Below are 115,343 nucleotides of genomic sequence, written 5' to 3'. Positions count from 1 at the left end.
AATTCTTTTATTTTTTGTAAAACTAAAATTATCGAACTGATTTATACTATGGATTCCCGTAGTTATGAATTAAAAAAAATAGTATATTAGATCAGTTATCAATCATGGTTAGATTTGACAATTTATGGCGGAATCATCTGAACAAAGGTTATTTCCCCACCATCTCCCCTTATCATATAAAAGAAAGTGCAGACGAAATCGTGTATCAGGATTTTGCTTATCAATTTTATAAAAATAGATATTAACGAATCTCTCAAAATTTACTATCTTCGTGATTAGTCACAGCCCTGCTGCTTTCCAGGGGACAACCTTTGCTGTTGTGAATTGCTTTCAAATTATTATCTTAGTGATTAGTCACAACCCTGTGAAAGAACAGGCACCTGCTTAAGCCGTTGTGAATTGCTTTCAAAATTATTATCTTAGTGATTAGTCACAGCATCCCGTTCATACCTCCTGTAGCCTCTATAGTTGTGAATTGCTTTCAAAATTATTATCTTAGTGATTAGTCACAGCTAATAGATGAACTACAAAGAAATGCAATAGGTTGTGAATTGCTTTCAAAATTATTATCTTAGTGATTAGTCACAGCATTTTGGGGTAGTTACTTTGATTGCGACCCGTTGTGAATTGCTTTCAAAATTATTATCTTAGTGATTAGTCACAGCAAGCAACTAATAGACAACAGAAAGCAATTGGTTGTGAATTGCTTTCAAAATTATTATCTTAGTGATTAGTCACAGCATTCCTATGCTTGTAATGCATCCAGCCTCCGTTGTGAATTGCTTTCAAAATTATTATCTTAGTGATTAGTCACAGCTACCCTCATGCAGGGAGGTGCCCAGGCAGCGTTGTGAATTGCTTTCAAAATTATTATCTTAGTGATTAGTCACAGCTAATAGCTCAGAAAGAACAGCTATTACACTGTTGTGAATTGCTTTCAAAATTATTATCTTAGTGATTAGTCACAGCAAAGAGCAAATCTTGAAAGAGCAGATCTTAGTTGTGAATTGCTTTCAAAATTATTATCTTAGTGATTAGTCACAGCTTCTGATGTATTCTTATCGTTTAATACCTTGTTGTGAATTGCTTTCAAAATTATTATCTTAGTGATTAGTCACAGCGGTCCCATGGATAGGGCATTTTCTTTTAAAGTTGTGAATTGCTTTCAAAATTATTATCTTAGTGATTAGTCACAGCCTCAAAATTTAACCCGTTGAAATTCAACGGGTTTATTAATTAATTAGAATTTAAAATTTAGAATAATTCAAGCTGTTGAAAGGTTGGTGGTGGCTCTTCTTTATTTCTGGCAAAGAATATTTCAATATCTCCGAACTGTTTATCCGTAATACACATAATGGCCACTTTTCCGGCTTTTGGAAGCATAAACTTCACTCTTTTAATATGAACTTCAGCATTTTCACGGCTTGGACAGTGTCTCACATACATTGAAAACTGAAATAAGGTAAAGCCATCATCAAGCAAAGATTTACGAAAGCGGTTGGCGTCTTTCATATTGGCTTTAGTCTCTGTCGGTAAATCGTATAATACTAAAACCCACATAATTCGGTATGCATTAAACCTTTCGGCATTCATATCAGTTCAGGATAAGAGATCAGACGTTTTTCTCCCGTATAGCATTTATACAGTGACATGGCTGTTGTTTTTACGGCAACCAGTAATGGCCTGGTTTTATCGTCTATTTTTACATCTTTGGTCGCAATCTGTAAAATGAAAGCTTTAAATTCTTTAGTTAATTCTTCAGTTTCCGAATTGATTTCAAGCCATTGCATTACTAATAAATCAACGAAAGGACGATAAGGTTCCATCAGGTCATCCGCAAGACAGTAAGGGTTATATTTATTCTTATGGAAAATTCCAAGAACGGGAAGTAATCCGGTCTCAACAATTGATCTTGCGACAATGCTTCTTAGGACTGAGTACCCAAAATTAAAAAACTGATTGGGTGAATCTCCAAAACGCTGTCTTAGAAAATCCAAACTGATGAGGTATTTCCAGTAATGTTGTGCCGCAATACCTTCCATATTGGTCATATCGCCACTTTTAACACTATTCTGATAATCAATCATCGGCTCGTAATAATTTTCTAAGCGTTTTAAAACCTCTTTTTGATTTTCAATTTTACATTCGACAGTCTGTTTCCAAAGTTGCTTTTTGAGCGGTTCGCTGGCTTCCAACTGATCCTTGATCCGGTCAGAATGTTCAGTGTGTCCGTAAAGCGGCAGCATAATTCCGTGTGGTAAATGATGACTGTCGCAACTGACCACAACCACATTATTTCCCATCATTTTCTGAATCAATTGATGCGAAATCGTAATCTGGAAATGATCCAACATCAGCAAGCCCAAATCTTCCACCGGAACTTTACCTTTCATTTCTTTTGTGGAAGGTTCCAAAATATACATCTGCTCATCTTTAAGTTTAAGATAAGCAGGATTGCCGATGTAGATGGAGCGAGTGATCATAATTTTATTCTCCTACTTTAATGATGGAACCCAAATGATTGATCTTGATTTTCTGTAGTCTATTTAGATTTGTATTTGAAGTTATTATTTCCCAGGTTATATTTCTTAAAATAGGATTATTGCGATCAATTGTAGTTTCTAAATGATGCCTAAAATCAATCTGAAATTGTCCATTAGATTTTTTACTCATCTTTTGGAGCCTGAATAACTTCTTACTGATTATCGATCTATTTTTGGCATCAAAAAAATCTAATTCATTTTCTTCTGTAGGGTTTGAAGAATGTTTTAAATCCAAAACAAATAAGTCATTAATCTGCATTGAAAATTTAAAATCACCTAAATCAGCATCGTCATTACGATTAATAATCGGATATGGCTTTCCTACCTGAGAAACATTAAACTTTCCGATTTCAACTGCATCCCAGAAAGAAACTACTTTTTCATTATATTTCCCTTTACTATCTAGATATATTAAGGCATGATGGTTTCCCCCTGTTTTTACATAACCATTTCTTACGTTTTCAACTTTGCTCTCTTCATAAACTTTTACAGATTTAATTTGAATCCCTTTTTCCTTATTTAACCATACCGGATCTTCATCTAAATTTGAAAAAGCTTTTTTAATACTTCCCCTTTCTTCAATTCTCGGCTTAATGATTTTTTCTTTAATTTTCTGATCAACAATCTTTTCTACTTGAGCTGCTGTAAAGTTTTCGTTTAACGAAACTCTTTTAACGCATACATTTTCATAAACTAAAACCTCTTTAAGTTCATTATTCTGAAAAAATATCGGATCTTTTTTAATATTTTTAGAGGAAAAGGCCTCATCAATGCTTCGATATTTATCAATTCTTTTGATAATTAATTCTTTAATCAATGGATCAACTATATTCTCAAGATTATTAAATTTCTGATTTAATTTTTCTTTTTTTTCAGAAACCCTTTTTATTCTTCCCATTACAGTTTCTTCATGAAGCCTTCCTCTTGGTGTCCACGTTATTTGCTCTTTTGAAGAATTCTTTGGTTTATTTATATTTTTACTTAGAACTTTAGATGACTTTTTAATAGATACAAGAATTTGTTCCAAGTGTTTACGGGTTTGTTCTCTTAAATTCTCTATAGGAGTTATTGACCAATCATCAATCTGATCAGCAAAAGCCTTTAAATCAAAATTTTCTACATTTAAGAATTTCGCATTTGACTCAAGTTCTTCTTTTGACATTCCACTTTTTTCGTACTGATAAAGTTTATTAAGATTATTGAGTCTGAAGATTATCTTCTGATCTGTCAAAGCACAAATTAGTGCATCTACAGCATGATGTCGATGATCATCTCTTTTTGACCAATCCCTGATTATTTTTATTTCTTTTGTTTTATTAATTCCATCTTTTATAATCCTAGTATCTACCAGATCTAAAAGTTTATATTTATCATAATTTACTTCCTGCATTACTTCCTTCAGCTTCCATTTATCTCTAAGAAAATCTGTAACCTGTCCGGTTGTAGTAAATACATTTTCACAAATATTTTTAAGAAGTTTTACCGTTTCTCTGGAAATGTATTGAGAATCTTTTTTCATCCTTTCTACAAAATCAGATGGAATATCATCTCCTTTACAAATTAGATTATCAAATTTTGCTTTATTTATCTTTCCTTTTCCGTCATTATAAAGTTCATTTACTTTTTCTAAATATTGTTCAAATACTTCTTCGTTTTTCCCACTCATAAAGTCGTAGGCAGTCAATTGGTTTTTTGTTGAATTACATTTTTTATGAGCAAGAATAAAATTATTCATATTGTTCGTAAATGATCTCGATTTTGGAAGTATATGTTCAATATCTGCCTGACCAGAAATAAAATCAGACATTGTAATTTCCCGGCTACAGTAAAGACACTGTCGATCAGCTTCCTGCCAAAGTCTGTACCGCTGAATATCCCTGCCATTAACAATCTTGTACTGATATTCATCACTTAGTACCTCTCTGATTTTATCATTTTCTTTTTTATTCTTGAAATTGGAAATACTTATTCTTTTTCTCTGTTTAGCACTATTTCTGAGTTCCCTAGCTAGCTCAACCCTTATTTCATCAATTTTACCATACTTATCAATGATCTGATTCACAATATTTACAACCTGATTCAGTACCTGTTCGACAACTGGATTTCTCAAGCTGTTTTTAAGAATCGGCTGAAGTTTGTTTGTAATTTCAATTTTGGTTTTATATCCGCTGTGATCATAACCAACTTTATCACAAGCCTCACTATAACCAAAACCTTGTTCCAACAAAGGAAGGATTTTCTTAATAGCTCTTGTTGACAAACTTCCATAGTCGGCATTATAGGAAACTTCATCTGTAATAACTTTTGACTGTTCTTGAGTCAAATTAAATCGTTTTTGAAGCGTATTTATAATTTCATCATCCGTGGGTAATGAATAAGTAATATGCCATAGCTCAAACAAACCTCCTTTTTCATCATTTTTATATGGATTAAAATGCAGATATTTTTCACATTCATGATCATTTAAACCAGCACTATTCAAACCCTTTTTAATAACTGAATATGTTCTGCTCCCATCAAGTTCTGGAAAATTGAGATAAACATTCTGACCATGAAATGAAAGTATTTTTTTTATTTCATTAGCAGATAATTTAAACTTTGTATTTAATTTGATCCCTTTAAATAAATTATTTACAAGAGTTTTTTTCTGTTCTAATGTCGGTTTATATTTATCTCCGTTTTCAAAAGTAACTTCAAGGTCATTTACTTTTTGCCAAATACGGAATAATTCAAAGAAAGGAGACGATTTACTTATAGCTTTATGAAATTTTTCAAAAGCACAATCAGAAACAAGACCTTTTTGACTCTTCAATGGCCTTTGATAAAAAAGAATTTCATTTTTTATTTTTTGATATAAAATATTTTTATTTTTTGATCCGGAATTTCCTATTAAGATCTCGGGATAAAAATGATTTTGAAAATTCCATATTCTGTCAAATTCCTCAATATATGACGATCTTAAATAGGTTCTTTTACGCAAAGTTGTATTTTGCATACTATCGGCTCTCGATAGCTCATTATATAACTGTTGTCCAATAGTTTTATTTTCTAGATTACTTTCCAACTGCGCAATTGCCAACTTGTATTCTGAAGAACTTTCTTCAGCGGTCTTAGATTTCCTGTTGCTTAAAAAACCTCTCCTTTGGTTTAAGTGCATTAACACCCTTCCTATTTCTTTTAATGACAATTTTCTTTCTAAGGAATCATTTCGTAATTTATAAAGACTTAATTCATCTAATTTTATTAAATCTTCATCAGGAAACATATTTAATTCCTTTAAAAAAGTATACAGTTTACTTTTTCTCAATTTTGTCCTCTGATAGCCTCTTCTAATTCCTCTGGAGGTAGTTCTGGGTAAATTCTTGCTTGCTGTATTACCAGAGTAAAACTTACCCTGAAAATTTGGATCTTCAGGGACAACTCTTACTGCAAGTTCTTTTATTTCTTTTTTATTATTTTCTTCTTGGATGACTGCAACTCCTACTGATGAAACCCCAATGTCGAGCCCCAATATTACTCTTTTCATATTAGAAATATTTTATAAAATTACAAAAATATAACTTCTACTTGTTATCTTAATATATTTTTCTATATTTGTAATAGAAAATACTGATAAATTTTGACGAAAATTTATTGTTTGGCTCCAAACCAAACTTATTTAACTCCCGAGGTTAATTACTTATTTTCATAAAACATTTGTTAAAAAGATAACAAGTGTTGTGAATTGCTTTTTGGCTACTCTGAATGTGAGTAGCCATTTTCTGTATTATTATATTTTTATAAAAATAGAAATAAAAAAAACATTTGAATTACGGGTTCCCATAATTATGATAAAGATTTTTTCTGCTATATTTGTATTAATAATTTTGAAAAGCAATTCACAATAAGGATTATTCCGTTGTGAAAACATTCAAGGCGGGGCAACTCGCCTTTTTTTCTTTTTAAAAACCCTATTTTAGCTACCCGAAAACAGAACAATGACGACCGTAGAATTTATACAGAAGCAGCTTAACATCTCTGAAAAGAGCATCAACAATACCCTTCAGTTATTAGCAGAAGACTGCACTATTCCTTTTATTTCCCGTTACCGAAAGGATAAAACCGGGAATTTGGATGAGGTTCAGATTGAGCAGATCTCAAAGATCAGCAAGCAGTTTGAAGAGATTGTCAAAAGAAAGGAATCTATTTTAAAATCTATAGAAGAACAGCATGCTTTAAGCCCTGAGCTTCAGCAAAGAATAGAAGAAAGTTTTGATATTCAGGAGCTGGAAGATTTATATCTGCCTTTCAAAAAGCGTAAAAAAACAAAGGCTGATGCAGCTAAGGAAAAAGGATTGGAACCTTTAGCCAGAATCATTATGAGCCAGAAAAATAACGATATCCGGTTTTTGGCTTCAAAATACCTGAATAATGAAGTTTCATCAGAAGAAGAGGCTCTTCAGGGGGCAAGAGATATCATGGCAGAATGGATCAATGAAAACATGTATGTCCGCAAAAACCTCCGTCGTCTGTTTCAGCGTAAAGCTGTGGTAACGTCTAAAGTGGTAAAAGCTAAAAAAGAAGAGGAAGCGGCACAAAAATTCTCTCAGTATTTTGATTGGGAAGAAAGCCTCAGCAGAACTCCTTCTCACAGACTTCTTGCGATGTTGAGAGCTGAAACAGAAGGTTTTGTAAAAACAAATGTAGGTATTGATAAGGAAGAAGCTATTGATTTCATAGAGAAAGCTGTTATCAAGACCAATAATGAATCTTCTGAACAAATTGCCCTGGCCATAAAAGACGGTTATAAAAGACTTCTGGAACCGGCTATTTCCAATGAAAGCCTGCAGGAAGCCAAAGAAAAAGCAGATAAAAAAGCCATAGAAATATTTTCCGGGAACTTGAGTCAGTTACTTCTGGCACCGCCTTTAGGTGAAAAAAGGATTTTAGCGATTGACCCTGGCTACCGAAGCGGATGTAAAATTGTCTGCTTAGATGAAAAGGGAGATTTACTTCATAATGAAACCATCTACCCTCACGCACCACAAAATGAAACCGGAATGGCAATGAAGAAAATCCGTTCCATGGTCAATGCCTATGCTATTGAAGCTATTTCTATCGGAAATGGTACCGCAAGCCGTGAAACAGAATTTTTCATTAAAAAAATTGCGTTTGATAAGCCTTTACAGGTTTTTGTAGTTTCTGAAGCCGGAGCCTCGGTATATTCTGCAAGTAAAATTGCAAGGGATGAATTTCCTACATACGATGTCACTGTACGTGGGGCTGTTTCCATTGGAAGAAGACTTTCTGATCCATTGGCAGAGCTTGTAAAAATTGATGCAAAATCTATTGGTGTAGGCCAATATCAGCATGATGTAGACCAAACTCAGCTGAAAAATGAACTGGATTCTACCGTTATGAAGTGTGTGAATTCTGTAGGCATTAACTTAAATACAGCCAGTAAATCATTATTAAGCTATGTTTCCGGAATTGGAGAGAAAATGGCAGAAAATATTGTTAACTACCGTACAGAAAACGGAGCTTTTGAAAATAGAAAACAACTGAAAAAAGTACCGAGACTTGGAGAGAAAGCCTTCCAGCAGGCCGCTGCTTTTGTCAGAATTACCAATGCTGAAAACCCACTGGATAACTCCGCTGTACATCCTGAAGCCTATGGAGTTGTAGAAAAGATGGCCAAAGATCTGGGTATTAAAACCCATGAACTGATTGCCAACAAAGAAAAAATTGCTTTGGTAAAACCAGAAAGCTATATCACAGAAGAAATCGGAATTTTAGGAATCAAAGATATTCTGAAGGAGCTTGAAAAACCGGGATTAGACCCCAGAAAAGCAGTTAAAATATTTGAGTTTGACCCTCATGTAAAAAGCATTAAAGACTTAAAAACAGGAATGATCCTCCCGGGAATCGTCAATAATATTACGGCTTTCGGATGTTTTGTAGACCTGGGAATCAAAGAAAGCGGATTGGTACATATTTCCCAGTTGAAAGACGGATTTGTTTCTGATGTAAATGAAGTGGTAAAACTTCATCAGCATGTCCGTGTGAAAGTAACAGAGGTAGATGAGGCCAGAAAGAGAATTCAGCTGAGTATGATTCTGTAAGCACATATTTTTAATCAACAAACAAAAGACATTTTGAATTATAAGAATTTAATTTTCGATTTAGATGGAACTTTATGGGATTCCAGGGCTTCTATTATCAAAATATGGAATCATGTTCTGAACAAGCATCAGCTCATAAAAAAAGACCTGAAACCTGAAGATATGAATCAGTATATGGGATTACTGGCTCACGATATCGTTAAAGATATTGTTCCCGGAATTTCAGACCTGCAGATTCAGGAAATCCTTTCTGAAATTGTTTCCCAGGAAAATGAAGTACTGCGTATACAGGGCGGAATTTTATATAATGGTGTTGAAGAGACCCTGAAAAGCCTTAGCAATACACACCGTCTTTTTATTGTAAGCAATTGCCAGGATGGATATATTGAAGCATTTTTGGAATACTGTCAGTTCAATGACCTATTTACAGATTTTGAATCTCACGGACGGACTCAAAAGCCCAAGGCTGAAAATATAAAACTGATTATGGAAAGGAATCAGCTAAAGCCTGAAAACACCATTTATATTGGTGACACCCAAACAGATTACGACTCTTCAAGATCCAATGATCTGGAGTTTATTTTTTGTGAATATGGTTTTGGAAAATTAACTGATCCGGCATATGAGCCTTCTGTTTCAAAGTTTTCAGATTTAGAATTTTATATCTGATAGTAAAGCACTGTATTAATAAATCTGCATAAAAAGGCTGCCTATTAAGACAGCCTTTGCTATTTTGAATACTAATATCCTATTATTTATATTCTTTAGAATCTCTTCTTGGCTCTTTAACTTCCGGCCATTTCACCGTTCCTCCTTTTTCATCCTGAGGCATTAGTCTTTTTTCTCTGTTGGTAAATTCAGGATCTTCAGAAGCCATATAAGCTAATGCAGCGGTTAGCACTACATTATTTTTCACTTCATCAAAAACAATCTTGTCATACGTATCTTTTGTAGTATGCCAGGTATATCCAAAATATCCCCAGTTCAGAGAACCTAAGGAGAACCCCGGCACTCCTGCCGCTACAAAGGAAGCATGATCAGAACCACCCCCTCCGGGCATTCCCGGGAAGTCGGTTTTAATGTGTCCTTTTACCGTTTTTGGAACTCCCTCAAGCCATCTTCCGATATAGTCATATGCTTTTACGAATCCCTGACCGCTGATATTTACCACCCGTCCTGTTCCGTTATCCTGATTGAAAGCAGCCTGCACGCCTTTGATGATCTGAGGGTTATCTGCTACAAAACCTCTTGAACCATTCAATCCCTGCTCTTCACTCCCCCAAAGTCCTATAACAATTGTTCTTTTATTGTTTGGATAATATTTTTTCAGGATTCTCATGGTTTCGAGCATCGTAAGAGTACCTGTCCCATTATCGGTAGCTCCCTGAGCTCCATCCCAGGAATCAAGATGAGCAGAAAGGATCACGTATTCTTCAGGTTTTTCCTTTCCTTTGATCATTCCTATGGTATTGAAACTTTTGGCATCAGGAAGGATTTTTGACTGGGCATCAATTTTAATTTTTGGCTTACTTCCTTTTTCGGCCATTCTGTAAAGCATTCCATAATCTTCCACATCAATGTCAATCATTGGAATTTTGGATGTTTTTGCTCCAAAGATTCTGTTGGCTCCCATAATCCCCGTCCAGTTGGAAATAGCAATTCCTGCTGCCCCGGCTTTTTCCAAAGCTTCCGGAAGTGTGCTATTGTCATAGCCTATATTCTTTACATAAGCAGTAAAATCCTTGGCAGCCTGTTCTTTTTCCGCTTTAAGTTTTTCATAAAGCTCAGGAGTTGCAAATTCTTTGATCTGCTCGTCAGAACGCCCTATTTTCTGATATTGAGCCATCAAAACAATTTTCCCTTTTGCAGAAGGCAGCCATTGATCAAATTCTGCTTTAGAAGATACTTTAGGAAGAACAATTACTTCTGCTTCCACAGCTTTTTTGGTTGCCGGGCTCCATGCCAATTGTGTTGCAGACAGTGATTTTACACGTGGATACACCATGTCAACATGCGTAATTCCCCTTTGCCAGCCTTTCCATGTTCCAAATTGCTGGAGGTTTGCCTCTACTCCCCATGAGCGAAGTTTCCCCGCACTCCATTCATTGGCAGCAAGCATTTCAGGAGTTCCCACAAGACGCGGCCCTATGCCGTCTAATAATTCGCCAGCCATATTTTCAAGCTGAGAATTGTTATTTACCTCATCTACAAAACTTTTTACGATAGGATCAAGTTTTTCTTTCGGATCTACTTTTACCTGGGCCCATGAAAATTGGGCAGCCAACACCACTGCCGGTACTGCAAAAAATCTATTTATCTTCATAACATATATTGATTGGTTTAAAGATAAAAGAAATTGCGGAAATGATAAAGGATTAGAAGCAAAAAAGTCTTTACAGAAGAATGTTTTCAAGCTTTTTGTATGAAAACTTTATGTTCATTACAAAGCATACCACAGAATGAGCGGCAATGACTGAAATTTGTAGAGCAATTGAGGATATAAAAAAACCGGCTTTAAAAGCCGGTTTGAGGTAAATTATTTTTTAGCTTCTTCTACAGAAACTTTTCTGAAGTCTTTGAACAGTTTGCTTAGTTCTAAAGCTGCTTTACGAGCTCTTGTACCAGCTGCTTTGTTTCCTTTTTCTGCTTGTTGGTTTGCCTCAGTTGTGAACGCTTCAAATTCTGCGTTGATTTTTTCAATTAGTTCTTTCATTTATTTAAAAATTTAGGCTGCAAATATAGGTTTTATGGTGATTCCAGCCAATACAGCACCCGGAAAATTTATAAAAATCCTGAATTTCAGTAAAATTCTTTTCTATTTAACCTGAGAAATAATCAAATATGAGGTGTTTTTGCATGTTATGGCCAACTGCAAAACGGTTTGTTTCTGTAATTTATCAAGCCCTGTAAAATAAACCATATAGAATGATTGTGGAGATATTCTCCCTGAAGCAATATGTAAACATTTTGTTCGTCTTCCAGACCTCATAGATCAGGTTTTATATGATAAAATCAACTGAGACTTCTGAGTTTTTCTCCTACATTTTTCAGTAAAGCGAGACTCTCTGAGGTTATTCTCTCTGTAAATACTATCCTAAAATGGTGACTGTAGTGCTCTGTAAGAGAAAATGTAGTACCAGGAGTAAATACAATTTTGTTATTTTCACAGTAAAGGTAAAATATATCCATATCAACACTCTCCGGTAGCTGTCCCCAAATGCTGTAGCCACCCTGCGGCCTGTGAAAATATGAGTCTTGTGGAAAGTGTCTTCTTAATGCATCCAATACAATAATTGCCTGCTCGTTCAGCCTTTTTCGAAATGGACGCAGATGCCTTTCATAGCTGTTTCCCTGAAGGAGCTTCAATACCAGCTCCTGATAAATGGGCGATACCGATTTTCCCAATACAAACCTGCTTTTCTCAGCCTTTGAATAAAAACGTCCTGCTGACAGCCAGCCCAGACGAATGCCGGGTGCCAATGTCTTTGAAAAGGAGGAATATGTCATTACCAATCCTGTTTCATCAAAACTTTTGATACAATGCGGTCTTTTTTCTGTAAAATAAAGATCGCCATACATATCGTTTTCAATAACCGGCACCTGATGTATAACAGCTATTTTCAGCAGCTCTTTCTTTATGTTATCACTCATCAAAATACCAGTAGGATTATGAAAGTTGGGAGTTACCACCAATGCACGGATATTATTTTCTACACATACTTTTCTGAAATACTCTGTATCAAAACCACTTCGGTAATGTACAGGAATCTCAATAACCTTAAGACCCAGATTAGCAATCACCTCTAATACTGAAAACACACAGGGACTGTCAACCGCTACCACATCTCCGGTTTCTGTTACAGACCTTAATGCAATAACCAGTGCCTGCAAAGCACCATCAGTAATGATTAATTCATCAGGATTAAATGTACCTCCATATTTTCCCATTTGAACTGCAATATGTTTTCTCAATGATGCTAGCCCATTTGAAGGATAATACCGAAGAAGTGAAGCTCCTTTTTCACGGATCACTTCCTGCATGGTCCGGAGTATTAATTTTTGCGGAATCAGCAAATCTCCCGGCATAGCTGCATTAAAAGAACTGAATTCCGAGGTTCTTTTAGATGTCAGCATCATGTTTTTCATAAAGACCTCATCCCTGGCTACAGGAACAAGCTTTCTTCTTCTTCTTGAAGTATTCTCTTCCATAATGTCTGAAACAAAATACCCTGAACGCGGGCTGCTTTTAACCAGGCCTTTCATCATAAGGTGTTCGAAACCACTCTGAACAGAACTGGTACTCAGCTGATATGCTTTTTTAATTTCCCGGATAGATGGCAGGCGGTCTTTGTACTGTAAAACTCCGTTATAGATATGTTCTTCAATAACCGCTGTAAAAATTTCGTACTTATAGGATTTCATAGAATAGGTAAAACTGTACCGAACAAATTTACAAAATAAACACCTGTACTGATTATATTTTCTCAAACTGTATCCCTTCTGAATGGATTAATCTTATAATTTTGAATAAAAAAACTCATGGATATCATTTCAAAATTTACAGTAGGTTCTGAAGAGGGAATTTCTGATCTTATAACCATCATCGATTCTTCGGTTTACAGTCTGCATAAAGATTTTATTTCTGAAGAAGACATCAAAAGATATATCAGCAGTGAAATAGATCCGAGAAAGATGATCAATGAACTGAATGATCTTTCCAACCAGCTCATCATGACGTATGCAGACCGGCAACCGGTGGGCTACAGTATCATCAAAAGCGGCTCTGTATATCCCGGAATAGCTGAAGGAAAAAGATCTACAGAAATAAGTTTTGTTATTCTTCCTCAATTCAATTCCCCAGAAATAAGACAGTCTCTCTGGAAAAAATGCAGGTCTGCAGTAAGTTTTACAGATATCATATGGATCAATATACTCGCCCATGATCCTCTTCTGAAGTTTTTGAAGGAGTGTGGCTTTACATCAGCTTCCCTGGCACAGGCTGGTCCTTTTCAGCTTCCGTCACATATTTTAAAAATGGAGATTCATAAAATTAGAAATGATCAAAAATAGGGAAGCTTTATATCTCTTTCAATTTCGTATCTTTGATTTTTATAATTTCAACACAATGAGTGATCAGCTGGAAACCATAGAAGATTATTACAGACGTATTCGAAAAAATCAGATCAAACTGTTTGATTCGGAAGATTTTGAAATGGGAAAATCTCATTTCAATATTTCTATGCGAAAGTATTGTAGTTTCAAAAGCCCTTACAACCGGCGTGATTATTATAAAATCAGCTTTATCATAGGAAAAGGTACAATACATTATGGTGCCCATCAACTCTATATTGACCGCCCTGCCCTATTTTTCCCTTCCCCCAGCATTCCTTATACCTGGGAATGTGACGGTGATTTCCAGGAAGGTTATTTTTGTCTCTTCAACCAGGAGTTTTTTAATGGAAATTCTGAGTTTAATTTATTCAAAAAGACCTCTCTTTTCAAGGAATGGAGCAAACCTGTTGTTTTTTTAACGGATGAACAGACCCAGCTGGCAACTCTTTATTTTGAGCAGATGTACCGGATTAATAATTCAGTTTATCCTTACCGCTGCAGCAGTATTAAAAGCAATCTTGCATCTGTTCTGCATCTGGCCCTGGAAAACCGTGTTGAAGATATCAGCCTTAATGAACTCCCCGCTAATGTCCGCCTTTATAAACTGTTTGATGAATTGCTTACCAAACAGTTCCCACTGGATTCACCTGCTTATCCTCTGGCATTAAGAACACCTTCCGATTTCGCTGATCATCTTAATGTACATGTGAATCATTTAAATTCTTCTGTAAAGTCAGTGACCCATCTTACAACCACACAGATCATTAAGGACAAAATGTTTGAAGAATCTAAAAACCTGTTGAAATATACCAACTGGGATATTGCGCAAATAGGCTATACTTTAGGCTTTGAGCAGCCTTCCCATTTTAACAATTTTTTCAAGAAGCATGCACAGACTTCCCCTCTAAAATTTAAAAATGCATTTTAAATATTTGAATTTTGTAATTTTTACTTTGTCTTTTAAAACTGGATTTTAGTTTTCTTGAATTATTTTTGCATGGTAAAAATGAATGAATATGTTGAGAGAAGCATCTGAAAAACGCATAAAGTTAATAACCATTATGGCCTTTGTGTCCATCCCTCTTTCAGGGTTTGTCACAGATATTTACCTGCCGTCATTTCCATCAATGGCCAGAGAACTATCAGTTTCCGAAAAAGATATCCAGATTACGCTAACCTCTTACCTGCTGAGCTATGGAATCTCCCAGCTGTTTGTGGGGGGAATTCTTGACAGTATTGGGCGCTACCGTCCAAAACTGCTTGCTTTATTCCTTCTGGTCGTCAGCAGTATCCTGATTACAATGACTGACAGTATCCTGTTAATATGTCTGCTGCGTATTCTTCAGGGTGTTGCCGTTTCGGTACTTGTTGTGGCTACCCGCGCTATTTTTGTGGATATCTATGATTCAGAAAAAGTAAAACATTACCTGAGTTATTTTACCATTGTCTGGTCCTGCGGACCTATTCTGGCTCCTTTTCTTGGAGGCTATCTTGAAAAACTTTTTAACTGGCACGCCAACTTTCATTTCCTGGCCTTATATGCCGGAATTATCTTTCTGTTTGAATGGTTTTTCAGTGGAGAAAGCCTTCCCCAGAAAAAGAAGCTCGATATTGCCGAAAATATAAGTCTCTATAAAATGATGCTTAAAAACAGGATTTTTATGCTGGGAATTTTCATCTTGGGATTAAGCTATTCTATTGTTATGCTTTTTAATATTACAGGACCTTTTATTATTGAAAACACTTTTCATTTTAGCCCTGTAGTTATTGGATATTGTACTTTGATCTTAGGATTTTCATGGATGATAGGCGGCTTTATAGGAAAACGCAGACTTACGCTGGATTTTAAGCCCCGTATCCTGCAGCCTGTTCTGTTGCAGCTCATCCTGATTATTGCACTGATTATCACCAGCAATTATGCAGAAAGCCTTTTCATCATGGTTCCTTTTGCCTTTTTTATTCATATCTGTTCAGGGATACTGTTTACTTCATTTTTCACAACAAGTATGTTATATTTCCCTAAAAATGCAGGAACAGCAGGTGGATTAATGGGAGGATTGGTCTATGTGATCACCTCTATTTCAAGTTTCATTATTTCTGTAAGCGGAACAGTTACAGAGCAAAAAGGACTGGCATTGCGCTATCTTATTATAGCTTTTTTCCTACTGGGGATTATCCTTATTATGAACCAGGCTATCAAAAAAGAAAAAGCAGAGAATTAATCTCTGCTTTTTTTATTCATATCAGAAGGTGTCTTTCTTCCCCTATCACCCACTTATAATGAACTCTTCTCCGGGTTTGAACCATCCTTTCCGAACAATGATACTTTCGGACTACATTTAACTACTTTCAAATAAGCTGATATACTGAGATCAATGATAATTTAGCAGCAATGATTGATTGTTAAATAAATAGCAGTAAAAATAACAGATTTTATATACAATTTATTTTCAGATAACAAGGAAATAAATTGAGCCAAATCTATACATGGGAATTATACATCATTCTTGCTATAGATAAGATTTTCAGCATAATAAAGGTAGAAACCCTATATTTTTATTATCCCAATATTGGGAAATATTACTGATAAAAGCTGGTATTTTAGTCTTTATTAAAATACAGTTTCTCTATTTTTTACAATGATTCATAATCACTTTTAAATTGATAAATTATAAAATAACTGCAATGAAATTATTGATTAAGCTTATCATCCTATTCTCAGGTGTAAATTATTTACATGCCCAATCTGCACTCAGTTTTTCTGAAGCCAGAGATATAATGATGAATAAAAATATTGAAGTAAAAATAAATAATAAAAAGATAGATGCAGCCCATTATAAGATAAAAACTGCCCAAAGTATGCTGTATCCTCAGATTAAAGCATTTGGAACGTTAACTTATACAGATAAAGAATCAAGAATCAATCTTAATGAGAAAAGAGATCAGCTGGCATCCTTATTCCAACTTCCTTCACCTTCCGTGCTGGGCAGCTGGGATTTTGCCCTTCAGAAAAAAGATATGGCATTTGGAGGAATATCACTGAGCTGGCCAATATATACCGGTGGAAAGATAAGATCAGGAGTCAATATCGCTAAAATAAGTGCTGAGGTAGCAAAAGTGGAAAAAAACAATTCTGAACAAAGCCTGGTTTCCGAGCTGGCCAACAGTTATTTCAAAGCAAAACTGGCCGAAGAGGCTGTTACTGTAAAAGAAAATGTGGTAGAGGTAATGAACGTACACCTGTCAAATTCATTAAAAATGGAGCGTAACGGTATCATTGCAGGCGTAGACGTTCTACAGGCGAAGGTAGCCGTTTCTGAAGCGGAAAGACAATTACTTGCTTCTAAAAAAGATTTACAATTGGCAAGAACGGCTCTTTCCGCAACATTAGAGCAGGAAGAAGAATTCACACTTACTACACCGTTTTTCTTGGAAGGACATATGAATTCTTTGGAAAAATACAAAGAGAAGGCAGCGGCCAATTATCCTCAAATACAAAAAATAAAACTTCTAGAAGAGATTGCCCAGCAAGGGATTAATATAGAAAAAGCAAGCTACCTGCCTACTGTTTTATTAACCGGTCAGCAGATCCTTGCCTCACACAACTATCCTTTGGTAAAAAATCCTTTAACTGTAGGTGTTATGGTTACCTATGATATTTTTGACGGATTTGGACGGAAAAATAGAATTCTTGCTGCCAAAAGTGAAAAAGAAACGATTGAAATGTCCAGAGAAAAGCTTCAGCTCGATATTAAAACTTATGTTGAAAAGCTATACAATGAGCTCAAAAAATCGGATGAACAAATTGTTTCTTTAAATGAATCTATACAATTAGCAGAAGAACTTGTAAGAATACGGAAAGCCTCTTTTGCAGAGGGAATATCGACATCTACGGACGTTATTGATGCTGAGCTGGATCTATCCGGGAAAAAAATTGAACAGCTGAAAGCATATACGGACTATGATACCAACCTGGCTAAACTTTTTGAAGTATGCGGAATGAGCAACGATTATATCCAAAATGCCCAATAAAATCTCAAATTATATAACTTAAAATTATTACAATGGCGACAAACCAGAAAAAATCAGTTACATTCATTAATATCCTCATCATTATATTAATATTTGGAGCGATAGCTGCTGTATCCGTTTATTTTCTCACAAGTCCGACAAAAGATTACCTGCAAGGACAAGTTGAAGCTACTGAAATTCATGTTGCCCCTAAAGTAACCGGAAGACTGGAGAAGAAACTGGCTGATGAAGGACAGTCTGTAAAAAAAGGGCAGCTACTGGCTATTTTATCCAGCCCGGAACTCGACGCTAAACTGATTCAGGCACAATCTGCAAAAGACGCTGCAACCGCACAATATGATAAAGCTATAAACGGAACCCGTTATGAACAGGTTCAGGGGGCTTATAATTCCTGGCAACAGGCCAAAGCTTCTGCTGATCTTGCAGAAACTACTTACAAAAGAATGGAAAACCTTTACCAGGAGAAAGTAATTCCTGCGCAGAAAAGAGATGAAGCCAAGGGTCAGAAAAATGCTTCGAGAGAACAGGAAAAAGCAGCATACAATAATTATCTGATGGCAAAAAACGGAGCCAGAACCGAGGATAAAAATGCATCTGCAGCCTCTATGAGACAGGCTGAAGGCGCCGTAAAGGAAGTCAATGTATATAGAAGTGAAATTAATGTCATTGCTCCTGCAGACGGAGAGGTCAATCAATATTTTCCTAACCTTGGGGAACTTGTCAATGCTGGATATCCCATTGTAAATCTTGTGGATCTGAATGATATCTGGGTTGTTATCAATATCAAAGAAGACCAAATGGGAAAATTCAAAATGAACAGCAAATTCGAAGGAGTGGTTCCTGCGTTAGATAATAAAAAAATTGAACTTCAGGTAAAATTTATTGCCCCACTGGGAGATTTTGCTACCTGGACAGCCACCAAAACAAAAGGAGGCTTTGATATGAGAACATTCAAAATTAAAGCCTATCCTACAAAGAAAATTGATGGATTCCGTCCGGGAATGAGTGTACTGATACCCTCTGTAACATTATAACTAACCAAAATGGATACAATGAAAAACGGCTTCTGGAAAGTGTTTTTCTATGAATGGAAAACAATCATAAAGAAACCCAGTATAATACTTTGGACATTAGGAGTTCCTTTAGCCATATTTATCCTTTACGCTGCCATTTTTGGTGACGGTGTACTGCGGGAGCTTCCCATAGCCATTTTGGATGAGGATAAAACATCTGTATCACGGGAGCTTATCAGGCAGATAGATGCCAATTCTACACTGGATTTCACGAAAGAAGTAAATACCGAAAACGAAGGACTTAAACAAATACAGACCAGTCATGTATTTGGCCTGGTTATTATTCCCAGCAACTTTGAAAAAGACATCAGCCGTGGAAGGAATGTCAATGTAGTATTGTATATCAATAATGATTATATGACTCCTGCGGGGCTTATAAATAAAGGATTTAATACAGCTGTAGGAAGTTTCTCCACTTCTGCAAAAGTAAATACAATTATGAAAAAGGGATCATCTTCCCTACAGGCAAAGAACGCCGTTCAGCCTGTTATTATGAGAAGCCATACATTATTTAATCCTTTTGTTAACTATGCCTATTACCTTTGTCTTTCTCTTTTTCCTATGGCATTGCAGCTTACGGTAATGATCACTACATTATACATACTGGGCAGTATTTTGAAATATAATAAAGGGAAGGAGTTATACCAATTGAGTGGTAATAATGTTTTTTTCGCATTTTTCGGAAAAATATTGCCTTACACTATTATTTTTTCCCTATTAACTATTTTGATGGTAGCCTACCTCTTTGGCTATCTGGGTATCCCAATCAATACCTCTGTTGTCAATGTATATATATTGACTCTTATTTTAATAGTCGTATATCAGCTCATGGCCGTTTTCTTTGTAACGATCAGCAAGGATTTCAGATCCTTATGTGCCATGGGAGGCGGATATTCTTCTTTAGCATATTCATTCAGCGGGTATACATTTCCGCAGGAAGGGATGCCTACAGCAATTAAAATCCTGGATTCTATCTTTCCTTTTTCTTCATATGCCAGGGCACTTACCAATATTGCCGTCAAAGGAATGCCCGTTATTGAATCTCTTCCCTATTTGATAGGCTTCGGAGTTTTTGCTTTGATAGGCTTACTCTCACTAAAAAAATTCAGTTATCAACTACAAAAAGGAGGATATTATGAAAAATAATTTATTTTACAGAATTATAAAGACCATATTCAATGCCTGCCAGGTAGAATTACTTCATTTTTTTGGTGATAATGCTTTACGGACTACATTTCTTGTATTTACAATTGTTGTTGCTTTCTTAAATGGTTCAGTCTACAATAATGAAATTATTGAAAAAACACCTATAGCAGTAGTAGATTTGGATAAGAGCAGTATGAGCAGAAACTATATAAGAATGCTTGCGGCTACTCAACAGGTAAGTGTTCCTGTGGTTTCTAATGATATGAATGAGGCAAAAAAAGAATTTACTCAGGGAAAAGTCTTTGGAATACTGGTTATCCCTGAAGATTTCGAACAAAAAGTATCTCTAGGACACCAATCTTCGTTATCATTATACAGTGATGCCTCAAATATGTTGCATAACAAAGCTATTTCCGGCGCAACATCTTCCGTTATGGGTACTTTCAATGCCCAAATAGAAATAAATAAATCTTTACACAGTGGGCTAAACTACGAAAACAGTACTATTTCCCGCCGTTCAGTTGCCGCTATAACCAAACCTGTTTTCAACCCTTATGCAGGATATGGCACTTTCATCTTACCTGTTGTATTTCTAGTCGTTATGCAGACATTATTACTTACAGCTATTGGGGTTTTGGGAGGAACTTTCCGGGAACAAAACAAATATCTTGAAACGTATAATATTTCAGATTCTCTACATCTTAAAATCATTCCTATACTGTTGGGGCGGGCATTGGCTTACCTATTACTGTGTATTCTGGTATTTTCAGTGATAATCGGGAGTGCTTTCACTATTTTTAAATTACCTTTCAGGGCTGCATTCGGAGATGTCATTATATTTTTAATACCCTTCTTCTTAGCAGTCATATTCTTAGGATTTTCCCTGATGGGAATTTTCAAAAGAAGGGAAGATGCAGCAATGTCCATTACATTTCTGTCTACTCCGGCAGTTTTTCTTACCGGAATTTCATGGCCGGTAGTTGCTTTTCCCCAATGGGTAAAAATATTATCTTACGCTTTTCCTTCAACAGTTGGTGTCAGGGGATTTTTAGCGCTTAGCCAATTTCAGGCAAGTCTGGGAGATATAAAAGATCTATGGGGGCAAATGTGGCTGACAGCAGCCTTTTATTTCGTTATTGCCGTGTTGGTCAATTATCGGTTAAAATTTCATAGTCGTTATAAGTTGAGCAAATAATCCTGAATACTGCTGTTATAACATTCTTAATTTCCGTATTAACAGATCACATCCGTACCAAAATGAGTATAAGCAATTTACCAACATAAATAATTCATCAAAAAGAGAATTTTAAACTATTAAAAGAGAATTACAGATAATAAATTCTAAGCCATTCATTAATAACTTTGTCCCATTGAAAGTAATGATTCATAATAAAACCTAATTTAAAATAAGTCAAACTTTTCAACTTTTATAGCACGTAAATGCCCGTGAATATTATCTATTTATTTGATATTAGATCCAATATACCACGGGTATTTTTTATTTAAAAGCAGGTAAGAATATACTGTTAAACCAAACAATAATTCATTACAGAGAGAATTCCGGACCACTAAAAGAGAATTTAAGACAATATACTATAAAACCCTCATCAATAACTTTGTTTTACTAAGAAATAATAATTCAGGTTCAATAAAATACTCAAATACACAAATCGGATTATTATTAAACTCTAATTATAAATTAACACATGAAATATGAAGAAAATAGTCATCATTGGAGGCGGATTCGCTGGTACCAACCTTGCCAATAAATTAGGGAAAAATCAAGATTTTGATATTACCCTTGTAGATCACAATAATTATAATTTCTTTCCTCCACTGATTTATCAGGTAGCTACAGCATTCATTGAGCCCTCAAATATATGTTATCCTTTCCGAAAAATGTTTCAGGGAAAACCAAATGTGGAATTTCATTTAGGATCTCTGGTCATGATACACCAGCAAGCTAATATCGTGGAAACAGATAAAGGAAGCCTACCCTATGATTACCTGGTTTTAGCCATGGGAACAGAAACTAATTTTTTTGGAAACAAAAATATTGAAGAGAAGGCCTACCCTATGAAAAATATAAATGATGCTGCAGCATTGCGTAATCATATATTAACCAGTCTCGAAAAAGCCACCATCACTAAGAATCCCGAAGAAGAAAAGAAACTGAGAAATATCGTCATTGCCGGTGGTGGCGCTACAGGCGTAGAAGTAGCCGGAATGCTTTCAGATATGTCTCATAATATTATTTCAAAAGATTATCCCAACCTTAAAAAAGGAGGTGGTAAAATATATCTTATAGACGGCTCAAATGCTTTGCTTGGACCTATGAGCCAGAAAGCACAGCAGGAAGCATTAAAGGTTCTGTCAGGAAGAGGGGTCGAAGTTATATTAAACACGTTGGTAAAAGATTATAATGATGATATTGTCACATTAGGCAATGACCAGACAATTCCTACCGCTACTCTGGTATGGGCATCAGGGGTCATAGCAAGACAAGCTCCCGGCCTTCCGGAATCTTCAATTACCAGAGGACGCAGAATTATGGTTGATGAATATAATAAGGTCGCGGGTACTGAAAATATTTTCGCACTTGGTGATCAATGTTTTCAAACAGCAGATGCAGCCTATCCGAACGGACATCCTCAGCTGGCACAAATTGCCATTCAGCAAGGAATTCTATTAGCAGATAATATTCCAAGACTGGTAGAACAGAAAACCCTCAAACCTTTCAAATACAATAATAAAGGAAGCATGGCGGCAATTGCAAAGTTTAAATCTGTCGTAGATTTTCCAAAAGGTGGATTTATGAAAGGGTTTATGGCATGGCTTACCTGGTTATTGATACACCTTGTTCCTATATCGGGATCCCGTAATAAATTTAAACTCGCTACCAACTGGATTGTAAGTTTTATGACCAATGATCCAACTCTAAGACTTATTCTGGAGCCTGAAAAAAAAGATTCTGATCCATCATAAGCGTAACGATAATTCTTTAAATCAAAAATAAAAAATACACAATGGAAAACACCAGTTATTCAATCCTTGCATTGGCTGCATTTGGCCAGAAAATTTTAAAAATCAATCCAGAAACCGGAGCTGCAGAATTATTAATCAATACTCCGGGAAAATCTCCTGACGGTATTGTTGTCGATAATGTTCGCGGACATATTTATGCAACCAATATGGGCGTTCCTACAGGAGGAGAAACACTTTATAATAATGATGGTTCTATTGAACGTATCGATCTGGATGGATCCAATCATAAAATAATCATTCCTGTGGGGGTAACAGTTACCCCAAAGCAGCTTACGTTAGACCGTAAAAATGAACGTATTTACTGGGGCGATCGTGAAGGAATGCGTGTAATGAGCGCAAACTTAGACGGCAGTGATGTCCTTACTCTTGTAGAAAGGGGAAAAGGTAAAGAAGACATGATGGATGAAAACAGACATTGCGTAGGTGTTGCTGTTGATCCGGATGCAGGATATTTTTACTGGACACAAAAAGGACCTGCTAAAGGAGGAAACGGACGTATCTTCAGAGCAAAAATTGAAATGCCTACGGGAGAAACAGCCACGAACCGAACCGATATTGAACTACTTTATGAAAAACTTCCTGAATGTATTGACCTGGAATTAGATTTTGTAAATGGATATTTATATTGGACTGACAGAGGAGTGGATGCTGTCGGAGGAAATACTTTAAACCGTGCAAAATTAGAAAATATCGGTAAAAGTAAAGTTGAAATTATTGGATCAGGTCATAAAGAAGCAATTGGGTTAGCCCTTGCTCCAGATCACAATTCTGTATTCACAGCAGATTTAGGTGGCCACATAAGACAGTTTAATGTCAATACCGGAGAACAAAAAATGATTTATGAAGGAGGAAAAGAACTGTTGCTTACAGGTATTACCATCATGAATAATAAATAAGATAGAAGTAATATAATATACGGCTCTTTTTACAATCACTAAAAACACATTTCACATAAATATTCCAACACACTTACCACACATAAAATAGAGCCGTATATTAATAGAAATTGATCATTTTTTAACACAATTAAAAAACACTCAGATGAAATATTACCGTTTCATAAAGAAGTTAATACTACCATTAATTACTTTATGGGCCTTAGATGTCCATGCACAGAAAGCAAAAGAATTTTATGTCACAGCCGGATGGATGTATCTTGCTCCACAATCTAAAAGTTCAACATTACGTATTATAGAAGCGGGATCTACTCCCACCGATGTTGAATTACCCCATACAGCTGTTAGACTTGGTAAATCCAATACAGTTGGATTTTCCGGGGGTTATTTTTTCACAGACCACTGGGGGGTGGAACTTACTGCAGGAATTCCTCCAAAATTTGACATTAAAGGATGGGATGCACTGGAACCTCTTGGAAAAATTGCTGAAACCACTGCATGGACCCCCATATTACAGGTAAAATACCGCCAACCCATTACGCCTAAATTAAGCGCCTCGCTATCAGCAGGTTTTACCTACTGTTGGTTTACAGACAGTGAAATAACAAATGATCAGTTGGGTGAATTACTAGGCGGTCCTACAGATCTAAAGATAAATGGAGCTTTCAGACCAGCATTTTCTGGTGGTTTGACGTATGCTATAACAGATCAGTGGTTTGTAGGTGGTAATTTTTCTGTAATCCCATTAAGTGTTGATGCAATCCTTACCACCCGACACCAGGAGACAAACCAGATCATCAAATCCAAGATAGATGTGGATCTAAACCCAATAATGACCTATGCAACAATAGGATACGTCTTTAAAAAGCGTAAAAAGAATTAGGTTCTATTAATAACTCAATAAAATTATTTCTTATGGATGATCTAATGGCCGCTCGTTCCCAGATGGCATTTACACTGGGATTTCATATAATTTTTTCCTGCATAGCAATGGTAATGCCCTTTTTTATGGCTATTGCCCATTTCAGATACTTAAAAACCGGAAATATAATCTATAAAAATATTACCCGTGCATGGGCAAGAGGCGTTGCCATTCTGTTCATTACGGGAGCTGTATCCGGAACTGTATTATCTTTTGAATTAGGATTGCTGTGGCCAAAGTTTATGAAACATGCCGGTCCTATTTTTGGGATGCCTTTTTCAATGGAAGGTACCTTTTTCTTCATAGAAGCAATTGCTTTAGGTTTTTATCTCTATGGAGCAAAGGTTTTTAACAAATGGTTCCATTGGTTTACAGGTGTCGTTGTTGGAATAAGCGGGATGGCTTCAGGAATTTTGGTAGTAGCTGCCAATGCCTGGATGAACAGCCCTGCAGGATTCGACTATATAAACGGACAATATCTAAATATTGATCCTGTGGCTGCCATGTTTAATAAAGCATGGCCATTGCAGGCTCTGCATATGGTACTTGCTGCTATTTGTTCTACAGGTTTTGCCGTAGCAGGAGTACATGCTCTCATGGTTTTAAAAAGAAAAAATGTGGAGTTCCATACAAAAGCATTCCGCATTGCAGCCATATTTGCCTCTATTGCAGCATTACTCCAGCCTTTAAGTGGTGATATGTCTGCAAAAGATGTAGCTAAACGCCAGCCTGCAAAGCTTGCAGCAATGGAAGCTCATTTTAAAACAGAGAAAAATGTTCCGCTAATTGTTGGAGGAATTCCTGATGAGAAAACGGAAACTGTAAATTATGCAATAAAAATCCCGGGTGGGCTCAGCTTTCTTGCTTTTTCAGATTTTAATGCTGAAGTAACCGGCTTGGATGCTTTTCCAAAAGACGAACGTCCTCCCGTTGTAGTCACCCATTTTGCCTTTCAGATCATGGTGGGTATGGGAACGTTTATGATGCTTATTGGAGCTCTCTATCTCTTTGCATATTGGCGAAAAGAAGAATGGATGACAAAAAGCTGGCTCCTGAAACTTTTTGTTGCTGCAATTCCTGCAGGCTTTATAGCTCTTGAAGCAGGATGGACAGTTACGGAAGTGGGCAGACAACCATGGATAATATATGGGATTATGAAAACAAAAGATGCAGTAAATCCTATACCGGGATTAGCGTATTCTTTTTATCTATTTTCAGGTATCTATGTACTTTTAGGCATTACGGTGGCTTATTTACTGTACCGTCAGGTAAAAATGGTAGACAAGCTGTATGATGTGGGCAATGCAGAAATAGATGCACATTAAAGTTTATTTATTAATCTTTTAAATTAAAAAACACATGTTTTATATAGTATTAGCATTCCTGTGGATAAGCACCCTTTTATATGTTATTATGGGAGGTGCAGATTTTGGTGCCGGAATTGTAGAGTTTTTCTCCAGAAAGAGGGCTAAAGGCCGGGTAGGTAAAATAATGTATCAGGCAATGGGCCCCATCTGGGAAGCCAATCATATGTGGCTTATTCTGGTCATCGTAATTTTATTTGTGGGATTTCCGGACATATATACTACAGCTGCCACTTATCTTTATATTCCGTTAATTGCTCTCCTATTTGGTATTATAGCCAGAGGTACGGCATTTGGTTTCAGGCATTATGATGCCATACAGGATAATATGCAGACCTTATACTCGAAGATATATGTATATTCCTGCCTTGTTACTCCTTTATTTCTTGGAATTATTGCAGGGAGTGTAGTCTCTGGAAAAATAGATCCTCAAGCCAATAATTTTATGGATGCATTTATACATCCCTGGCTGGATCTCTTTCCTATTCTGGTAGGTTTTTACACGATTGCCGTTTTTGGGTTTATCGCTTCCATTTTTATCATTAAAGAAACGGGTGAGAACATAGAAGAAAAAAATTATGCTATTTACAAAGCCAAGCAAATGAATATCATGTGTATTCTATTGGCAGGTATACTGTTCATCGTAGCACGTCAGAATCAGATTCCTCTTACAGAATGGCTTATCGGCAATCCTGTAAGCTTAACATGTGTTATACTTTGTACATTATCCCTTATCTGGTTGTGGTACCTGTTAATAAAAAAGCAAACTTATCTTCTGAGGATTATTGCAGGCAGCCAGGTTACCTTATTATTTATAGCCATAACGTACAGTCTTTATCCGGTAATTGTCAGAATTAAGAATAGTGATGGATTATCTTTAGTAGCAAGTGGCAATGAAAAATCTATAAGCTACCTGGGAACAGCTCTTCTTTTGGGTAGTATTTTCATAATGCCTTCTTTTGTTTATTTGGTATACGGATTCAGCAAAAAGAAATTCTGGTAGCAAAATTTTCTATTATTAAACATCTAACTAAAACAAAATACTAAAGAATTAATCTTTATTGTAATTTCATCCGTGAGACCAGTGAGAAATACAGCCTACTACACATGTACTACACACCTTTAATCAGTGGTTTTTTATTCTCCAGATTATAGAATAGTCTTTACTTTTACAACATCAAAATAAAATTGGTAGAACCTCTACTCACTTACAGACGGAGATAAATCAGTCTCTTTCACGGTTCTACTTTACTATTTTGATGATCATAATCACATCATTATTTAAAATTTGATTTTTTAATAGGTAAAACAAATGTCATACTGTATTTGTATGGCATTGTACAAATCCCTACCTGAATAAATTATAGATTATAAAGTAAAGAAGAATATATAAACAACGAGAACAAAACGGGAAAACACAATAACGAAAAAAAAATTTAACGACATCCTTTTCTAACTTTTCCAAGGGTAGACTAAATAAATAAGTTCTGAATGTATCATTTCTAAGATATATTCAAAAAAGATAGTTGTCAGGTTTCCGAAAATATTGTCCTCTTTATACAACACTCATGATTATGCGCAATATCAATCCGGTGAAAGCAGACCTCTACATAAGTTCAACAAGTATGATCAATATCTCTGCATACATGGAACAGGATAAACAAATTCCCATACTTACATTATCTGAAATAATAAAAGATATTGAGGACCATGATTGGAATTTTGAAGATTACTATATTTCTTCAGACAATGTTGCTTTTGAACTAAAAAATAAAGACATATTCAAGCCAGATTTTTATGCATTGATTTTAGGGATAAGCGGATGGATGGAAATTAAATTAAATGATGAAATCATCAGAATTGATAAAAAAACTTTTCTGGCTATAGGGCCCAACCATACATTCCAGAAAATGTCACAAAGCAAAGACTTCAAAACGAGGACCATTCTATTTACCAAAGACTTTCTGGTTAACAGCTCAAATAATTATTTCTTTTTAGAATCTTTTAATCACTTTTCGGTCCATTTCCAGAATGATATTAAATTGAATGATGAAGATATGGATAAAGTTATCGACTTATATACTTCACTGCTTTCCAGACGGGACAAAGTAAATTCCAATCTGCATATTGAGGTTATCCGGAATTTGATTATTTCATATGTCTTTGAATCAGCTATTATTTTCTATAAAGAACTAAAAATAACTGCATTACAAGCTCATACGCGAAGCCTTGTCTTTACTGAAAATTTCAAGAAAATGGTTTTTGAAAATTGCCTTAAAGAGAGAAGCCTTCAGTTTTATGCAGACTCTCTTTTTGTATCCCCTAAACATTTAATTAAAATTATCAAAACAACAACAGGTAAAGCTCCAGGCTATTTCATTAATGATGCTATTGCTTCAATTGCCAAAATACAATTGAAAAAAAATAAACTCTCAATTAGTGAGATTGCAAACTCTTTCCCTTTTGCAGATCTACAGTCGTTCAGTAAATTTTTTAAAAGACAGGTAGGGATCTCCCCTATGCAATACCGATACAAATTAGGTCTCAAAAATATCTTAGACTGACCAATATGAAAAGCTGCTTTTTAAATCACTAAAAAGAGAATATGGAACAATAAAAAGTGACATTGAGATAATAAAAAGCTTTATGAACCACCATAAATTTGTTCAAAACACGGATGAAAAAAGGCTTTAGAAAGTTTCTAACACCCTATCTCCTATATAACAGGGCTACTTAGCCAATAACACTTAGAAAATACCAAATAAATATTTATAAACAATTCAAATACAAAAAAAATGAAAAAACAACCTCAAAAATTAAATTTAAAAGGTAAAACAATTACTGTAATCGGAGGTGGTCTGATTGGCGCTTCATGGGCTTCATTATTTCTTGCAGCAGGCATGAAAGTCGTTATAAGTGACCCTAAACCGGATATCCAGGATTACTTTAATGGTAAATTGGATGGAAATATTGCTGATTTAAAAAAATTGGGTTATACAATTGATTCAGATTATAAAAGCCATTTGAGCTATGTAGCTGATACTGCTACTGCAGTTAAAAATGCTGATTATGTTCAGGAAAACGGACCGGAAAACCCTGCTTTCAAACAGGATTTATGGCAACTTATTGAGGCTAATGCACCAGAACATTCTTTATTTCTGTCTTCAAGCTCAGGGATCACTATTTCACAGCAGGGTACAAAAATGAAAAATTCATCCCGCCTGTTAATTGGTCACCCGTTTAATCCACCACATTTGATTCCTTTAGTTGAGATTTTAGCAAAAGACAATGATGCCGGAGTAGAAGCAGCCATGGACTTTTATCATTCATTAGGAAAAGTTCCTGTATTACTTCATAAGGAAACTCCAGGATTTGTTGCCAACAGATTACAGGCTGCCATTTTCAGAGAATGTGTATCTCTGGTTGCAGATGGAGTCGTAAATGTAAAAGAATTGGATGATATTATGACTGCTTCACTGGGAATCCGCTGGGCAGTGGGAGGACCATTCGTTTCATTCCACCTGGGTGGTGGAGATGGAGGTTTCCCATTCTTCCTGCACCACCTTGGACCTGGTATGGAGATTATCTGGAAAGATGAAATGTCTAAGCCTGTATCCTATGATGAAAAAACAACTCAACTTTTGGATGAGCAAGTGAAGGAACATTATGGAAATAAAAGCCTTGTACAGCTGGCAGAAGAGCGTGATGTGAAGCAGATTGAATTAATGAATGCTTTCTCTAAACTAGGTTAAAACATTGTTTACACAGCATAAAAAAAACAAAAATGGATCAAAATAGCATAAAAGTAGATTTAGAAAAAATAATTCAGGACAATCTCAACAACAGATTGACCACTGATGAATTTGATCTGCATGCGGAGACTGAGTATATTTTAAATACTGTAGGAGCTTCATTAAATGATTTTGGAGGGAAGCTTACTTTTTACGGTAAAGACCCAATAATTCCTAGTGTACTTCGCTATGGTGCACAGTCTGCCATTACACTTGCAGCAAAAGCAGCTCAAATTGCAGATATATGGAGACTTAAAACCGGGGAAACACAGGATATTCATGTGGACCTTAGAAAAGCATTAAGAAGATTTGCAAGCTTCTTTGAAGGAACTTTAGAACAGGTAAACGGAAAACCCGGTAATACCAATTCCGAATTAGGGACCGGGCTTGCTCCCAATATGTTTTATAAAACAAAGGACGATAAGTGGATTCAGTTTACTTGTCTTTATCCAACGTTAAGACATGCCGCAGGAAAACTATTGGGTTGCGCACCAACCCCGGAAAAAATTACAGAAGCTGTGAAGCAATGGAATGCAGCAGATCTTGAAGAGGCAGGAGGTAAAGCGGGAATTCCATTATATATTTTAAGATCTCCTGAAGAATTTATGAAGCTCGACATGTTTCAGCAGGTTGCTAAACATCTCCCGGTTATCAAAATTGAGAAGGTAGCTGATTCAGACCCAATTCCTTTACCTAAGGGAGGAGAGGATGCTTTGAGTGGTATTAAAGCATTGGGATTAGGGCATGTCATTGCAGGATGTGGAATAGGAAGAGCTCTGGCCCTTCATGGGGCGGATGTTCTTAATGTTTGGCGTTCTGGCGATTATGAACATGAACTATTCCATTTTACATCCAATGTGGGAATGCGTTCCACTTGTCTGGATTTTGATAAAAATGAAGAAGACGATAAGGCCTTTCAGGAACTTTTGTCTACAGCAGATATTTTCTTCTCCAATAGAAGAAGTGGATTCTTGAACAAAAAAGGATTAAACCTTAGAGAATTAGGTAAGAAGCATCCGGGACTAATTACTGCTACTGTTTATTTCAATAGTGAAGAAGGACCGGGAAGTGACCGGGTGGGCTTCGATGTTTCTGCAGGAGCTCTTGCAGGCCCGTATTGGCTGGAAAGCTTAGGCGGTACGTACAAAAAAACAGATGTTCCGGGGGTAACACCACAAATTGCTGTTATTAATGACTATATGGCTGCATGGCTTGCCGTAGTAGGAATTTTACAAGCTTTGAAACTTCGTGCTACAGTAGGTGGATCTTATAAAGTAAGCGTTTCTTTGAGCAGAACCGTTGCATGGCAACTGGGAATGGGAGTTTTCGACCAAAAATATGCTTATGAAAAAGCCAATTCAGATGACGAGCATGCTTATATTCTGCCAGACTTTATAAAAGAACAGACGCCCATGGGATTCTATCAGGGAGTTGCAGAACAGGTTGAAATGACAAAGACCCCAGGAAAATACAAACATTTGCTGGAACCGTTAAAGTCTTCACAGCCAAAATGGGAGTAACCACAAATTATTCTAACCCATATTTTTGAAGAAGCCCTGATATGGCTGACCTCAAAAAAATTACAGAGGCAAGTATATTGACAGATTTGGTCAGTATATAATCTGCTGTACATCTTTCTTATAGCGTAGTAATAGATATAAACCTATCAGGAAAAATCCTTTTTTTCAAAATTTATAAAAAAGATGTGCAGCCAACTCTGTGATATTAAATCAAGAAAATATGTAAAAAACTCTACCTCTTATCCTCTGACATCAGATTAGATAGTAAAAATTACAGAACCCGATATACTGGCAAATGGTTTTGGTAAAATGCCGGTTTTATATTCGTTGTACATCTTCTCTTTTTTAAATTTAGTAAAAGATTAGTTTAATTCTATTCATCTCAATATATCAACAGGAATTTATACTTATAGACATCATTTTAAATGCCTTTTTTTTCCATACTTTATTGAAAGATGTACAACAGGTTCTGTATAAATCCTAAAAAACAACAATGTGAAATTTATAAAAATTAATGTATGCCTCCCAATCACAGCACTATTAATACTTTTAATACCCATAACAGGATTAAAATTATTAAACAATTTATATTCCTTACGGCCATCATTGTAACAAAATACCTGAGGGTATCTATCTTACGGTAACCGTCTTGTATTATTCTATAATAAATATCTGATTAAATAACGGATAAATGAAAACTATTGCGCCTTTATTTACAGATAGAGACTTAAGTTGGCTATCTTTCAATGCCAGAGTTCTATCTGAAGCAGAAAATGATACTGTGCCTTTAATGGAACGGCTTAATTTTCTTTCTATTTTTTCTTCCAATTTAGATGAATTTTACAAAGTCAGAATACCCAAATTATTGGTAGGAAAGAAAAAACCATTATTAAAAACCATCCATAAAGAAATTGTAAATCAGCAGGAATTTTTTGGAAGAATATTGCACAATAAAATACTTCCTCAGCTGCAAAAGGACAATATTGAGCTTATTTATAATAAGCCTATTCCTGTATTTATGGAAGGCAGGCTCATACAATATTTCACCCATTCTGTAGCTCCTGCCATAGAATTATATCCGCTTCCCCTTAAGGATAAGTTTCTTATAAAAAGTAATTCTTTATATCAGGCTATTTTTACTACTTCCGCAGAGGGTAAAGAAAATATGTATATCCTTAAAATTCCAACTAATAAGCTCTCAAGGTTTTATAAAACGGATAGCAACAATCGCAGGCATATTGTTTTTATTGATGATATTTTAAAGAAATTTTTACCGGAAATGTATTTTCCAAATATGGTAGTAAGCATATGGAATTTCAAAGTGACCCGTGATGCCAATATCAATTTTGAAAAAGAAGAGGACATCCTGGAAAACCTGGAGATATATCTTGAAAACAGGGAAAAAGGAAAAACAACAAGATTTCTGTATGAGAAAGATATGCCACTGAAAAAACTTCAAAATCTGCTGCATGCATTAAGTATTCCTTTTAGAGATGCAGTAGCCGGTAGTGCTTATCATCACTTAAAAGATCTGAATTTAATTCCAATTGAAGATAAGGAAGCCTCCTACCCTTCTATGAAGGCAATTGAAAGGCATCCGGGTGAAACCCCTGTATTTGAACTTATCGATAAACAAGATTTCATGATCCATACGCCTTATGAATCTTATGATAAAGTTATCGACTTTTTTATGGAAGCGGCAACCGATGAAAAAGTAACTGAAATTTATATTACCATTTACAGGACAGCCATGAACTCCGTTATTATCGAAGCTCTTATGATCGCTGCCAAACTGGGTAAAAAAGTGACCGTATTTGTAGAGCTTAAAGCAAGATTTGATGAAGAAAACAATCTGAGATGGCTAAGGAAGATGAAAAATGCCGGAGTACATATTATTACCAGTATTCCAAAGCTTAAGGTACATGCAAAAGTGGCGCTGATAAAAAGGGATAAGAAAAAATATGCTCTGATTTCCACAGGAAATTTCAATGAGTCTACAGCGCGTTATTATACAGACCATATTCTATTTACAGCGAATCCTGAAATTTCCAATGAGATTTTTCAATTTTTCAATTTTTTATTAAAGAAAAGAAAACCTTTAAGTACAGACGAACTGTCATTTAATCATTTGGCTGTAGGACAGTTTAACCTGATGCCCTTTATCCTGGAAATGATCGAAAAGGAAATCCAGAACCACAAGGAAGGTAAACCTTCAGGAATCATTATAAAAGTGAATAACCTTGAGGAAATCATTATCATAAGCAAACTGTATGAAGCCTCACAGGCTGGAGTTAAAGTAGAGCTCATTGTAAGAAGTATCTGCTGTCTTGTACCGGGAGTACCGGGACAAAGTGAAAATATAAAAGTAACCCGAATAGTGGATCGCTATTTGGAACACGGCAGAATTTTTATTTTCAAAAATGATGGCGAAAACAAAATTCTGATAGGCTCTTCAGATATTATGAACCGCAGCATGTATGATAGAATTGAAGTACTCTGCCCTGTCTATTCACCGCAGTTAAAAAATGAGATTCTGGAATTAATAAACATTCAGATGAATGATAATATCAAAGCAACAGAAATTAATTTAGATCTTGATAATAAACCTATTTCCAATAATGGCATCCCTGTCCGTTCTCAATATGATATTTATGATCATATCCATAAGAAATTTACTGAATAACCACTTATTCAGAGGTTATCCAAAGTAATAGCTTTCACGATAAAACCCTGGAGATAACTGATTATGCTTTTGTTACCAGAAAATAATATTCCAATACCTAAGTTTGAAAATGATTTTGAATAAATCTAAAAATAATGCCCTTCATGAAAATTTAGCTGAATTTTCTTTCAGACCCTTTTTAAATTATTTAAAGGGCTCTGTCAGTAAGGAGACTGTGCTCAAAAAAGTAATAAAAAGCTCAATAGAAAAGCTTAATAAACATTTCCCGGATTCCAATTGCAGCATTAAGCCCGAAGATACTCCTCAATATGAAGAGCTCTATCTTCTTGTATATCAATTGATGAATTCGGCACTTGTTGATGAGAACACTTTTTCCTGGGGATTATCTTCTCCATTTTCCTATGATCTGATTTTTGGAACGCCGGCAATTTCAGCGCAGCTGGAGTTATTTCAATCTGAAAAAGAGGTAAGTATTATTAATTGGGAAGAGAATAAAACGCTCAATAAAAAAGAGGTCTTTGAATTACTGGCCTATAACTTTATTATAAAACGTATCTACAATATTAACCTTTCTAATGATCTTGGGCTGGTTGTCCATATTCATGGTGAAAATGGCTTTGAACAATATTTCCAGGTCGACATTAATGATGATTTTATAGACATTGACTTTAAAGGGGAGTTTCCGGATCTTAGGAATATTACTTCCGAAATCATTTCAAAACATTCTGTTTTAGAGCTTCTGAAGAAACATCTGCCTCTTCAGAAACTTAAGTTTAGTGGTTTCTCCGTACTCCGGGTTGAAGATATTACGTATAAAATAACCAAAGAAAAGCTAAGCAGACTTTTTATTTCCCAGGACATCGAAAATGATTTTCTTCTTCAGGCGACAGAGGCTATGAAAAGGCTGATAGGAACAGGTGATCTGGATATTCTTTTCCTTCCTATTTTAGAAATCGACGGGAAGCTTAATACAGAGATCTGGAAAGATTTTGATATCGTACTCAATGCAATTCTTACAAAATACGGAGCATCATTTTCGGACTTCACGGCGTTTATAGCCACTTATATTAAAAATCCCGAAATCAGATATGGAAAAGACGATGAAGAAACCTGGTATTCTTTTGACAATACGTCAATCTCCGGGCTTTTCGTACTTCCAATTTTCCATCAGGAAAAAATTATTGGCGTTTCTATTATCTTATATGAAAATTTAGGATTAGAAACAGACTTCATTATATCCAGTTTTCAGGAATTCACATTTCCTTTACAAAACCTCTTCATTTCTATCATTAACAGATATTTAGGAGAGCTTAACCAAACGATTAAAAATCATTTTACAGCCATTCAGCCAGCTGTAGAATGGAAGTTCAATAATGTAGGAATGTCTTATTTAAAAAACGAAAAAAAGGGCGAAAATTCTTCATCTATCGCAATTAACTTTGATAATATACATCCTATTTATGGGGCAATAGATTTCCGGAATTCTACGATTGAAAGAAATAAAGCCCTTACAGAAGATTATACCACCCAGCTGAATGCATTAATCCATACTTTAAATGCGCTTAGGCAAATCAGAAATATAGATCTGTTGGGAGAAATGATTTATCAGGCAGAAGTTTTTATTAAGAGAATAGAAGATAATAATTTAAGTATTAATGATGATGCAGAGATCACCTACTTTTTATCAGTAGAATCCCTGGATTTAATTTTACAGCTAGGTATTCAGGATGTAGAAATACAGAATCTAACAGCTCCTTATCTGAAAGAGCTGGCCGAAGACGGAGCTTTTCACCAACAAAGTATTGCCATTGAGGAAACATTCCTGATATTGAATACCCACATCATTTCAGTACTGGATAAGATGAATGAAGAACTTCAGGATTCCTATCCCTATTATTTTGACCGCTACCGGACAGACGGTGTGGAATTCAATATATATATCGGGCAGTCTATTGCTCCGGACAGACCTTTTAATGATGTTTACCTTAAAAATGTCAGACTTCGTCAGCTTATATCAATGGTAAATATTACCATAATTACAGAGTCATGTCAAAATCTTCTTCCAAAAAAGATTCAGACGACACAGCTGATTTTTGTACAGCCCAATACCATTACCATCAGTTTCCGTCATGATGAAAAAAGATTTGATGTGGAAGGAGCTTACAATGTAAGATATGAAATTATCAAAAAAAGAATTGATAAAGCTGTTATCAAAAATTCTGATGAAAGGCTGACACAGCCCCGTAAAATAGCCATAGTGTACTATAACAAAAAGGATATTGAAGATTATCTTAAACATATTGAATACCTCCAGAAGAATAAAATTCTTGAGCCTTTAATAGAAGATTTGGATCTTGAAGATATGCAGGGCGTATCAGGATTAAAAGCAATAAGAGTGACCATTCAGAATACACCTGGAAAATAGCAAATAACAACAAATGATAAATTATAAAGAACTTAGTCTTCTGGCTGAAAGTGAGGTAACAAATTTTTTTGAATCCACGCCGCATCCGGAATTTACTTACCATAATCTTCAGCATACCGTTTCGGTGGCAGCAGCTTCTGAAATAATGGCGGTACATTATCAGTATGATGAAAGGTCAAAAGCTCTCTTACTTATTGCAGCATGGTTTCACGATACAGGTTATTTTCAAACTAAAGGAGAAAACCATGAAGCTGTAAGTGTAGAAATTGCCCAAGAGTTTTTAAACAAAAATGGAGTCCCGGATGATGATAAAGACTTTGTTACAAGATGTATCCTCTCAACAAAAATGCCTCAGGAGCCTAAAAGTGAAGAAGAAAAAATAATATGCGATGCAGATTTACATCATTTTTCCTTACCCGATTTTTTAGTATATAATGACAACCTCCGGAAAGAGAGAGAAAACATATCAGGAAAAAAAATTTCCAAAGAAGAATGGCTGGCTGATACCCTGAAGCTCATGTCTTCTCATTCTTATTTTACAACTTATGCAGATTCCAGTTACACCCCTGGAAAACAAGATAACATTAACCAAGTAAAAGAACTCCTAAAAAAGAATAAAACAGATCATCTTTCATCTCCTAAAAAAGAAAAAGTAGAAAAGCCGAGTAAAGGCGTAGAAACCATGTTTAGAATAGCATCGGGAAACAACCAAAGGATGTCTGATATGGCAGACAAAAAGGCTCAAATTCTCATAACAGTTAATTCTATCATATTATCTATTATTTTCAGTCAGTTGATTAGAAAATTAGATGAAAGTTCCTATTTAACGATACCCACTTATATGATTTTAGCAGTCAATATATTTACCATATTTTTTTCCCTTCTGGCAACACGTCCCAACCTTTCTTCCGGAAAATTCACTCAAAAAGATTTAGAGGAGAAAAAAGTAAATCTGATATTTTTTGGAAATTATTATAATATGCCTTTCGATAACTATCATAAGGCTATGATCTCTGTAATGGAAGATGACCATTACTTATATCAGACCCTGATTAAGGATATTTATATACAAGGAATCGTCCTTAGTAAAAAATACAGACGTCTCCGGATTTCCTACAACGTCTTTATGTTTGGCATTTTAACCTCAGCCATCAGTTTTATTATTTCACTCATCTTATTAAAATAGATTAAAAATTAAATTTCAGATACAGGAAATTAAATCCAAGAGTCAGAGATTTAAATAAAATGATTGAAAGTTATAACCATATTAATTCGTAAAATTATGTACTTCAATATTAAAAATACAGTTCCCGTTTCCATTAAAATATCTGTTCTTGGAATCATACTTCAATCGTGTGCTACCTATAATGTTCAGAAAGGAAAAAATTTGGCTGAAGTTCCGGCACAGGATTCATCAAAAGTTGCCCATCAGCTTCTTCTTATTGGCAATGTAGGAAATACACAAAACAATCGGGATCAACATACACTTGATCAATTACAAAATAGGCTGAATAATGCTTCAGCCAATTCTACATTGCTTTTTCTTGGCGATAATATCTACCCGCAAGGTATGCCTGATAAAAATGACAAAGACTATAAGGAGGCAAAGCTGCAACTCGAAAACCAACTCAAGATCACTCAAAATTACAAAGGAAAGACAATAGTGATTCCCGGTAATCACGACTGGAAATATGGGGTTAAGGGATTAGAAAATCAGGGAAAAGCAGTTTCCAAATACATGGATAATAAAAAAGCATTCCTTCCCAAAAACGGATGCCCTATTGATAAAGTAAAATTAGAGGATAATATTACTTTAATCACTATTGACAGCCAATGGTTTTTAGAAAACTGGGAAAACAATCCAAAAATCAATGCTGGCTGCACGATAAAATCCCGGGATGACTTTTTTGCAGAATTTGAAGATCTGATCAACAAAAACCAAAATAATCTTATTGTTGTAGCATTACATCACCCCCTGATCAGTAAAGGCATTCATGCAGGATATTTTTCGTGGAAAGACCAGCTGTATCCTCTGGGGAATCAGGTTCCTTTACCTGTGTTGGGGACTCTTATCAATGTATTCCGTTCAACATCAAGTATCAGCCCTCAGGATACTAACAACGCTCATTATGCAGCGCTGACAAGCCGTATCAAATCTATTGTACAAAACAATAATAATGTTATTTTCGTATCCGGGCATGACCATAATCTTCAATATCTGGAAGAAAAAAATGTCCGGCAGATTATCAGCGGAGCAGGATCTGAAAATGGCGCTGCGAAAGTAACCCATTCCCAGGATTTTTCTTTTGGCGGTAACGGATATGCCGTTCTGGATATTAATCAGGACGGCAGTGCCAATGTATCTTACTTTAATACAAAAAACGACTCTGAAAAACTTCTGACAAAGATTCAGGTATTACAAAAGACTCAGGAACCCACTGTTCAAAAAACATATCCGGAAAAATTTTCAAAAACCATAATGACTTCGGTGTATCCCGAATCTTTAACAAAAAAATCCAAGCTATACACCTGGTTATGGGGTGAGCATTATAGAAAATATTATAGCATACCTATACAGGCCAAAGTAGCGACACTAGACACTTTAAAAGGCGGGCTTTCTCCTGTCCGTGCGGGTGGAGGGCACCAGTCCAATTCATTACGTCTCATAGCTCAAAACAAACAAGAATATGCAATGAGAGGGGTAAAAAAAAGTGCCATACGGTTCCTTAATGCTGTTGCATTTAAAAATTCCAGCTTTGGAAGCGATTTCGAAGGAACTGTTGCAGAAAAATTCCTACTGGATTTTTATACCACGGGACACCCATATACTCCTTTTGCCATTGAAAACCTTGCTGAAAAAATAAATGTTCTTCATTCCAGTTCCCAGCTCTATTATATTCCCAAACAAAAAGCGCTTGGTGAGTTTAATAATGAATATGGAAATGAGCTCTATCAGATTGAAGAACGATTGTCCGGAAGCGATGAAGATCTGAAGCAGCTTAATGGGGCAATCTCCACAATGAATACCCCGGATATGATGAAAAACCTTCAAAAATCCGAAAAATATTCTGTAGACGAGCAAAGCTATATCCGTGCCCGTATTTTCGATATGCTTATTGGCGACTGGGACAGGCATGAAGGGCAATGGCGCTGGGCAGAATACAAAGAAAATGACCGTTACGTTTATAAACCTATTCCAAAAGACCGTGACCAGGCATTCAGTAAATATGACGGGCTAATTTTTCAGCTTATCATGAGAACGCCTCCCTTACGGCATATGCAGAGCTTCAAAGAAGACATCCGCGATGTAAAATGGATGAACCGGGAGCCTTATCCTCTGGACCTTGCTTTTTTAAGAAATGCCACTGAACAGGACTGGAAAAAAGAAGCAGAATATATTCAACAAAACCTTTCAGACAAAGTCATTGATGATGCATTCCGTAATTTACCTAAAGAAATACAGGATGAAACCATACAGCTTATCCAGAAAACCCTTAAAATAAGAAGGGATAAAATGGTACAATATGCTGCCGATTATTATAAAGCTTTACAAAAAACAGTATTGCTCACCGGAACCAACAAACAAGACCGGTTTGTAATTAAAAAAGAAAAAAATAAAATTCATATTTCACAATACCGCGTAAAAAAAAAAGGTGAAGAGCTTGTTTTTCAACGGGAATATCCTAAAAATGACACTAAAGAAATATGGGTTTATGGATTGGATGATGATGATATTTTCGATATCTCAGGAACAGGAAGTACAGGAATAAAAGTAAGAATTATTGGTGGGCAAAACCATGATGTATATAATGTTCAAAATGGAAGAAATATTAAATTATATGATTTTAAATCTCAGAACAACACCTATAATCTTACAGGGCATACCGCTAAAAAAATAACAGATGAGCATGAGATCAATACCTATGATTATAAAAAACCCGTTTATAACTTTTGGGCCGGCTATCCCAGCATAAGCTACAACCCTGATGAGGGAGCCAAAGTTGGTGCGCTTATAAGCTATACCCAAAATGGGTTTGAACGTGATCCTTATACTGCTAAACATACTTTTAATGCCAATTATCTGACCGCTACAAGTGGACTTGAACTTATATATAATGGAAATTTCCCTAATGCTATAGGTAAATGGGCATTTAATTTAAATGCACGTTTTACAACACCCAACTTTGCACAAAATTATTTTGGATTTGGGAATAATACAGTTGACAATAAAGATCAGTTCGATATAGATTATAACAGAGTAAGAATGCAACAGTTACAGGTAACTCCGTCTTTCTCCAAAAAGAGTTTCCTGGGCCTTGTACAGACTATTCAGCTAGGCTATGAAGATTATAAGGTTAAATATACTCCGGAGCGTTTTATTGCTCAATCCAATCAAATTGACCCTCAGATATTTGACAGTCAAAAATTTGCAGGCGCAAAATATACATTCAGTTATGAGCATAGTGATAATGCTGCTTTTCCTACGATGGGATTTGGATTTGCACTGTCGGCAGCCTGGAAAACAAATCTGGAGGATACCCAGCGCAACTTTATGACTTATGAAGGTCTCCTGAATATTGCCCATCGTATTGACAATAACGGACGCTTTGTACTTGCAACAAAGGTACAGGGAAAATATATCAACAACAGCAATTTTGAATTTTTCCAGGGCGCAGATCTGGGAGGAAACAACGGTTTAAGGTCGTTCAGGAATTATAGATTTTTGGGGCGTTCTTCACTATTTCAAAGCAGTGAAATCCGTTGGAACTTTGGACATGTAAAAAACGGGGTCGCTCCTATGGATTTCGGAATATTGGCAGGATACGACTACGGACGTGTATGGATGGATGATGAATATTCACGAAAATGGCACCAGTCTGTGGGTGGAGGAATATGGATCAGTGCTCTGGAAACACTTTCCATACGGGCTACTTATTTTACAGGAAGCGATGGAGGCCGATTTACAGCAGGAGCTGGATTCTGGTTTTAATGTAAAAAAATATTAATAATAAAAATTTAAAAAAATGAAAGAAACTTCAAATTATCTACCGAGTGTTGTAAGCGATGAAACCCATGAATTATATTATACTTTCTATCAACCTGAAACAACAGTAAAAGCTACTATACTGATTCTTCATGGTATGCAGGAGCATAGTGGCCGTTATGCAGACTTTGCCAGATACCTGGCTCACCAGGGTTTCGCCGTACTCACTTATGACCATTTAGGACATGGAAAAACAGCGAAAAGCAAAGAGGAAATGGGATTTTTTACTTTAAAAGCCCCGGAAAAACGACTTATACGCGATGCCAGAAATATGGCTGAATTTGTAGAAAAAAGCTACCCGGAAGTTCCTCATTTTATTATAGGACACTCAATGGGATCTTTTATTACGAGATGTTTATTGAGAAAACAATCATCCCGTTTCAATGGAGCAGCCATCATAGGAACAGGCGGTCCAAACCCGGCTATCGGGCCTGCTAAAGGTCTGCTTTCTCTTCTTAGTTCTGTATCCCCTTATAACCGCAGTGAACTTATTGCCGAATTATTCGGTAAAATAAGCAACAGTCATTTTAAGGATGAAGAATTTGACTACGGTACTAACTGGCTGAGTGTAAATAAAGAAAACAGAAAGGCCTTTATGCTTGACGAACTGTGTGGAGTACCCTTCAGCAATAATGCATTCTATACGCTTTTTTCATTGATGGAAACTGCAACTGCCAGAGATTGGTCAAAATCTATTTCGCAGGAGTTCCCTTTCATTTTTGTAAGTGGTGCTGATGATCCTGTGGGAGAATTTAGTAAGGGTGTACAATCTACGGTAGACAATTTAAAAACTGACGGATTCAAAAACGTACAATTGAATTTGTATGACGGGATGAGACACGAGATATTAAATGAGGATATCAAAGAACAAGTGTATGCCGATATCCTGGAATGGCTCAACAAACAAGTCAGTGAATAATTAATTATTATCAAATAACATTCTTAGCCTGTTAATGGAATATCCTATATACAAAGGAAGTCCCGTTAACAGGCTATTTTTTATCGCATGAAAGCTCAAAAGCATATGTGAACTATTATAAAAACTTTTAATCTTTTAGAGAATCATCCGGATTATAAAATACAGTTCATTACAGGCTCTCCAAATATTGCTTTAAAATAACAGGATGACAATGTTCCTGATCTTTGGCAGCATACACCAGTGTAATTTTTTCCTGGTCCCGATGGCGTTTCAGAAAGTCTTTTCCAAGATTGGTTTCATGGAGCTCTTTCCTATACTTTTCAGAAAAACCTTCCCATAATTTGGGATCATGATGAAACCATTTTCTAAGTTCTATGGTGGGCGCCAGATCTTTGTTCCATTCATCAATAGCTGCATTCTCTTTAGAAAGCCCTCTCGGCCACAAACGGTCAACCAGAATACGGCATCCATCTTCCGGAGAAGAAGCTTCATATACCCTTTTTAATGCAATGACAGGAATAGCAGACATTCTTATAATTTTAAGATTACACTTTATCGTATTTACAACAAAATGTATTCCTATTAAAATTTTTCAGTTAATCTATTTTATTTCAGCAAGAAATTACGACCTTACCCTCTTAAAAAGATCTTATCAATTTACTAATTCCAATGAGGTTATTTTTATTTATTTTATTAAGTATTTTTTCCATCCAATGTTCGGTAAAAAAGAATATATCTTCTGATACAACTGCAGGTTTCAGACGCGATACTTTAACTTATTTTGATCAATCAAGGCACCGAAAAATTCCCGTTGCGATATACAGCCCCTCAAATCCAGTGAATGCAAACAGAATCCCTGTGATTTTCAGCCATGGCTGGGGCGAAAATAAGGGTGGTGATTATTTTATCTATTCTTACCTTACGGGATTCCTTGCTTCAAAAGGATATTTTGTGGTCAGTATCCAACACGAACTTCCTACCGATGAAATGCTGGCTATGGATGGAAAACTTCAGGTGACAAGAAAACCCAACTGGGAACGTGGTGTCCGGAATATCCTTTTTGTTCTGAATACAATGAAAAAAGAATTCCCTGATCTTAAGTACCGTCAACTTGTTGTAATGGGACATTCTAACGGTGGTGATATGACGTCATTGTTTGCTCATGAATATCCGGAACTCATTCATAAAGTAATTGCCCTGGACAACCGCAGAATGGCATTACCAAGAACAAAAACACCCGAAATTTATACCCTCCGTTCCAATGATTACCCGGCAGATGAAGGAGTTTTACCCTCAGAAAAAGAGAAAGAAAAATATGGAATGGTCGTAGAATTCACGCCCATCCATCACAGCAGTATGGATAATGATGTAACACCCGAAGAAAGAAAATATATGACCGAGAAAGTATTGGAATTTTTGCAAAAATAAACCTGCAGCCTATGATTACTACAACAAGAATTAGGACAAGGTGTCTATCTGTACATATCCAAGATGCTTCATAGCATTAAGTAAAGCATTTTTCCAGTTTCGAAAGGAGAATTTTTTCAGTCTCTGGCTTTCCAAGGTTAAAAGCTGTAGTTGCTGCAATGTCAGTTTATTTTTCATTTTCCTTTTTCTCTTTTTGCGATCAATTAGTTTTAATTAAAACTAATTTTGAGTATATTTGTTATGAAAGTCATGAGAAAATCTTTTCCAGGCTTAGTATAATTATTTACTAAAAAATGATGTCTGCAAAATCAACCCCTATTTCAGAACTGGCCTTAGAACTGGGGCTGGCTATGAATGAGATGAAAAGTCGGCTGCGACAAAAGATTCAGTTTAAAATTAATGAATATGGTTCTGATCTTTCCTTTGAACTGATTGAGATTTTGGGTCTCCTTTCCCGCAATAACGGCATCAACCAGCAGGAAATCGGAACTCTGGTAAGTAAGGACAAGTCAAGTATCACCTATCTTATCAACAGTCTGGTAAAACGGGAATTAGTGGAACGGGTTGAAAATGAAAATGACCGAAGAAATAAACAGATTTTTCTTACGCCCAAAGGGCAGCAGGCCGTAGAAGCTATTTATCCGTGGGCCCTTGAGCTTTATGGAAAGGCAGCTGGTGACCTTCATAAAGATGAGATCAACAGAGCCCTTATTCTGGTCAGAAAAATGACGGCAAACCTCGAATAATCAGGATCTAAATTAATAAAATATGAGAACAATCCTTGTACCTATTGATTTTACATCAACCACAGAAAATGCAGTAAAACTGGCTGCAGATTGGGCAAGCCATTACGAATATGAGCATATTATTCTTTTAAAAACAGCGGGAGAATCTGAATTTGATTTCCTTCATATAGCGGAAGGACATTCATTTGTAAATGGAGAAAACATCAATAATTTACTCGAAAGAACAGAGACACTGCTGGATCAGCTAGCCAGTATTATTACAGAAAAAGCACCTGGTATAAAAGTTTCAAAAGTGCTAAGCGACTGGGCAGTTACCAGAAGTATCAATGAGATTTTAACTAATCATCCTTCTGTAGAACTGATTATTCTGGGAAGTGATGACGCTGCTTCTTCTACCAGCAGCTATGTTTCAGACAACATTATAAGCATTGCAAGAACAAGCCCTGTCAAAACTTTAATTGTTCCCAATAGCTACAGCTATTCTACTATTAAAAACATATTTATTCCCTGCGATGTCAATGGTATTAAAAAATTAGAGCGATTATTTCATCACAAATCTATTATTCAAAAGCAGGATGTCCGTTTACAGTTCTTAAATATAAATACCCATGAAGGCGAGGATACCAGTAATGATAAGAAGAAAGAACTGGAAGAATATATCCGTCAGCATCTTACCGAGATCCCAAGCAGCATTCATTATTCATATGATGAAAACATTATCAAAGGAATTCTGACTTTTGCATCTTCTCATGAAACTGACCTTATCATTGCATTACCGGGAAAGCATAGTTTCCTTTACTATTTGGCAAGCAGAAGTATTTCTGAAGGAATTTACCAAAATACCCATCAGCCTGTTTTAATATTAAAATAATGTTCTTCTTACTGAGCCGGAGCACTACTTTTTAATAGATATGGAAGCTGTTCTTTTCAATTAGCTTTGAAAATTAATAGTAGATCTTGGTGTTATCAAGCTTAACAAGGTTTTGCTCCTGCATTTTTTTTACATTCCGAATCACAGTTTCCACTCTCAGGCCGGTTAAAGTTGCAATCTGCTGCCTGGTATAAGGAATCAGAAAAGAATGGATCTCTTCAAATCCGAAATAATTTTTAAGATAATCAAACAGTTTCTCAAGCTTGATCATAGGGTCAGAAATAGCCAAAAAACTCGAGATCATATATCTGAAATGCAGTCTATCTGCTGTATACCTGTTCAGATCCAGCATTAATGTTGGCTTTTCCAGTAAAATATTTAAAATTTTATTTTTAGAAATCTTAATGATCTCACAATAGGTAACGGCAATGGCATTTACAGCATAATGTTGTGTGGTAAATAAATAGCTTTCCCCAATACAGTGCCCATCAAAAGGCAGCCCATGTACAAACTCTTTTCCATCTTCCAAAAAAGTATTCAGCTTCACAGTGCCCGTCTTTATCTGCAAATAATATTTAGCCCCTGTACCTTCCTCAAAAATATAGTCGCCCACATTGTATTTTTCCATCCGGGCTCCATAAGAAAGCAGGAGATTTTCACATATAACCATCTTGTCATTGATTTAAGTAAAATTAAATATAGAGAATGGGACCCTTATCAGGCTGTAATTTTCTTTTTATGTTTTACACCCCAATCTGCTAAAGCAGCAATTACATCTTTTAATGACTGACTGTATTCTGTAGGTATATATTCAACCAAAACAGGCTTATTGTCGGCAAGAACCGATCTTTCTACCAGATGGTTAACCTCCAGCTTTTTCAATTCACTCGACAAAACTCTTGCGGAAATTCCATGTATTGTTCGCTGCAGTTCGTTGAACCGGGTGTGTCCTCCTAAAATGGCGATCATTACGCGTATGGTCCATCTCCCGCCAAGGACGTATAAAGCATCTTCGGTAGCAGACATATGGGTGGTACATTGAGGCTGTGAGTATGTTAGTTTTTCTCCTTCCATTTTACTTAATTTTTGGGTTACTAACCTAAAAGTTATTACTAACCTTTTGGTAACTGCTATCTTTTTTTTAGTAAATATAGATAATTTTGAAACATCAAATTTTTTAAAAAATAAAAAAATGAAACAAGTACTTCATATTATTTCAAGTCCAAGAACAGAATCATCAGTAAGCAAAAAACTGGGCAATGCAGTGGTAGAAAAAATTAAAGCCAGGTATCCTGATATTATTTTAAAAAAACGTGATCTGGCCAATCCTCTTTTTCCTCATTTGGAAGAGAAGCAAATCAATGCATTTTTTACCCCGGCTGAACACCGTACTCCTGAACAATTAGAAATTATTAAACTTTCGGATACGGTAATTGCGGAACTTCAGGAAGCGGACTTCATTGTTATTGAAACTCCTCTGTATAATTTCAGTATAACCTCCACATTGAAGTCATGGCTCGATCACATCGCCAGAGCGGGTGTAACTTTTCGGTATGATGAAAACGGGCCTGAGGGATTGATCAAAAACAAAAAAGTTTATCTGGCTTTTTCAAGTGGTGGAATTTATTCCGAGGGTGAAAAACAGAGCTATGATTTTGTGGTTCCTTATCTTAAAAAAACACTTGGCTTTATGGGAATGACAGATATTTCTGTAGTCCGGGCCGAGGGCTTATCTGTACCTGTTATTCAGGAAATGGCTCTGCAAAAAGGCATTGAAAGTATTGTCGTAGAATAGGAATTAAAAAAATGCTGCTTTCAATGAGGCAGCATTTTTGTTTTATTTGAGACGTTTGTAATAATAAGCATTAAATACCATACACTTGTTTTTAATCTTGCTGAATATTGTCATAGGTTTGCCCTACTAAAAAAGAGACTGCTTTTTTGATTTTATCACGTCCTTCCGTAGTATTGATGTCTATACCACAAAAAATACTGCCATTCATGGAAGAATAAAGGTTCAAATAATAAAGTCCGGAAACCATAATGGCCATTACGGCGCGAAAATCCTGTGAATGTTCTTTGAAATAAGGGTCACCAACAAGTTTAAACAGAGTTTCTCCGTTTTCTTCCTGCCTCTCAGTGAGTTTTGCTAATGACTTTCTGGGTTCTGATAAACGCCACAATAATAATTTTTGAAACTCTTTGTTGCCGAATACATAATCAAATTGTGACAGTAACAATTGTTCTGTAAGTAACTTTCCTCCGTCTGTTAAATCAGGTATTGTTTTGTCGGTTGTCACATTACTCCAATAATCCTGCGAACGTATATATTCGTCCATCAGGCCATCCATTCCTCCAAAATAGGTATAAATCATTTTTTTATCCACTCCTGCTGTAGCAGCAATATCATTGATTTTCAAGGCTGCATATCCCTTTGTTTTCAGAATTTTTCCAACCGCATCCAAAAATTTCTTTTTACTACGTTCCTTGTTCCGGATACTGCCTGCTGCTGATTTTCTCTCCATGATAAACATTCAATGATACAAGTTTATGAAAAATTTTTATCATTTTAAACACTTTGTAGTGTCTTATTGTGTATATTTGTACAAACTAATACCATTCAATATATTAAAACAATTATTGAAGTTGTAAAAACGATATTCCAAACTTTCGTGAAGGGTCAGTCAGTACCACCTTTTACCACAGCAGTCATCCTAAAAGCTGTATAAAAGGTAAATTAAAAACTGAATGATCCTCACGTTACATGGTTTCTGCAGTTTATTTCTTCATACTAAGATGTTTTACGATGTAATGCAGATGATCATTTGAACACAAATACTGAAAAGTAGATTATTTCGAACACCATTTTACCAAGGTAAAAACATGAACTGTGTACAGCACCATTAGAACTCTAATGATGCTGTTTTTGTTTTATAAAAAGTAGAAGACTGATTCGGTAAGCTAGCTGAAAGGCTCTATATCATCTTAATAGTGAAAATTAATGCTCCGTTTTACAGGCCGAAATAAATTAATAATGAATAACTTACGGTTTTTTGAATTTATTTCCTTAATTTTGCACCCCGAAAATAAGGATTCAAAATATGAAAAGAGTTGGTGAGCACAGAAAGCTTCTTGGGGTTGACAAAACCGTTACTTTAAAAGAATTAAAGACTATTTACAGGAATACGATGAAAGATTCGCACCCTGATAAGTTTATTGATGATGAAGCCGGAAAACTGGAAGCAGAAGAAAAGAGCAAATCTGTGATTGAAGCCTACCACTTTTTGGTAAGTATCAATCCGGAAACACAGGAAAAATATAAAGAAGAATATACTGAAACGACAACAAAATCAAATATTCAGGATTTCTATCTTGAAAAGCAGATTTTGAAGGTTCAGCATTTGAACGGAAAGATGTATGAATATATTGGTGTTCCAAGAAATACTTATATTAAAATGGTAAATGCTGATTCACCAAGCCGTTTTGCAAGAAGACATATTTATGGAAATTTCATCTACAGAAAATCCGGTGAGGCTATGGAAGATTAATTTTTCATATAAAAATAAACAAAGAGGCTTTCAGAATGACTGAAAGCCTCTTTTATGGTCTGAAGGCTGGTTTATTGGTTTTATTTTTTCATAAAAGCAATGGCTTCCACTTCTATCTGCATATCATCCAGTGCCAGCCTAGGAACCGGAATTAAAGTACTTGCCGGAAACTCATGGTTTTTCCATGCTGTATGCATTTCTTCTGTCCAGATTTTAAGCTTTTCCTGATCATGGTTTACAATCAATATGGTAATTTTAAGAACATCTTTGGTTTGCAGTCCATAGTCTGCGAGTACTGTTTCCAGGTTTTTCAGCGCTACCCTTACCTGGGTTCTAAAATCTTTTGAAAGGCTGTGTTTCAAGCCTTCGCCTCCGCTTTGTCCGGATATAAATACATATTTCCCCTCCCCTTCAGGGGTTGTAGAATGAGAAAAAGCAAATGGTGTCGGATCAAAAAGAGCTTTTGGATTTTTGTGAGCAACAGCATTCATAGTATTGGATTTTAACGCCTTATGATCATTAGTATGTTGTGAAAAGGCCAGAAACCCTATGCAAAGAGCGGATAAATTAAATAGTATACATTTCATGATATTTTTTGTATTGAATTATTGAAAGCAAATGTATCACTGAAGATGATTAAAAAACTATACATATGTTGACGTTTCCTATTTTTTTAGGCAGTACATTATCATTTTTAAAGTATCAATTCAATGCTGCGAAATAAAACAGTACCATTAGAAATCCAATGGTACTGTTTTATAGTGTTTGGGGAAGTAACTGTCCTTTCTCCAAACCTGAATTTTAAATGAATCTATAATAGACTAGCCTTTTGCTTTTTCATCTGTAAAAACCTGAAAGCCCTCTTTTTTATCAATAAGCTGCAGGGGATATAATTTAGGATTATACTCTCCCTGTAATACTTCATTCAGTGCATGTTTTTTGGATTCTCCGAATGCTACAACCAGTATATTTTCGGCTTTGTTGATCAACGGTGCAGTCAGCGTGATCCTAAACATTTCCTGAGGTTTCAGATAAAAGGCAGAAACCCACTTTTCATGTTCGTTAAGAACTTCTTCACCTGGAAATAATGAAGCGGTATGGCCATCATCTCCCATTCCTAAAAGGATAAAATCAAAAACGCCTTCATTACCAAGAACACTTTTTATCTGTTGCTCATAGTCTTTAGCATAATCTTCCGGCAATATTCCTTCCTGATACATAGGAAAAATGTGGTTTTTAGTAACAGGAACCTGATTAAGCAGTGTCTCAAACGTCATACGTGCATTGCTTTTCTCATCATCAAGAGGAACCCATCGCTCATCTACCCAGAAAAAGTATATCTTATTCCATTCCACCTTTCCGGCATAGTCTTCGGTTGCCAACAATTTAAAAATCGCTTTTGGAGAAGAGCCTCCGCTTAATGCTACTGTAAAACGGTTATTTTTACGGATAGATTCTTTTGAAAGATCAACAAATGTATCTGCTGCCTTTCGGTACAGCTTTTCTAAATCATTAAATACTGTAATATTCATTTTCGTCTGTTTAAATTGATATGGTATTATACCCAGCTGTGGCCCTGTCTTTCCACCAATGCAAAACTCTCTTCCGGTCCCCAGCTTCCCGCGCTATAGTTTGGAAAGGATGAATCTTTATTATTCTCCCAGGCTTCCTGAATTGTTTTTACAACATCCCAGGCTTCTTCTACCTGATCAGAACGCATAAATAGTGTAAGATCGCCTAAAAGAGCATCCAATAGTAACGTTTCATATGCTTCGGGAGTATCTTCCTGGCAGGCAAAGTAATCAAAGATCATTTCTACCGGCTGTAGAACCAGTGAAAGCCCCGGCTTTTTGGTCATAAACTGCAGTCTGATATCCATCATTGGCTGAATATTAATAATGAGCCTGTTTGCCGACAAAAGGTGACTTCCTGAAAAAGTAGAATGCGGAAGAGGCTTAAACTGAATGGTAATATAAGAGTGTTTCTCTTTCATTTTTTTTCCGGTACGGACATAGAAAGGAACATCTTGCCATCTTTCATTATCGAGATAAAATTTTATAGCGGCAAAAGTTTCTGTATTGGAATCTGCAGCAATTCCATCTTCCTGGCGATAGCCTTTTGCCTCAGTTCCGTTGATTGTACTTTTTGCATATTGTCCTCTTACTGCATAATGATCTACCTGATCCGGGGAGATCCTGCGTATAGATTTCAAAACATCTACTTTCCGGTCTCTAATCTCACCCGACTGTAAAGAAGCCGGTGGTTCTATGGCCACCATACAGAGAATCTGTAATAAGTGGTTTTGAATCATATCTTTCAGGGCACCGGTCTGCTCATAAAAAGCCCCTCTTGTTTCTACTCCTACTTCTTCAGCCACTGTAATCTGTACAGATTCTATATACTTATGATCCCATAAAGGCTCAAAAATAGAATTTCCAAATCTGAATGCCAATATATTCTGTACGGTTTCTTTTCCTAAATAATGATCGATACGGTAGATCTGCTCTTCTTCGAATGTTTGCGCAAGCAGGCTGTTGAGCTCAATTGCGGATTGTTTATCATGTCCAAAGGGTTTTTCAATAATAATCCGGTCTTTTTTAGCATCAGAAGCTAAAGCTGTATTTTTAATATGGTTAGAAATCGTAGAAATGAAATTCGGGCCAATGGATAAATAAAACAGCCTGTTGGCTCTTATTCCGTAAACAGTATCAAAATCTTTTAATTTCTGATGAAGATCCTGATACGAGCTTTCCTGATCCAGCTGATGCTGAAAGTAAGTAATATGGGCTTGAAAACCTGCCCAATCTTCGGAAGTTATTTTTTTTCTGGAGAATTTCTCCAGATTTTCTTTGACATAGTTTCTAAAATATTCGTCGGTATTATCTGCTCTTCCTAATGCAACAATATTAAAACCTTTAGGCATTCTACCATCGATATATAAATTATAAAACGCCGGAAAAAGTTTTCTTTTCGCCAGATCTCCTGTAGCACCAAAAATAATAATTGTAGTTGGCTGCAAGATTTTATTTTCATTCATTTTTCCGAATTTTAATTGTTTGCACTGTTCCATACCGTATGAAAAACACCTTCTCTGTCTACTCGCTGGTAGGTATGTGCACCAAAATAATCACGTTGGGCCTGGATAAGATTTACCGGTAAAGATTCTGTGGTATAGGCATCAAAATATCCTAAAGCCGTCTGAATTCCTAAACTTGAAATTCCGTTTTCAGCAGCATATCCTGCTGTTTTTCTTAATGCCTTAAGTTTCGATTTAACAAGAAGAGCAATATCGTGATCTAGTAAAATATTAGAAAGATTAGGGTCTTTGGTATATGCAGCATAGAATTTCTCCAGCAATACCGAACGGATAATACATCCTCCCCTCCATATTTTTACAACATCCTTCAGCGGAATCTGAAAGCTATACTCTTCGGATGCTTTCACCAGCAAAGCCAAACCTTGTGCATAGCTTATTAATGTGGCCAGGAAAAGAGCATCTCCCACTTCCTGAATGAATACCTTATTATCTTCCGGAGCTGTAATTTCTTTTTCAGTATAGAGTTGGGAAGCCTGGATCCTCTCTTCTTTATAGGCTGATAAAATTCTTGATGTTACTGCGATATCAATGGTTGGGATAGAAACCCCAATTTCCATAGCTTGTTCAGAAGTCCATTTTCCAGTTCCTTTAGCTCCGGCTTTATCTAAAATCTGATCTACAAGAAAGCTGTCGGTTAATGTATCTTTCTGCTTAAAAATATCTCTCGTGATTTCAATCAAAAAAGAATTCATTTCTCCATTATTCCATTCTTTGAAAACTTCGTAGAGCTGATCATTATTTAATCCCGCTCCTCTTTTTAAGAGATCATAAGCTTCGCTGATAAGCTGCATAATGGCATATTCAATTCCGTTGTGCACCATTTTCACATAGTTTCCGGCAGAGCCTTTTCCCATATATGCTGTACAGGCTTCGTTATCCACTTTTGCAGCAATGGCTTCAAGCATGGGCTGAAGATGGGTAAATGCTTCCAGATCTCCTCCCGGCATAATGCTGGGGCCTGTTCTGGCACCCTTTTCTCCACCTGAAACTCCCATTCCCATAAAGTGCAGATTTTTTGAAGCTAAATCTTCCACACGTCTATTGGTATCTTTAAAGTATGAATTCCCTGCATCAATAACAATATCTCCTTTGCTTAAAAGGGGTGTAATATTTTCTAATACTGCATCTACGGGTTTACCTGCAGGAACCATAAGAATAATCTTTCGGGGTATTTCCAGTGAAGCTACAAATTCTTCTAACGTTCCTGTACCTTTTACTTTCATTTGTGAAGAAGCACCCTCCTGTAATTCCTTTATTTTTAAATCATCAAGATCGAATCCTGCGATTGAAAAACCATTATCTGCAATATTATAAAGAAGATTACGACCCATTACTCCAAGGCCGATCATTCCATAATTATATCTCTCCATTGTATTGATATTAATATAAATTCTGTTTTAAAGAGAATAAATTTACGTAAATGCCTATCAGGAAAAAAATAAAAGAATAGAAAAAATTTCCGGGCTTTTTGCTTATCACTTTTTTCTAAAACAATAATTTTATAAGATCATCATACAAAACCTCTGCTTTATTCTTCTCAGGATACTTAGAATCAACTTATTCTATGTTGTATTTGCTGGAAAAAGTCAACACATTGTGAACAAAAACTCCATTCTTCATGAGCCTTTTTATTATAAAATTAATAAAATTCAATCGTTATAATGGGAACGATCTATTAAAATGGTACTGGTTTTTGGCATAATTAACCTTATATTTACCAAAATTTAAATTAATGAATTATAAGCTTGAGCTTAATACGCAGAAGCCTAACTCTAAAATTGTTTTTAATACGATCATATTTGATTCGTTCAAAGTTAATATTGTAGAAAGATATATTGGATCTATGCAATCCCGTCCAACGTTATGTGAAGCTTTATTTAAAGTGAGAACGTTAGATGACGATCTGATTAAAAGAAGAGACGGTAATGTAAGAATAAAAATTAAAGGTGATCAGTTTGAAACTTATCAGCAATTAACAGGAAGGCTGAGCTCTTACGAATATAAAAACAAACTGATCAACAGAAAAGATGCTGAGCAGGATTATGTACATTTTATTTTGAGCTTAGTGATATCTAATTATCAGCTTAATTAAATTCACCTCTCTGGCGCGGGCTTCTCGCTCGTGCCACTCATCACTACCTCATTCCTGGTCTACTTTGCAGACCGTAACCTTTATAAATTATAAAGAAGGAGGATGATCTGTGTCTTTATTTTATAGGGTACTGCTCATCACTCCATATAAATTTCTGCTGAAAGAAAAAAATAGGTTGCATATCTATAAAGAACAAACTAACTTCATACTTTTGAAAATTGTACAGGCTCCCGTTTTTCGGAAGCTTTTCTCCTTTAAGCTATAAAATATAGGATAAGATTAATACATTAGGTTATGAAAAAAACGATAAGTTGTATGAATATTGATGAGAATATTCTTTATTCATTTGGGGGTGAAAGTATAAGATATAAGGCAAAAGAGTTTATTTTCAAAGAAGGAGACCATTCACTGTATTATTTTCAGGTAATAAGCGGCAAGGTAAAGCTGAATACATTTAATGATGACGGAAAAGAATTCATCCAGAATATTCTGGGTAAAAATCAAAGTTTTGGAGATCCGCTTTTATTTATTGACAGGCCCTACCCTACTAATGCGGTAAGCTTAGAGGCTGTAGAGATTATTAGGATGCCCAAGGCCAGTTTCATTGAAATGCTGCAAAAATATCCTGATCTGTCTTTAGAAATGAATGCCTGTCTGTCACAAAGGTTATACTATAACAGTTTAATGGTTCGGAATATGGCTTCTCAAAATCCTATTCACCGTTTACAGGGCTTAATGGAGTATCTGAAGAGTTACTATGACGGAGACTGTCAACATTGCTTTCCGGTAGAGCTTACCCGCCAACAGATTGCCGATCTGACCGGTCTGCGGGTAGAAACAGTAATAAGGATTATAAAAAAAATGGTAAATCAGGAAATCATAAAGCTTGACGGGCGTAGAATTCTTTATTGATGCATAGTTGCTTTAACTGGATTTCCATAAGTATCTATCACAAAGGTTTATAATTTTTTTCTAATAAGTTCCAGACCGTAGAAGTCCCCATTTTTCAGAATTAATCTGATTTTCATATTAAAAATAAAACGTCTTGAAGAAAATAAAACAACACCAATAAAATTATTAGTGTTGTTTTGTATTTTAATTGTATTTGGTGATAACAGCACTATTTGCTGATTGAATTATGATAAACTGAATATTCTTTTTTATTTGAAAAAACTGCTAGCATTACTTCTGCAATTCTCTTTTTATCATCTTCTGAGAGATTGGATCCGGACGGCAGACATAAGCTCTTTCCGAACAAGTCCTCTGCTACTTTTCCGCCGTAATAAGGTGCATCTTTAAATATAGGCTGTAAATGCATTGGCTTCCAGATTGGACGGGATTCTATATTTTCATTTAGAAATGCAAGACGCAGGTCTTCATAGCTTTTTGAAGTCTTTGTCTCGTCAATGGTGATAACAGACAGCCAATGATTGCTATAAAAATCAGAGTTCGGTTCTGAAAATAATTTTACTCCTTCTATATTTTTACAAATCTCGGAATAAAAATCATGCATTTTTCTACGGCCTTCTATCCTATCGTTTAAAACTTCCATTTGTCCTCTTCCCACTCCTGCACTAATATTACTCATCCTGTAATTATATCCAATTTCAGAGTGCTGATAATGCGGGGCATTATCTCTGGCCTGCGTAGAAAGAAAGACTGTTTTTTCCTTGTCTTCATCATTATGACAGACTAAGGCACCTCCTCCGGAAGTTGTAATAATTTTGTTACCATTGAATGAGAGAATACCAAAACGTCCAAAAGTACCGCAAGCTTTCCCTTTATATTTGGACCCCAATGACTCGGCACCGTCTTCAATTAAAGGAATGTTGTACTCATTAGCTATTGCTGAGATTTCATCCATTTTTGCCGGCATCCCATACAGGTTAACGACAATAATAGCCTTTGGTTTTTTACCTTTTGCAATTCTATCTTCTATGGCTTCCTGTAAAGCTACGGGACACATATTCCAGGTGTCTTTTTCGGAGTCTATAAAAACAGGATTTGCTCCCAGGTAGACAATTGGATTTGCAGAGGCAGAAAATGTCATAGACTGGCATATCACTTCGTCTCCATGGCCAACATTGCATTCTATTAATGCCAAATGTAAAGCAGCTGTTCCTGCAGAAAGTGCAGCTATTTTTACATCTTCACTCAAGAATATTTCCAAATCTTGCTCAAAACCATCAACATTTGGTCCTAACGGTGCTACCCAGTTTGAATCAAATGCTTCCTTAACGTACTTTAATTCGTTTCCACCCATATGGGGAGATGATAACCATATTTTTGATTTCATATTTTTACTGTTCTGGATTTTTAAACTTCTACTTTTTATAATTTTACCGGGATTGCCTACTACTGTAGACCCGGCTGGGACATCGTTAATAATAACAGCACCGGCACCAATGGTGCACCACTTTCCAATTTCTATACCTTGTATAACACTAGCACCTGTTCCTATATGGGTCCCTTCCCCTACAATTACATTTCCTGCAAGTGCTGCATTAGGTGAGATGTGAACAAAGTCTTCGATAACGCAATCGTGATCAACGGAAGCATTGGTATTGATGATACAGTGTCTACCTATATCTGCAGCCGCATTTATAGTAACACCAGGCATTACAATAGTACCTTCCCCTATCTGTAATCTTTTAGAGATTATAGATTTTGGGTGGATAAGTGTAACGTAATTGAACTGCTCATTTTGACTGACAATTTTTTTTCGTAATTTATTATTGCCTATAGAAATAAATATATCTATATCAAAAGGCGGAATTTCATGAATAACAGGATAATTTAGTATTTTATGCTTAGACAGATTTTCATCAATGTAAGCTTTTATATTATAACCACATTCTTCAGCGACCTCAGCCACTACTTTGCCATGGCCACTTGCTCCGTATAAATACATACTATCTACTTTTTAAAATTAATTACTGCCATTAAAGGCTTCTATTGTTGCTTGTCCTACCTGATTTATCCCTTCTTTTTTTAGTACTTTTTTGAATGTAAGGATAACCACTTTGCAGTCTGTTGCAAATGACAAATGATCGATATACCAAATGTCTAGTTCAAATTTTTTGGTCCAGGAAATAGCATTTCTTCCATTTACCTGTGCCCACCCTGTAATCCCGGGGCGGATATTGTGTCTGCGTTTCTGAGATTCATTATATAGAGACAAATATTGTGGCAGCAGAGGTCTTGGACCTATCAGTGCCATGTCTCCTTTTAATACATTGATCAGCTGTGGAAGCTCATCTAAGGAAGTCTGGCGTATAAAACTTCCCACGGGTGTTAAACGTTCCGAATCAGGCAGATAATTACCTTTTTCATCTTTCTTGTCATTCATTGTCTTAAACTTAATGATGTTGAACATCTTTTCATTCAGACCTGGCCTGGTTTGCACAAAAAAAGGTTTTCCTTGATTTGCGAAATACAGTAAGACCATAACAATAATAAAAACAGGAGACAGCAAAATCAGTGCTATCAATGCAATCATAAAATCTATAATCCTTTTAAAAAAAAATTGATACATGCTATTATTTTTTTTCAATTAGAGTTTTATATTCATTTAATAAGGCATTCCATACTACTGATTGTTCGTAACGGGACTGAATCATAGACCGTGCATTCTTTTTTAAATGCTGGTAATAATCTTTGTCCGTTATCATTCTCTCCATTGCTTCCTTCAGTTTTCCATTATTTTTTACAGGAACTATGATGCCATTCTGATCTTCAATAATAATTTCGTTACATCCATTGATATTGGAAACGATACTTGGCAGTTCCATTGCACCTGCCTGCATCACTACATTGGGGAACCCTTCACGGTAACTTGGAAATGTCAATACATCAGCAATCGCAAAATAAGGGCGCACATCTTTCTGAAAACCGACAGATATAATATCCTTATTATTCTCAATTTCTTTTAAAGTATCCGGATGCAATGGATCGAGTTCCTGCTCCAGTGGACCAACCAATAATAATTTGGCCCGGTACCGGGATTCTACGTTTCTGCTTACATCAGAAAAAGCTGTGATCAGCTCATTAATTCCCTTGTCTCCTACCAAACGTCCTACAAATACAAATACGAAATCTGTATCCTCTATATTTAATTCTTTTTTTAAAAGCTCTTTCTGTGTATCACTAATTTGTTCAGGTGAAAAGAATGTGGTATCAATTCCGTTCGAAGAGCCATTTCCTATTACTTTTAATTTGTACTGATCTGTATACTTATTTTGTACGATAAATTCATATAATCCTTTTGAATTGGGATACACCATTGTAGCAGAGGAATAGGTCAGTCTTTCTACAAAGTCCAGCACTTTACGCTTTGTTCCCGTTGCTTCCATCAAAGGCAAACCAGCTACCGTATGTAAACGGTGGGGAACACCTGCCAATTTTGCAGCCAGCATTCCTACAATACCTGCTTTAGGTGTATGAGTATGAACAATATTCGGTTTCTCCTTTTTTAAAAGCTTATAAGTACTCCATAGAGATTTAATATCTTTAATGGGGGTGATCTGACGGGACATATCAATGGCTATTACTTCTATTCCTTCATCATTTTTCACTTCATCCAGTTCCTTTCCGGACGACGAAACTCCTTTTACGTCAAAATATTCTGACATAAATCGATGTTGTCCCTTTAATAAAACCTTTAAAGAAATCGGTACTGTTGTTATGCGTATCAGTTTAGTTTTCAAATTCAGTCAGTATTTTATTTATATTATGTTCCCTGTTATATTTGGACTCAATCAGTACTCTTCCTTTCTTTCCCTGAGTGACTGTTTTATCTTTATGTTCTATATATTTCTTAATACCGGAATACCAATCTTTATCTTTCACCAGCTCCCCATTATAACCCGGAATAACGATATCGGTATTCATCCCTACCGGGGAAGCCAGCACCGCAACGCTACATCCCATATACTGGATCAGTTTGTATGAACATTTACCCAGTTCCCAAGGGGTTTCATGAAGAGGCATAATCCCTAAATCGAATTTATTAATCTCTTCTACTTCAGATTCTTCTGTCCACGGAATAAAGTGTATAAAATCTTTAGTCTCTTCCGTTTGTTTTGCCCCGATGATATTGACGCGAAAATTGGGAAAATCTTTTTTCAGCTTATAAAATACCGGAAATAACTCTTCAATGTATTTATAAGTAGACGGAGAGCCTATCCATCCCAGTGTAAAGTATTGATCATCTTTATTATTGATCTTATAGTATTTTTTAGCATCTATAACAGTAGGCAACATCATTATTCGGGGTGCTTTTGCCATTTCTGCTCTCTTTGCCAGATAAGAATTGCCAGCAAATACACATCTGCTGTTTTTCATTACCCGATCAATCTTATCAGACAAATACTTTTTTATAAATCTGTTACCACTCAGGTCGTAGTTATGAAATATAGCATCATCATAATCTACGAAATAATCAACCCCTGCTTTTTTCAATCTTGTTTCAGCCCACGCAGGTAAATAGGGAAACAATTCTTTTTCTATAACAACGATATCATATTTTTTCACGGATAAAAGAGCATACATTCTCTTTAGGTACCCTAGAAATAGATAAATAATCTTGGTCTTTTCATTCCTGTACAGCGCTGATAAATACTTATCTCCCAACAGAGAAGAATGATGTACGGTATATTTCTTTTCCTCTAAAGAGGGGAAAAATTGAAAACTTCTCAGCCTGCTGCTCGCTCCCATAGCGGAGTATTTAGTAAAAAACAGTATTTTTTTCATTGAAAATCTTTATCTCTTTTTACAAAATAAATGAAGGGTAAAACATAAAATATATTAAACTCGAAAGACTCCAGATAGGGGTTTGTAAAAGTGGCTATCAGCATAGAAACAATACCCGCTAGCATGTAATGATCATATGGATTTTTAATTTTTATGGATACATATTTATATACTGAGTATAAAAAAGGAATAGAATAAATTAAAAACCCAAATATGCTCACCCGGTATATAATGGCTACCGGTACATTCTCGTAACGCCATGGAAATTTTTTACTTCTTATATAATCTACTCCTACCCCATGTCCTGCTCCAAAAATATTATTATTGACTCCTTTTATCAGTGCCATTGTCTGTTCTGATCTTGCCTTATCTCCGCCTTCAAAAATTTTAACATAAAATCCTTCCAATACATTCAATACGTTTACGCCATAGCTGTTCAAAATAAAAATCAGCACAACGGTAAGCAGCAAACCGATAATAAAATATCTAATCAGCTTTACGGAAGAGTTGGTAACCACATAAAAAAACAGTCCTACAAACACACTGAGCAGCAATGCCGATCTTCCTGATACTATTGCAGCGATTACAACCGTAAGGATGACAACAAAATAAATGGCTTTCCTTTTGAATACTTTTTCTAACTGTAAGAAAGCAGGAATAAAAAATATGAGAGATCCATAAACGAACAGTTTCATTTCAACAATTCCTTTTTTGGTAAATGTCATATTGGGATCTTCAATAATAAGTTCCAGAATCTGTCTCTTTCCATTCATAAATAACCAAATTGCCACAAATACAGAAACAGCTCCCAGTACCATATAGATATTGAGGTACTTTACGATGGTTTCCACCTTAAATTTTTCAAAGCAATAGTTTAAGATAACCACCCATAAAATAGGAGTAAAAATATATACAATTAAGACCTGGCTAAGTGCTTCTGAAGGGTTCAGAGACTGATGGATACCAACCATCAGATAAATAATCGTGACGATCATACTTAAGATCACAGAGAAAATAATCACTTTTTCAATGGTCTGCACCTTAGTGAGCCCTACCAGAAAAATCAACAGTAACAAAACAAGCTTAACGGGTCTAAACGAATTGGGAAACACGAAAAGCAGGAATGCCGTGACAACCATCAATACGCTTAGAGCATTAAAATGTATTTGTTTTTTATAAATCTGCATTAATTATTTAGATTTCAGTTGTTTAAATTGTATTCTCTGGTCTTTCTTATAACTTTGAATACTACTTTCCAGTTTATCATAGCTTTTAGAATCTACCGACAGATTATTGACAGATAGATTAATGGTATTATCATTAGTATCATAATATTTGATAGGTTCTGCAGTATTATTATAAAGACTTACATTATTCAGGACGATATTTCCGCTGATATTTTTCGAGTAATTGTTTTTTCTGTTTAACCAGAAAGACATTCCATATTTTGACTTGCTATCCGAAAAATTATTAATAGTTATTGAGATTTCCTTATTCAGGGAGTTATCTTTTCTGAGATTAACGAGATTAAGCAGTAATCCCCAGTTTTCATTACCTCCTGTAAAAACATTTTCAAGAACAATTCCTTTCAGTTCATCCTTAGCACTATTAGGCTCTATATCTATTCCGCTGGAAGGTCCCTTACCTGAAGAATTCAGAAACTTACTGTTGGAGATTTTGATATTGGTTCCTGATGTTATAGAGAGACCGTTTCTTCTGCTGTTTGATACCAATGAATTTAGAATCACAATCTGATCTGAAATTTTATTGTTCAGCTGTCCGATATAGATGCCGTCACCGAAACAATCATAAATCTTAGCATTCTCTACTCTGATATTTTTAGCTCCCCGTATGCTTATCCCAAAGCCCCACTCCCCTTTTGTACCTACGTGTGTTTTTTTATCTCCCACCAATACAGGGTTAAGAATGGTAATATTTTCCTTACCGTTACAATCCAGAAGACTGTATCCCGGTTTTGCTGATGTCTTAAGGACCAATTTGGAATTAGCCTGAAATTTATATGTACAGTCACTTTTTAATTTTAGCCCACTATCATTAATCAGTATGGGAAAATCAGGAAATAAAACATCACCGTTGTCATTGATTGCTTTCTGCAGAACCAGTGTGTAGTCTACCGTTGCATTTTTCACATATCCTTTGGGCAAAACCGTCGTTAAGTCCAGGTATTTAGTCTGACCGAAAATAAATAAGGTACATGTAAAAATCAGCGATATTATTAAAAGCTTCTTCATTTCATTTTCTTTTTTATTATGTTAAATAGATAACCCAATGCCCCCAATAATCTTCCAAAATACATTTTGGCAATAATTAAAACCTGTTTATAAGCCTTTTGGCTGAAATAGTCAACCAGAATTAAGGCTACCAGCTTATCCAGATATTTTTTTTCAGAGGTAGTTTTATTTTTATAATCAAACAGATGAAATCTTTTATGCAATGGCATCACATAGTGTGCACTTCTGTTTTCTGCTCCCACAAAGTAGATGGTTGTAATAGTTCTGTTATAGATTAATGCATAATCAGAAAACAGTCTATACCAAAATTCCACATCCTCACCATAGCTAAGATTTTCATCAAACAGGCCTGTCTTAAGAACTTTTGTCTTTTTAACCAATAATGTTGATGAGTTAAAGCGGGAAGCTGGTGAAGACATAAAATCAAAATAATCTTTTATCATCTCAGGCTTTTCCTCTTTAAATTTTGACTCATCAAATTCTTTAACATTCGATTTGTAAAAAGAAGTTCCAACTCCTCCTACTGTCTCATTATCTAACTGAGAAAGGGAAGTGGATAAAATCTCCAGGTGTTCCGGATGCCATATATCATCCCCATCTAAAAAAGCTAAATATTCATTCTTAGCATTCATTATCCCTGCATTTCTTGCAGATGAAACCCCGCCATTAGGTTTGTCTACGATAACCACTCTGGGATCCGATATGCTTTGTACCACTTTCAAACTGTTATCTTTTGAGCCATCATTGATAATAAGCAATTCAAAATCCTTATATGTTTGATTCAAAACTGAATACACGGTATCCAGAATACTTTTCTCCTTGTTATATAATGGTATTATTACACTAATCATGTTAATAAGTTGCCGTAAAATTTAAACGGGCTCTTTGTATTGTTTCTTTAATATTACCCGGTACAAGGATTTGTTTTTTAAATATAATTTTCTCAATTTCGGTAACAATCAATTCTGCATCCGCATTTCCATCCAGTAGCCTGTAGCATTGCGCCTGGCCTACATCATTCAGGAAATCGGTACACTTGCGGTGATATTCCAATAAAAAGAAAGGTGTATTGCTATAGCACGCAAAAATACTTGCATGTAGTCTTGTTGAAATAACTACACTGCATTCGGCAATTCGATCAAAAGTGTCTTGAACTTTTGGCTGATAGGGAACAATCTCGTATTGTAGTTTTCCATCTTTATTAAGATTCCCTACCATTTCCAGGGTGAGCTTTTCGTCACCCATTGAAGAGTTTCCATTAAAAACGAAAAAACGGAACATAATATTGTTATGTTTCTTTAATTGTTGAATTAAATTTAATATAAATTCATTTCTCTTTAATTCTTTACTAATATCTCCATTAGTATACGATTCATAGTTACAAACACTAATTCCTACAATAGGCCGTTCTTCGGAAATTTCTTTTGTACGCGGGTCGAAATTATAAATCTCAGGAAGAAGGGCTGCTAAATCAAAAGCTCTTACAGGCTGATAAGGTAAATTATAGCTCAGCGCCTGCTCATACGATTTATCATCTCTTAATGCCAGGAAATCCAGTGTTTTTAAATATTCTTTAGTATCTTCTTCCGCCCCTTTATTTACAAATGGACCTAAGGAGATTCCTATAGCGCCTGTTTTTCCTTTACATCCCAGGCTTTTCTTCAATTTTGCATAGGTTCTCAGATCTGTTTTTTTCAATGCTGAATGAAAGGTTGATCCTCCAGCTGAAACAAAAACATCACTTAATACAATATCTTTTACGGCCTTGCCAAAGTTTAAGTAATTCTTGTGGGCAAAATAATGTTCCGCCGGCGTTGAGATCTGTGGCAGCTCCCCTGCAAAAAACAACTGTTCTGTAGATTGCCAATACTTTCGGCTTCCCCATGCTGAAACTTCTACAAAAGCATCATCTCCAGAATTTTTCGCCCCGTAATATCCACTAAATATTGCTTTCATAATTTCTGACTACCATCTTTAAGTTCGTTTTCATTTTTTCTCTCAGATAAATCTTATCCTGCTTTTTCAGCATATCATACTTTTCCAGATCTCTATACTTCAAAATCTTTCCCGGATTACCTCCTACAATTGCTCCTTTGGGAACATCTTTTGTAACTACTGTGGAGGCTCCAATAATGGCTCCCTCTTCTATTGTAATTCCCGGTAAAATGGTAACATCACCGCCAATCCACACATTTTCTTTTATGACCACATTTTTTGCAATTGTAACTTCATCATAAGGTATCAGCGTATCGCTATCATAGTTATGGTTACCCGTATAGATTTTTAATCTTGGTCCTATGATGGTACCATCCATTATGGTAACTTTACCATAGGTGGATATCCATGCCTCAGGACCGATATATAAATTGTTTCCCAAGTGCAGTTTCTCCGGTTTTGTAATGGTAACAGGATAAGAAACAACGGCATTCTCCCCTCTTTCTTTTATTCCCTTTACCATTTTGGCACAGGTTAACCGCCAGTATAATTTTATAATTTTTGCAAACATTCTTTATAAAGTTTAAAAATTGAGAATAAGATTAAGGCAACTAAGAAGACAGAAGCGATTACTCTGATCAGCAATAAACTATACAACTGAACATTTATAAATACCAGGCCTATCAGCAATAACCATAATAGTATATTCCATTTGCTGTAGAATATGACCGGTGGAGATAACTTTTTGTAAATAAAAAAGGGTACAAAAATGATGTAATTAATGATATAAGAAATCATATATGAAAAAGCAAAACCCAACGCTCCATATTGTCTCAAAAAATAGAAAATAATAAGGTTGGTAACGGCCCACTGCCCCATACTGAATACACTAAGCCACATTTTATTCTTAATGATAAGGTCTCTTGAAATACCGGCTCTATTTGTAATAATAAGTGTAGTGATAATAGACATTCCCAAAATCGGGACAATCTGATGGATATCAAATTTTTTACCTAAAACAGCCGATGCGATCTCCGGAAATAATATGAACGGAATAGAGATTATAATTGAAATAATCCAAGATCCGAAATAATTAAAAAACTCTTTTTTAGGGGTCTTTGATTCCGATTTTGATAAAAACATGGGCAGCAAGACATTGCTTATCGCCCCATTGAACATCTGAATGGCTGTAGAGAAAATAATAACGGCACTATACAATCCTAGTTCTTTATATCCATTGGGCTGGTTAACCAGCAGGGTATTTAAAAACCAAATGGTAGGCGCCACAATAATTGTACTGAGGGAAGCCGGTATAGCAAATTTATATATTTTCTTAACACTTTTCTTCCAGTTTTTAAAACTCACTGTAACCTGCTGATTTTTGCTCTCATCGCCCAACAGTTTCTGTAATACTGCAGATACCAGAAAGATCCCGATCAGATTGCCCAGTAAAGCTCCTGTAACTCCTCCAAAATATCCTCCGATAACTAGACCCAGAAACAGGAACAGCCCCTGAAGTATATTAGCAGTAGAGTTTTTCTTATAAGCCTGAAAGCCTAATAAGGCTCCCATCTGTGTTCCGTTGAGAGAGATAAAAATCAATGTAAAACCACCAATCATTAAAGGAACCTGCAAATGCTGGTTGTTCAGGAAATTGGTTGCTATAAATCCGGAGAGCAGTACAATGATCAAAGCTACAATAGTACTCAACACCACAACCAATGATAAAGATGCCCCCAGCATGGATGATGCTTCACTTTTATCTTCATCTTTAAGCTCAGAAATATATTTAGTAGCTGTTAAGCCTATTCCCAAAGAAGCAAAAATCAGAAAATTATCTATTGTTGACTTTATCATTCCAAACTCACCATATTCTGAGACGGTTAAAATCCTTGCCAACACAATGGAAGCCAAAGAAAATAATCCCCGTGACATCAGTGATCCGAAGGTCATCCAAAAAGTACCGAAAACCAACTTTTTCAGGAAGTCTGATTTGGATAATTTAGATTTTATGGAAGCTACCAACATATTATTTTTATTTTTCCTAAACTCAACTTCATAGTTTCATTTACAATTGTTTCTATCAAAACGGTTTTCCTCAGATGCCAACGGCATTCAATGATGTTATTTTTTTCAAATGACAGGAGTAAACTGTCTTATACAAAAACTGAAGAGCTAACTACAGTTTTGTACTTAGTATTCTATAATCTTGAATCACATTCCTCCAGGATTCCTTTCACATCAAAGATCACCCCGTCCTCTTTCAAGTAATTTTTCAAATTCAGACCTTTGAACTGCTCGTGTGCTACAGTAAGGATAATTCCATCGTATTTTTCCTGTGGAATTTCGTTTACAATGCTTAAACCATATTCGTGCTCCACTTCAGCAGCGCTTGCCCAAGGGTCGTAAGTTGTTACCTGTAACGCGTAATCTTCAAGTCCTTGAATTACATCTACCGCTTTGGTATTACGTACATCCGGACAGTTTTCTTTAAATGTTATTCCCAGGTTTAAAACTCTGGCACCATTAATATTAAGCTTCTTTTTGATCATGGTTTTTACCAACTGAGAAGCTACATACTGGCCCATAGAATCATTGAGACGGCGTCCTGCTAATATAATTTCAGGGTGGTATCCATTTTCCTGTGCTTTCTGTGCCAGATAATAAGGATCAACTCCGATGCAGTGACCGCCTACCAATCCCGGTTTGAAGGGTAAGAAGTTCCATTTGGTACCTGCTGCTTCCAATACAGCATGGGTATCAATCTCTAAAAGGTTAAAAATTTTTGCCAGTTCATTGACAAAGGCGATATTAATATCTCTCTGTGAGTTTTCTATAACTTTAGCAGCTTCGGCTATCTTAATGGTAGGAGCCAAATGGGTACCGGCAACGATCACAGATTTATATAAAGAATCTACTACCTTTCCTATTTCCGGTGTGGAACCCGAAGTAACCTTTAATATTTTTTCTACAGTATGTTCTTTATCCCCCGGGTTAATACGCTCTGGTGAATACCCTGCAAAGAAATCTTGATTAAATTTCATTCCTGAAACTTTTTCAAGAACAGGAATACATTCTTCTTCGGTAGCACCTGGATATACGGTAGATTCATAGATTACAATATCTCCTTTCGACAATACTTTAGCTACAGTTTCTGAAGATTTATATAGCGGTGTAAGGTCGGGACGATTATGCTTATCTACCGGTGTTGGTACCGTCACAATATAGATGTTGGCATCCTGAATATCCTTGATATCTGCAGAGCAGTACAATCCTGTCTCAGCTGTCTGATCAAAAGGATTTTCTTTTTTTAATATCTCTTTTAATACTTCGTTTTCTACTTCTAAAGTACTGTCTACCCCTGTATTTAATTCCTCAATCCTTTTCTGATTGATATCGAAACCTACAACCGGATATTGGGTTGCAAATAACCGTGCTAAAGGTAAACCTACGTATCCTAATCCGATAACGGCAATTTTATATTGTTTTTCCACAAAGACTCGATTTAAAGTTGTTTATTTTAAATTTTCCCAATACCAGCTGATAGCTTCTTTTAGTCCCTTATCTATAGTATGGGTAGGCTGGTATCCTAATAGTTTTTCTGCTTTTTCAACTGATGCTAATGAGTGCGGGATATCTCCTACACGGTTCGGGCCATAGTTTATTTCTACTTCAGCAATTTTCTCATCAAATTCACTTAGATATTTTTTAAGGTATCCCACCAGATCATTCAATGTTGTGCGGTCTCCTACTGCTGTATTATAAACCGTATTCACGGCTTCCAGATTCTCTGTAAGCATTGCCCGTTCATTCATCTGAATAACATTATCGATATAAGTAAAATCACGTGAATAGTCTCCTGTACCGTTAATTGTAGGGGATTCGTGATTGATTAGCTGCTTTACAAATAATGGAATAACTGCGGCGTAAGCCCCGTTCGGATCTTGTCTTCTTCCAAATACATTGAAATACCTTAACCCGATGCACTGCATTCCGTAAGTTTTTCCAAATACATCAGCATACAGTTCATTTACATATTTAGTAATGGCGTATGGTGATAACGGCTTTCCGATTACATCTTCCACTTTGGGTAATGATGCAGAATCACCGTATGTAGATGATGAAGCAGCATATACAAAACGTTTCACATTGGCATCTCGCGCTGCAACAAGCATATTTAAAAAACCTGTAACATTAACATCGTTACTTGTAATAGGATCTTTAATTGATCTTGGAACAGAACCTAATGCTGCCTGATGTAATATGTAATCTACCTTTTCTACTGCCTTCCGACAAACTTCCAAATCACGTATATCTCCTTCAATGAGCTTATAGTTTGGGTTTTTAAGAAAAGGCTCAACATTATGACGGTGCCCTGTTGCAAAGTTATCTAAGCAGACCACATCATAGCCTTTATTTAAAAAATACTCCGTTAAGTTAGAACCAATAAAACCAGCTCCCCCTGTAATTAAAATTTTATACATTTCTATGATTTAAAAATTTTTTTCAACCAATTTTTTTTATCCTTGGTCTGGCTATAGCCATATCCATAGCTATAATTATATCCATATCCTCCTGCACGTTTAGAAACATCATTAACGACAAAAGATACATTGGTCAGTTTAGAGTCTTTCACCAGATCGTTTGCAAAATCTATCAGGATATTTTTAGATACTGCAGATCTTACTACATAAAGCGTAGCGTCAGCAGTATCAGCAATACTAAGGGTATCCGAAACCAACATAAGTGGCGCAGAATCTATAACTATATAGGCATACTGCGAAGCCATCTGCTCAATAAGTTTTTGGTACCTTCCATTGGACAGCAATTCCTGTGGATTAGGAGGAATAGCTCCTGCATAAATAACATCACAGAAAGGATTGGTGGTGGATGTATGGATAAGCTCCTCTACATTCACTGACTCATCATACAAATACTCTGTAAGACCTTTTCTTTTAGTAGGCTCACTGTCATATCGCTGAATCTGGGGATTACGGATATCTGAACCAATCAGAAGACTTCTGCCGTTTTTATTGGCTAATGTAAGGGCCAGATTTACCGATACCAGGGTTTTCCCTTCTCCTTTTACCGAAGATGTTACCATAATTATTTTGGCAGAGTCTTTTACCGGCAAAACAAATTTAAGATTGGAAACAAGTACCCTGAAGGCTTCCGCCAACTCTGTAAAGTCATTCTTCTGTACTAAATGGTTTTCGTTATCTTTAAGCGAAGGTATATCAACCAGCACCCCTAGTCCGGAACGCTCCTTAATATCATCTCTCGAATAAATCTTATCATCCAAGCTGAACAATAAATAGAAAATAGCAAAAGGAACTAATAATCCCAGAAAAAATGCCCCTAACAGAATAATATTTTTCTTAGGGAAAACCGGAATTTCCTCAGTAAATGCAGGATTCACAATTTTAGCCTTCGGTACATTTACTGATAAATTGATGGCATTTTCCTCTCTTTTTTGCAGAAGAAATAAAAACAGCTGCTCCTTAAGGTTCTGCTGGCGTTCTATTCCTCTGTAAATTTTAGATTGACCGGGAACCTTTTCTATAGCACTCTTGCTTGTGGTAATCTGATTCTGCAATTGGGAGATACCCGCCTGTACACTTACTTTCTGCTCGCGAATATTGTCCCGGATTATATCTTTTAAAGCAGCAATCTCCCTGTTCATTTCTATTACTGCAGGGTTTTCATTGGTTGCCTGTTTAAGTGTTTTATTTCTACTGATGAGAAGTGAATTATACTGGGAAATAGATTGCTCCAACGAAGGGCTTAATCCTAAATTGGATGGCATAAGCTGATTGTTACTTTTTGAAGCTTCTGCAGTAAGAGAATTCAGAAGATCAAGCTGCGTCTGCTGAAGAAGAAGAGCCTTGGTGTTATCACTTGTATTCTGAAGAGCCAACTCAGCCTGTGCCTGCAAGTCAACAATATGATTACGATTTTGGAAATCTTCTTTCTGATTTTCCACCCCGGAAAGATCTTTTGTAATTACTTCCAGTCTTTTATCAATAAACTCCTGAGTATTCTGAGCCTGCAAGTTTTTATCTCTCTGACCATCCAGGTTATACTGTTTTGTCACTTCATTAAGAATAGCTTCTGACTTTTCAGGTAGGGAGCCTATTAGACTGATTTCCATTAACATAGCTTTTTCCTCCGGTAAACTTACCCGTACTGTTTTTTCAAGTTTTTTTACCTTTTCAATAGGGTTCCAAAAAATAACCTTATATTCAGATTTAATGTCAACAGAAGAATTTCTTTGAAATATCACTGTTCCAAAATCCACTTGTACAGGAATATTGAATTTACCTACAATATCTTTTTTCTTTTGGCTATGAAGGGTAAACTGGTCTCCTTTTATATCAGTTAAGGTATATGCAGAGGATACAAAGTTTTCTTTAGTATAAGCTAATATTTTTGCGGTAATAGGAGCTTTGGTAAACAGCTGTGAATCTTTAATTTCTCCAGTGTTGAAATATTCAACATTGAGGTTAAGATTTTCAACCACCTGTATAAGGATAGGCCTCGAGTTCACTACTGCTGCTTCACTTTTCAGTTCATCTGCGTTCCCAAGACCAATTCCGAGATTATTAAGGTCAGACAAAGCTGAGGAAAGGTCATTTTGTTTTTTATCAAATTTAAGGGTTGTTTTGGACTGATATTGAGGTACACTATACCTAAGGTAAATAAAAGCAACGATTACAAATAACAGAACAGAGGCAACAAACCATGGCCATTTGTAAAGGTATTTAGAAATAGTCTTTTTTATATTGAATTTTTCTTGTTTTGCCTGAAATTCCATCTGCTGCATATCTATCGTGTTAAAGCAATAATAAGAGTACCTGCCGTTAGTAAAGCACCAATAATCTGGAAGGTAAGGGCTCTGTTTGGGTTAGTATTGGCCTGAACCTGTTTATTTTTATCCGGCTGTACATATAATATGTCGTTTTGCTTCATATAATAGTACGGTGAATTCACAATATCGGATCTGCTAAGGTCAACATTTACAATCTGGTCTACCCCATCATCTCCTGTACGGATAAGCTTCACATTCGTACGGTCTCCATAATCTGTCATATCTCCGGCAAGACCCAATGCCTGAAAGACATTAATCTTTTGTGAAACACTTTCTTTCTGGCCAGGGTTTTTCACTTCCCCTAAAACGCTTACGTTAAAATTTTTCAGAGTAATAGATACCATAGGATCTGTAAGGTATCTCTTGAGACGGGATTCCAGCTCTTGTTTAAGCTGTACCTGAGTCATTCCTTTGCTGTATACATTTCCCAATACCGGAAAAGAGATATACCCTTCTTCATTTACTAAATATTCACTTGGCTGTACATATTGATTGATTCCGGTATTTCCTTCACTACCTACCTTATTTACTGTATTAAGATTGAAAGGTTTTACAGCTGTTTCATCAAGTGCAGTAACAAGAATAAGAAGAACATCTCCTTCCTGAATATGCAGCCCCTGAAATTTCGCTCTGGTAACTTCCTCTTCCATGTTATGCTTGGACATGTATACCATATTCTGTTTCGGCTTACATGATAGTAAAATAACCGACAACAGCACTAGATACGTAATAATAGTTCTCTTCATATATTTTTTTAGTCTATTGGTGTTAATGCTCAATTTCTCTAGAATACGTATTTGTATTGCAGTGAAGCGAGCTACGTATACTTTAATACAAATATGAATTTCACTTTTCGTGAAATTTTTAATGTATTATGTGGTTTTTAGATTAATTCTTCTCGATGCAATTTCCGTTCCGATTAAGATAATTTAGCAAAAATAATTGCTTATTTTTTTATTATTTACACGTTTATTACACTATGTCACTGATATACTTCATATTCGGGTGTTTTATCTAATATTTCAAATTCTGAATTATTGCTAATAAATTCCGGTACAATGATCTTTAAAATCTTAACCACCTGTAACCCGTCTTTTTTTATAGCTGATCTCATAATCTGCTTGCATAAAATTTCTATATCTCCAAACTCCATTACCGGATCTTTTGATATCATAATTTTCTCATGGTGGGTAGGAATAGTAGTGGAATTATCCGTTAAAAGTTCCTCATATAACTTTTCACCAGGCCTTAAACCGATAAAGTCAATTTCAATATCAACATTTGGTGTGTATCCTGATAATTTGATCATCCTTTTTGCCAGATCAAGAATTTTAATAGGCTTACCCATATCAAAAACATAAATCTCACCTCCATTTCCCATTGTTCCTGCCTGAAGCACCAATTCACAAGCCTCAGGAATCGTCATAAAATAGCGGATGATATCGGGATGGGTAATGGTAACCGGGCCTCCCTTTTCAATTTGTTTTCTGAAATGCGGGATGACAGATCCATTAGAACCCAGTACATTTCCAAAGCGTGTTGTTATAAACTTGGTAGTATTATCAGACGTATTTTGCAAAGACTGCACAAAAAGCTCAGCAGCTCTTTTTGACGCTCCCATTACATTAGTAGGATTTACAGCCTTATCCGTAGATACCATCACAAAACGATCAACATTATATTGTCTGGATAGCAACGCCAGGTTTTTAGTTCCTCCGATATTTACAAAAATAGCTTCGTGTGGATTATCTTCTATTAAAGGAACGTGTTTATAAGCTGCCGCATGATACACTATTGAAAACCGGTAATCGTCAAATAGTTTTTCCAGTCTGTAGAGGTTGGAAATATCTGCCAGTACAAATTTGAATTTTTGATTGGGAAATCTATCCAGTAATTCAAGCTTCAGCTCATGCAAAGGCGATTCTGCCTGATCTACAACAACAATAAGTGAGGAACCCAGCTGAGCAACCTGTCTTACAATTTCGCTTCCGATAGATCCTGCTCCTCCAGTAACCAAAATACTTTTATTAAAATGACGGCCTTTTACCTCTTCACTTTCTATTTTTATTGGGGTACGGTCTAGCAAATCTTCAATCTGAAGAGGACGAATTCCCCCGATAATCCCATCTTCTTTCGTTTTGTTTACTTTAGGTGCTTTGAGTACCTTCCATCCATTGTCTAATGCAAAAGCCGTCCATTCTTCCATCTTAGGTCTGGACATTGTCTCGTTGATTAAAACTGCATCAAACTGACGCAGCACATGATCATTTTTAAGAAGCTTCTTTTTATTATAAATTTTATGCCCCAGCAACATTGCTTTTTTAGAGTCTGATCTGGCACTGAGAAATCCCGCCAGCTGATAAGGATGATCCGGATTATGAATAATAGCATTCGCCAGTGAAACAGATTCACCTTCTATTCCTATAACAGCAATTCTTATTTTGGATGAATCTTTCCTGGAATCCATAAGCAACTTAAAAAGCTGTTTGGTAACCATCCTGAAAAAGAACATCAAAAAAGTAGAAATAAAGAAAAATAAAAAAAGAACAGGATACAGATATACCGCTTTTCCCAGTATAAGTTCTGATATAAAATTCAACCCCAGCAAAACAATAAGCGTGCTGCCTGAAGCCCATACAATTTTGAAAAAATCAAAAAAGGTAGAATACCGTATAATTCCTGCATATGTTTTGAATAAAAACATAAAGAAAACATTGACTGCGATAATAACAAAAACCTTTTCATTGAAATATTCAATAAAATTAATCTTTACCTGAAGGTTTTTTAAAAACAGATATGAAATTAAAATTGAAAAAGAAAAAATCGAAATATCAATAAAAAAAACCAGCCATCTAGGTAAATACCTTAACTCTTTGATCCTGAAAACATTCCCCATATTAAAAAAATAGAACTAAAAAGTATTAAAACTTTATTTAATTCAACATTTGGTGTCTTTTTTTTTCAAAGCAAATGTAACAAATTATTATTTACATTTTCATTACCATAGATCAATTTTTGTTCACAAAAAAATAATATATTTACTATATACTTTAAACTGAATCATATATGTTTTTATTATTTTAAAAATTTAACAAATTTCATAAATATCTAAAAAAAATGTTAAAAAAAGTAGAGATATACTATCGCTAAAATCAGCTAAACACCTTCCAATACAAGAAAATTTACGCTTAAAAATTCTGTATTATGAATAATTGTATTAAGATTCAGACAGGTCCAAAAACTTAATTATTCACAATAGGCAGGAGATATTATAATTTAATAAATAATAAAATTAGTTATTCATTAAAAACAGATTAATCAATTAACCCATTTAACAATAAAAATTAAACGAGACTTAAATAAAGCTTAAAAAAAAATTAAAAGATCAAATTTTGTATTTTTTGAACTGTATTTATAAGGTTTTTACAATCCAATTTTTTTAATATTCCCAATTTATCCCGATAATTTTTTTACCGAATATATTTTATATTTATTAACTGTTTGAAAAAGGGAAAGTCTTCAAAAACAGGGAAGTTTACCCCACCACCATTTTCTGCTCTTTTTAATTTCTTACAATACTCTACTCATGTATGTTGAGGAGAATTATATTTATAAATTCTCTCAACATACATTCGGGAAAAATTTGTGTTTTTAGACAATTTAAAACACTGTCTATTTACAGGATTTCAAAAATGACATAATATGAAACTTTCCCCATAATTAGTATAAAGCAATCCTATGGATATTTTACGGCATCTGACAGCTCAATAGGGTTATTATTTTTGTTTTATTACTTCCTGTTTATTTTTCGCTAATTCGTTCCAATTAACATTTTTAACTTCATTCCCTTTCTCATCAACAAAATTCATTTTTATTTTCCCCATTTTGGCTTCTTTGTAAGGATCAAGATAATTATTTAAATATATTTTATTAAGTTGATCCCCATTAACCTTTATAATATTATGATTTCTGAAATTGACTCCATCATATGGGTCAAAAAAGCTTTTAAATAATTTATTTAAAAAAAAGTCATAGTTACCTTTATCATCATACATCCAAATAATTAAACCCGGTAACCCTTTAAATAAAAAAGGACCTTCAGAAATAGGGATATCTTGCGTAAACCAAGCTGTCCATTGTCTGTTTTTATATTTCAATGTTGCTTCCTGGCATTCATATTCTCCTATCTTTTTTTACCTGAAGCTATTTTCCACTCTAACTGAGGTACTTCAGTTGTTACTTCGTAAACATCTACGAGTAAACGATAATATTTTTTTAAAGTGTTATTGTTTTTAACAACAGCATTATTAAAATTTATAGAAAAAGATTGGGGGTTTGCTCCACTATTTCTAATTGAATCGCTCTTATATAGGTTCTCTGCATAAAAACGAGACGAATTTGTGTCATAAATATCTAAAAACATGATGCTTTCTTTAGTTGCAGTTTGAGTAGAATCAGGTCTATATTTCATCTGATATGTTACTCTTATCTTTTGAGCTGCGAGCAATTGAATGGTAAAGGCTAAAAATAAAGTATTAGTTAATGTTTTCAAGTTCATAATATTTAATAGCATTAAATTTTAAAGGATTTTTACTCCAATCTTCCCAGATTCCTGTATATGGATCGTAACCACACTTTAAAGGTTTAGAGAAAATATTTTCTGGATTTTCTCTATACATCCGGCAATCAGTACAAAAATATCTATATTCACAGTCTTTGCAAACATCTATTTGATCTTTGGTAATAAACCTTTCTTTTTCAGTATTTATTTCCTGAGTTAAAGAAGAAATTGAAGCTGTATCTATATTGTTAGTGATTTTTTCTGCTGACGGACAGTTTTTTAAATCACCGCTTGAGGAGATAAATAATTTACCATAAAGGCAATTATTAACAGTCTTACTTTTGGATATATTATTTATATCATTCAGAAAATAATCCTCCTGAATTATGCCACAGTATTTTGGGTTTGTAATATTTTTTTCGTAATAAATTACAGTGAATAAGTTATCATCATCGACAATTGATTTATTTTTAGGAGCATTATAAAAATAAACCGTTTTTACTCGAAGATTTTTTTTCAATATTTCTATTACGGTCATATCCTGTGGTAGTCCTGTATAAGGAAGTAAAATTTCAACTGTTCTTATACTGGAAAACTCAATAAAAGATAAAATTTCGTCCAATCTGGCCAAGGAAAATTCTAGGAACCTAATTTGAAGAAAGCTTGTTGAAAGATCCTCTATGATTCTGTATGCTCCAGCAGTTTCAAAATCATCTTTAATTTTATGTTCAATTATAACTTCGTTGATCTTGTTCGCTGTTCTCCATTTAAATTTTTTGCGGAACTTCTCCGGGGTAAAATTTTCTGTAAGGCTTCCGAATTTTTCGGCTATTAAAAAAGAAATTATTTCTGAAAGATCATCATCTACAGGGAAATAATAATCCTCGAAAAAAATGTCATAAAAATCTGTGATGTCTATAATTTTATTAAAATGAACATCGCAGAGTAAAATATTTTTAGCCCCCTTAACGATAAAGCAGTCCTGATATAATTCAAAATATTGTTTCATCTTTCGAACAATTTTAAATCTATAAACGGTGTGCATACCTTGTCATATACTTTTACCTTATAATTTATAGAATTATATTTATTAGAAATAACTCTATACTGTTCCTTCTCTGAAATGAATTTTTTAAGGGTATTGGCAAATCGATCATCAAGCAAAAAGTGAATGAGATTTATGTGTTTTTTATACTGCATCTTTTAATATTTTTTTTAATGCCAGGGCAATTTCAATTTCTAAATAGGTATTATTAAACACTGAATGATATGTGAACTGTCCTACAGGGTTTACTTCAAGAAAATAATATTCATTTTGGTTATTAACAATAAAATCTACAGAAGCGCAGTTCAGTTGGAGAATATCTAAAAGACTTCGGAGCTTTTTCTCCACATCTTCTGGAAGTTGGCAAATTTCAAAACGACAGTCATCATTAGCTACAGAAATGCGATGATCCACCATCTCATTATTATTGGTGATTATTTTTGTAGAGAAAAAATTCCCCAGAAGATAAAATACCCGAATTTCGTACTGCCGTTCAATTTTTGACTGAACTAAAGCCGGCCTAAAATAATCAGGAATAGAATTGATCTTATCATTTATTGAGGTTGTTTGCATCGTAATAATCCGATTTTCTGATCTAAAATTGATACAGTTTTCAAATGGCTTTGTAATAAGTTCCTTTCCTTCCTCCAGAAGAGATTCGACTGTTTTTTTATTATTGATAATAAAAGTTTCAGGAGTCAACAGACCACAAGCTTTTGCCGTTTGCATTTGAATAAGTTTATTTTCTGTCATAAAAAATGGATTGGTCAGCCAAACCACATTTCTTTTTTTTAGCTCAAATAATAGGTATTCACGCAATGCTCTTGCTTCAATCAGATTGTATTCTACAAGTGAAAAATATAAATTATTTCTAATATCTTTCTTCTGGTTTTCCCGCAGAGCATAAGGAAATTTTCTGAACCAAACGACTTTAAAGACATTAATAGAATGTTCACCAATAAATATCTCTCCGCTTTCGAAATTAATAGTTAAGACGTCATAAATATTATCATTGAGCACATAAAAGGGAACATTGTATTTGTTTAGCCAATTTGCAACCTGCTCGGTTGGGGTATCATCTGATTTTGAAATAATTAAAATCATAATATATTACTCTATCAAGCATTTGAAATCTTTAAAATAAAATTGCATTGTTTCATCAAATGTAGTTCTGGATATTTTAAATGATAATGCAGAATTACCACATTGTATGGTTTTAGTGATGAATTGTTTTGATTCTTTTGTCTGTTCCGAAAGTTTTTTATTCTCAACCACTAGAGCGCAATCATATGTTTTGTACGTAGAATTTTGAAGATAAAATAGTTTATCCCCTTTGTATTTATGGATAGGCTTATGAAGTGCTTTTTTTAGAGAATCGAATTCTTTTTTATTTTCTGCCATTTCAAAACCTCCAAATATTAGCATAGTTACATGAAGAGAATCATTTTTAAAACGATAATAATCACCTTCTCTTTCAAAAGAATTATATTTAGATAGATGACTATATTTATTAGTGTTACAGCTGTATAAAAAAAGAATGCACAGACCTATTATTAATTTATACATATAGTTTAGAATTAAATTTGAAAAACTAAATAGTGTGAAATACAACTACCTCAGATTAATCTGAGGTAGTTAATTTTTTAAATATTAAATTTTAGTAAGGACCATCGTTAGTTTGGTCAATAGGTGCGTCATCATCTTCCTGTAAATGATGAACTGTAATTACAATTTCCTTAATTGATCTTGTAGGAGCTCCTTCTCCACCGAATACTTTTTTACCAAAAGTTTTAGTAAAATTTCCTAGTCTTTTTGCTTCAAGATTCTTGATAGATTTTTTCTTTTTTCATAATTGATTTTGTTTACAAGTTAAAAATATAAAATATTAATTAAATAACTCTAATCAATAGTGAATTTTTTATTATGTTAAATCCTTTAAACAAAGGCATTTACAAGAAGCGACAAACGTGTCGTTTTTTTTCTTATTTTGCACTAATCGAAAGTAGACAATATTTTTATATAAGTTTATAACGTATTTTTCTAATTTTCATAAAAAAATTCCTTAATTATTTATCTTTACAATATGGTAATAGGTGCAAAGCTTAAACAAGCAAAAGAAAGTAAGAGGATAAACCAAGAGGAATTCGCACTCATGCTAAAAAACCACGCAAAAAACAATCTCCAACTGGGAGAGTGATAAGAGTATTCCCTCGTTAGGTTATTTAGCAAAAATAGAAACTGTTTTGGAAGTTGATATTTAACCGCTTTATTTTCGTTTCCGGATTCAATTCAATAGTGCTTTTAATTGCCACAAGGTCTAATACCCCTGCTTTTGTCGGAATAATGATAACATCTGCAAGATTACACAACTCAGGTAGTGTATTGGATAAATATGGGGGAGTATCAATAAAAAGCAAAAGTCCCAACTCATAAAGTCAAGTTCAATGCTACAATAAATATCCACTGTAAATATTCCCATTGTTATACCTGATATTGATTATAACACTTTTACTTTTGCTTATCACGAACTTTTACTACTAAAATATAACCTTATTTCTATGCATATAGGGTTCAGTGTATAAAACAAAATGCCTATCTCGAGCACAACTAGCAACATCAATAAATTTTAATCTTACTAAAATTATCAACATGACAAATTCACAAAATTGTCTCGACAATTCCTCCGTTTATTGTGGGACTTATCACAAGCACAAAAATTCAAGCCTTTACGGCAAATGGTTAAATTTTTTACACTATTCAAGCTATGAAGAATTACAGGAAGCAATGTACAAGCTGTTTGAAAGCTAGGATTAATTGGAGAAAGTTTTAATTAGGTATAACCGAGCTTTTAAACTACACATAAACAAAAAAGCCCCTCAAAAAGGAGCAATTTGTGACCGCGAAGGGATTCGAACCCCCAACCCTCAGAGCCGAAATCTGATATTCTATCCAGTTGAACTACGCAGCCATATTCATAAATAATGAATGATAAGTAATGAGTAATTCCAGGATTACTTATCATTCATTGTTTATTATTGATTAGAAAGTGATCTTCACTCCTCCCAAAATCTGTGCACCCAGGACTTTATATCCTTTGTATGTTTGGTATTTTGAGCTTAGAAGATTATTTCCGAGTGCGAAAATACTAAAATTTTTGTGAATTTTATACTCTGCGGAAAGATTTAAATCAGCATACCCCCCAACTTTATCGTTGGTATTCTCCGTAGACTGGAAAACCATGTCCGGATTAGCTATGCCTTCGATCATATAAGAGTTTGTAGTTCTGTCACTTGCGAAAACTCCTTTGAAGCCTAACAACAATTTCTTATCCAGCATTGTATATTTGGCTCCGATGCTTGCATTAAACAAAGGAACGTTATAAATGTCATTATAATTCTTCAGGTTGTATTTTGTAAACCTTAATTCTCCATCCAATACCAGGTTTGCCAATGGGAAATACTGCACACTTCCTTTGATATCGCTTACATTTCCATCGTCATACACCGTAGAGAATGTGTTGGCAAAGTTATAAGATGAACGGTTCAAAGTAAAGTCATTATCAAAAAGTCCATTCGCTTTAAAGAACATAATATCTTTCATCTTTCCATATCCTGCTGAGAAGTCATATTTCAACGTTTCATCGATATCTCCTCTCAATCCTACATAAAAATGATATTGGGTCTCTGTAGGCTTTAAATACTGATCAGAAACCAGAAATGGATTAGCCTGCAGAAGGTCTGCATAGGTATTCAGCTTCAGTCCTCCGTCTACCCCACCATAGAATTTAAATTCTTTAGCTGCAGCAAACTGGAATTCCGCCTGTGGAAACCAATAGGTTTTATTAGTTTTCAAACGCTCTGCCATGAGATCATTTGAATTTTTAGCATTCAGGAAAGAGAATGAAGAACCTAACATCAAATAAGAATCTCCCTTTCTGAAAGTTACTTTAGGAGTCAGATTAGTGTTAAAAAAATTAGCCGAATTTTTATCCCGGATTGCAAAATCTGTTTTTACCGCATCTATTCCTACTCCTAAATCTGCATTCAGGTTAATTCCGGATTTACCAAGCTCAACAGCATGTTTTGAGAAATTAGCCAAAATGGAAACCTGATTTTCCTGGGCATCAAAATGATCTTTCAGGAATGATGATTTCACTCTTACATCATTTAAAATTTCATTGGAATAGAAATCATAATATCCGTTCACCTTAAACTGATTAACCTTTTGCTTCAGATCAACATCAGCAGAGGGCTGCAGGGCATAAATACCATAGTAATTATAGTTATCCAATCCATATTCAGCGTTGATATTGAATTTTCCTTTATCTCCGTAGGAATTAAGGAAAGCTGCAAAATTGGCTGATGTCTGCTTTGACTTCCAGTCATAGTCTTTTTTAAGGCCATTTGTAGAAAGTACATGCAGATCTCCACCTACTTCAATTTTGTTCTCCAGCGTCTTGGAAATATTTCCATCCGCCAGTATTTTACCATAATTACCCATTCCAAACTGGAAATAATTATTCTGTGCTGTTCCATCGAATTTCGGAGCTACATCCTCCCCCTGAATCGTTGAAGTTTTAAAATCTGAAACCGCAGGAACATCCGTGATGGTATATTTCACAGGGTTCTGAGATTTCTCTTCCGGTGGATAATTTTTAATAGTTTCCACGGAAGTTTTCTTCTTCTCGATCTTCTTCACTTCCGGCTCTCTCTTTTTGTTAAGAACCAGCTTTTCCTCCTTGATCTGGGAAAACGCAAACTGCGAAGCCCCTAAAAATAATATGGATAATAATTGAATTTTTCTGTTCATATTTTCTTTATTTGAAAAATATAATGGGATCTATTTACTGGAAGCAATATAATTTCCCAACAAAGCTTTCCCTGACTGTTTTGAAAAAGTTCTGCCTAGCCTGAATATATTAAACAGCCAAAGGCTCTGATAAACTTCTAAATTATATTGATAATTTTTCGTGGTACTGTTCTCCGCTACATCATAACTGTAAGCAATAGTGTATGGGAAGCCTGAAGGCAGCAATCCTGCTGTGATCATAGTTCCAATCATAGGGTTTCCACATGAAGGAGTACGGGTAAGCATCGGGTGCAGAGTTATTTTAGCTGCATTAGTACTGTCTTCCACCATTTCATAAATACCAGCATGCTTTAAAATATTATACTCTTTTTTAAGATCTTTATTCACCACAAAAGCTTTTTGCTTCGGAAAATCAGCTTTAGCTTTCCTGTATTCTTTGGGATAAGCACTGTATGAAGGGATGCAGCTCCAAAGGGACGCAGAAATCAAAAAAGAATATATTGTTATTTTAAACATCTTTAATTCTTATTTTTTAATCTGTTTTTTAACTTCTTTTGCTTCTGCAACAATTTCCGGGAAATCTTTATAATTGGCAATGATCTGATCACAGGTATAACTTGCCTGGTAATTGTCTTTCAGACCGATATAGTTTTTCGCCATCAATACCAGCGCTTTTGCTCCCCAATATTCTTCTGATGAATAATTGTTGGCAAGCTTAAAGATGGCTTCGTTGGAAGATTTGAATGCTTTTCCTTTATTCTGATAATACGCTTTTGCATACAGTGCTTCTGCAGCAACAGAGGTATTGGATGATTTCTCAAGAGCAGTATAGGCAGACTGGGCGTCTTTATCTTTTCCTGAGTTCATCAGGCTTCTCGCCTTAATTACTTTAGCCGTCTCTATAACAGCTGCAGAGTTTTTAGAATTGGCAATAACGGCATTTGCTAATTTTTCAGCTTCTGAGAAGTTCTTTTCATCGGCATAAAGCTTCATCAGCTCAACATTTGCATAGTTTTTAATGCTGATATCGGAAGAGTTTTTAATTCCCTCCAGATACTTTTTAGCTTCAGCAGTATTCCCCTGTGCAAGGAAGATCTGTACTAAGCGGGTTTGAGCATCATCCTGATAATCACTCTGAACACCAGCCACCTCTTGAAGAACAAGCAGCGCTTTTGTTGAATTATTGGTTTGGTAATAGCTTTCCCCAAGTTCATATTTCGCCTGGTAAAGCCCCTCACCTGTTGGATTCTGTGTTAGATACTTCTCGTAATAAGAAATTGCGTTTTTATAATCCTTCTTAGAGAAATACTGTTTTCCTGTAGATAAGTTGATCTCATCAATTTCAGAAGCATCCACATTAACTCCAATCGTCCTGGCAAAATTTTCATAACCGGAAACATCTCCGTTCTTCGTGAAAATAGGTTTTGCTGCCTGAACGATCTTTTGAGCATATGCTGTATTTTTATACTGCTCACCCAAAGATTTCAGCTCAGAAAGCGCTTTGTCATTCTGGTTCTGATCGATATAATTCTGTGCCCTGTAAATAGAAGCATTCGCAATCAGATCTTTGTCTGAAGATGTTTTAATCACCTTTCCAAAATAATCATTGGAATTGGCAAAATCATCCTGAGCAGCATAAGCAGTTCCTATTTCGTATTGTGCATCATCATAATATTCAGAGTCCGGATATTTTGATATGAGATTTTTTAAATTATTGATTTTTGCCTGCGTATCTCCTTTAAATCCTAAAGCCATTGCTTTCTGATATACGGTATAATCTGTAGCATCTTCATTTTTATCATAAATGGCGATAGCTTCGTTCAGATCATTATTGGCGTAATGAATATCTGCCAGACGAAGTTCTGCATCATTTTTAAACTCAGGTTTAGGATTCGTAAGATACTGTTTGAAATAAGCTGCGGCCTGGTCAAATTTCTTAGATTTAAAATAAGCATATCCTAAATCATAAGGCAATTGTTGTTTTTCAGGGAAGCTCTCGGTAAGAAGTTTTTCATAACGGCTTATAGCAGACGGATAATTTCCCTTCTGGTAATATACCTGTGCCAGCCAATATAAAGCTCTGCTGTTAAATTCTTTATTGATATTAAATCCAAGGCTTCTCAGAAAATACTTTTCAGCTTCGTCATAATTCCCTTTGTTGAACTCTTCTGTTCCCAATAAATAGGAAACCTCCTGATCTACTTTATTGATTTCCGGGGTAGAGCTTTGTAATCTGTCGATAGCATTCAGGGTTTCTTTATAGTTACCCGAATACAGATAAGATTTTACCAATAACGATCTCATCTCTGAGGCATTGGCAGCGTTCTGATTCTCGTTGATGTAGCTTTGGATTACCCCTGAAGGGCTTTCAAACGGGTTTCCGATATCATAGCTTAATTTAGCATATTGTTCATGGGCAAGCTTTTTCACTTTCGCATCATAATCCATCTGATAAGAAGAACGGAATGCCGAGAGTGCCTCCTGTTTTTTATCTACTGCCAGATAAGCATTTCCTAACTGGTAGTAAGCATTCTGTGCCAGTGCTGAATTACTGTTAACAAGCTGGTTGTAATAAGAAACTGCCTCATCATATTTTTTAAGCTGAGCGGCTACGAATCCCATTTCATACAAATCATTTTCAGATGGATTCTGCTGCACGTTCAGATAGTCTTTTAAGTGAGGATAAGCAGACGTGTAGTCATTTTTCATAAAGTAACTTTCCCCAATAATCTTATGAACCTCTGCTTTATAAGAATCTGAAATATTTTCGTTCAGTAAGGCATTCCCTTCAGAAATAGCCTGGTCATAGTTCTTATCATTATAATACAGTTGTACATAATAAGGACGCACCAGTTTTGAGAATTTATCCTGATCTTTTATAGAATCAAAATATTGGAAAGCTTTATCATTTTGCCTGTTGCTGTAATACAAATGCCCCAGCATATAGGCAATATCCCCTTTTTGAGACTGATCAGCCGATTTATAGGCTTCTTCCAGTGCATCGGTAGCACCTTTAGAATCTCCGGTCATAAATTTGGCATAGCCCAGTTTCAGAATATACTGTGTATTCTCCTCTTTGGAAAGCTGATACTGGTTTACTTTTTTCAAAGTTTCCAATGCTTTATCAAAATCTTTCTTTGCCAGATAATAATCTGCTAAAGGGAGATTAGCCTGGGCGAAATACGCAGAATTAGGATATTCTTTAATAAAAGCAGTTAAACCTTCTTCAGCATGATTTTTCTGGAGAATTACCCCAATCACATTGTCAAAAAACTGAGCCGCTTCCTTCTTTGAACGGGACAAATTCTGATTGTAGAAATATTGTCTTGCATATTCATATTGGGAAGCGTTGTATATTTTGGTCTGATAAAGATTTTCTGCCAGATTAAATCTATAATTTTCTTTCTGTGTAAAATATTGGGACTGTTGGGCATCGATAATTCCGAAATAGATCACAGCAGCCGCTAAAAGTATTTTTTTTGATTTCATTCTTCTTGATATAAGAAAATTAGTCTAAATAAGTTAACGAAAATATTAAAAACTTATTGTTTAAGCAAGTTTTAACAGATTTAATAGCTTGGAATATCAATTCAACAACAATAAAAACTTTTCACTGTCTCATGATAAAATTTCTTACTTTAGTCTGATAAAATGTAAACAATTTTAGTAACCAGTTATCAAAAATACATTTTGATCTGATCCTTTTTCTACAGCAGCTAAAAACATACCATTACATGGAAATTAAGATACTTTTAGCATTAATTTTTGTAAACCTGATGCAGACACAGAAATTTCACTTCCCCCAAACCGCTGTAACAGACTCTCTTGTTTTAGAAAAGCAGATGCGGGGTCTTGCTATGGAAACATGCTCCTGATCTTGATAAAATGCATAATACTACGCATAGGTTTTAACTTCAGGATTGTAAAAACAGCTCATCCGTTTTTGACAAACCCAACAATAGAGTTTCACAACGCAAACTGTTGATTTTAAAGACCGGGATAAAAAAGATTCTTATTATACAGTCAGTAAAAAAGACAGCTTCAAAATGACAAATTCCGTATATTTTGAAAGTAAAACAATAGATAAAGATTTTATCATCAGTGGAAACCTGTCCGGATTCTTCAATATCTCCATCAATAAAAAAGACTTTGACACGGATACTTATTGATACCAGATAAAGCCAGACGGTAAAGCATTTTTATTGTCTACTCATATTGCAAGAGCCAGCTATGCAAAAGACCATTCTGTACGCCAGCTTCTGAAACTCAGGAAAGATGAGCAGATTCCCATCCATAGCTCGATCTTCATCAGCAAAAAAATAGAAAAAGGAAGCAAATTGGTGTTATTAGTAGGGGCAAATAAAAATCCAAGCTGGCAAATCAATTACGGAACGGTAAGGATGTAAGAAACCATACAGAATTCCGGGGAACCTTTGGAAATAAATGGTATAATGACAGCTATGTGGAAATACCTGTTTATAAAGACTAACAGCTTTTGATTGAGCATTTTTACCTAAATGTTCTTAACAACTGTTAACATCAAAATAAAAAATCATTACATTTGCTTTTTTTCAAATCAAATATAGTTATTGAATGAGTCAACTTTTTAGAAGAAAAATCTATTCAGATACGGATACTTCAACGGGACTTTTAAGGGTCTTGGGTGTATGGGACATTGTATTTTTTGGGATAGCGGCCATTATTGGAGCCGGAAGTTTCAGTAGTTTGGGAGAAGCTGTTTTCAGAGGAGGTCCCGGTGTTATCCTTCTATATTTGATTTGTGGTTTTGCCTGCGGGTTTACCGCTTTATGCTATGCTGAGTTTGCCAGCAGAATTCCTACAGCAGGTTCTGCTTATACGTATGCCTATGCCAGTTTCGGAGAATTGATTGCCTGGATTATCGGATGGGCACTGATTATGGAGTATTCTTTCGGAAATATTTACGTTGCTTTCTCCTGGTCGGATTATTTTACCAGCTTTCTAGGCCGTCTGGGAATGCATATCCCCGATTATCTTACCTGCAGCTATACGGAAGCCAGCAAAGCCGTTGCAAATGGCTCAGAAAATAAAGAATTACTGAATGCATGGAAAACGGCTCCATTAATTGGAAGTTTAAAGTTTATTGTAGACATTCCGGCCTTGGTGATCAACGGTTTGATTACCTGGCTTTGTTATGTAGGGGTAAAAGAAAGTAAGAACTTCAATAACTCCCTTGTTATCTTAAAACTGGGTGTCATTATATTGGTAATTCTGGTTGGTTTTTCCTATATCAATACCGATAACTGGACTCCAATAAGCCCGGTAACGGGATCTCCATCCTTCATGCCTAATGGTTTTGCAGGGGTCATGAGCGCCGTATCGGGAGTATTCTTTGCCTATATCGGATTTGATGCTTTAAGTGTTCTTTCTGAAGAAACCAAAGATCCTCAAAAAACCTTACCAAAAGGAATGATCATATCGCTTGTTTTATGTACGGTAATTTATATTGCCCTGACCTTGGTATTAACAGGTATGGTAGACTATAAAAAGTTTGACGGTGTTGGTGATCCGCTATCGTTTATCTTTGAAAAAACCAATGCTAATGTAGCATGGATGGAACTTGTTGTTTCTTTTGTTGCTATTGTTGCTATTACAACCGTATTATTGGTTTTCCAGATGGGGCAGCCAAGAATCTGGTATGCCATGAGCCGCGACGGATTAATGCCTCAAAGATTTCAAAAAGTACATGCTAAATATAAAACACCTTCTTATGCCACTGTGGTTACCGGAATTGTCGTAGGAATTCCTATTTTATTTACAGATAAAACATTTATCCTGGACTTTACCAGTATCGGTACTATCTTCGCCTTCGTATTAGTTTGTGCGGGAGTGCTTATGCTTCCGGCTAAAGAAAAAATAAAGGGAAGGTTTCATCTTCCTTATATTAATGGTAAAATCATCTTCCCTGTTGTTTTCATTGGCGGACTGATTGTATTCTACTACTGGCAGCCAGAATTTTTCCAAACTTTAATGGACTGGAAAGATCCTAAAGAAGGGGAATTCAGAGCTTCAATTTTCTTCTTTATTCTGATCAATATAGCCTTGTGTATTTTGACTTTTATAAAGAATTTTTCATTAATTCCATTAGTGGGTCTAAGTTCCTGCCTCTACCTTCTTACCGGTATGAGTCATGAAAACTGGTTCTGGTTCGGAATGTGGTTCCTTGTAGGAATGGTCATTTATTTCTGCTACGGCTACAAGAACAGTAAACTTGGAAAAGAGTTAAGGAAAAAATAATGAATAATTAATATATATCAAGGCGAACGGGCAATACGGCAAGTTCGCCTTTTTTATTGCTTACCATTTTGCTTTTCATAAACTTAGTTTAAAAACCGGCAACATTATTGCTATCAATTTAACATAACCAATAAACTAATGTGCCATGTCTGAGAGAATAAAAACATACAGAGAATTTTATCAGTTTTATCTTACCGAACATAGTAAAACAGGAACACGGATCTTCCACTTCATAGGAACCCTACTCGTATTTGCAGTGATTGGATATGTGATCAATTCCGGAAAAGAAAGATTTCTATGGTATATTCCTATTTTCGGATATGGTTTTGCATGGTTTAGCCATGCGGTTATCGAAAGAAATAAGCCTGCAACTTTTAAATATCCTTTATGGTCTTTGATCTCAGATTTCCGGCTATTTTTTGAATTACTGATTGGAAAACAGAAATTTATAACCCCTGTTCAGCCGAAGGCATCCCAAAATCCTGAAAGCTCACTGTAAGCCTAGATTTATTTTCTTTAATAAGATTAGCCTAACGTAATCTATAAGTGAAATAAGATTTATCGTCAATATTGTTTCTCAAGGATATCATAATGGATTGTATTCACAACCTTTTCTGTTCGCGAATCACCTTTCACTTTAATCGGTTCAGGGATATAGCTTGAGAAAGTCATCGTTTTATCTTTATTCAAAGTGACTGTTACTTCTTCCAGAATAGTGTTATCATCTACATAAAACTGAATTCTGTTTTCTACGATTCGCCAAAGGGAAAGCCTTGGTTCAGAGGGCATGCAGTCTCCTATGCTCCCTTCTATATAATTGTAAACAGCAAAGCCATCTTCCCTTATGCCATAATTCCTCATGAGACGACAGTTATCAAAGTCCTTCACGGTCTTTTCTTTATTTTCATAAAATCCGGCTTCTTTTAACTTCCAGAATCCAATTACATTTTCTTTTGCTAATTTTTGGGCATTTACAAATGAAGAGGCTGCCATAAGAAAAGCAACCGGCAATAGTTTATCAATCATTGAAAGAACAGGTTTGTGTTATTTTAAACGAAGATACAATAATTGAAATAAAAAGATTTGGAAATGGGTTCGGCGGGCAGCTTTGCTGCCCGCCGAACCTTATATCTTTATTTAAATCTTTTCTTAAAACTGAATTTAAGACTGTTCATCAATCCGGGTTCAATGATATCAATTCCCAGTCCGAAATTACTGTCTGCAACCGTGTGATGATCCGTTCTGAACTGTTCAAAGTCTTTTTGCGGAATTTCAATGTTAACTAAAGGATTGGATTCTATATAGACACTTGCTCCATTCTTAGTCACTTTCTTACGGCTGCTATATTCGAAATAAGGATTTTTTATGGTGCTTTCCTGCATCGTATATTTTTCTGCGGTATCAATTTTCTGATCCGTATACAAATTGATTTCATATTTTTCACTGTCGAAACTATGCCAGAAAGGAAGGTCTTTATGCATAAAGTCCCTTGCGCTGGCCTTTATTACATTGCGGTCAAAATACATCAGAAAACGATTATTCTGCGGATCAACATAATAAGGATTTTCTACTGTAGCAGTATACTGGATCTTCATTTCATTCAGTTTTTTATCATCACTTACTACTTCTATTTCCGCATCTTTGAATACATTTCTGATATCTGTACCATTTCTGTCATTGGAATAATTAAAACCATAAAAAAGGAAACTATTCCAGCTGTCTATGATCTCCCTTTTATTAGTACTTTTAAAATATCTTCTCATGGCATTTGCCCGATTCCCTTTATAGGTAGTAACCAGATTAAGCTTGCCAATATTGCCTTTTACATTGAAATCCACCTTTTCATCTACGCAATAATAAGGAAACTTATAAGGTGTTCTAACTTGCAAGTCCTGATCTTTCTTCGTCTCCAGATAATGTATAAAGAACATAAATCCTCTGTTTTCAATCAATCCAAATTCATCACGGGTAGTAGCATCTACAAAATATTCTTCTCCTTTGTAATTAATCTTCACGACCACATGATTGAAACTTAACAGTGAAGGCAGATAGTATTTAATATAATAATCTGTATTAAAATTTACCAAAACCACCGATGCTTCCACACCGATATAATCAAGGATAACTTTCAGTAAAACCGATTTTGCCTTGCAGTCTCCCTGCTTATTTTCATAGGTTACTGAGGGCTCCTGGGGTTTGTGACCATTCATTTCATCTGCATTGAAAATATAGTAGATATGATTCTGAACATATTCTATGGCAAACTGAATTTTCTCGCCCTGGTCTGCAATAGCATCAATCTTTTCAACAAGATTAGGGGCAAAGTCTTGTAAAGCAGCTTTATTAAAAACTTCATCATAAAGGGGAGCAATATAATTGGAAAGGTCTTTCCAGTTACTTTCTGTTGCAAAATCTACATAAGGAAAAATTTCACGTCCTGAATCTACAGGATTGATATAATTAGGCTTTTCAATCACAAAGCATTGTCCCTGCTTCAGGAATTTGATTTCGGGTTCCAGTACTTCACCCCTTTCATTGCGGAAGAAAGTTTTCTTATAGGCTATGGTCTGCTCCCGGGCATTGATAAAGGTAAATTTAAAATGACCATAAGCCCAGTAATTATCAGGGCTCACCCATACATATTTTGAAAATTCCTTTCTCAGAAAATCACGGTCTGTAAATTCTTTAATCCGCGAATCTTCCAGAATCAACACATCATATAACCTCAGATCTTTGATCGTAATATTGATCTTTTTATTGCTGCTCAGTACCCCTCCGCTACTCTGGTTTTCACTATCCAGCACTTTGATCCGGGTATCTGGAATTTTGTCCACCAGGACACCATCTCTTAAAACACTGATTCTATGGATCTGATAGACTTCATTTTCTTCTACCACAACATCAGAAACTGAGGCTCTTTCTAAATTTCCGGGCTCATTCAGGGTATAAGCCATGCAGACATATTCACTGTTTTCATTATTGCTTGTATAATATTTTTTATCTAAAAAGTAGCAGTAATCTTTACCTTCTTCAATTTGTTTCCTGGCAAATTCCGAGTCCTTGATTCTATCTATAATTTCCTGGTCTCCAATATTTCCTGCCCACACTTCAGGTTTTTGAATCTTATAATTTTCCATTTGAATTTGATTATCCGTATTTCTATTTAATAGTTTTGTTTTTTGGGTATACTTATTAGAAAGTTCAAATTAAATAATTAATAAAATAAAAAACAATAGAAGAACTGCGACAATTCAGGCTGGAAATTCGGCATGGTAATTGCGAGTAAGGTTTTAAAATCAAGTTTTATGAAAAGTATAGCAACAATTCTAAAAGGGACAGTTCCCGCGTTAGCATTATTTGCAATGACACAATGTACAACTACTGCAGGTGCCTCCGCAGCTGATGAAAAAACTTTCATCGTAGGACCACAAACAGCAGACTGTACAGGAGTGGCTCCTATGAAATGTCTGCAGGTAAAAGAAAAAACTTCTGAAAGCTGGACTAATTTCTACAGCAATATTGAAGGATTTACGTATGAACCGGGGTATGAATATGTATTAAAAGTAAAAACTGAAAAAATTGCCAATCCGCCAGCTGACGGGTCTTCTGTAAAATACACATTGGTAAAACAGGTTTCTAAAACAAAAAAAGAAGCAGCAGCAAGCAATGAAAAAACACTTATTATAGGAGCACAGACTGTAGACTGTTCGGCAGGTGCAGGACGTATGAAGTGTTTACAGGTAAAAGAAAATGCTTCTGAAGGCTGGACAAACTTCTACACCAATATTGAAGGATTCACTTATGAACCGGGATATGAATATGTTTTACAGGTAAAAACTGAAAAAATAAATAACCCACCGGCAGATGCGTCTTCTATAAAATACACATTGATCAAACAGGTTTCTAAAACCAAGAAATAACACTAAAAAAGCTACTGAAATTCAGTAGCTTTTTTTCCGAAAAAGAATGAAGTTAAAACCTCGTTCCTTTTTAATATCCTGATTCTTTTTGAGGAGGTTCCGGGTATTTACCTTTGGTGGCTTCCCCTACGGTATTTGCTGTGGTCATGGCAACTACCAGATCATTCAGCATACTGCTTGCTGCAGTAGGTGAATTGGGAAGAAGCACCAGATTACTGCGGGTGCTTGCCCCTACAGAATGTAAAGTATCATAGTGTTGGGTTACCACAATAAGAGCAGATGCTTCATGTGAATTAATCTCTACGTTGTTCAGCATTCTTACAGATTCTTCAAGACCTTTTGCAATTTCTCTTCTTTGATCTGCAATCCCCTGCCCCTGCAGCTTCTTAGATTCCGCTTCGGCTTTTGCTACGGCTACAATTCTTATTCTCTGCGCTTCTGACTCATATTCGGCAGCTGTTTTCTCTCTTTCTGCGGCATTGATCCTGTTCATGGCATGTTTCACCTGCTCATCAGGATCTATATCAGTTACCAACGCTTTGATGATATCATATCCATAACTGTTCATAGCTTCCTGAAGCTCTCCTTTTACGGCTACTGCAATATCATCTTTTCTTACAAAGACATCATCCAGTTTCATCTTTGGTACTTCAGCACGCACCACGTCAAAGACAAAAGAAGTAATTTGATTTTCAGGATTTTCCAAACGGTAATAGGCATCTCCCACCTGGTTTCTGATGACCTGGTACTGAACAGAGATTTTCATTTTTATAAATACATTGTCCAGCGTTTTTGTGTCAATCATAACATCCAGCTGCTGAATTCTAAGATTCAGTCTTTTGGCAATCTGATCAATAATAGGAAGCTTAAGGTGAAGCCCTGAATGTTTTACTCCCTGGAATTTTCCAAAACGTTCTATAATGGCAGCTGTTTCCTGTTTTACAACAAAAAATGATGCAAATAAAATAATAAGCCCGAAGAAAATAACGGGTGCAAGATAAATTCCCATAGTTTAAGTTTTTATAATAAGTAGTAATAATTGATGTTTTGTTAAAACACTGGAAGTTATCCCTAAGGTTTTAAACAATTTAAACTCTTTCTATAAATATACTACTTATTTTCAAACTAAACGGTCATTCCTATATCGATACCTTTAATCTTTCTATAGAGATCCGTAGCATAATTATCCGTCATTCCTGAGACAAAATCAATGATTCCAAGGACTTTCTGATAATCTGTTCCGGTTTCATATACAAACTGTCTTGGAAGCAGCTTCAATGCTTTTTTATCATATGATTTTCTTTCGTCCTCAGGTTTCAGGATAGAAGGAATAAAATGATCCAGCAATTCATACATTACATTATATCCTGCATTTTCAATTTCTACTACTGCTTTGTGATTGTAGATCTTTTCTATAGAGAACGATTCTATATCCTGTAAAGCTTTATTCTCAGATTTGTACATATCCAGCAGACCATTATCCAAACCGCCTTTAAGAATAGTTTCAAAATTCTGTTTATAGATTTCAAGTGATTTATTGATCAATGCATTGATTGCTTTTGCTCTCAGGTAAGAGATCTTTTCGTTTTCATTAGAAATGGAAACCAGCTTATCTTTCACTTTATTGATATCGTTACTTTCGGATTTTACCAGCTCAAAAAACAGGTTTTCACACTCGGCAGTTGATACTATCCCCAGTCTGTGGGCATCTTCCATATCAATAATATTATAACAGATATCATCAGCAGCCTCTACCAACCATACAAATGGGTGTCTTTTGAAAATATAGGGCTCCTCGCTTTCAGCAATCAGATGGGTTCCTTTTGCTATTTCCAGGAATATATCTTTCTCATTCTGGAAAAATCCGAACTTCTTTCTATGGATAACTCCTTTTTTCCTGGCAACCGCTTCACATGGATACTTGGCGATACTTGCCAGTGTGGAAAAAGTAAGCTGAATACCTCCGGCATCTTTTCCCTGCTGCTGCTGGGCCAATACTCTTATAGCATTTGCATTTCCTTCAAAATTAACCAGATCTGCCCATTCTTTTTCATTAAATTTTGATTTCAGATCTTTCTCATTCCTTTCAAAATAACTTGCAATAGCATCTTCACCGGAATGACCGAAAGCCGGGTTTCCTACATCATGGCACAAACATCCCGCAGCAATTACATTTCCTAAATTATAGAGATAAAAATTCTTGGAATCTTCACTAAGTTCATTTTTAAAATCTTCAGCAATAAATTCACCAATAATACTTCCTAAACTTCTTCCTACCGACGACACTTCTAAGGAGTGTGTAAGCCTGTTATGTACAAAAACGCTTCCGGGAAGAGGGAAAACCTGGGTTTTATTCTGAAGTCTTCTGAAGGCAGAAGAAAAGATAATTCTATCGAAATCCCTTTGAAAATCAGTCCTTGAAGCTTTGGTATGCGGATTATTTCCTGTACGTTGATTGGTGAAAATCTGGTTTAAATTCATCATTTTTCAAAATTACTTCAAATTTTAGTTTTATGGAATACTATTTAGATTTTTATTAAACAGCAATCTCATTCAAAAAATCTATTATAATCACTGTTTTTTCGGTAGAAAAAACCAGCAGAAAAGGCTTTACATTTGGGAAGACTTTAAAAACTTGGCTTTACCTATTATTGATTTAAAAAAAATTACCAATGAAAGACAATGCATGGCTTGAGAAATGGGATGAAAGATACAACAATGAAGAGTTCGTATACGGAACAGATCCCAATCTTTATCTGCAAGCACAATTAAAACAATTAAAGCCCGGTTCTATCCTCTTCCCTGCCGATGGTGAGGGACGAAATTCCGTTTATGCTGCTCTTCAGGGATGGAAAGCATCAGCATTTGACATCAGTACTGAAGGGCAGAAGAAAGCACTGCAGCTCGCAGAACAAAACCAGGTAGCTATTGATTATCAGGTAGGCGAATTATCAACCTTAGGATATCAGGAGCAACAGTTCGATGCTATTGCTCTTATCTATGCTCATTTTCCTGCTGAAATAAAATCATCAATCCATAGAATGCTTGATGTGTATCTTCGCAAAGGCGGTTTTATTATTTTTGAAGCTTTCAGTAAGAATCATCTTGATTATATTGCAAGAAATGCCAGTGTAGGAGGTCCGAAAGATATTGAATCGTTATTCTCCATTGATGAGATCAAAGCTGATTTTCCTGGTTATGATATTGTGGAGCTGATAGAAACAGAAATAGAACTTAAAGAAGGTTTATTTCACAACGGAACCGGTTCTGTAATACGGTTTGCAGGAAGGAAGCAATAATTACAGATAAAGAATAAGCACAGGTCAGCATATTTTTTGAATATTCTGACCTTTTCAGTATTGGATAAAACAATGATTCACTTGGAATAGTATTTGGACTTTTCATAAAAAAGAAAGCTATGCCTGAAGGACCATCTATAATTCTAATGAAAGAAAACCTGCAGCAGTTTGTCGGCCAAAAGGTAACAGAAGCTTCAGGTAATGCCAAATTTGACAAAGAACCATTTGTGGGTCAGCCCCTTCTGGAAATCCGTACTTTTGGAAAGCAGACGTATCTGGTTTTTGAAAAAGCGGCTATTCGTATTCACTTGTTAATGTTTGGCTCTTACAGTATTAATGAGCAGACGAAACCGGACAAAAGCTTACGTTTAGCCTTAATCTTTTCAACGGGTGGTATATACTTTTATACCTGTTCTGTAAAACCTGTTGAGAAGGAACACCTTTCTTCAATAGACTGGGAAGCCGATGTACTGAGTGACCGCTGGAATCCTGCAAAAGCAAAAAAGAAACTGAAATCAAACCCTGAAATGATGGTTTGCGATGCCCTGATGGATCAGAATATATTTTCGGGAGTAGGTAATATTATTAAAAACGAAGTGCTTTTCAGAATCGGCGTTCAGCCCGAAAGCTTACTTGGAAACCTTCCCGATAAAAAGCTAAAAGAACTTATTGCAGAGGCCAGAAATTACAGCTTCGATTTCCTGGAATGGAAAAGAGAATTTACGCTGAAAAAACACTGGCAGGTTCATACAAAAACAATATGCCCAATATGCGGATTAAAACTGGTCAAGAAACAGACCGGCTTAGGCAAAAGACGAAGTTTCTATTGCGAAAAAGACCAAAAACTGTATGGATAACCATTAATCCGATTTAAAAATCCACCGGCATATTTTGTGAAAAATTCTTCCCTGTATACTTCCCCTATCGGAATTTCCGATACATCAATGTATAGAGTATGATTATCAAAGGAGTCAATATAGTTTATATTGACAACATATGTTTGCTGACCCGTATAAAAGTTTCTCCGGAGATCTTCTGATGGATGGTTTTCCCAAAAAAGTATTAGTACGGAAAAACATTCTTGCCAACGGAAGACTTTCTCTGGGAACGGAGATGGATAATACTTCCTTTTATATGTACAAGAATAGCAGGACCTGTGAATTCCGTCAGCTGGAGATCAATTCCGGGGTTATTTATGAACACAGCCTTGGCAATAATTTAACAGGAACATTAAAAACCGGAATGAGGACCGTTCCGCAAGCCAGAGCCTTTGATAAAGAAGAATCTTTCAAAGACTATATTTTTGAAGCCCGCTACAAACCTTCATTCTATTTCAATGTCGGAATATCTTATAATCCTTTTGGAAAACCCAGAGTAAAATAATCTCCGGTTTCCGGAGAAGCCTGAAAAATTCCGTAAAATAAGGCTTAATGGGTTCCCATTTTTGAAAATACATTGATGATAATTACTCCAAGCACAATAAGTACAATCCCAATAATGGCAGGAAGATCCGGCACCTGTTTAAAGGCAATAATTCCAATCATGGTTATAAACACAATTCCTACTCCAGACCAGATGGCATAGGTAATGCCTACAGGAATCTCACGAAGGGTAAGGCTCAGACAGTAAAAAGCAGAAGCATATCCTATTACCGTGACAACGGAAGGCCATAGTTTAGAAAATTCTTCCGATTTTTTCAGAAAAGTAGTAGCTATGATTTCAAATACAATTGCTAAAGCCAGAAAAATATAACTTCGTCCCATCATTTATTCTTTATACAAATGTAATAAAAACAGATCTGTATTCTTTCAACTCCGTTTGAAAGTAAACGACCTACTATATAAAGATCAGCAGATCCCCCAATCAAATATTTTTCTTTTATTAAAGGGTGTAAACACTAGTTTCTGCTAAGATCATCCCCTGGCAGACATCAAAAACCCAACTCAAGCTTCAACACCTTTTGCTAAACAATTATAATAAAGCATTTTACCTTAGATATAGGTATGACTCATATTGCAATAATTCCAGCAATAAAGATTTATGACATCCTATTATCTCTCTCCACATTGACATAAAAACAAGCGCTAAGGTGTCATATAATCGGACAACTGACAAAAAATCACTGCATAAAAACTAACGGTAAAAATAATTTTTCTTAACATAGAGATCTGTTTTACGCTCAAATTTCACATTCAAAAACAGGTCAAACGGACGGTATTATGCATTGCATTATTTATTTTTTGTTTTATCAAGTCCAATATAGAAAGCTTTAAACGCTTAACATTTTCACATAATTTTACGGACAGGACAATAAATGCATTAATAAATTCTCAATAATGTATTAATTTTTTGTAAACAAAAATTAACAAATAAGTGAACAAAAACCCTCGCAATACACTGATATACATCATAATATTTTACTTTGGCACGTGATTTGAAAACTGTAATATTGCAATTGAAAGATTGATAAAAAAAAGTCAAATAATTAAAAATAATACAAAATGGTAACTTATATCGGTATCGCAACATGTTTAGTAGTGTTCACATCATATTTCATGACAGTAAGAAGAGAAAGAAACTAATTTTAAAAACACAGTAAGCCTATAGAATATCTATACTAATTATATTGTTTTATGTTTTTAGTCTGAAAATCAGGCCTTGCTCTTTTACTCAACAGGGTAAAAGGGCCCAAAAACATAACAAAAAGATCTTAGTTTCATAACACATTTTAATATCCAAAAGAAAAGCTGAACATACGTTTGGCTTTTCTTGTTTTTAGAGTGTACCTAAACTTTACGATATCCATACATCTTATAGAGCCTGATTATTTTTATCCGCAATATGTCTCTACTGCTGACCTACCTATTTATTCTTTTTCAGGATGAAACTTCATTCAATAAAGTTTTATCTTTGTATTCCTTAAGAATTAACTATTTGAATTGCCACCATGAATCTGTACAATCTTATTATTCAGGACAAAGAACAAGTAAATCTCAATGATGTATTCCTCAATGAAACCAATAAAGGCTTACTGATACAGCTTATCAAGGAAAACACCTATGTGAAAGAGCTACAGGAGTACGGCCTTCCCGTGAATAATAAGATCCTTCTCCAGGGGAGCTCAGGATGTGGAAAAACAATGACGGCAAAAGCAATAGCCAATGCTTTAGGTAAAAATATTATTATCCTCAACCTGAGTAATATCGTTTCCTCGCGTATCGGGGAAACTTCCCAAAATATTAAAATGATATTTGATAAAGCCGCAAGGGAAAGGTCTGTCCTTTTTCTTGATGAACTGGATCAGATCGGAAAAGCAAGAGGCAGCGATGACAAGGATGTAGGTGAGATGAGAAGGCTTGTAAACACCCTGATCCAGTTGATTGACTATTATCCTGAAAATGCACTGCTGCTTTGTGCCACGAACCATCCTGAAATAATAGATACTGCCATATTGCGGCGTTTTCAGCTGAAGATCAATTATGAAATGCCTTCCGCAGAATTCCTGGATACTTTCTATGATCAGTTGCTGGCTTCATTCCCTGAAGGCCTGAATCATATCGAACGAAAATACGGAATTTCTTTTGCTGAAGCGAAAGACCATGCACTCACTGCTGTAAAATCTGCATTAATCGAAAAGCTGGAAGCTAAGGAAGCTCTTCAGTCAGGAGTTCAGAGTTATGAGTTATGAGTTATTAGTTGAGAGTTGAGAGTTGAGAGTGAAAAATAAGGTTATATGTTTCCATTTACCTATACATTTAAAAGAAAAATCACAGCAGACAAAACATTAGAAGATGTAATCAATGCCGTATGCAGCTCATTCACAGAACGGGGCGTGAATGATATCCATATTGACGGCAATACCATCACAGGAAAAGATAATCTTATAAAACTGGATTTTTCACAAAGATCTCTGCTTGTATTATCTCCTGGCAAAGAATATTTTATTTATAATGAAAACACGAAAATTTTAACCTTTAAAACAGAAGCATTTTACCCCATCCTGTTTAATGTAATATATGCAGGAATTCTTTTTTTACTCTTATATAATTTTGTTATCACTTGATCATAGAACTTGTAGTGCCTATCTTATTTTTTATTTTAATCACTATTGTCAGCTATTTTCAGCATCAGGAAGTTATTGATAAAGCTTCCAGAATTTTAAATGAACACCAGGTTTAAACCTTATTAAAAAACACCCATCCTTTAGTCTACAAATTCGGTATACTTTTTGATTCATAAAACATTAATAACCAAACAAATGCATTTATGATTAAAAAATTACTCTCGGGCTGTCTGCTGATGACAGTATTATTCTTTTTTTCATGTGAAAAGGAAAACACACAGATGAAAAGTGAAATCTCCATTGAAACTATTTCAATTATAACCTGCCTTACTATGGGTGTTGCCATATTAGTTGCATACAGCTATAGAAGAAGGTAACTAAATAACAAACTATAATACATTAAGGGCACCTCTTAAAACTGAGAGGTGCTTTATTTTTTATCATAGAAGAACAACATTAATGATATCTCAGCCGGATTACGGTAAAATCCTTAGTTGAAAAAAGCAGCATTAAAATTCAACTTAATAAGGAATATTTTAATGAAATTATTACTGTTATTATTTTAAATATAAATATAAAAAAAGCCATTATACAAATAAAATAAATCAATTTTCAAACAGCACAAACCCGGTATAATTATTGATTTTAAAATATTAAAAATCAAACAAATGCACTTATGAATGAAAAAAAACCATTGAGATATCTGTGGATCACAGTATCTTTTCTTTTTTCGTGTTCCCAGCAAAATACATCAGAAAACAAAAGCGAAATTTCAATGGAAACCATTTCGATGATCACCTTCGTTTTGGTGGGGATTGCAATTCTAGCTGCTTACCCCCGCAAGAAAAAATAACAGGGCTTGAAATGTTCAATAAAGAAGCTGTCCCAAAAGGTCACTGTGTTCCGCAAAGTCTCCTGACTTTGAGGCAAATAAAAACCACTATAAAGTATATAATTTACAACTTCGTTAATTATCTTGATAAAAACCAAATATGAAAGAAGGATATGTTATCAGAGAGCAGAAAAGACCTCACTTTTTCACCTGTACTATTATTGACTGGATAGATATTTTTACCCGAAAACATATCGAGATACTATTATAGAATGTTTAGGATTCTGCATCAAAAACAAGGGAATGGTTCTTTACGGCTATGTCATCATGAGCAACCATTTACCTTTTATTGTACGGTCAAAAGATGGAAAACTTTCTGATCTAATCAGAGATTTTAAAAAATTTACAACGAAACAAATATTAGAAAAAATACAAACAGAAGCGGAAAGCCGAACAGATTGGATTTTAGAACGATTTGCCAAAGCTATTGATACCCATTCAAGAAACAAAAATTTTCAGGTTTGGCAATACGGAAATCATGCTGAGGAAATCTTCAGCTTAAAGTTCTTGTGAGATAAATTAAATTATATACACCTGAATCCAGTTCGTGCCGGAATTGTAGCAAAAGCAAATCATTATATTTATTCTTCAGCAACCAATTATTCTAATGGAACAGGAATAATCATTCAATTGAAATTGCAGAAAATCCAGTGATTAATGTAAATAGAAGTTCTGAATTCTGGAAATACAACAATTATGATGAATAATAACTTACTCAAAGTCAGGAGACTTTGCGTAGTTAAGTTGTCATTGGAAGGCAACCGGAATTTTCGCAGGAAAAACTGAATATCCAAATGATATTACTGGAAATAAATTTTTGATCGAAGGAACTGATATATTAAAGCTTAGAAACGGGAAAATTTATGAATGCTGGACACAAAGCAATATTGTCACAAAAAATTAATAAAAACAAAAATCCCTCTCATTACGAAAGGGATTTGTTATATCTGGAAAAAATTCTATTACATATAAGCTTCGATAGGCTCACAAGTACATACTAAATTTCTATCTCCGTATGCTTCATCTACTCTTGATACAGAAGCGAAGAATTTGTGGTCTCTTACCCAGTCTAATGGATAAGCTGCCTTTTCTCTGCTGTATGGCTTATCCCAGGAATCTGAGATCACCAGCTGCTCTGTATGCGGAGCATTTTTCAATACGTTGTTCGCTGCATCCGCTTCTCCGTTCGCAATCTCATCGATTTCTTTCTTGATAGAGATCAACGCTTCTGCAAAACGGTCTATTTCAGACTTGCTTTCAGATTCTGTAGGCTCAATCATCAATGTTCCTGCAACAGGGAAAGAAACGGTAGGAGCATGGAAACCATAATCCATCAATCTCTTCGCTACATCAGCCACTTCAATTCCTAAAGATTTAAACTGGCGGAAATCTACGATACACTCATGAGCTACTCTTCCGTGTTCATTTGAATATAGAATAGGGAAATGTGCTGCCAGGATCTCTTTAAGATAGTTGGCGTTCATGATAGCATGTCCTGTAGCTTTTTTCAGACCGTCTGTTCCTAACATTTTAATGTAAGCATAAGAAATGTTAAGGATCAATCCAGAACCGTAAGGTGCTGCAGAAATACCGTCAATAGCTTCTTTAGCTCCAATTCTGATATTAGCGTTAGAAGGAAGGAAAGGAACCAGGTGTTTAGCCACGCAGATAGGACCTACTCCAGGACCTCCACCTCCGTGAGGAATGGCGAAAGTTTTGTGAAGATTCAGGTGACAAACATCTGCTCCGATGTTCCCCGGACTTGTAAATCCTACCTGAGCATTCATGTTGGCACCATCCATGTATACCTGTCCTCCGTGTTCATGGATTAAGTTGGTAATTTCTTTAATGTTGGCATCAAAGAATCCGTATGTAGAAGGATAAGTGATCATTACAGCTGATAAATTCGCTGAATGCTGTTCTGTTTTAGCTTTAAGATCTTCAAAGTCGATTTCTCCGCTTTCAAGGTTTTTAACGACTACGATTTTCATTCCTGCCATTGCTGCAGAAGCTGGGTTTGTTCCGTGTGCAGACTGCGGGATCAATACTACATTCCTGTGTGCATCTCCTCTTGAAATATGGTATTCTCTGATTACCATTAATCCTGCATATTCTCCCTGAGCTCCTGAGTTAGGCTGCAATGAAGTTCCGGCAAAACCGGTAATTTCAGCAAGATCTTTTTCAAGTTCTGCGATCATTTTCTGGTAACCTCCTGCCTGATCTACAGGTACAAATGGGTGTACACTACCCCAATCTGCCCATGATAACGGTAACATCTGCGTTGCTGCATTCAGCTTCATCGTACAAGATCCTAAAGAGATCATTGAGTGCGTCAGTGATAAATCTTTTCTCTCAAGACGCTTGATATAACGCATCAATTCTGTCTCTGTATGGTATTTGTTGAAGACCTGTTCCGTAAGAATTTCGTCTTTTCTTAAATTCTCTTCAGGAATACTGTATCCTTCTTTGATTTCTAATTTGAAAGTCTGCTTATCTTTAAACTGGGCAAAAGAAGCCATCAGATCATTTAATTTCTCCAATGTTGTACTTTCGTTGATCGCAATACTAACAACATCTTCTGTGAAGTAATTAAGGTTGATTCTATGATCCTGCATCATTCTCATCAATCTTCCTTTCTCATCTTCATTCATAGTGATTTTTACCGTATCGAAGATCGGCTCTTCTACGGTTTCATACCCTAATGCTTTAAGACCATTTTTCAAAGCGTTTGCCTTGAAGTGGATCTGGTCGGCAATATAGCTTAGTCCTTTTGGACCGTGGTATACAGCATACATTCCGGCCATTACCGCCAATAGAACCTGAGCAGTACAGATGTTAGAAGTTGCTCTTTCTCTCTTGATGTGCTGTTCTCTGGTTTGTAATGCCATTCTTAGTGCACGTTTTCCGTACATATCCTGAGAAACCCCGATAATTCTTCCCGGGATATCTCTTTTATAATCTTCTCTACAAGCAAAGAATGCTGCGTGAGGACCTCCATACCCTAATGGAATACCGAATCTCTGTGAAGTTCCTACCGCACAGTCAGCACCCATCTCAGCCGGAGACTTCAGTTTAACCAAAGCCATAGGGTCACAGGCAACCGCTACCTGAAGATCAAGTTTTTTATAGTTTACGATATCTTCTGTATAGTCTAAAACAACTCCGTTTTTACCTGGATACTGTAATAAAACACCATAATAGGTCTCGTCAAACTGATGCGTTTTATGATCACCGATTACCACTTCAATTTCCAGTCCTTCAGCTTTTGTTTTCAGTACAGAAACTGTTTGAGGAAGAACAAGGTCAGAAATAAAGAACTTATTGGCTCCTGCTTTTTTCTGATCTTTCGTCCTGTTGTTGAAGAACATATGCATTGCTTCAGCAGCTGCAGTAGACTCGTCCAATAGAGATGCATTTGCTAATCCAAAACCTGTAAGATCACATACTACAGTTTGGAAATTAAGAAGAGCTTCCAGTCTTCCCTGTGCAATCTCTGCCTGATACGGTGTATAAGCCGTATACCAGCTTGGATTTTCAAAGATATTCCTCTGAATTGCTGATGGTAAAAGTGTATTGTGGTATCCGAATCCAATGTAACTTGTAAAATCAGTGTTTTTAGATGCCAATTCTTTCGAGTGGTTCAGCATTTCGTATTCTGAAAGCGGTTCCGAGATCTCAAGATCTTTCTCTAAGCGGATAGAAGAAGGAATGGTTTGAGAAATTAACTCTTCAATACTAGAAACGCCAAGTTTTTCCAACATCGCCTGTTTATCGGCTTCATTAAGGGAAATGTGACGGCTCACAAACTGTTCTGTATTCATTTTTATTTATTAGATTTTGTTTGTAAAAAAGATGGCTAAAATTACAATTTTTTGAACGATTGTACAACAGCATTCAACGGATGCTCATTCACAGAAATACCTGACTGCTTTAATGAAATCTACTTTTAATAACATTAACACTTATTTACCACATTATAAATAACAAACATAGCTATTCTATACACAATACTTAAAAATACAGTTAATTCTATTTCAAATAAAACAGTACTGCATCCATTGAAATATTATAATATGCCAGCTCATATTATGATCCTATTTTTACATTATGAATTATTTATAATTTATCTAAAAAAAGCAGAGTCAATAGGTAAATATGAAAAATAAAGTATGTAATTGATGTAATTCATCATATTGATTTATAGCTCCAAAAAGGAGCATCCACTGCTATTCATCAGGTTTTTAGAAAATTATGAAATTTTATTAATTATATTTATTCTAAATTAATATATTTGCAACATGAATATGATTACTCCATTTAAAGTACCGCCTCTGGCACCTGTATATGCATTTCAGAATGAAGAGATGTTCTGTGAAAAAAAATCTTGCTGTAAAAAATTCAAGAAGGGTAAAAGATGTAAAAAATGTCCGGGAAGGAAGAAAATGGCATAAGAAATTAGCTGAAATTCTTTATTAAGATATATACAGCAATTGCCAGTATCACTATTCCCAGAATCAACATTACAATTTTAGGCTGACCAGACTTGTTTATCCTGGTTCTTGGTTGTGGCTTAAACATTTCTTCCGCCGTGTTTTTGAATTTTTCTGAATCATTTTCAAAAACTTCCGTAATCGTAATTCCCTGAACGACGGTTTTATGCAAAAGAGAATTTGTGGCATGAAGTAAAAGCTGGAATTTCCCATCTTTAAATTCCGTAATCTTAAATATTCTTTCTCCATACGGCTTTTCCAGTCCAAAAGGCAATACTTTCACTACATCTGCATTCGTCGTTTGCCAGCTGATGATAATCTCCTCTCCTTTTTTAGCATGAATTTTATTGGCCGAAAAAGTTTTGATTGCAGGAGGAATATTATACCTGAAGCTTCTTTGATGACTTTCTAAATTCTGATCATAGGAATGTCTTCTTGCAGAGTCACTCAACGTTTCATAGGCTTCCTGAATCTCACGGAAACGGTCAGCAAAAAAATCGTCATTATCATTTTTATCCGGATGATACTTTAAAGACAGCTTCCGGTAGGCCTTTTTAATATCCTCCTCAGAAGCTTCCTGTGATATACCGAGAAAATAGTAGTAATCTTTCATTGAGCAGTACAAAAATAAGAATTTATTTTTCTTTGTGTTTGATGTTTTACAGTAAAATTTTGTTGGAAGACCGAATCTAAAAATCATTGTGAATCAAAGACGAAACAATCGCAATATTATTTTATCAGTTGAAGGCTGGAAACGCAAAGGCGCTAAGTCTTTTCACAACAATCTGTATACTTTTAAGACGCAAGGATATTATCTGTGATAAAATTTCAGGCTAATCATATTGCTGTACTGTAACTGATCAGCTAAATCTATTTCAATCTGTGACTCAGTTTACATAACGAAAAGTTCCGGCGCGGGAAGCAGAGCTTCCCGCGCCGGAACTAAACAATTTCAATTTAGTATTTCACCTATTATGCTTCGCAGGTATTATCTTTTCTGCAGCATCTTGAACTGAATTCCTTTTTGAATTTCCCTTTCAGTTCCTGATAATCCTCTTCATTCATTTCTCTGATTTTATCTGCTAATCCGAAAGGGGATTTTTCTTTGATTCCGTATTCATCAAAAATACCTTTGATAAATCTTTTTCTTTGTACCGCTTTTTTAGCAATGAGTGCTACGCCTACAACGGCTAGTGCTCCAAGAGCTCCTTTTAATGCTGAATTTTTCATTTTTCTAAATTTTAAATTTTACTACTTCTTATTTTTTATATAGACGAATGAATTTTTAATTTTACTTTACTACTTCTTAAAATTTTTAAATTATTCGTTGTTTCTGTTGAAGAATCCTCCGGAACATTTATTTCTCCAGACCTCCTTGAATTTTTCTCTTTCTTCAGGAGATAGCCCCTCCATTTTCTCTCTCATTTTTCTTTCCTTGAAATCTCTCATCCCTTTCCCAAAATGGAAACCTCCGAAAAGAATCTTACTTAAAATAAGTATTCCCATGGCCTGCCAGAATGTAATAGCTTTTACCCCTAAAATTTCGGGAAGCAGGCAGTTCCAAAGCATCATTACAATCCATGTAACGGCTAAGAGGATCAATGGCGGACATAACAATAAAAAAATCCAGCCCTTTTTGTGTTTATGATTCATAATTTCTTTTTCTAACTTTTTAAATCTTCGTATAATCTTCTCAATCTGTTTCTCAGATGCTTCACAGCATAATTTTTCCTGCTGATGATGGTTTTGATGTTTTCACCCTGTTCATCGGCGATCTCCTGGAGGGTTTTGTCGTTCAGTTCATTTTCTACGTAGACCTGTCTTTGTTTTTCGGGAAGTTCATCAAGTGCTTCAAACAGTTTTTTCCAAATTTCATCCTGAAACATCTTCACTTCAGGACCTGCGCTATCATCCATCAATAAAATATCTTTGATGGAAAAGCTTCCGTCTTCATCTTCATAGACGAAATCTTCAAGATTTTCTGTTTTCTTTTTCCGGTAGCGGTCTGTTATTTTATTCGCCGTCACCCTGTACAGCCAGCCTCCTACATTCACAATCTCAGAAAGATTGGTAAGGCTACTGAACTGATACCACACTTCCTGCAGAATATCTTCTGCATCTTCCGTGTTTTTCACTTTAGGACGAATATAAGACATCAGCTTCCCTCCGTAGTTTGAAACGGTTTGTGAGATGATACTTTCTTTCTCCTTCTGTGGCATTGTTACTTTTTCGACAACCTCCATACTGACAAGACGGCTATCCTTTTGGTTTTACTTTAATAAATTTAAAATATTTTTATTAAAATCCAACTTTTCTTTTATCCATCAGATTTTATTTCAGAAAATATATTTCCTACAGCCCAATCATTACTCATATTTCGGGGAGCTCTTTCCTGCTATCCGTTCATACTCCTCGCGCTCGCGCTTTCTTAAAAGAGCCATTGCATGCTGTGGGGTAACCACTGCTATCAGGGCTGGGGTATTTGCCGGCATACTCAATTTTATCGCAGATAAAATCCTTGCGTCTTAAAACATTTAGTTATTCAATCTTCTTGCGCCTTTGCGCTTATTCCAACCTACACTTCTAACCTGCTCTTTTTTAATAACACTATTTTAGATTTCTGCGGAATGACAAAGACAGCGCCAGTCAAAAAATTCTGTACTCTCCATTATAGAAAACACATCCTACACTGCAACAGCAAACTGAAAATATTCAAATACCTCTGGAACAATTTTATCGCAGATAAAATCCTTGCGTCTTAAAACATTTAGTTATTCAATCTTCTTGCGCCTTTGCGCTTATTCCAACCTACACTTCTAAGCTGCTCTTTTTTAATAACACTGTTAGATTCCTGCGGAATGACAAAGACAGCGCCAGTCAAAAAATTATGTACTATCCCTTATAGAAAACACACGCCACACTGCAACAGCAAAAGGAACTGAAAATATTCAAAATACCTCTGGAACAATTTTATCGCAGATAAAACCCTTGCGTCTTAAAACATTTAGTTATTCAATCTTCTTGCGCCTTTGCGCTTATTCCAACCTACACTTCTAACCTTCTCTTTTTTAATAACACTGTTTAGATTCCTGCGGAATGACAAAGACAGCGCCAGTCAAAAAATTCTGTACTCTTCCTTATAGAAAACACATGCTACACTGCAACAGCAAAAGGAAGCTGAAAATATTCAAATACCTCTGGAACAATTTTATCGCAGATAAAATCCTTGCGCCTTAAAAACGCTTAGTTACTCAATCTTCCTGCGCCTTTGCGTTTATTCCAACCTACACTTCTAACCTGCTCTTTTTTAATAACACTGTTAGATTCCTGCGGAATGCCAAAGACAGCGCCAGTCAAAAAATTCTGTACTCTCCCTTATAGAAAACACATGCTACACTGCAACAGCAAAAGAAAGCTGAAATATTCAAAATCTCTGGAACAATTTTATCGCAGATAAAATCCTTGCGTCTTAAAACATTTAGTTATTCAATCTTCTTCCGCCTTTGCGTTTATTCCAACCTACACTTCTCTTTTTTAATAACACTGTTAGATTCCTGCGGAATGACAAAGACAGCTAGTCAACAACTTTATACCTGTACTTATAAATAGACTTTATATAAGCAAAACGGAGAGCTAAGTGCTCTCCGTTTCTTATAAAATATTATCCTTCTTATTTACTTTTATTAAAGTTTTCTGCAAAAAATCCTAACATAGACTTATAAAGTTCTATCCTGTTGGGTTCTTTTCCAAATCCGTGTCCTTCATCATATTTTACCATATAAGGAACTTCGAATCCTTTAGCACGCATTGCTTTAACAATCTGGTCAGATTCATTGATATTCACTCTTGGGTCATTAGCGCCCTGAACCACAAATAATGGCTTTTTAATTTTATCAATCTGGTACACCGGTGAAACTTCCTTAGCGATTTTAGCTTCCTCAGGATTATCCAGATCATACCAGATCTGTTTTACCATTTCTTTATACGGCTTCCAATATTCAGGGAAAGAAGCAAAGAAGGTAAAGATATTGGATACCCCTACATAATCTACTCCACAAGCGTACAGGTCAGGAGTTTTAATCAAGCCCATCAAAGTAGCATACCCTCCATGGCTTCCTCCATAGATGGCCACTTTATCTTTGTCTACCCATCCCTGGCTTATGGCATATTTCACGCCGTCTTCTACATCATCCATTGCTTTTCTTCCAATCTGTTTGTACCCTGCTTTTTGGAATCCCTTTCCATAGCCTCCTGAAATTCTGAAATTTACCTGAAGTGTGGCATATCCTCTACTGGCAAACAACTGAGTCTCAGGGTTGAATCCCCAGTCATCTCTGATTCCTTGCGGACCACCGTGAGGATTTACAACCAAAGGAACTTTTTTACCTTCCAAAGCGGCTTTAGGTAACGTAATATATCCATGAATGGTCAGTCCGTCTCTGCTTTTAAATTCAATAGGTCTCATTTCTGCCATATCCTCTTCTTTAAGCTGCGGCATAAGGTCATAAAGAAGTTTTAATTCCTTGGATTTTGTATCATATTCATAGTAAGTTCCGTAGAGTTTATCACTTGCTACAATAACCAGTAGTTTTTCATTATTATCATCTGAAGAAACAATTCCAAATTCTTTATCTTTAAACTGAGCTTTTAATTTATCATCAATTTCCTTGTAAAATTTACTTACAGGAACGGTCTCCCCTTTTACTCCGTTATAACTGATATAGTCCAGTTCATAATTTCTGTTTTTTCCGGCAACACTTATTGAGTTTACATCATATACAGGATGAGAGTATACCTCTTTGATTACCGCATTTTTCTTTAAATCATATAAAACGATTTTTGATTTGTCACTGTCTAAATTAGTAACCACATACGCTTCATCTTTGTTTTTAGAATTATCATTAAACCTGATAATACTGAATGTATCTGACCAATCTGTTGACTTCAGAAGGTTGAACTTCCCTGTTTGTAAATCTTTATAGTAGGTCTTAGTGGTAAGCCCGTTTTCCAGAACCGTATATCCTCTTAAATTTCCGTCCTTGTCGAAAATATAATCATCAATAGGGCTATTGACATCCTTATTTTCGTACAATTGGGTTATTTGTCCGGTAACAAAGTTGATTTTATAGGGTTCAAAGATTTGCTTATTATTTTTATTCATGGTCACCACCACAAAATCAGTATCTTTTATAGGTCTGATTGTTCCCAGGGTAATCCCATCAAACGGTGTTAAATCTTTAAGATTCCCACCGTCAGCATCGGCGGCATATAGGTGGATATTCTCATTTCCTCCTTTATCCTGGGTATAAAAAAGACGGCTTTTATTCAGCCAGCCATAGTTTTTAATCAGATCATCTTTTTCTACAATCGCTTTAGTAATTTTTCCGGTACTGAGCTCTTTGACGTATACGTGATTTTTCTTATCCGTATCTTTTTCTTTGTAGGAAAGGTATTTTCCATCAGGAGAGATTTTAAATGCCGAAGCTTTTGGTCTTGCAAAGTAATCTTCAACTTTATATTTGAACGTTCCTTTATCATAAGAAACAAGTTTCTCCAGATTAGCTTTTGAAGACGGTAATGTAGGATCACCAGGTAATTTGGCTGTTGTGCTTTGTGCGTGGATCATAATAGCTGAGATTACAATATTGGCGGTGGTTAAAATTTTGGAATTTAGATTCATAACTTATGTTTTAAAGTTAAAACTATGTTTTGTATTTACACTTTTAAATCAACAAAAGAATAAACACTTCTTTACAATTAGACATACAACAACCCTAAAACGTTACATTATTTAACAAAAATTGAGAGAATAATTTTATAAATAAAAAAACAGTCAAAAAAGACTGTCATTCTATTTAGTGTAAATAAATTCCAAAATACCATGTCCAGGCAATTAAAATAATCTGCATTGGAATCCTCTGAACATACAGATACCTCATCCCGGGGCCCGTATAATCTGCCTTAAAAATATTAATTTTCTTTCTTGAAGAATTGATATTGGCTATAAATACCAGTACATAAAAAACAATCAGTAAAACCGCTGTAATTTCCCTTATAGCCGGGATCATCAATCCTATTCCTGCTGCAATTTCCAACACCCCGGTGAAATATACCCAAAACATTCGTCCGGGAATAAATTCCGGGATCATCAGGGCCATTCCTTTTTGAAATTTAAAATGTGATAACCCTGTAAAAATGATGAAAACAGCCATTCCGAGGTTTCCTGAAAATAAAAAATCAGGTTTCCCCTGAAAAATCATTGTTCCCAATAACGCGAGAATAAATGTGCCGAAAAGGATTGTTAGTAGCTTCATACTTTTAGATTGCAGATAATAGGCTGCAGAGATCAGGGAAATTACAACTTTTTGATGATCTGCAGCCTAAATCTATAGTTTATACATATTAATTATTCATTATTTATTCTATACGGAGTCACGATTTACTCCTTCAGCCAGGTTTTTCACGGTCATCAGCCCTTTTGTAAAACCTGTATTCATGTGGTCTTCCCATTCTTTTTCTACCTGTACTTCTGCATGAAGCTTTGTTTTTCCACCAAAATCGATTAGAAAATATTTTTCAAATGCCCCGTTCCACTCCATTACTTCCTTGCTTTGGGTATCCTCATTACCGTCTTTATCTACCATTCCCAGGTGTTTAAATACGATCTGATTAGGCTCTTCCAGGCTATCTATGGTAGAAACCATGCCTTCTCCTTTGTCATTAAGAAAATATGTTTTTCCACCAACTTTCCAGTCGGATTTCATAGTAGATGATGGTCCAAAATATTTGGTCCATTCGCTATAAGTATCAGGGTTCCAAAGGATGTCCCAAACTTTTTGCTTGGGAGCATCTATTATTGTTTCATACGATAAGGTTTCCATATTTTAATTTTTGTGATTGGTTTTAATCATGGACCGTTTATACAGTCAATTCCTTTCTAAAGCTGGTTTTCTGAAAGATGTTTCACAATGTTTAATGCCTTTGGAAATTTTTCTTCAAAAAAGTCTTTAAATTCTGCCGGAGTCTGAATTTTTACAATCAGTAAAGTTCCGTCTTCCACTTCCTCAAGGAAATAAGATTCTGTTGCATCACCCCAGTTCTGAGCAACTTCAACGCCTTCATAAATTTCTCCCAGATGCAGAAACTTTATTTCCTCATTAGGTATCATTTTTTCTACCCTGCTGTACATTCCGTTGAGCTTGGGATCATAGAATTTTATAATATTATTTTCTTCCAATGTTCCTTCATAAAAGGAGCCTTCTGTAAAGGCTGTTGTCCACTGCCTGTACGTAATATCTCCCCAAAGGACACTCCATACTTTTTCCGGTTCTGCATTAATCTCGATTTCGTATGATAACTTTTCCATAGTATTTTATTTATTGTAATTAGGTGGCGGTATCAATATCCGAAGCTTTCAGTCTGTAATTTCTAGCCTCCCACAAAATCACCCCCATTAATGTGGATCACCTCCCCCGTAATATAGCTTGCATCTTTAGAAGCTAAAAATACATAAGCAGGTGCTACCTCTGAAGGCTGTCCCGCTCTTTTTAGAGGGGTATCTTTTCCGAATGTGGAAAGGTCACTAAAGGCTTCTTTCACTAAAGGTGTCCATATGGGGCCGGGGGCAATCCCATTGACCAGAATTTCTTTTTCAGCAAGATTATCAGCCAGTGAACGGATAAAAGCGAGCACAGCTCCTTTTGTAGCCGCATAATCTATCAAATGGTCACTTCCCCTGTATGCGGTAACAGAGGTTGTACAGATGATCCGGCCACCTTTTCTGATCAGCGGAAGGAAATTTCTCGTCAGAGAAATCATAGAAAGAATATTCGTGTTAAATGTTTCCTGAATCTGCTCATCGGTAATCTTTTCCAGACTGCTTTTTGAGGTATGAATTCCGGCATTATTAATAAGGATATCCAGACTTTTCCATTCAGATCTGATCTTCTCTGCACATTTTGTCCTGAAAGCCTTTTGGGTTAAATCTCCTTTCATTAAAATACATTGCCGCCCTTCTTCTTCAACCAGCCTTTTCGTTTCTTTTGCATCGTCATCACTTTCTTTATAGATCACTGCAACATCCGCACCCTCTCTGGCAAAGTGCACGGCTACAGCCTGCCCTATTCCGCTGTCTCCTCCTGAGATCACTGCCTTTTTTTTAAATAATTTACGGCTTCCCAGATAATCATTCCGGATAATTTCGGGAAACAGTCCTTCTTCAGGGACTTTTGATTTAGACTTTGACTTGTTCTGTGTTTTCATAAGCAAATCTTTTCTAAATCACATCAAACAGTAAGCCGAAAACTTTTAGGAATTATAAGCTTCCTCCAGATCCTGTATAGTAATTTTTTGCATTTTCATCATCGCCTGAACTACTTTAGAAGCTTTTTCCTGATCAGAATCATTCATTAACTGGATTAATCTTTTAGGAACAATCTGCCAGCTCAGACCATATTTATCTTTCAGCCAGCCACACATACTTTCCCGGCCTCCGTTTGAAGTTAAAGCATTCCAGTAATGATCCGTCTGCTCCTGATCATCCGTCATTACTACCATGGAGATCCCTTCGTTAAAGTCAAACTGATGGTCATAAGAATTATCCATGCAATACAGGTTGTAACCATCAATGCTAAACTGGGCATGCTGAACATTTTCAGCAGGTTCTGCTATACCGTGTCCTTCTCCTCCATCTCCGTATTTCAGTATATTTCCAATCTTTGAATTGGGAAACGTCTGTGTGTAAAGTTCCATCGCTTCTTTAGCTTTGCCATTATTCTGATGGATAAACATGAGTGTGGGAACTATTTTCTGATCAATTCCCTTTTCACCCAGCAATATCTGCCAGGTTACTCCAAACTTATCCTGAACCCAGCCATATTTTTTGCTCCACGAATAAGATCCCAGCTCCATTAGTGCTATTCCTCCTTCCAATAACTGATCCCAGTATTTCTGAACTTCATCTTCTGTTTCACAAATCACCATAAAAGAAATGGAAGGGTTTTTCTTAAATTGCGGGCCACCGTTCAGAAGCATTATTCGCTGCCCGAAAAGATCAACATTCATTACAACAGGAGTATCTGCCGTAATCTCACCATCAAAAACTTTGCAATAAAATTCTGCGGACTGTTTTGCATCTCCGTCATACCAGAGACACGGGAAAATATCATTATTCATAAGTTTAAATTTTAAAATAGGTTGATATCGTTTTTTGATTATTTTTCTTATTTAATTGCTTTTACTTTACTGTCGGGCAAAGTGTACAGAGTTCCGATCTTTAGCCTGGAAAGAAAATATATGGTAAAGGAAATCTTATGTCTATGCATTCACAAGAATGATCTTGCTTTTTTGCACCGACACAGCAAAAATCCCTGTAGTTTTACACTTTATATTTCCTTGAAAAACATCTGGTTTTCTTTCATATGATTCTTTAGTTTCTCTAGGGTATTTTTTCCAAAACCATGCATCTGCATAATTTCTTTTTCAGAATAATCCGACAGCTTTTCCAGGGAATCTATTTTCTCCTTCTCCAAAGCTCTTCTTGCAGGTATGGCAATCACTCCATGAAGAAAACCTTCTTTAGGATCATAATTAATAGTGTATATAGAGTTTAAACTCTTTGACATGATAACTAAATTGATCATGGCTGTAAAAAATGTTTTTTAATGATTCTCAACATATTTATGGAAATTATTGAGAATAGCATACCAGCCTTCTCTTTGCATTTCCACAGAGTTTTGCTTTTCAGGATCGAAAATTTCAGTAACCTTTGTTGTATTTTCATCTACTTTATCAAAGATCACCTCTACTTTTCTTCCGTCCGCAATATGGTATTGTATTTTTTGGTTAGGAATAACCTCATCATATACACCTTCAAAATCAAATCCAAAACTTTTATCCTTGGCTTCCATTCTGGTCTTAAACTTTCCTCCTACTTTCAGGTCATTTTCAGCACTTGGGCACTGCCAGCTTTCATGGGCAAAATTCCATTTTGTAATATGCTTAGGTTCATTGAAATAATTCCAGACCTTTTCTACCGGTGCTAAAATTGTAATGTCTATTGTAACTGGATCCATAATTCTATTTTTAAGTGATTAGGTAAAGGGCTCCTCAAAAAATGAGTGCCCTTTATTTATAATAAGTTAAATATAAGATTATTTTGTGTATCCATCGTTATAGTTCACCATCCAATGAACGCCATATTTATCCTGAAAACTTCCAAAATAGTCTCCCCAAAACTGATCTTCAAGCGGCATTTCTATATTTCCACCTTCTGAAAGTCCTTTAAAAAGTCTTTCAGCTTCGTCTTTTGATTCCGGAAAAATAGAAACATAATTATTATTTCCTACCGTCAGCGTCTGTCCGAATCCGGGAACGATATCTGAAGCCATTAAAAGGTCATTTCCAATAGGCAGTGCTACGTGCATTACTCTGTTTTTTTCCTCATCTGAAAGATTTTCAGTACCCGGAGCATTCCCCATCTTGTGGATTTCACCCTGAAATTCTCCTCCAAAGACAGATTTGTAAAAATTGAACGCTTCTTCTGCTGTTCCATCAAAATTTAAGTACGGATTTAATTTTGCCATGATTTTTAATTTTAAATTGTTAAGATTATTGTTAAACACAAATAGCACAAATGAAGTTCACAAATAACACAACGATGATGTAAAGCATTGGTGTTACTTTTAAAACCTGTACTAGCTGTATTTTATTTATTTAAAAAATTTTCTATTTCTTTTACCGTGAAATCTATTAAGTGAGTATCTATACTTCCATCGAAATCGGCC

The 115,343-nt window shown here is 35.5% G+C and carries 101 protein-coding genes, 1 tRNA gene, 1 pseudogene and 1 CRISPR repeat array (1 of these 104 running past the window's edge); of the genes and pseudogenes, 43 read left to right on the top strand and 60 right to left on the bottom strand.

Annotation, left to right across the window (positions count from 1 at the left end):
- Positions 1-256: 256 nt before the first annotated feature.
- A CRISPR array of direct repeats spans positions 257-1,197; the repeat unit is 46 nt; unit sequence GTTGTGAATTGCTTTCAAAATTATTATCTTAGTGATTAGTCACAGC.
- Between the two features lie 57 nt (positions 1,198-1,254).
- From cas2 to cas9, 3 genes are read right to left on the bottom strand one after another with little or no spacing between them, the layout of a single operon-like run.
- Positions 1,255-1,593, bottom strand: coding sequence for a CRISPR-associated endonuclease Cas2 (gene cas2, locus MP478_RS03015; protein WP_034678328.1), 339 nt, complete (start codon positions 1,591-1,593; stop codon positions 1,255-1,257).
- Entirely contained in the window at positions 1,590-2,483 is an 894-nt protein-coding gene (gene cas1, locus MP478_RS03010; protein WP_257199541.1) for a type II CRISPR-associated endonuclease Cas1, read from the bottom strand. The genes cas2 and cas1 overlap by 4 nt, the downstream gene beginning before the upstream one ends.
- Before the next feature lie 4 nt (positions 2,484-2,487).
- A complete protein-coding gene (cas9, locus tag MP478_RS03005; protein ID WP_257199540.1) occupies positions 2,488-6,069 on the bottom strand; it encodes a type II CRISPR RNA-guided endonuclease Cas9 in 3,582 nt (1,193 codons plus the stop codon).
- A 451-nt stretch (positions 6,070-6,520) separates the two neighbouring features.
- Between cas9 and MP478_RS03000 the strand changes: the two genes are divergently transcribed.
- Positions 6,521-8,644 carry a Tex family protein gene (locus MP478_RS03000; RefSeq protein ID WP_257199539.1) on the top strand — a complete coding sequence of 708 codons (2,124 nt, stop codon included), beginning with the start codon at positions 6,521-6,523 and terminating at the stop codon, positions 8,642-8,644.
- A 33-nt stretch (positions 8,645-8,677) separates the two neighbouring features.
- The gene (locus MP478_RS02995; protein WP_257189088.1) at positions 8,678-9,313 is read left to right on the top strand and encodes an HAD family hydrolase; all 636 of its coding nucleotides are present in this window, start codon (positions 8,678-8,680) and stop codon (positions 9,311-9,313) included.
- 82 nt (positions 9,314-9,395) lie between these two features.
- Here MP478_RS02995 and MP478_RS02990 read toward each other — a convergent pair whose 3' ends face one another.
- The 3 genes from MP478_RS02990 to MP478_RS02980 form a co-directional block, all read right to left on the bottom strand.
- Positions 9,396-10,967, bottom strand: coding sequence for a M20/M25/M40 family metallo-hydrolase (locus MP478_RS02990; protein ID WP_230040076.1), 1,572 nt, complete (start codon positions 10,965-10,967; stop codon positions 9,396-9,398).
- Between the two features lie 213 nt (positions 10,968-11,180).
- Complete coding sequence (locus MP478_RS02985) at positions 11,181-11,357, bottom strand: histone H1 (protein ID WP_047377485.1); 177 nt, start codon at positions 11,355-11,357, stop codon at positions 11,181-11,183.
- A 299-nt stretch (positions 11,358-11,656) separates the two neighbouring features.
- On the bottom strand, positions 11,657-13,066 hold the full coding sequence (locus MP478_RS02980) for a PLP-dependent aminotransferase family protein (protein WP_257199538.1): 1,410 nt from the start codon (positions 13,064-13,066) through the stop codon (positions 11,657-11,659).
- Between the two features lie 117 nt (positions 13,067-13,183).
- Between MP478_RS02980 and MP478_RS02975 the strand changes: the two genes are divergently transcribed.
- The 20 genes from MP478_RS02975 to MP478_RS02880 all read left to right on the top strand — a co-directional run bounded on the left by MP478_RS02975 (position 13,184) and on the right by MP478_RS02880 (position 42,616).
- Positions 13,184-13,714, top strand: a complete 531-nt coding sequence (locus tag MP478_RS02975) for a hypothetical protein (RefSeq protein WP_257199537.1) — start codon at positions 13,184-13,186, stop codon at positions 13,712-13,714.
- A gap of 55 nt (positions 13,715-13,769) precedes the next feature.
- On the top strand, positions 13,770-14,684 hold the full coding sequence (locus MP478_RS02970) for an AraC family transcriptional regulator (RefSeq protein WP_257189091.1): 915 nt from the start codon (positions 13,770-13,772) through the stop codon (positions 14,682-14,684).
- Between the two features lie 88 nt (positions 14,685-14,772).
- The gene (locus MP478_RS02965) at positions 14,773-15,978 is read left to right on the top strand and encodes a Bcr/CflA family efflux MFS transporter (RefSeq protein ID WP_257199536.1); all 1,206 of its coding nucleotides are present in this window, start codon (positions 14,773-14,775) and stop codon (positions 15,976-15,978) included.
- A 463-nt stretch (positions 15,979-16,441) separates the two neighbouring features.
- Positions 16,442-17,788 carry a TolC family protein gene (locus MP478_RS02960; protein ID WP_257199535.1) on the top strand — a complete coding sequence of 449 codons (1,347 nt, stop codon included), beginning with the start codon at positions 16,442-16,444 and terminating at the stop codon, positions 17,786-17,788.
- Between the two features lie 32 nt (positions 17,789-17,820).
- Positions 17,821-18,822 (top strand): HlyD family secretion protein, encoded by a 1,002-nt coding sequence (locus MP478_RS02955; protein WP_230040089.1) that lies wholly within the window; start codon positions 17,821-17,823, stop codon positions 18,820-18,822.
- 18 nt (positions 18,823-18,840) lie between these two features.
- On the top strand, positions 18,841-20,007 hold the full coding sequence (locus MP478_RS02950; protein ID WP_257189095.1) for an ABC transporter permease: 1,167 nt from the start codon (positions 18,841-18,843) through the stop codon (positions 20,005-20,007).
- Positions 19,997-21,202, top strand: a complete 1,206-nt coding sequence (locus tag MP478_RS02945; protein ID WP_257199534.1) for an ABC transporter permease — start codon at positions 19,997-19,999, stop codon at positions 21,200-21,202. The genes MP478_RS02950 and MP478_RS02945 overlap by 11 nt, the downstream gene beginning before the upstream one ends.
- A gap of 518 nt (positions 21,203-21,720) precedes the next feature.
- A complete protein-coding gene (locus MP478_RS02940) occupies positions 21,721-22,992 on the top strand; it encodes an NAD(P)/FAD-dependent oxidoreductase (RefSeq protein WP_257189097.1) in 1,272 nt (423 codons plus the stop codon).
- A gap of 41 nt (positions 22,993-23,033) precedes the next feature.
- Complete coding sequence (locus MP478_RS02935) at positions 23,034-23,948, top strand: SMP-30/gluconolactonase/LRE family protein (RefSeq protein ID WP_257189098.1); 915 nt, start codon at positions 23,034-23,036, stop codon at positions 23,946-23,948.
- Positions 23,949-24,093: 145 nt separating this feature from the next.
- Complete coding sequence (locus MP478_RS02930; protein ID WP_257199533.1) at positions 24,094-24,831, top strand: OmpW family protein; 738 nt, start codon at positions 24,094-24,096, stop codon at positions 24,829-24,831.
- 32 nt (positions 24,832-24,863) lie between these two features.
- The gene (locus tag MP478_RS02925) at positions 24,864-26,195 is read left to right on the top strand and encodes a cytochrome ubiquinol oxidase subunit I (protein ID WP_257189100.1); all 1,332 of its coding nucleotides are present in this window, start codon (positions 24,864-24,866) and stop codon (positions 26,193-26,195) included.
- A 34-nt stretch (positions 26,196-26,229) separates the two neighbouring features.
- Positions 26,230-27,237: a cytochrome d ubiquinol oxidase subunit II gene (locus tag MP478_RS02920; RefSeq protein ID WP_257189101.1), complete on the top strand. Its 1,008-nt coding sequence runs from the start codon at positions 26,230-26,232 to the stop codon at positions 27,235-27,237.
- Positions 27,238-27,808: 571 nt separating this feature from the next.
- Positions 27,809-28,798 carry an AraC family transcriptional regulator gene (locus MP478_RS02915; protein WP_257189102.1) on the top strand — a complete coding sequence of 330 codons (990 nt, stop codon included), beginning with the start codon at positions 27,809-27,811 and terminating at the stop codon, positions 28,796-28,798.
- Positions 28,799-29,029: 231 nt separating this feature from the next.
- Positions 29,030-29,986 carry a 3-hydroxyacyl-CoA dehydrogenase NAD-binding domain-containing protein gene (locus MP478_RS02910; RefSeq protein WP_257189103.1) on the top strand — a complete coding sequence of 319 codons (957 nt, stop codon included), beginning with the start codon at positions 29,030-29,032 and terminating at the stop codon, positions 29,984-29,986.
- 32 nt (positions 29,987-30,018) lie between these two features.
- Positions 30,019-31,545, top strand: a complete 1,527-nt coding sequence (locus tag MP478_RS02905) for a CoA transferase (RefSeq protein WP_257189104.1) — start codon at positions 30,019-30,021, stop codon at positions 31,543-31,545.
- A gap of 691 nt (positions 31,546-32,236) precedes the next feature.
- The gene (gene ppk1 / locus MP478_RS02900; protein ID WP_257199532.1) at positions 32,237-34,228 is read left to right on the top strand and encodes a polyphosphate kinase 1; all 1,992 of its coding nucleotides are present in this window, start codon (positions 32,237-32,239) and stop codon (positions 34,226-34,228) included.
- Between the two features lie 109 nt (positions 34,229-34,337).
- A complete protein-coding gene (locus MP478_RS02895) occupies positions 34,338-36,653 on the top strand; it encodes a hypothetical protein (RefSeq protein ID WP_257199531.1) in 2,316 nt (771 codons plus the stop codon).
- A 13-nt stretch (positions 36,654-36,666) separates the two neighbouring features.
- On the top strand, positions 36,667-37,839 hold the full coding sequence (locus MP478_RS02890; protein ID WP_257199530.1) for a Pycsar system effector family protein: 1,173 nt from the start codon (positions 36,667-36,669) through the stop codon (positions 37,837-37,839).
- 96 nt (positions 37,840-37,935) lie between these two features.
- On the top strand, positions 37,936-41,643 hold the full coding sequence (locus MP478_RS02885) for a metallophosphoesterase (RefSeq protein WP_257199529.1): 3,708 nt from the start codon (positions 37,936-37,938) through the stop codon (positions 41,641-41,643).
- A gap of 34 nt (positions 41,644-41,677) precedes the next feature.
- Positions 41,678-42,616: an alpha/beta fold hydrolase gene (locus MP478_RS02880; protein WP_257199528.1), complete on the top strand. Its 939-nt coding sequence runs from the start codon at positions 41,678-41,680 to the stop codon at positions 42,614-42,616.
- Between the two features lie 169 nt (positions 42,617-42,785).
- On the opposite strand, the gene MP478_RS02875 is transcribed toward MP478_RS02880, so the two are convergent.
- The gene (locus MP478_RS02875) at positions 42,786-43,145 is read right to left on the bottom strand and encodes a DUF488 domain-containing protein (protein ID WP_306592502.1); all 360 of its coding nucleotides are present in this window, start codon (positions 43,143-43,145) and stop codon (positions 42,786-42,788) included.
- A gap of 308 nt (positions 43,146-43,453) precedes the next feature.
- Here MP478_RS02875 and MP478_RS02870 point away from each other — a divergent pair, with 308 nt between their 5' ends.
- Complete coding sequence (locus MP478_RS02870) at positions 43,454-44,044, top strand: alpha/beta hydrolase (RefSeq protein ID WP_257199527.1); 591 nt, start codon at positions 43,454-43,456, stop codon at positions 44,042-44,044.
- Between the two features lie 30 nt (positions 44,045-44,074).
- On the opposite strand, the gene MP478_RS02865 is transcribed toward MP478_RS02870, so the two are convergent.
- A complete protein-coding gene (locus MP478_RS02865; protein ID WP_257199526.1) occupies positions 44,075-44,221 on the bottom strand; it encodes a hypothetical protein in 147 nt (48 codons plus the stop codon).
- Positions 44,222-44,337: 116 nt separating this feature from the next.
- Between MP478_RS02865 and MP478_RS02860 the strand changes: the two genes are divergently transcribed.
- Positions 44,338-44,790 (top strand): MarR family winged helix-turn-helix transcriptional regulator, encoded by a 453-nt coding sequence (locus tag MP478_RS02860; protein WP_257199525.1) that lies wholly within the window; start codon positions 44,338-44,340, stop codon positions 44,788-44,790.
- Between the two features lie 22 nt (positions 44,791-44,812).
- Entirely contained in the window at positions 44,813-45,661 is an 849-nt protein-coding gene (locus MP478_RS02855) for a universal stress protein (protein WP_230040126.1), read from the top strand.
- A 73-nt stretch (positions 45,662-45,734) separates the two neighbouring features.
- Here MP478_RS02855 and MP478_RS02850 read toward each other — a convergent pair whose 3' ends face one another.
- The gene (locus MP478_RS02850; protein ID WP_257199524.1) at positions 45,735-46,331 is read right to left on the bottom strand and encodes a Crp/Fnr family transcriptional regulator; all 597 of its coding nucleotides are present in this window, start codon (positions 46,329-46,331) and stop codon (positions 45,735-45,737) included.
- Positions 46,332-46,378: 47 nt separating this feature from the next.
- Positions 46,379-46,735: a helix-turn-helix domain-containing protein gene (locus MP478_RS02845; protein WP_230040130.1), complete on the bottom strand. Its 357-nt coding sequence runs from the start codon at positions 46,733-46,735 to the stop codon at positions 46,379-46,381.
- A 118-nt stretch (positions 46,736-46,853) separates the two neighbouring features.
- Here MP478_RS02845 and MP478_RS02840 point away from each other — a divergent pair, with 118 nt between their 5' ends.
- Positions 46,854-47,456 (top strand): FMN-dependent NADH-azoreductase, encoded by a 603-nt coding sequence (locus tag MP478_RS02840; protein ID WP_257199523.1) that lies wholly within the window; start codon positions 46,854-46,856, stop codon positions 47,454-47,456.
- Positions 47,457-47,547: 91 nt separating this feature from the next.
- On the opposite strand, the gene MP478_RS02835 is transcribed toward MP478_RS02840, so the two are convergent.
- Positions 47,548-48,186, bottom strand: coding sequence for a TetR/AcrR family transcriptional regulator (locus tag MP478_RS02835; protein ID WP_230040136.1), 639 nt, complete (start codon positions 48,184-48,186; stop codon positions 47,548-47,550).
- A gap of 576 nt (positions 48,187-48,762) precedes the next feature.
- Between MP478_RS02835 and MP478_RS02830 the strand changes: the two genes are divergently transcribed.
- On the top strand, positions 48,763-49,209 hold the full coding sequence (locus tag MP478_RS02830) for a KTSC domain-containing protein (protein ID WP_230040138.1): 447 nt from the start codon (positions 48,763-48,765) through the stop codon (positions 49,207-49,209).
- Between the two features lie 80 nt (positions 49,210-49,289).
- Here MP478_RS02830 and MP478_RS02825 read toward each other — a convergent pair whose 3' ends face one another.
- The 4 genes from MP478_RS02825 to gndA all read right to left on the bottom strand — a co-directional run bounded on the left by MP478_RS02825 (position 49,290) and on the right by gndA (position 53,676).
- A complete protein-coding gene (locus tag MP478_RS02825; RefSeq protein WP_257199522.1) occupies positions 49,290-49,796 on the bottom strand; it encodes a RidA family protein in 507 nt (168 codons plus the stop codon).
- 234 nt (positions 49,797-50,030) lie between these two features.
- Positions 50,031-50,741 carry a 6-phosphogluconolactonase gene (gene pgl / locus MP478_RS02820; protein ID WP_230040149.1) on the bottom strand — a complete coding sequence of 237 codons (711 nt, stop codon included), beginning with the start codon at positions 50,739-50,741 and terminating at the stop codon, positions 50,031-50,033.
- Between the two features lie 26 nt (positions 50,742-50,767).
- Entirely contained in the window at positions 50,768-52,246 is a 1,479-nt protein-coding gene (gene zwf, locus MP478_RS02815; RefSeq protein WP_257189117.1) for a glucose-6-phosphate dehydrogenase, read from the bottom strand.
- 11 nt (positions 52,247-52,257) lie between these two features.
- Positions 52,258-53,676 (bottom strand): NADP-dependent phosphogluconate dehydrogenase, encoded by a 1,419-nt coding sequence (gene gndA, locus MP478_RS02810; RefSeq protein ID WP_257199521.1) that lies wholly within the window; start codon positions 53,674-53,676, stop codon positions 52,258-52,260.
- Positions 53,677-54,038: 362 nt separating this feature from the next.
- On the opposite strand from gndA, the gene MP478_RS02805 reads away from it, so the two are divergent.
- The gene (locus MP478_RS02805; RefSeq protein WP_230040154.1) at positions 54,039-54,398 is read left to right on the top strand and encodes a prevent-host-death protein; all 360 of its coding nucleotides are present in this window, start codon (positions 54,039-54,041) and stop codon (positions 54,396-54,398) included.
- Between the two features lie 294 nt (positions 54,399-54,692).
- The gene (locus tag MP478_RS02800) at positions 54,693-55,310 is read left to right on the top strand and encodes a Crp/Fnr family transcriptional regulator (protein WP_257189119.1); all 618 of its coding nucleotides are present in this window, start codon (positions 54,693-54,695) and stop codon (positions 55,308-55,310) included.
- A gap of 208 nt (positions 55,311-55,518) precedes the next feature.
- Here the strand turns inward: MP478_RS02800 and MP478_RS02795 are convergent, their stop codons facing one another.
- The 21 genes and pseudogenes from MP478_RS02795 to MP478_RS02695 form a co-directional block, all read right to left on the bottom strand.
- Positions 55,519-56,694, bottom strand: a complete 1,176-nt coding sequence (locus tag MP478_RS02795; RefSeq protein ID WP_230040328.1) for an aminotransferase class I/II-fold pyridoxal phosphate-dependent enzyme — start codon at positions 56,692-56,694, stop codon at positions 55,519-55,521.
- Positions 56,695-56,748: 54 nt separating this feature from the next.
- A pseudogene (locus MP478_RS02790) lies at positions 56,749-57,309 on the bottom strand (acetyltransferase); the annotation flags it as partial.
- A gap of 18 nt (positions 57,310-57,327) precedes the next feature.
- Positions 57,328-57,933: a sugar transferase gene (locus tag MP478_RS02785; RefSeq protein WP_230040159.1), complete on the bottom strand. Its 606-nt coding sequence runs from the start codon at positions 57,931-57,933 to the stop codon at positions 57,328-57,330.
- A gap of 4 nt (positions 57,934-57,937) precedes the next feature.
- Entirely contained in the window at positions 57,938-59,029 is a 1,092-nt protein-coding gene (locus MP478_RS02780) for a glycosyltransferase family 4 protein (RefSeq protein WP_257199520.1), read from the bottom strand.
- 64 nt (positions 59,030-59,093) lie between these two features.
- Entirely contained in the window at positions 59,094-60,149 is a 1,056-nt protein-coding gene (locus MP478_RS02775; RefSeq protein WP_230040163.1) for a glycosyltransferase family 4 protein, read from the bottom strand.
- Positions 60,146-61,336, bottom strand: coding sequence for a hypothetical protein (locus MP478_RS02770; RefSeq protein WP_257199519.1), 1,191 nt, complete (start codon positions 61,334-61,336; stop codon positions 60,146-60,148). Before MP478_RS02770 ends, MP478_RS02775 begins: the two co-directional genes overlap by 4 nt.
- A 3-nt stretch (positions 61,337-61,339) precedes the next feature.
- Positions 61,340-62,401: a right-handed parallel beta-helix repeat-containing protein gene (locus MP478_RS02765; protein WP_257189122.1), complete on the bottom strand. Its 1,062-nt coding sequence runs from the start codon at positions 62,399-62,401 to the stop codon at positions 61,340-61,342.
- The gene (locus MP478_RS02760; RefSeq protein ID WP_257199518.1) at positions 62,398-63,252 is read right to left on the bottom strand and encodes a glycosyltransferase family A protein; all 855 of its coding nucleotides are present in this window, start codon (positions 63,250-63,252) and stop codon (positions 62,398-62,400) included. Before MP478_RS02760 ends, MP478_RS02765 begins: the two co-directional genes overlap by 4 nt.
- A gap of 1 nt (position 63,253) precedes the next feature.
- A complete protein-coding gene (locus MP478_RS02755) occupies positions 63,254-64,357 on the bottom strand; it encodes a polysaccharide pyruvyl transferase family protein (protein ID WP_257199517.1) in 1,104 nt (367 codons plus the stop codon).
- Entirely contained in the window at positions 64,341-64,907 is a 567-nt protein-coding gene (locus MP478_RS02750) for an acyltransferase (RefSeq protein WP_257199516.1), read from the bottom strand. The genes MP478_RS02755 and MP478_RS02750 overlap by 17 nt, the downstream gene beginning before the upstream one ends.
- Positions 64,889-66,364: an oligosaccharide flippase family protein gene (locus MP478_RS02745; protein ID WP_257189126.1), complete on the bottom strand. Its 1,476-nt coding sequence runs from the start codon at positions 66,362-66,364 to the stop codon at positions 64,889-64,891. Before MP478_RS02745 ends, MP478_RS02750 begins: the two co-directional genes overlap by 19 nt.
- A 173-nt stretch (positions 66,365-66,537) precedes the next feature.
- Positions 66,538-67,830: a nucleotide sugar dehydrogenase gene (locus tag MP478_RS02740; protein WP_257199515.1), complete on the bottom strand. Its 1,293-nt coding sequence runs from the start codon at positions 67,828-67,830 to the stop codon at positions 66,538-66,540.
- A gap of 21 nt (positions 67,831-67,851) precedes the next feature.
- Positions 67,852-68,820 carry an SDR family oxidoreductase gene (locus MP478_RS02735; protein ID WP_257199514.1) on the bottom strand — a complete coding sequence of 323 codons (969 nt, stop codon included), beginning with the start codon at positions 68,818-68,820 and terminating at the stop codon, positions 67,852-67,854.
- A 2-nt stretch (positions 68,821-68,822) separates the two neighbouring features.
- Positions 68,823-71,159 (bottom strand): polysaccharide biosynthesis tyrosine autokinase, encoded by a 2,337-nt coding sequence (locus MP478_RS02730; RefSeq protein ID WP_230040208.1) that lies wholly within the window; start codon positions 71,157-71,159, stop codon positions 68,823-68,825.
- Positions 71,160-71,161: 2 nt separating this feature from the next.
- Positions 71,162-71,950, bottom strand: coding sequence for a polysaccharide biosynthesis/export family protein (locus MP478_RS02725; protein WP_257189129.1), 789 nt, complete (start codon positions 71,948-71,950; stop codon positions 71,162-71,164).
- A gap of 236 nt (positions 71,951-72,186) precedes the next feature.
- Positions 72,187-74,100, bottom strand: coding sequence for a nucleoside-diphosphate sugar epimerase/dehydratase (locus MP478_RS02720; protein WP_257199513.1), 1,914 nt, complete (start codon positions 74,098-74,100; stop codon positions 72,187-72,189).
- A gap of 880 nt (positions 74,101-74,980) precedes the next feature.
- Positions 74,981-75,361 carry a GLPGLI family protein gene (locus MP478_RS02715; RefSeq protein WP_257199512.1) on the bottom strand — a complete coding sequence of 127 codons (381 nt, stop codon included), beginning with the start codon at positions 75,359-75,361 and terminating at the stop codon, positions 74,981-74,983.
- Between the two features lie 26 nt (positions 75,362-75,387).
- A complete protein-coding gene (locus MP478_RS02710) occupies positions 75,388-75,756 on the bottom strand; it encodes a hypothetical protein (protein WP_257199511.1) in 369 nt (122 codons plus the stop codon).
- Entirely contained in the window at positions 75,740-76,774 is a 1,035-nt protein-coding gene (gene gwsS, locus MP478_RS02705; RefSeq protein WP_257199510.1) for a grasp-with-spasm system SPASM domain peptide maturase, read from the bottom strand. Before gwsS ends, MP478_RS02710 begins: the two co-directional genes overlap by 17 nt.
- A gap of 180 nt (positions 76,775-76,954) precedes the next feature.
- Entirely contained in the window at positions 76,955-77,914 is a 960-nt protein-coding gene (locus MP478_RS02700; RefSeq protein ID WP_230040218.1) for a hypothetical protein, read from the bottom strand.
- Between the two features lie 6 nt (positions 77,915-77,920).
- Positions 77,921-78,376, bottom strand: a complete 456-nt coding sequence (locus tag MP478_RS02695) for a hypothetical protein (RefSeq protein ID WP_230040220.1) — start codon at positions 78,374-78,376, stop codon at positions 77,921-77,923.
- A 611-nt stretch (positions 78,377-78,987) separates the two neighbouring features.
- Between MP478_RS02695 and MP478_RS22570 the strand changes: the two genes are divergently transcribed.
- Positions 78,988-79,071: a helix-turn-helix transcriptional regulator gene (locus MP478_RS22570; RefSeq protein WP_354961243.1), complete on the top strand. Its 84-nt coding sequence runs from the start codon at positions 78,988-78,990 to the stop codon at positions 79,069-79,071.
- Positions 79,072-79,704: 633 nt separating this feature from the next.
- Here the strand turns inward: MP478_RS22570 and MP478_RS02690 are convergent.
- The 4 genes from MP478_RS02690 to MP478_RS02675 form a co-directional block, all read right to left on the bottom strand.
- A tRNA-Arg gene (locus tag MP478_RS02690) sits at positions 79,705-79,778 on the bottom strand.
- Between the two features lie 71 nt (positions 79,779-79,849).
- Positions 79,850-81,619 (bottom strand): TonB-dependent receptor, encoded by a 1,770-nt coding sequence (locus MP478_RS02685; RefSeq protein ID WP_257199509.1) that lies wholly within the window; start codon positions 81,617-81,619, stop codon positions 79,850-79,852.
- A gap of 30 nt (positions 81,620-81,649) precedes the next feature.
- Positions 81,650-82,135: a hypothetical protein gene (locus tag MP478_RS02680; protein ID WP_257189134.1), complete on the bottom strand. Its 486-nt coding sequence runs from the start codon at positions 82,133-82,135 to the stop codon at positions 81,650-81,652.
- A gap of 9 nt (positions 82,136-82,144) precedes the next feature.
- Positions 82,145-85,108 (bottom strand): tetratricopeptide repeat protein, encoded by a 2,964-nt coding sequence (locus MP478_RS02675; protein WP_257199508.1) that lies wholly within the window; start codon positions 85,106-85,108, stop codon positions 82,145-82,147.
- Between the two features lie 245 nt (positions 85,109-85,353).
- On the opposite strand from MP478_RS02675, the gene MP478_RS02670 reads away from it, so the two are divergent.
- The 5 genes from MP478_RS02670 to MP478_RS02650 all read left to right on the top strand — a co-directional run bounded on the left by MP478_RS02670 (position 85,354) and on the right by MP478_RS02650 (position 88,394).
- Positions 85,354-85,494 carry a hypothetical protein gene (locus MP478_RS02670; RefSeq protein WP_230040230.1) on the top strand — a complete coding sequence of 47 codons (141 nt, stop codon included), beginning with the start codon at positions 85,354-85,356 and terminating at the stop codon, positions 85,492-85,494.
- Between the two features lie 171 nt (positions 85,495-85,665).
- Positions 85,666-85,788, top strand: a complete 123-nt coding sequence (locus MP478_RS02665; protein WP_257199507.1) for a hypothetical protein — start codon at positions 85,666-85,668, stop codon at positions 85,786-85,788.
- A gap of 33 nt (positions 85,789-85,821) precedes the next feature.
- Positions 85,822-86,025, top strand: a complete 204-nt coding sequence (locus tag MP478_RS02660; protein WP_257199506.1) for a hypothetical protein — start codon at positions 85,822-85,824, stop codon at positions 86,023-86,025.
- 187 nt (positions 86,026-86,212) lie between these two features.
- Entirely contained in the window at positions 86,213-87,895 is a 1,683-nt protein-coding gene (locus tag MP478_RS02655; protein WP_257199505.1) for an APC family permease, read from the top strand.
- A gap of 145 nt (positions 87,896-88,040) precedes the next feature.
- Positions 88,041-88,394: a DUF962 domain-containing protein gene (locus MP478_RS02650; protein WP_257199504.1), complete on the top strand. Its 354-nt coding sequence runs from the start codon at positions 88,041-88,043 to the stop codon at positions 88,392-88,394.
- A gap of 65 nt (positions 88,395-88,459) precedes the next feature.
- On the opposite strand, the gene MP478_RS02645 is transcribed toward MP478_RS02650, so the two are convergent.
- Entirely contained in the window at positions 88,460-88,921 is a 462-nt protein-coding gene (locus MP478_RS02645; protein WP_257199503.1) for a lipocalin family protein, read from the bottom strand.
- Between the two features lie 107 nt (positions 88,922-89,028).
- On the bottom strand, positions 89,029-91,032 hold the full coding sequence (locus tag MP478_RS02640; RefSeq protein WP_257199502.1) for a hypothetical protein: 2,004 nt from the start codon (positions 91,030-91,032) through the stop codon (positions 89,029-89,031).
- 168 nt (positions 91,033-91,200) lie between these two features.
- Here MP478_RS02640 and MP478_RS02635 point away from each other — a divergent pair, with 168 nt between their 5' ends.
- The gene (locus MP478_RS02635) at positions 91,201-91,815 is read left to right on the top strand and encodes a DUF4377 domain-containing protein (protein WP_257199501.1); all 615 of its coding nucleotides are present in this window, start codon (positions 91,201-91,203) and stop codon (positions 91,813-91,815) included.
- A gap of 70 nt (positions 91,816-91,885) precedes the next feature.
- Here the strand turns inward: MP478_RS02635 and MP478_RS02630 are convergent, their stop codons facing one another.
- Both MP478_RS02630 and MP478_RS02625 read right to left on the bottom strand, forming a co-directional pair.
- A complete protein-coding gene (locus MP478_RS02630; protein ID WP_230040243.1) occupies positions 91,886-92,824 on the bottom strand; it encodes an SPFH domain-containing protein in 939 nt (312 codons plus the stop codon).
- A gap of 116 nt (positions 92,825-92,940) precedes the next feature.
- Entirely contained in the window at positions 92,941-94,296 is a 1,356-nt protein-coding gene (locus MP478_RS02625; protein WP_230040330.1) for a deoxyguanosinetriphosphate triphosphohydrolase, read from the bottom strand.
- A gap of 191 nt (positions 94,297-94,487) precedes the next feature.
- Between MP478_RS02625 and MP478_RS02620 the strand changes: the two genes are divergently transcribed.
- The 3 genes from MP478_RS02620 (at position 94,488) to MP478_RS02610 (ending at position 96,497) form a co-directional block, all read left to right on the top strand.
- Positions 94,488-95,114: a bifunctional 2-polyprenyl-6-hydroxyphenol methylase/3-demethylubiquinol 3-O-methyltransferase UbiG gene (locus MP478_RS02620; protein ID WP_230040245.1), complete on the top strand. Its 627-nt coding sequence runs from the start codon at positions 94,488-94,490 to the stop codon at positions 95,112-95,114.
- 119 nt (positions 95,115-95,233) lie between these two features.
- Positions 95,234-95,971, top strand: coding sequence for a DNA-formamidopyrimidine glycosylase family protein (locus MP478_RS02615; protein ID WP_257199500.1), 738 nt, complete (start codon positions 95,234-95,236; stop codon positions 95,969-95,971).
- 139 nt (positions 95,972-96,110) lie between these two features.
- The gene (locus MP478_RS02610; RefSeq protein ID WP_257199499.1) at positions 96,111-96,497 is read left to right on the top strand and encodes a DUF6268 family outer membrane beta-barrel protein; all 387 of its coding nucleotides are present in this window, start codon (positions 96,111-96,113) and stop codon (positions 96,495-96,497) included.
- A gap of 44 nt (positions 96,498-96,541) precedes the next feature.
- Here the strand turns inward: MP478_RS02610 and MP478_RS02605 are convergent, their stop codons facing one another.
- Positions 96,542-96,877: a multidrug efflux SMR transporter gene (locus MP478_RS02605; RefSeq protein WP_257199565.1), complete on the bottom strand. Its 336-nt coding sequence runs from the start codon at positions 96,875-96,877 to the stop codon at positions 96,542-96,544.
- A 1,184-nt stretch (positions 96,878-98,061) separates the two neighbouring features.
- Between MP478_RS02605 and MP478_RS02600 the strand changes: the two genes are divergently transcribed.
- The 4 genes from MP478_RS02600 (at position 98,062) to MP478_RS02585 (ending at position 100,582) form a co-directional block, all read left to right on the top strand.
- Positions 98,062-98,802, top strand: coding sequence for an AAA family ATPase (locus tag MP478_RS02600; RefSeq protein ID WP_257199498.1), 741 nt, complete (start codon positions 98,062-98,064; stop codon positions 98,800-98,802).
- Positions 98,803-98,847: 45 nt separating this feature from the next.
- The gene (locus MP478_RS02595) at positions 98,848-99,177 is read left to right on the top strand and encodes a hypothetical protein (protein WP_257189147.1); all 330 of its coding nucleotides are present in this window, start codon (positions 98,848-98,850) and stop codon (positions 99,175-99,177) included.
- 676 nt (positions 99,178-99,853) lie between these two features.
- Positions 99,854-100,030 carry a hypothetical protein gene (locus tag MP478_RS02590; protein WP_257189148.1) on the top strand — a complete coding sequence of 59 codons (177 nt, stop codon included), beginning with the start codon at positions 99,854-99,856 and terminating at the stop codon, positions 100,028-100,030.
- 282 nt (positions 100,031-100,312) lie between these two features.
- Positions 100,313-100,582 carry a hypothetical protein gene (locus tag MP478_RS02585; RefSeq protein WP_257199497.1) on the top strand — a complete coding sequence of 90 codons (270 nt, stop codon included), beginning with the start codon at positions 100,313-100,315 and terminating at the stop codon, positions 100,580-100,582.
- Between the two features lie 449 nt (positions 100,583-101,031).
- On the opposite strand, the gene gcvP is transcribed toward MP478_RS02585, so the two are convergent.
- From gcvP to MP478_RS02510, 15 genes are all read right to left on the bottom strand, one after another.
- Positions 101,032-103,890 (bottom strand): aminomethyl-transferring glycine dehydrogenase, encoded by a 2,859-nt coding sequence (gcvP, locus tag MP478_RS02580; RefSeq protein WP_230040255.1) that lies wholly within the window; start codon positions 103,888-103,890, stop codon positions 101,032-101,034.
- 634 nt (positions 103,891-104,524) lie between these two features.
- A complete protein-coding gene (locus MP478_RS02575; protein WP_257199496.1) occupies positions 104,525-105,172 on the bottom strand; it encodes a J domain-containing protein in 648 nt (215 codons plus the stop codon).
- A 359-nt stretch (positions 105,173-105,531) separates the two neighbouring features.
- Positions 105,532-105,789, bottom strand: a complete 258-nt coding sequence (locus MP478_RS02570) for a hypothetical protein (protein WP_230040264.1) — start codon at positions 105,787-105,789, stop codon at positions 105,532-105,534.
- 90 nt (positions 105,790-105,879) lie between these two features.
- The gene (locus tag MP478_RS02565) at positions 105,880-106,212 is read right to left on the bottom strand and encodes a hypothetical protein (protein ID WP_230040266.1); all 333 of its coding nucleotides are present in this window, start codon (positions 106,210-106,212) and stop codon (positions 105,880-105,882) included.
- An 11-nt stretch (positions 106,213-106,223) separates the two neighbouring features.
- Positions 106,224-106,778: an RNA polymerase sigma factor gene (locus MP478_RS02560; protein WP_257199495.1), complete on the bottom strand. Its 555-nt coding sequence runs from the start codon at positions 106,776-106,778 to the stop codon at positions 106,224-106,226.
- 1,451 nt (positions 106,779-108,229) lie between these two features.
- Entirely contained in the window at positions 108,230-110,239 is a 2,010-nt protein-coding gene (locus tag MP478_RS02555; protein WP_257189150.1) for a S9 family peptidase, read from the bottom strand.
- A gap of 175 nt (positions 110,240-110,414) precedes the next feature.
- The gene (locus MP478_RS02550) at positions 110,415-110,873 is read right to left on the bottom strand and encodes a hypothetical protein (protein ID WP_230040272.1); all 459 of its coding nucleotides are present in this window, start codon (positions 110,871-110,873) and stop codon (positions 110,415-110,417) included.
- A 108-nt stretch (positions 110,874-110,981) separates the two neighbouring features.
- Positions 110,982-111,440 carry an SRPBCC domain-containing protein gene (locus MP478_RS02545; protein ID WP_230040274.1) on the bottom strand — a complete coding sequence of 153 codons (459 nt, stop codon included), beginning with the start codon at positions 111,438-111,440 and terminating at the stop codon, positions 110,982-110,984.
- Positions 111,441-111,496: 56 nt separating this feature from the next.
- Positions 111,497-111,925, bottom strand: coding sequence for an SRPBCC domain-containing protein (locus tag MP478_RS02540; RefSeq protein ID WP_257189151.1), 429 nt, complete (start codon positions 111,923-111,925; stop codon positions 111,497-111,499).
- Between the two features lie 62 nt (positions 111,926-111,987).
- Positions 111,988-112,821, bottom strand: a complete 834-nt coding sequence (locus tag MP478_RS02535) for an SDR family oxidoreductase (RefSeq protein WP_257199494.1) — start codon at positions 112,819-112,821, stop codon at positions 111,988-111,990.
- A gap of 45 nt (positions 112,822-112,866) precedes the next feature.
- The gene (locus MP478_RS02530; RefSeq protein WP_257189153.1) at positions 112,867-113,733 is read right to left on the bottom strand and encodes a VOC family protein; all 867 of its coding nucleotides are present in this window, start codon (positions 113,731-113,733) and stop codon (positions 112,867-112,869) included.
- A 209-nt stretch (positions 113,734-113,942) separates the two neighbouring features.
- Positions 113,943-114,182, bottom strand: a complete 240-nt coding sequence (locus MP478_RS02525; RefSeq protein ID WP_257189154.1) for a DNA-directed RNA polymerase subunit alpha C-terminal domain-containing protein — start codon at positions 114,180-114,182, stop codon at positions 113,943-113,945.
- 36 nt (positions 114,183-114,218) lie between these two features.
- Positions 114,219-114,632, bottom strand: coding sequence for an SRPBCC family protein (locus MP478_RS02520; RefSeq protein ID WP_257189155.1), 414 nt, complete (start codon positions 114,630-114,632; stop codon positions 114,219-114,221).
- A 78-nt stretch (positions 114,633-114,710) separates the two neighbouring features.
- A complete protein-coding gene (locus tag MP478_RS02515) occupies positions 114,711-115,142 on the bottom strand; it encodes a VOC family protein (protein WP_230040285.1) in 432 nt (143 codons plus the stop codon).
- Between the two features lie 122 nt (positions 115,143-115,264).
- Positions 115,265-115,343, bottom strand: the 3' end of a protein-coding gene (locus tag MP478_RS02510; protein ID WP_257199493.1) for an alpha/beta fold hydrolase. The gene runs 698 nt beyond the window's last position; the window shows 79 of its 777 coding nt (coding positions 699-777); its start codon lies off the right edge, out of view — the gene reads right to left on this strand; the stop codon is at positions 115,265-115,267.

Source organism: Chryseobacterium sp. WG14 (genome assembly GCF_024586945.1).
GTDB lineage: Bacteria > Bacteroidota > Bacteroidia > Flavobacteriales > Weeksellaceae > Chryseobacterium.
This window is presented reverse-complemented; position numbering and strand designations above follow the sequence as displayed.

Excerpts from the sequence above, each read along its gene's own strand:
- MP478_RS02725 (WP_257189129.1), bottom strand. The coding sequence starts at position 71,950 with ATGAAGAGAACTATTATTACGTATCTAGTGCTGTTGTCGGTTATTTTA.
- MP478_RS02825 (WP_257199522.1), bottom strand. The coding sequence starts at position 49,796 with ATGAAATGTATACTATTTAATTTATCCGCTCTTTGCATAGGGTTTCTG.
- MP478_RS02750 (WP_257199516.1), bottom strand. The coding sequence starts at position 64,907 with ATGTTTGCAAAAATTATAAAATTATACTGGCGGTTAACCTGTGCCAAA.
- MP478_RS02915 (WP_257189102.1), top strand. The coding sequence starts at position 27,809 with ATGCGCAATATCAATCCGGTGAAAGCAGACCTCTACATAAGTTCAACA.
- MP478_RS02785 (WP_230040159.1), bottom strand. The coding sequence starts at position 57,933 with ATGTATCAATTTTTTTTTAAAAGGATTATAGATTTTATGATTGCATTG.
- MP478_RS02535 (WP_257199494.1), bottom strand. The coding sequence starts at position 112,821 with ATGAAAACACAGAACAAGTCAAAGTCTAAATCAAAAGTCCCTGAAGAA.
- MP478_RS02970 (WP_257189091.1), top strand. The coding sequence starts at position 13,770 with ATGAGTGATCAGCTGGAAACCATAGAAGATTATTACAGACGTATTCGA.
- MP478_RS02530 (WP_257189153.1), bottom strand. The coding sequence starts at position 113,733 with ATGAATAATGATATTTTCCCGTGTCTCTGGTATGACGGAGATGCAAAA.
- MP478_RS02745 (WP_257189126.1), bottom strand. The coding sequence starts at position 66,364 with ATGTTGGTAGCTTCCATAAAATCTAAATTATCCAAATCAGACTTCCTG.
- MP478_RS02680 (WP_257189134.1), bottom strand. The coding sequence starts at position 82,135 with ATGTTTAAAATAACAATATATTCTTTTTTGATTTCTGCGTCCCTTTGG.
- MP478_RS02940 (WP_257189097.1), top strand. The coding sequence starts at position 21,721 with ATGAAGAAAATAGTCATCATTGGAGGCGGATTCGCTGGTACCAACCTT.
- MP478_RS02860 (WP_257199525.1), top strand. The coding sequence starts at position 44,338 with ATGATGTCTGCAAAATCAACCCCTATTTCAGAACTGGCCTTAGAACTG.
- ppk1 (WP_257199532.1), top strand. The coding sequence starts at position 32,237 with ATGAAAACTATTGCGCCTTTATTTACAGATAGAGACTTAAGTTGGCTA.
- MP478_RS02595 (WP_257189147.1), top strand. The coding sequence starts at position 98,848 with ATGTTTCCATTTACCTATACATTTAAAAGAAAAATCACAGCAGACAAA.
- MP478_RS02700 (WP_230040218.1), bottom strand. The coding sequence starts at position 77,914 with ATGATTTTAATTATTTCAAAATCAGATGATACCCCAACCGAGCAGGTT.
- MP478_RS02955 (WP_230040089.1), top strand. The coding sequence starts at position 17,821 with ATGGCGACAAACCAGAAAAAATCAGTTACATTCATTAATATCCTCATC.
- MP478_RS02855 (WP_230040126.1), top strand. The coding sequence starts at position 44,813 with ATGAGAACAATCCTTGTACCTATTGATTTTACATCAACCACAGAAAAT.
- MP478_RS02765 (WP_257189122.1), bottom strand. The coding sequence starts at position 62,401 with ATGAAGAAGCTTTTAATAATATCGCTGATTTTTACATGTACCTTATTT.
- MP478_RS02600 (WP_257199498.1), top strand. The coding sequence starts at position 98,062 with ATGAATCTGTACAATCTTATTATTCAGGACAAAGAACAAGTAAATCTC.
- MP478_RS02920 (WP_257189101.1), top strand. The coding sequence starts at position 26,230 with ATGTTTTATATAGTATTAGCATTCCTGTGGATAAGCACCCTTTTATAT.
- MP478_RS02615 (WP_257199500.1), top strand. The coding sequence starts at position 95,234 with ATGCCTGAAGGACCATCTATAATTCTAATGAAAGAAAACCTGCAGCAG.
- gcvP (WP_230040255.1), bottom strand. The coding sequence starts at position 103,890 with ATGAATACAGAACAGTTTGTGAGCCGTCACATTTCCCTTAATGAAGCC.
- MP478_RS02890 (WP_257199530.1), top strand. The coding sequence starts at position 36,667 with ATGATAAATTATAAAGAACTTAGTCTTCTGGCTGAAAGTGAGGTAACA.
- MP478_RS02910 (WP_257189103.1), top strand. The coding sequence starts at position 29,030 with ATGAAAAAACAACCTCAAAAATTAAATTTAAAAGGTAAAACAATTACT.
- MP478_RS02755 (WP_257199517.1), bottom strand. The coding sequence starts at position 64,357 with ATGAAAGCAATATTTAGTGGATATTACGGGGCGAAAAATTCTGGAGAT.
- MP478_RS02565 (WP_230040266.1), bottom strand. The coding sequence starts at position 106,212 with ATGAATCATAAACACAAAAAGGGCTGGATTTTTTTATTGTTATGTCCG.
- MP478_RS02775 (WP_230040163.1), bottom strand. The coding sequence starts at position 60,149 with ATGAAAAAAATACTGTTTTTTACTAAATACTCCGCTATGGGAGCGAGC.
- MP478_RS02905 (WP_257189104.1), top strand. The coding sequence starts at position 30,019 with ATGGATCAAAATAGCATAAAAGTAGATTTAGAAAAAATAATTCAGGAC.
- MP478_RS02965 (WP_257199536.1), top strand. The coding sequence starts at position 14,773 with ATGTTGAGAGAAGCATCTGAAAAACGCATAAAGTTAATAACCATTATG.
- MP478_RS02665 (WP_257199507.1), top strand. The coding sequence starts at position 85,666 with ATGACAAATTCCGTATATTTTGAAAGTAAAACAATAGATAAAGATTTT.
- MP478_RS02800 (WP_257189119.1), top strand. The coding sequence starts at position 54,693 with ATGAAAAAAACGATAAGTTGTATGAATATTGATGAGAATATTCTTTAT.
- MP478_RS02630 (WP_230040243.1), bottom strand. The coding sequence starts at position 92,824 with ATGGGAATTTATCTTGCACCCGTTATTTTCTTCGGGCTTATTATTTTA.
- MP478_RS02670 (WP_230040230.1), top strand. The coding sequence starts at position 85,354 with ATGGAAATTAAGATACTTTTAGCATTAATTTTTGTAAACCTGATGCAG.
- MP478_RS02560 (WP_257199495.1), bottom strand. The coding sequence starts at position 106,778 with ATGCCACAGAAGGAGAAAGAAAGTATCATCTCACAAACCGTTTCAAAC.
- MP478_RS02895 (WP_257199531.1), top strand. The coding sequence starts at position 34,338 with ATGATTTTGAATAAATCTAAAAATAATGCCCTTCATGAAAATTTAGCT.
- MP478_RS02635 (WP_257199501.1), top strand. The coding sequence starts at position 91,201 with ATGAAAAGTATAGCAACAATTCTAAAAGGGACAGTTCCCGCGTTAGCA.
- MP478_RS02935 (WP_257189098.1), top strand. The coding sequence starts at position 23,034 with ATGGAAAACACCAGTTATTCAATCCTTGCATTGGCTGCATTTGGCCAG.
- MP478_RS02770 (WP_257199519.1), bottom strand. The coding sequence starts at position 61,336 with ATGCAGATTTATAAAAAACAAATACATTTTAATGCTCTAAGCGTATTG.
- MP478_RS02570 (WP_230040264.1), bottom strand. The coding sequence starts at position 105,789 with ATGAAAAATTCAGCATTAAAAGGAGCTCTTGGAGCACTAGCCGTTGTA.
- MP478_RS02525 (WP_257189154.1), bottom strand. The coding sequence starts at position 114,182 with ATGTCAAAGAGTTTAAACTCTATATACACTATTAATTATGATCCTAAA.
- MP478_RS02620 (WP_230040245.1), top strand. The coding sequence starts at position 94,488 with ATGAAAGACAATGCATGGCTTGAGAAATGGGATGAAAGATACAACAAT.
- MP478_RS02575 (WP_257199496.1), bottom strand. The coding sequence starts at position 105,172 with ATGAAAGATTACTACTATTTTCTCGGTATATCACAGGAAGCTTCTGAG.
- gndA (WP_257199521.1), bottom strand. The coding sequence starts at position 53,676 with ATGGAGAGATATAATTATGGAATGATCGGCCTTGGAGTAATGGGTCGT.
- MP478_RS02650 (WP_257199504.1), top strand. The coding sequence starts at position 88,041 with ATGTCTGAGAGAATAAAAACATACAGAGAATTTTATCAGTTTTATCTT.
- cas9 (WP_257199540.1), bottom strand. The coding sequence starts at position 6,069 with ATGAAAAGAGTAATATTGGGGCTCGACATTGGGGTTTCATCAGTAGGA.
- MP478_RS02590 (WP_257189148.1), top strand. The coding sequence starts at position 99,854 with ATGAATGAAAAAAAACCATTGAGATATCTGTGGATCACAGTATCTTTT.
- pgl (WP_230040149.1), bottom strand. The coding sequence starts at position 50,741 with ATGAATATTACAGTATTTAATGATTTAGAAAAGCTGTACCGAAAGGCA.
- MP478_RS02875 (WP_306592502.1), bottom strand. The coding sequence starts at position 43,145 with ATGTCTGCTATTCCTGTCATTGCATTAAAAAGGGTATATGAAGCTTCT.
- MP478_RS02830 (WP_230040138.1), top strand. The coding sequence starts at position 48,763 with ATGAAAAGAGTTGGTGAGCACAGAAAGCTTCTTGGGGTTGACAAAACC.
- MP478_RS02980 (WP_257199538.1), bottom strand. The coding sequence starts at position 13,066 with ATGAAATCCTATAAGTACGAAATTTTTACAGCGGTTATTGAAGAACAT.
- MP478_RS02545 (WP_230040274.1), bottom strand. The coding sequence starts at position 111,440 with ATGGAAACCTTATCGTATGAAACAATAATAGATGCTCCCAAGCAAAAA.
- MP478_RS02780 (WP_257199520.1), bottom strand. The coding sequence starts at position 59,029 with ATGTCAGAATATTTTGACGTAAAAGGAGTTTCGTCGTCCGGAAAGGAA.
- MP478_RS02845 (WP_230040130.1), bottom strand. The coding sequence starts at position 46,735 with ATGGAAGGAGAAAAACTAACATACTCACAGCCTCAATGTACCACCCAT.
- MP478_RS02805 (WP_230040154.1), top strand. The coding sequence starts at position 54,039 with ATGAATTATAAGCTTGAGCTTAATACGCAGAAGCCTAACTCTAAAATT.
- MP478_RS02925 (WP_257189100.1), top strand. The coding sequence starts at position 24,864 with ATGGATGATCTAATGGCCGCTCGTTCCCAGATGGCATTTACACTGGGA.
- MP478_RS02540 (WP_257189151.1), bottom strand. The coding sequence starts at position 111,925 with ATGGAAAAGTTATCATACGAAATCGAGATTAATGCAGAACCGGAAAAA.
- MP478_RS02605 (WP_257199565.1), bottom strand. The coding sequence starts at position 96,877 with ATGGGACGAAGTTATATTTTTCTGGCTTTAGCAATTGTATTTGAAATC.
- MP478_RS02675 (WP_257199508.1), bottom strand. The coding sequence starts at position 85,108 with ATGAAATCAAAAAAAATACTTTTAGCGGCTGCTGTGATCTATTTCGGA.
- MP478_RS02515 (WP_230040285.1), bottom strand. The coding sequence starts at position 115,142 with ATGGCAAAATTAAATCCGTACTTAAATTTTGATGGAACAGCAGAAGAA.
- MP478_RS02795 (WP_230040328.1), bottom strand. The coding sequence starts at position 56,694 with ATGAAATCAAAAATATGGTTATCATCTCCCCATATGGGTGGAAACGAA.
- MP478_RS02655 (WP_257199505.1), top strand. The coding sequence starts at position 86,213 with ATGAGTCAACTTTTTAGAAGAAAAATCTATTCAGATACGGATACTTCA.
- MP478_RS02695 (WP_230040220.1), bottom strand. The coding sequence starts at position 78,376 with ATGTATAAATTAATAATAGGTCTGTGCATTCTTTTTTTATACAGCTGT.
- MP478_RS02640 (WP_257199502.1), bottom strand. The coding sequence starts at position 91,032 with ATGGAAAATTATAAGATTCAAAAACCTGAAGTGTGGGCAGGAAATATT.
- cas2 (WP_034678328.1), bottom strand. The coding sequence starts at position 1,593 with ATGAATGCCGAAAGGTTTAATGCATACCGAATTATGTGGGTTTTAGTA.
- MP478_RS02760 (WP_257199518.1), bottom strand. The coding sequence starts at position 63,252 with ATGATTAGTGTAATAATACCATTATATAACAAGGAGAAAAGTATTCTG.
- MP478_RS02945 (WP_257199534.1), top strand. The coding sequence starts at position 19,997 with ATGAAAAATAATTTATTTTACAGAATTATAAAGACCATATTCAATGCC.
- MP478_RS02990 (WP_230040076.1), bottom strand. The coding sequence starts at position 10,967 with ATGAAGATAAATAGATTTTTTGCAGTACCGGCAGTGGTGTTGGCTGCC.
- MP478_RS02835 (WP_230040136.1), bottom strand. The coding sequence starts at position 48,186 with ATGGAGAGAAAATCAGCAGCAGGCAGTATCCGGAACAAGGAACGTAGT.
- MP478_RS02730 (WP_230040208.1), bottom strand. The coding sequence starts at position 71,159 with ATGCAGCAGATGGAATTTCAGGCAAAACAAGAAAAATTCAATATAAAA.
- MP478_RS03000 (WP_257199539.1), top strand. The coding sequence starts at position 6,521 with ATGACGACCGTAGAATTTATACAGAAGCAGCTTAACATCTCTGAAAAG.
- MP478_RS02930 (WP_257199533.1), top strand. The coding sequence starts at position 24,094 with ATGAAATATTACCGTTTCATAAAGAAGTTAATACTACCATTAATTACT.
- MP478_RS02840 (WP_257199523.1), top strand. The coding sequence starts at position 46,854 with ATGAAACAAGTACTTCATATTATTTCAAGTCCAAGAACAGAATCATCA.
- MP478_RS02585 (WP_257199497.1), top strand. The coding sequence starts at position 100,313 with ATGGTTCTTTACGGCTATGTCATCATGAGCAACCATTTACCTTTTATT.
- MP478_RS02880 (WP_257199528.1), top strand. The coding sequence starts at position 41,678 with ATGAAAGAAACTTCAAATTATCTACCGAGTGTTGTAAGCGATGAAACC.
- MP478_RS02625 (WP_230040330.1), bottom strand. The coding sequence starts at position 94,296 with ATGAATTTAAACCAGATTTTCACCAATCAACGTACAGGAAATAATCCG.
- MP478_RS02975 (WP_257199537.1), top strand. The coding sequence starts at position 13,184 with ATGGATATCATTTCAAAATTTACAGTAGGTTCTGAAGAGGGAATTTCT.
- MP478_RS02735 (WP_257199514.1), bottom strand. The coding sequence starts at position 68,820 with ATGTATAAAATTTTAATTACAGGGGGAGCTGGTTTTATTGGTTCTAAC.
- zwf (WP_257189117.1), bottom strand. The coding sequence starts at position 52,246 with ATGAATGAAAATAAAATCTTGCAGCCAACTACAATTATTATTTTTGGT.
- MP478_RS02645 (WP_257199503.1), bottom strand. The coding sequence starts at position 88,921 with ATGATTGATAAACTATTGCCGGTTGCTTTTCTTATGGCAGCCTCTTCA.
- MP478_RS02720 (WP_257199513.1), bottom strand. The coding sequence starts at position 74,100 with ATGGGGAATGTTTTCAGGATCAAAGAGTTAAGGTATTTACCTAGATGG.
- MP478_RS02950 (WP_257189095.1), top strand. The coding sequence starts at position 18,841 with ATGAAAAACGGCTTCTGGAAAGTGTTTTTCTATGAATGGAAAACAATC.
- MP478_RS02520 (WP_257189155.1), bottom strand. The coding sequence starts at position 114,632 with ATGGATCCAGTTACAATAGACATTACAATTTTAGCACCGGTAGAAAAG.
- MP478_RS02555 (WP_257189150.1), bottom strand. The coding sequence starts at position 110,239 with ATGAATCTAAATTCCAAAATTTTAACCACCGCCAATATTGTAATCTCA.
- cas1 (WP_257199541.1), bottom strand. The coding sequence starts at position 2,483 with ATGATCACTCGCTCCATCTACATCGGCAATCCTGCTTATCTTAAACTT.
- MP478_RS02610 (WP_257199499.1), top strand. The coding sequence starts at position 96,111 with ATGTTTGCTGACCCGTATAAAAGTTTCTCCGGAGATCTTCTGATGGAT.
- MP478_RS02985 (WP_047377485.1), bottom strand. The coding sequence starts at position 11,357 with ATGAAAGAACTAATTGAAAAAATCAACGCAGAATTTGAAGCGTTCACA.
- MP478_RS02960 (WP_257199535.1), top strand. The coding sequence starts at position 16,442 with ATGAAATTATTGATTAAGCTTATCATCCTATTCTCAGGTGTAAATTAT.
- MP478_RS02850 (WP_257199524.1), bottom strand. The coding sequence starts at position 46,331 with ATGGTTATATGTGAAAATCTCCTGCTTTCTTATGGAGCCCGGATGGAA.
- MP478_RS02685 (WP_257199509.1), bottom strand. The coding sequence starts at position 81,619 with ATGAACAGAAAAATTCAATTATTATCCATATTATTTTTAGGGGCTTCG.
- MP478_RS02885 (WP_257199529.1), top strand. The coding sequence starts at position 37,936 with ATGTACTTCAATATTAAAAATACAGTTCCCGTTTCCATTAAAATATCT.
- MP478_RS02550 (WP_230040272.1), bottom strand. The coding sequence starts at position 110,873 with ATGAAGCTACTAACAATCCTTTTCGGCACATTTATTCTCGCGTTATTG.
- gwsS (WP_257199510.1), bottom strand. The coding sequence starts at position 76,774 with ATGAAACAATATTTTGAATTATATCAGGACTGCTTTATCGTTAAGGGG.
- MP478_RS02865 (WP_257199526.1), bottom strand. The coding sequence starts at position 44,221 with ATGAAAAATAAACTGACATTGCAGCAACTACAGCTTTTAACCTTGGAA.